General features: G+C 40.0%; 117 protein-coding genes, 1 other RNA gene, 1 pseudogene and 1 riboswitch (2 of these 120 running past the window's edge). Of the genes and pseudogenes, 93 read left to right on the forward strand and 26 right to left on the reverse strand.

Annotated elements, in window-relative coordinates; genetic code table 11:
* Positions 1 to 918, reverse strand: partial view of an asparaginase gene (locus tag QM810_RS06775; protein ID WP_414254304.1) — the 5' portion only. 45 nt of this gene lie to the left of the window's left edge; 918 of the gene's 963 nt are visible here — the first part of the coding sequence; the start codon lies at positions 916 to 918; the stop codon falls past the left edge of the window.
* A gap of 65 nt (positions 919 to 983) precedes the next feature.
* Between QM810_RS06775 and QM810_RS06780 the strand changes: the two genes are divergently transcribed.
* Positions 984 to 2,375 (forward strand): Cof-type HAD-IIB family hydrolase, encoded by a 1,392-nt coding sequence (locus QM810_RS06780; protein WP_414254305.1) that lies wholly within the window; start codon positions 984 to 986, stop codon positions 2,373 to 2,375.
* Between the two features lie 29 nt (positions 2,376 to 2,404).
* Here the strand turns inward: QM810_RS06780 and QM810_RS06785 are convergent, their stop codons facing one another.
* Entirely contained in the window at positions 2,405 to 2,857 is a 453-nt protein-coding gene (locus QM810_RS06785) for a universal stress protein (RefSeq protein ID WP_414254306.1), read from the reverse strand.
* 144 nt (positions 2,858 to 3,001) lie between these two features.
* Here QM810_RS06785 and QM810_RS06790 point away from each other — a divergent pair, with 144 nt between their 5' ends.
* The 23 genes from QM810_RS06790 to dnaJ all read left to right on the forward strand — a co-directional run bounded on the left by QM810_RS06790 (position 3,002) and on the right by dnaJ (position 26,959).
* Positions 3,002 to 3,841, forward strand: a complete 840-nt coding sequence (locus QM810_RS06790; protein ID WP_414254307.1) for a metallophosphoesterase family protein — start codon at positions 3,002 to 3,004, stop codon at positions 3,839 to 3,841.
* Positions 3,842 to 3,911: 70 nt separating this feature from the next.
* Positions 3,912 to 4,349, forward strand: a complete 438-nt coding sequence (locus QM810_RS06795) for an Rrf2 family transcriptional regulator (protein ID WP_414254308.1) — start codon at positions 3,912 to 3,914, stop codon at positions 4,347 to 4,349.
* Between the two features lie 197 nt (positions 4,350 to 4,546).
* On the forward strand, positions 4,547 to 6,772 hold the full coding sequence (gene recJ / locus QM810_RS06800; protein ID WP_414254309.1) for a single-stranded-DNA-specific exonuclease RecJ: 2,226 nt from the start codon (positions 4,547 to 4,549) through the stop codon (positions 6,770 to 6,772).
* 264 nt (positions 6,773 to 7,036) lie between these two features.
* Positions 7,037 to 7,321, forward strand: coding sequence for a DUF2695 domain-containing protein (locus tag QM810_RS06805; RefSeq protein WP_414254310.1), 285 nt, complete (start codon positions 7,037 to 7,039; stop codon positions 7,319 to 7,321).
* 232 nt (positions 7,322 to 7,553) lie between these two features.
* Positions 7,554 to 9,215, forward strand: coding sequence for a ribonuclease J (locus QM810_RS06810; RefSeq protein ID WP_414254311.1), 1,662 nt, complete (start codon positions 7,554 to 7,556; stop codon positions 9,213 to 9,215).
* Between the two features lie 68 nt (positions 9,216 to 9,283).
* On the forward strand, positions 9,284 to 10,063 hold the full coding sequence (locus QM810_RS06815; protein ID WP_414254312.1) for an alpha/beta hydrolase: 780 nt from the start codon (positions 9,284 to 9,286) through the stop codon (positions 10,061 to 10,063).
* A gap of 104 nt (positions 10,064 to 10,167) precedes the next feature.
* Entirely contained in the window at positions 10,168 to 10,869 is a 702-nt protein-coding gene (locus tag QM810_RS06820) for a matrixin family metalloprotease (protein WP_414254313.1), read from the forward strand.
* A gap of 69 nt (positions 10,870 to 10,938) precedes the next feature.
* Positions 10,939 to 12,765, forward strand: a complete 1,827-nt coding sequence (uvrC, locus tag QM810_RS06825) for an excinuclease ABC subunit UvrC (protein WP_414254314.1) — start codon at positions 10,939 to 10,941, stop codon at positions 12,763 to 12,765.
* Between the two features lie 59 nt (positions 12,766 to 12,824).
* On the forward strand, positions 12,825 to 13,775 hold the full coding sequence (rsmH, locus tag QM810_RS06830; protein WP_036754792.1) for a 16S rRNA (cytosine(1402)-N(4))-methyltransferase RsmH: 951 nt from the start codon (positions 12,825 to 12,827) through the stop codon (positions 13,773 to 13,775).
* 9 nt (positions 13,776 to 13,784) lie between these two features.
* Positions 13,785 to 14,102, forward strand: a complete 318-nt coding sequence (gene ftsL, locus QM810_RS06835; protein WP_178895443.1) for a cell division protein FtsL — start codon at positions 13,785 to 13,787, stop codon at positions 14,100 to 14,102.
* A gap of 3 nt (positions 14,103 to 14,105) precedes the next feature.
* Positions 14,106 to 16,361, forward strand: coding sequence for a penicillin-binding protein PBP2X (pbp2X, locus tag QM810_RS06840; protein ID WP_414254315.1), 2,256 nt, complete (start codon positions 14,106 to 14,108; stop codon positions 16,359 to 16,361).
* Between the two features lies 1 nt (position 16,362).
* On the forward strand, positions 16,363 to 17,343 hold the full coding sequence (gene mraY, locus QM810_RS06845; RefSeq protein WP_414254316.1) for a phospho-N-acetylmuramoyl-pentapeptide-transferase: 981 nt from the start codon (positions 16,363 to 16,365) through the stop codon (positions 17,341 to 17,343).
* 130 nt (positions 17,344 to 17,473) lie between these two features.
* The gene (locus tag QM810_RS06850) at positions 17,474 to 17,995 is read left to right on the forward strand and encodes an FUSC family protein (protein ID WP_414254317.1); all 522 of its coding nucleotides are present in this window, start codon (positions 17,474 to 17,476) and stop codon (positions 17,993 to 17,995) included.
* 82 nt (positions 17,996 to 18,077) lie between these two features.
* Positions 18,078 to 18,434, forward strand: a complete 357-nt coding sequence (glnR, locus tag QM810_RS06855; RefSeq protein ID WP_000659542.1) for a transcriptional repressor GlnR — start codon at positions 18,078 to 18,080, stop codon at positions 18,432 to 18,434.
* Between the two features lie 35 nt (positions 18,435 to 18,469).
* Entirely contained in the window at positions 18,470 to 19,816 is a 1,347-nt protein-coding gene (gene glnA / locus QM810_RS06860; RefSeq protein WP_004251784.1) for a type I glutamate--ammonia ligase, read from the forward strand.
* Between the two features lie 119 nt (positions 19,817 to 19,935).
* On the forward strand, positions 19,936 to 20,256 hold the full coding sequence (locus QM810_RS06865; protein WP_000423982.1) for a PadR family transcriptional regulator: 321 nt from the start codon (positions 19,936 to 19,938) through the stop codon (positions 20,254 to 20,256).
* A complete protein-coding gene (locus tag QM810_RS06870; protein WP_000412843.1) occupies positions 20,256 to 20,831 on the forward strand; it encodes a DUF2812 domain-containing protein in 576 nt (191 codons plus the stop codon). Before QM810_RS06865 ends, QM810_RS06870 begins: the two co-directional genes overlap by 1 nt.
* A gap of 21 nt (positions 20,832 to 20,852) precedes the next feature.
* Entirely contained in the window at positions 20,853 to 21,359 is a 507-nt protein-coding gene (locus tag QM810_RS06875; RefSeq protein WP_414254318.1) for a DUF2812 domain-containing protein, read from the forward strand.
* Between the two features lie 167 nt (positions 21,360 to 21,526).
* The gene (gene hrcA, locus QM810_RS06880; RefSeq protein ID WP_000255789.1) at positions 21,527 to 22,561 is read left to right on the forward strand and encodes a heat-inducible transcriptional repressor HrcA; all 1,035 of its coding nucleotides are present in this window, start codon (positions 21,527 to 21,529) and stop codon (positions 22,559 to 22,561) included.
* A 26-nt stretch (positions 22,562 to 22,587) separates the two neighbouring features.
* Positions 22,588 to 23,103: a nucleotide exchange factor GrpE gene (grpE, locus tag QM810_RS06885; RefSeq protein ID WP_000046045.1), complete on the forward strand. Its 516-nt coding sequence runs from the start codon at positions 22,588 to 22,590 to the stop codon at positions 23,101 to 23,103.
* A gap of 193 nt (positions 23,104 to 23,296) precedes the next feature.
* Positions 23,297 to 25,120, forward strand: a complete 1,824-nt coding sequence (gene dnaK, locus QM810_RS06890) for a molecular chaperone DnaK (protein ID WP_414254319.1) — start codon at positions 23,297 to 23,299, stop codon at positions 25,118 to 25,120.
* Positions 25,121 to 25,191: 71 nt separating this feature from the next.
* The gene (locus QM810_RS06895; RefSeq protein ID WP_414254320.1) at positions 25,192 to 25,518 is read left to right on the forward strand and encodes a hypothetical protein; all 327 of its coding nucleotides are present in this window, start codon (positions 25,192 to 25,194) and stop codon (positions 25,516 to 25,518) included.
* A 304-nt stretch (positions 25,519 to 25,822) separates the two neighbouring features.
* Positions 25,823 to 26,959, forward strand: a complete 1,137-nt coding sequence (gene dnaJ, locus QM810_RS06900) for a molecular chaperone DnaJ (protein ID WP_414254321.1) — start codon at positions 25,823 to 25,825, stop codon at positions 26,957 to 26,959.
* A gap of 69 nt (positions 26,960 to 27,028) precedes the next feature.
* On the opposite strand, the gene QM810_RS06905 is transcribed toward dnaJ, so the two are convergent.
* The 3 genes from QM810_RS06905 to QM810_RS06915 form a co-directional block, all read right to left on the reverse strand.
* Positions 27,029 to 27,670, reverse strand: coding sequence for a hypothetical protein (locus QM810_RS06905; protein WP_414254322.1), 642 nt, complete (start codon positions 27,668 to 27,670; stop codon positions 27,029 to 27,031).
* 85 nt (positions 27,671 to 27,755) lie between these two features.
* Positions 27,756 to 28,043 (reverse strand): hypothetical protein, encoded by a 288-nt coding sequence (locus QM810_RS06910; RefSeq protein ID WP_414254323.1) that lies wholly within the window; start codon positions 28,041 to 28,043, stop codon positions 27,756 to 27,758.
* Between the two features lie 9 nt (positions 28,044 to 28,052).
* On the reverse strand, positions 28,053 to 28,463 hold the full coding sequence (locus QM810_RS06915) for an HIT family protein (RefSeq protein ID WP_414254324.1): 411 nt from the start codon (positions 28,461 to 28,463) through the stop codon (positions 28,053 to 28,055).
* A 67-nt stretch (positions 28,464 to 28,530) separates the two neighbouring features.
* Here QM810_RS06915 and QM810_RS06920 point away from each other — a divergent pair, with 67 nt between their 5' ends.
* The 30 genes from QM810_RS06920 to groL all read left to right on the forward strand — a co-directional run bounded on the left by QM810_RS06920 (position 28,531) and on the right by groL (position 52,630).
* Positions 28,531 to 29,262, forward strand: a complete 732-nt coding sequence (locus QM810_RS06920; protein ID WP_414254325.1) for an ABC transporter ATP-binding protein — start codon at positions 28,531 to 28,533, stop codon at positions 29,260 to 29,262.
* Entirely contained in the window at positions 29,259 to 30,308 is a 1,050-nt protein-coding gene (locus QM810_RS06925; RefSeq protein ID WP_414254326.1) for an ABC transporter permease, read from the forward strand. The genes QM810_RS06920 and QM810_RS06925 overlap by 4 nt, the downstream gene beginning before the upstream one ends.
* Positions 30,309 to 30,355: 47 nt before the next feature.
* Entirely contained in the window at positions 30,356 to 31,150 is a 795-nt protein-coding gene (ccrZ, locus tag QM810_RS06930; RefSeq protein WP_414254327.1) for a cell cycle regulator CcrZ, read from the forward strand.
* Positions 31,147 to 31,782 (forward strand): tRNA (guanosine(46)-N7)-methyltransferase TrmB, encoded by a 636-nt coding sequence (gene trmB, locus QM810_RS06935; RefSeq protein ID WP_414254328.1) that lies wholly within the window; start codon positions 31,147 to 31,149, stop codon positions 31,780 to 31,782. The genes ccrZ and trmB overlap by 4 nt, the downstream gene beginning before the upstream one ends.
* A gap of 126 nt (positions 31,783 to 31,908) precedes the next feature.
* On the forward strand, positions 31,909 to 32,388 hold the full coding sequence (gene rimP / locus QM810_RS06940) for a ribosome maturation factor RimP (RefSeq protein ID WP_004251813.1): 480 nt from the start codon (positions 31,909 to 31,911) through the stop codon (positions 32,386 to 32,388).
* A gap of 41 nt (positions 32,389 to 32,429) precedes the next feature.
* Positions 32,430 to 33,554, forward strand: a complete 1,125-nt coding sequence (nusA, locus tag QM810_RS06945) for a transcription termination factor NusA (protein ID WP_414254329.1) — start codon at positions 32,430 to 32,432, stop codon at positions 33,552 to 33,554.
* Positions 33,555 to 33,575: 21 nt separating this feature from the next.
* Positions 33,576 to 33,869 carry an RNase P modulator RnpM gene (gene rnpM, locus QM810_RS06950; RefSeq protein ID WP_414254330.1) on the forward strand — a complete coding sequence of 98 codons (294 nt, stop codon included), beginning with the start codon at positions 33,576 to 33,578 and terminating at the stop codon, positions 33,867 to 33,869.
* A complete protein-coding gene (locus QM810_RS06955; RefSeq protein WP_414254331.1) occupies positions 33,862 to 34,161 on the forward strand; it encodes a YlxQ-related RNA-binding protein in 300 nt (99 codons plus the stop codon). The genes rnpM and QM810_RS06955 overlap by 8 nt, the downstream gene beginning before the upstream one ends.
* A gap of 16 nt (positions 34,162 to 34,177) precedes the next feature.
* On the forward strand, positions 34,178 to 36,919 hold the full coding sequence (gene infB, locus QM810_RS06960) for a translation initiation factor IF-2 (protein ID WP_414254332.1): 2,742 nt from the start codon (positions 34,178 to 34,180) through the stop codon (positions 36,917 to 36,919).
* Between the two features lie 166 nt (positions 36,920 to 37,085).
* Positions 37,086 to 37,436, forward strand: a complete 351-nt coding sequence (gene rbfA, locus QM810_RS06965; RefSeq protein WP_001273601.1) for a 30S ribosome-binding factor RbfA — start codon at positions 37,086 to 37,088, stop codon at positions 37,434 to 37,436.
* A gap of 146 nt (positions 37,437 to 37,582) precedes the next feature.
* Positions 37,583 to 38,362, forward strand: a complete 780-nt coding sequence (locus QM810_RS06970; protein ID WP_414254333.1) for a hypothetical protein — start codon at positions 37,583 to 37,585, stop codon at positions 38,360 to 38,362.
* Between the two features lie 104 nt (positions 38,363 to 38,466).
* Positions 38,467 to 38,700 carry a DUF1858 domain-containing protein gene (locus QM810_RS06975; protein ID WP_000368732.1) on the forward strand — a complete coding sequence of 78 codons (234 nt, stop codon included), beginning with the start codon at positions 38,467 to 38,469 and terminating at the stop codon, positions 38,698 to 38,700.
* A complete protein-coding gene (locus QM810_RS06980) occupies positions 38,700 to 40,034 on the forward strand; it encodes a DUF438 domain-containing protein (RefSeq protein WP_414254334.1) in 1,335 nt (444 codons plus the stop codon). The genes QM810_RS06975 and QM810_RS06980 overlap by 1 nt, the downstream gene beginning before the upstream one ends.
* A 9-nt stretch (positions 40,035 to 40,043) precedes the next feature.
* On the forward strand, positions 40,044 to 40,298 hold the full coding sequence (locus QM810_RS06985; protein WP_004251830.1) for a DUF1912 family protein: 255 nt from the start codon (positions 40,044 to 40,046) through the stop codon (positions 40,296 to 40,298).
* Positions 40,299 to 40,373: 75 nt separating this feature from the next.
* Positions 40,374 to 40,664, forward strand: coding sequence for a DUF4651 domain-containing protein (locus QM810_RS06990; RefSeq protein WP_024053819.1), 291 nt, complete (start codon positions 40,374 to 40,376; stop codon positions 40,662 to 40,664).
* Complete coding sequence (locus QM810_RS06995) at positions 40,661 to 40,990, forward strand: thioredoxin family protein (RefSeq protein ID WP_414254335.1); 330 nt, start codon at positions 40,661 to 40,663, stop codon at positions 40,988 to 40,990. The genes QM810_RS06990 and QM810_RS06995 overlap by 4 nt, the downstream gene beginning before the upstream one ends.
* Positions 40,987 to 41,613, forward strand: a complete 627-nt coding sequence (ytpR, locus tag QM810_RS07000) for a YtpR family tRNA-binding protein (protein ID WP_414254336.1) — start codon at positions 40,987 to 40,989, stop codon at positions 41,611 to 41,613. The genes QM810_RS06995 and ytpR overlap by 4 nt, the downstream gene beginning before the upstream one ends.
* Positions 41,614 to 41,654: 41 nt before the next feature.
* Entirely contained in the window at positions 41,655 to 42,416 is a 762-nt protein-coding gene (locus QM810_RS07005; RefSeq protein WP_414254337.1) for an SDR family NAD(P)-dependent oxidoreductase, read from the forward strand.
* Positions 42,417 to 42,489: 73 nt separating this feature from the next.
* A complete protein-coding gene (locus QM810_RS07010) occupies positions 42,490 to 42,885 on the forward strand; it encodes a single-stranded DNA-binding protein (RefSeq protein ID WP_263394006.1) in 396 nt (131 codons plus the stop codon).
* 249 nt (positions 42,886 to 43,134) lie between these two features.
* Complete coding sequence (locus QM810_RS07015; protein ID WP_414254505.1) at positions 43,135 to 44,058, forward strand: substrate-binding domain-containing protein; 924 nt, start codon at positions 43,135 to 43,137, stop codon at positions 44,056 to 44,058.
* Positions 44,058 to 45,374 carry a sensor histidine kinase gene (locus QM810_RS07020; protein ID WP_414254338.1) on the forward strand — a complete coding sequence of 439 codons (1,317 nt, stop codon included), beginning with the start codon at positions 44,058 to 44,060 and terminating at the stop codon, positions 45,372 to 45,374. The genes QM810_RS07015 and QM810_RS07020 overlap by 1 nt, the downstream gene beginning before the upstream one ends.
* 6 nt (positions 45,375 to 45,380) lie before the next feature.
* Positions 45,381 to 46,064 (forward strand): response regulator transcription factor, encoded by a 684-nt coding sequence (locus QM810_RS07025; RefSeq protein WP_004251853.1) that lies wholly within the window; start codon positions 45,381 to 45,383, stop codon positions 46,062 to 46,064.
* Positions 46,061 to 47,359, forward strand: a complete 1,299-nt coding sequence (locus QM810_RS07030) for an ABC transporter substrate-binding protein (RefSeq protein WP_414254339.1) — start codon at positions 46,061 to 46,063, stop codon at positions 47,357 to 47,359. Before QM810_RS07025 ends, QM810_RS07030 begins: the two co-directional genes overlap by 4 nt.
* 139 nt (positions 47,360 to 47,498) lie before the next feature.
* Positions 47,499 to 47,933, forward strand: coding sequence for a PTS sugar transporter subunit IIA (locus tag QM810_RS07035; RefSeq protein ID WP_414254340.1), 435 nt, complete (start codon positions 47,499 to 47,501; stop codon positions 47,931 to 47,933).
* 13 nt (positions 47,934 to 47,946) lie between these two features.
* Positions 47,947 to 48,441, forward strand: coding sequence for a PTS system mannose/fructose/N-acetylgalactosamine-transporter subunit IIB (locus tag QM810_RS07040; protein ID WP_195183841.1), 495 nt, complete (start codon positions 47,947 to 47,949; stop codon positions 48,439 to 48,441).
* A 57-nt stretch (positions 48,442 to 48,498) separates the two neighbouring features.
* Positions 48,499 to 49,341: a PTS mannose/fructose/sorbose/N-acetylgalactosamine transporter subunit IIC gene (locus QM810_RS07045; RefSeq protein WP_006151610.1), complete on the forward strand. Its 843-nt coding sequence runs from the start codon at positions 48,499 to 48,501 to the stop codon at positions 49,339 to 49,341.
* Positions 49,325 to 50,179, forward strand: a complete 855-nt coding sequence (locus QM810_RS07050) for a PTS system mannose/fructose/sorbose family transporter subunit IID (protein ID WP_029689583.1) — start codon at positions 49,325 to 49,327, stop codon at positions 50,177 to 50,179. The genes QM810_RS07045 and QM810_RS07050 overlap by 17 nt, the downstream gene beginning before the upstream one ends.
* A 101-nt stretch (positions 50,180 to 50,280) precedes the next feature.
* Positions 50,281 to 50,574 (forward strand): DUF202 domain-containing protein, encoded by a 294-nt coding sequence (locus tag QM810_RS07055; RefSeq protein WP_214262370.1) that lies wholly within the window; start codon positions 50,281 to 50,283, stop codon positions 50,572 to 50,574.
* A gap of 136 nt (positions 50,575 to 50,710) precedes the next feature.
* Positions 50,711 to 50,995, forward strand: coding sequence for a co-chaperone GroES (groES, locus tag QM810_RS07060; protein ID WP_414254341.1), 285 nt, complete (start codon positions 50,711 to 50,713; stop codon positions 50,993 to 50,995).
* Between the two features lie 15 nt (positions 50,996 to 51,010).
* A complete protein-coding gene (gene groL / locus QM810_RS07065) occupies positions 51,011 to 52,630 on the forward strand; it encodes a chaperonin GroEL (protein WP_414254342.1) in 1,620 nt (539 codons plus the stop codon).
* Between the two features lie 93 nt (positions 52,631 to 52,723).
* On the opposite strand, the gene serS is transcribed toward groL, so the two are convergent.
* The 3 genes from serS to QM810_RS07080 form a co-directional block, all read right to left on the reverse strand.
* Positions 52,724 to 53,998, reverse strand: a complete 1,275-nt coding sequence (serS, locus tag QM810_RS07070) for a serine--tRNA ligase (RefSeq protein WP_414254343.1) — start codon at positions 53,996 to 53,998, stop codon at positions 52,724 to 52,726.
* A 213-nt stretch (positions 53,999 to 54,211) separates the two neighbouring features.
* Positions 54,212 to 54,583 (reverse strand): DUF956 family protein, encoded by a 372-nt coding sequence (locus QM810_RS07075; RefSeq protein WP_414254344.1) that lies wholly within the window; start codon positions 54,581 to 54,583, stop codon positions 54,212 to 54,214.
* 2 nt (positions 54,584 to 54,585) lie between these two features.
* Entirely contained in the window at positions 54,586 to 55,950 is a 1,365-nt protein-coding gene (locus QM810_RS07080; RefSeq protein ID WP_414254345.1) for an aspartate kinase, read from the reverse strand.
* Positions 55,951 to 56,203: 253 nt separating this feature from the next.
* Between QM810_RS07080 and QM810_RS07085 the strand changes: the two genes are divergently transcribed.
* The 13 genes from QM810_RS07085 to QM810_RS07145 all read left to right on the forward strand — a co-directional run bounded on the left by QM810_RS07085 (position 56,204) and on the right by QM810_RS07145 (position 66,749).
* A complete protein-coding gene (locus QM810_RS07085; RefSeq protein WP_414254346.1) occupies positions 56,204 to 56,989 on the forward strand; it encodes an enoyl-CoA hydratase in 786 nt (261 codons plus the stop codon).
* Positions 56,990 to 57,080: 91 nt separating this feature from the next.
* On the forward strand, positions 57,081 to 57,515 hold the full coding sequence (locus QM810_RS07090; protein ID WP_414254347.1) for a MarR family winged helix-turn-helix transcriptional regulator: 435 nt from the start codon (positions 57,081 to 57,083) through the stop codon (positions 57,513 to 57,515).
* Complete coding sequence (locus tag QM810_RS07095) at positions 57,515 to 58,489, forward strand: beta-ketoacyl-ACP synthase III (RefSeq protein ID WP_414254348.1); 975 nt, start codon at positions 57,515 to 57,517, stop codon at positions 58,487 to 58,489. The genes QM810_RS07090 and QM810_RS07095 overlap by 1 nt, the downstream gene beginning before the upstream one ends.
* Positions 58,490 to 58,547: 58 nt before the next feature.
* A complete protein-coding gene (locus tag QM810_RS07100) occupies positions 58,548 to 58,772 on the forward strand; it encodes an acyl carrier protein (protein ID WP_000257840.1) in 225 nt (74 codons plus the stop codon).
* 116 nt (positions 58,773 to 58,888) lie between these two features.
* On the forward strand, positions 58,889 to 59,863 hold the full coding sequence (gene fabK, locus QM810_RS07105) for an enoyl-[acyl-carrier-protein] reductase FabK (protein WP_414254349.1): 975 nt from the start codon (positions 58,889 to 58,891) through the stop codon (positions 59,861 to 59,863).
* Positions 59,856 to 60,776, forward strand: coding sequence for an ACP S-malonyltransferase (gene fabD / locus QM810_RS07110; RefSeq protein WP_414254350.1), 921 nt, complete (start codon positions 59,856 to 59,858; stop codon positions 60,774 to 60,776). Before fabK ends, fabD begins: the two co-directional genes overlap by 8 nt.
* A 32-nt stretch (positions 60,777 to 60,808) precedes the next feature.
* Positions 60,809 to 61,543 (forward strand): 3-oxoacyl-[acyl-carrier-protein] reductase, encoded by a 735-nt coding sequence (fabG, locus tag QM810_RS07115; protein ID WP_235083807.1) that lies wholly within the window; start codon positions 60,809 to 60,811, stop codon positions 61,541 to 61,543.
* Positions 61,544 to 61,565: 22 nt separating this feature from the next.
* Entirely contained in the window at positions 61,566 to 62,801 is a 1,236-nt protein-coding gene (fabF, locus tag QM810_RS07120; protein ID WP_414254351.1) for a beta-ketoacyl-ACP synthase II, read from the forward strand.
* Between the two features lie 2 nt (positions 62,802 to 62,803).
* The gene (accB, locus tag QM810_RS07125; protein WP_414254352.1) at positions 62,804 to 63,286 is read left to right on the forward strand and encodes an acetyl-CoA carboxylase biotin carboxyl carrier protein; all 483 of its coding nucleotides are present in this window, start codon (positions 62,804 to 62,806) and stop codon (positions 63,284 to 63,286) included.
* Positions 63,283 to 63,705: a 3-hydroxyacyl-ACP dehydratase FabZ gene (gene fabZ, locus QM810_RS07130; RefSeq protein WP_000565515.1), complete on the forward strand. Its 423-nt coding sequence runs from the start codon at positions 63,283 to 63,285 to the stop codon at positions 63,703 to 63,705. The genes accB and fabZ overlap by 4 nt, the downstream gene beginning before the upstream one ends.
* An 11-nt stretch (positions 63,706 to 63,716) precedes the next feature.
* Complete coding sequence (gene accC / locus QM810_RS07135; RefSeq protein WP_414254353.1) at positions 63,717 to 65,084, forward strand: acetyl-CoA carboxylase biotin carboxylase subunit; 1,368 nt, start codon at positions 63,717 to 63,719, stop codon at positions 65,082 to 65,084.
* A gap of 34 nt (positions 65,085 to 65,118) precedes the next feature.
* Positions 65,119 to 65,982, forward strand: a complete 864-nt coding sequence (gene accD / locus QM810_RS07140; protein WP_414254354.1) for an acetyl-CoA carboxylase, carboxyltransferase subunit beta — start codon at positions 65,119 to 65,121, stop codon at positions 65,980 to 65,982.
* Positions 65,982 to 66,749 (forward strand): acetyl-CoA carboxylase carboxyl transferase subunit alpha, encoded by a 768-nt coding sequence (locus QM810_RS07145; protein ID WP_414254355.1) that lies wholly within the window; start codon positions 65,982 to 65,984, stop codon positions 66,747 to 66,749. The genes accD and QM810_RS07145 overlap by 1 nt, the downstream gene beginning before the upstream one ends.
* A 117-nt stretch (positions 66,750 to 66,866) precedes the next feature.
* Here the strand turns inward: QM810_RS07145 and nusB are convergent, their stop codons facing one another.
* The 9 genes from nusB to gatC all read right to left on the reverse strand — a co-directional run bounded on the left by nusB (position 66,867) and on the right by gatC (position 74,351).
* Entirely contained in the window at positions 66,867 to 67,289 is a 423-nt protein-coding gene (gene nusB / locus QM810_RS07150) for a transcription antitermination factor NusB (protein ID WP_004251901.1), read from the reverse strand.
* Positions 67,282 to 67,671 carry an Asp23/Gls24 family envelope stress response protein gene (locus QM810_RS07155; RefSeq protein ID WP_006150382.1) on the reverse strand — a complete coding sequence of 130 codons (390 nt, stop codon included), beginning with the start codon at positions 67,669 to 67,671 and terminating at the stop codon, positions 67,282 to 67,284. Before QM810_RS07155 ends, nusB begins: the two co-directional genes overlap by 8 nt.
* Before the next feature lie 21 nt (positions 67,672 to 67,692).
* Positions 67,693 to 68,253 carry an elongation factor P gene (efp, locus tag QM810_RS07160; protein ID WP_004251910.1) on the reverse strand — a complete coding sequence of 187 codons (561 nt, stop codon included), beginning with the start codon at positions 68,251 to 68,253 and terminating at the stop codon, positions 67,693 to 67,695.
* An 80-nt stretch (positions 68,254 to 68,333) separates the two neighbouring features.
* Complete coding sequence (locus QM810_RS07165) at positions 68,334 to 69,665, reverse strand: SPFH domain-containing protein (RefSeq protein WP_414254356.1); 1,332 nt, start codon at positions 69,663 to 69,665, stop codon at positions 68,334 to 68,336.
* A gap of 9 nt (positions 69,666 to 69,674) precedes the next feature.
* Positions 69,675 to 70,643, reverse strand: coding sequence for a zinc-ribbon domain-containing transport protein (locus QM810_RS07170; protein WP_045614439.1), 969 nt, complete (start codon positions 70,641 to 70,643; stop codon positions 69,675 to 69,677).
* Between the two features lie 50 nt (positions 70,644 to 70,693).
* The gene (locus tag QM810_RS07175) at positions 70,694 to 71,086 is read right to left on the reverse strand and encodes a hypothetical protein (protein WP_045614438.1); all 393 of its coding nucleotides are present in this window, start codon (positions 71,084 to 71,086) and stop codon (positions 70,694 to 70,696) included.
* Positions 71,087 to 71,137: 51 nt separating this feature from the next.
* Positions 71,138 to 72,583, reverse strand: coding sequence for an Asp-tRNA(Asn)/Glu-tRNA(Gln) amidotransferase subunit GatB (gene gatB / locus QM810_RS07180; RefSeq protein ID WP_414254357.1), 1,446 nt, complete (start codon positions 72,581 to 72,583; stop codon positions 71,138 to 71,140).
* Positions 72,583 to 74,049, reverse strand: coding sequence for an Asp-tRNA(Asn)/Glu-tRNA(Gln) amidotransferase subunit GatA (gatA, locus tag QM810_RS07185; protein ID WP_414254358.1), 1,467 nt, complete (start codon positions 74,047 to 74,049; stop codon positions 72,583 to 72,585). The genes gatB and gatA overlap by 1 nt, the downstream gene beginning before the upstream one ends.
* Positions 74,049 to 74,351 (reverse strand): Asp-tRNA(Asn)/Glu-tRNA(Gln) amidotransferase subunit GatC, encoded by a 303-nt coding sequence (gene gatC, locus QM810_RS07190; RefSeq protein WP_414254359.1) that lies wholly within the window; start codon positions 74,349 to 74,351, stop codon positions 74,049 to 74,051. The genes gatA and gatC overlap by 1 nt, the downstream gene beginning before the upstream one ends.
* 212 nt (positions 74,352 to 74,563) lie before the next feature.
* Between gatC and QM810_RS07195 the strand changes: the two genes are divergently transcribed.
* The 3 genes from QM810_RS07195 (at position 74,564) to QM810_RS07205 (ending at position 77,726) form a co-directional block, all read left to right on the forward strand.
* On the forward strand, positions 74,564 to 75,238 hold the full coding sequence (locus QM810_RS07195; RefSeq protein WP_414254360.1) for a TIGR02206 family membrane protein: 675 nt from the start codon (positions 74,564 to 74,566) through the stop codon (positions 75,236 to 75,238).
* A 34-nt stretch (positions 75,239 to 75,272) separates the two neighbouring features.
* Complete coding sequence (locus QM810_RS07200; RefSeq protein WP_414254361.1) at positions 75,273 to 75,965, forward strand: TIGR02206 family membrane protein; 693 nt, start codon at positions 75,273 to 75,275, stop codon at positions 75,963 to 75,965.
* A gap of 216 nt (positions 75,966 to 76,181) precedes the next feature.
* The gene (locus tag QM810_RS07205; RefSeq protein ID WP_414254362.1) at positions 76,182 to 77,726 is read left to right on the forward strand and encodes a peptide chain release factor 3; all 1,545 of its coding nucleotides are present in this window, start codon (positions 76,182 to 76,184) and stop codon (positions 77,724 to 77,726) included.
* Between the two features lie 437 nt (positions 77,727 to 78,163).
* Here QM810_RS07205 and QM810_RS07210 read toward each other — a convergent pair whose 3' ends face one another.
* From QM810_RS07210 to trkA, 3 genes are all read right to left on the reverse strand, one after another.
* Positions 78,164 to 78,868, reverse strand: coding sequence for a lysostaphin resistance A-like protein (locus QM810_RS07210; protein WP_414254363.1), 705 nt, complete (start codon positions 78,866 to 78,868; stop codon positions 78,164 to 78,166).
* A gap of 851 nt (positions 78,869 to 79,719) precedes the next feature.
* The gene (locus tag QM810_RS07215; RefSeq protein WP_414254364.1) at positions 79,720 to 81,159 is read right to left on the reverse strand and encodes a TrkH family potassium uptake protein; all 1,440 of its coding nucleotides are present in this window, start codon (positions 81,157 to 81,159) and stop codon (positions 79,720 to 79,722) included.
* Between the two features lie 3 nt (positions 81,160 to 81,162).
* Positions 81,163 to 82,512 (reverse strand): Trk system potassium transporter TrkA, encoded by a 1,350-nt coding sequence (trkA, locus tag QM810_RS07220; protein ID WP_414254365.1) that lies wholly within the window; start codon positions 82,510 to 82,512, stop codon positions 81,163 to 81,165.
* A 414-nt stretch (positions 82,513 to 82,926) separates the two neighbouring features.
* On the opposite strand from trkA, the gene QM810_RS07225 reads away from it, so the two are divergent.
* From QM810_RS07225 to QM810_RS07280, 12 genes and pseudogenes are all read left to right on the forward strand, one after another.
* On the forward strand, positions 82,927 to 83,430 hold the full coding sequence (locus QM810_RS07225; protein WP_414254366.1) for a tRNA (cytidine(34)-2'-O)-methyltransferase: 504 nt from the start codon (positions 82,927 to 82,929) through the stop codon (positions 83,428 to 83,430).
* Between the two features lie 54 nt (positions 83,431 to 83,484).
* Positions 83,485 to 83,720: riboswitch (FMN riboswitch) on the forward strand.
* Between the two features lie 148 nt (positions 83,721 to 83,868).
* On the forward strand, positions 83,869 to 84,432 hold the full coding sequence (locus QM810_RS07230; protein ID WP_006155418.1) for an ECF transporter S component: 564 nt from the start codon (positions 83,869 to 83,871) through the stop codon (positions 84,430 to 84,432).
* The gene (locus tag QM810_RS07235) at positions 84,422 to 85,072 is read left to right on the forward strand and encodes a phosphatase PAP2 family protein (RefSeq protein ID WP_414254367.1); all 651 of its coding nucleotides are present in this window, start codon (positions 84,422 to 84,424) and stop codon (positions 85,070 to 85,072) included. The genes QM810_RS07230 and QM810_RS07235 overlap by 11 nt, the downstream gene beginning before the upstream one ends.
* A gap of 41 nt (positions 85,073 to 85,113) precedes the next feature.
* Positions 85,114 to 85,534: pseudogene (locus QM810_RS07240) on the forward strand (ParB N-terminal domain-containing protein).
* A gap of 341 nt (positions 85,535 to 85,875) precedes the next feature.
* Positions 85,876 to 86,301, forward strand: coding sequence for a 50S ribosomal protein L11 (rplK, locus tag QM810_RS07245; protein WP_001085808.1), 426 nt, complete (start codon positions 85,876 to 85,878; stop codon positions 86,299 to 86,301).
* 96 nt (positions 86,302 to 86,397) lie between these two features.
* Positions 86,398 to 87,087, forward strand: a complete 690-nt coding sequence (rplA, locus tag QM810_RS07250; RefSeq protein ID WP_045614410.1) for a 50S ribosomal protein L1 — start codon at positions 86,398 to 86,400, stop codon at positions 87,085 to 87,087.
* A gap of 209 nt (positions 87,088 to 87,296) precedes the next feature.
* Positions 87,297 to 88,997, forward strand: coding sequence for an acetolactate synthase large subunit (locus tag QM810_RS07255; protein WP_414254368.1), 1,701 nt, complete (start codon positions 87,297 to 87,299; stop codon positions 88,995 to 88,997).
* Positions 88,990 to 89,466, forward strand: a complete 477-nt coding sequence (ilvN, locus tag QM810_RS07260; RefSeq protein WP_214262333.1) for an acetolactate synthase small subunit — start codon at positions 88,990 to 88,992, stop codon at positions 89,464 to 89,466. The genes QM810_RS07255 and ilvN overlap by 8 nt, the downstream gene beginning before the upstream one ends.
* Before the next feature lie 167 nt (positions 89,467 to 89,633).
* The gene (gene ilvC / locus QM810_RS07265) at positions 89,634 to 90,656 is read left to right on the forward strand and encodes a ketol-acid reductoisomerase (RefSeq protein ID WP_006147961.1); all 1,023 of its coding nucleotides are present in this window, start codon (positions 89,634 to 89,636) and stop codon (positions 90,654 to 90,656) included.
* 80 nt (positions 90,657 to 90,736) lie between these two features.
* Complete coding sequence (gene ilvA / locus QM810_RS07270) at positions 90,737 to 91,987, forward strand: threonine ammonia-lyase IlvA (RefSeq protein ID WP_414254369.1); 1,251 nt, start codon at positions 90,737 to 90,739, stop codon at positions 91,985 to 91,987.
* An 82-nt stretch (positions 91,988 to 92,069) separates the two neighbouring features.
* A complete protein-coding gene (locus QM810_RS07275) occupies positions 92,070 to 92,966 on the forward strand; it encodes an SPFH domain-containing protein (protein ID WP_178895385.1) in 897 nt (298 codons plus the stop codon).
* Between the two features lie 105 nt (positions 92,967 to 93,071).
* Complete coding sequence (locus tag QM810_RS07280; RefSeq protein ID WP_004251963.1) at positions 93,072 to 93,287, forward strand: hypothetical protein; 216 nt, start codon at positions 93,072 to 93,074, stop codon at positions 93,285 to 93,287.
* An 82-nt stretch (positions 93,288 to 93,369) separates the two neighbouring features.
* Here the strand turns inward: QM810_RS07280 and QM810_RS07285 are convergent, their stop codons facing one another.
* A complete protein-coding gene (locus QM810_RS07285; protein WP_414254370.1) occupies positions 93,370 to 94,110 on the reverse strand; it encodes an amino acid ABC transporter ATP-binding protein in 741 nt (246 codons plus the stop codon).
* Positions 94,110 to 95,675, reverse strand: a complete 1,566-nt coding sequence (locus tag QM810_RS07290) for an ABC transporter substrate-binding protein/permease (RefSeq protein WP_414254371.1) — start codon at positions 95,673 to 95,675, stop codon at positions 94,110 to 94,112. Before QM810_RS07290 ends, QM810_RS07285 begins: the two co-directional genes overlap by 1 nt.
* A gap of 130 nt (positions 95,676 to 95,805) precedes the next feature.
* Between QM810_RS07290 and QM810_RS07295 the strand changes: the two genes are divergently transcribed.
* Positions 95,806 to 97,701 carry a DUF2207 family protein gene (locus QM810_RS07295; RefSeq protein ID WP_414254372.1) on the forward strand — a complete coding sequence of 632 codons (1,896 nt, stop codon included), beginning with the start codon at positions 95,806 to 95,808 and terminating at the stop codon, positions 97,699 to 97,701.
* Positions 97,702 to 97,763: 62 nt separating this feature from the next.
* A complete protein-coding gene (locus QM810_RS07300; protein WP_414254373.1) occupies positions 97,764 to 98,609 on the forward strand; it encodes an undecaprenyl-diphosphate phosphatase in 846 nt (281 codons plus the stop codon).
* A gap of 34 nt (positions 98,610 to 98,643) precedes the next feature.
* Here the strand turns inward: QM810_RS07300 and dinB are convergent, their stop codons facing one another.
* The gene (dinB, locus tag QM810_RS07305) at positions 98,644 to 99,705 is read right to left on the reverse strand and encodes a DNA polymerase IV (RefSeq protein WP_414254506.1); all 1,062 of its coding nucleotides are present in this window, start codon (positions 99,703 to 99,705) and stop codon (positions 98,644 to 98,646) included.
* A gap of 239 nt (positions 99,706 to 99,944) precedes the next feature.
* Between dinB and pflB the strand changes: the two genes are divergently transcribed.
* Positions 99,945 to 102,260 (forward strand): formate C-acetyltransferase, encoded by a 2,316-nt coding sequence (gene pflB, locus QM810_RS07310; RefSeq protein ID WP_414254374.1) that lies wholly within the window; start codon positions 99,945 to 99,947, stop codon positions 102,258 to 102,260.
* A gap of 404 nt (positions 102,261 to 102,664) precedes the next feature.
* Positions 102,665 to 104,767, forward strand: a complete 2,103-nt coding sequence (locus tag QM810_RS07315; RefSeq protein WP_414254375.1) for an AAA family ATPase — start codon at positions 102,665 to 102,667, stop codon at positions 104,765 to 104,767.
* Between the two features lie 55 nt (positions 104,768 to 104,822).
* On the opposite strand, the gene QM810_RS07320 is transcribed toward QM810_RS07315, so the two are convergent.
* On the reverse strand, positions 104,823 to 105,305 hold the full coding sequence (locus QM810_RS07320; protein ID WP_061452083.1) for an S-ribosylhomocysteine lyase: 483 nt from the start codon (positions 105,303 to 105,305) through the stop codon (positions 104,823 to 104,825).
* 205 nt (positions 105,306 to 105,510) lie between these two features.
* Here QM810_RS07320 and QM810_RS07325 point away from each other — a divergent pair, with 205 nt between their 5' ends.
* Positions 105,511 to 107,493 (forward strand): peptide ABC transporter substrate-binding protein, encoded by a 1,983-nt coding sequence (locus tag QM810_RS07325; protein WP_414254376.1) that lies wholly within the window; start codon positions 105,511 to 105,513, stop codon positions 107,491 to 107,493.
* 77 nt (positions 107,494 to 107,570) lie between these two features.
* Here QM810_RS07325 and pbp1a read toward each other — a convergent pair whose 3' ends face one another.
* Positions 107,571 to 109,712: a penicillin-binding protein PBP1A gene (pbp1a, locus tag QM810_RS07330; protein ID WP_414254377.1), complete on the reverse strand. Its 2,142-nt coding sequence runs from the start codon at positions 109,710 to 109,712 to the stop codon at positions 107,571 to 107,573.
* Positions 109,709 to 110,305: a Holliday junction resolvase RecU gene (gene recU / locus QM810_RS07335; RefSeq protein WP_178895375.1), complete on the reverse strand. Its 597-nt coding sequence runs from the start codon at positions 110,303 to 110,305 to the stop codon at positions 109,709 to 109,711. Before recU ends, pbp1a begins: the two co-directional genes overlap by 4 nt.
* Before the next feature lie 67 nt (positions 110,306 to 110,372).
* Between recU and QM810_RS07340 the strand changes: the two genes are divergently transcribed.
* From QM810_RS07340 to gndA, 6 genes are all read left to right on the forward strand, one after another.
* Positions 110,373 to 110,900: an SLOG family protein gene (locus tag QM810_RS07340; RefSeq protein ID WP_178895374.1), complete on the forward strand. Its 528-nt coding sequence runs from the start codon at positions 110,373 to 110,375 to the stop codon at positions 110,898 to 110,900.
* 69 nt (positions 110,901 to 110,969) lie between these two features.
* Positions 110,970 to 111,305: a cell division regulator GpsB gene (gene gpsB / locus QM810_RS07345; protein WP_006150353.1), complete on the forward strand. Its 336-nt coding sequence runs from the start codon at positions 110,970 to 110,972 to the stop codon at positions 111,303 to 111,305.
* 18 nt (positions 111,306 to 111,323) lie between these two features.
* An RNA gene (gene rnpB / locus QM810_RS07350) (RNase P RNA component class B) lies at positions 111,324 to 111,705 on the forward strand.
* 82 nt (positions 111,706 to 111,787) lie between these two features.
* Positions 111,788 to 112,966, forward strand: a complete 1,179-nt coding sequence (locus QM810_RS07355; protein ID WP_414254378.1) for a THUMP domain-containing class I SAM-dependent RNA methyltransferase — start codon at positions 111,788 to 111,790, stop codon at positions 112,964 to 112,966.
* A complete protein-coding gene (gene mapZ, locus QM810_RS07360; RefSeq protein ID WP_414254379.1) occupies positions 112,959 to 114,404 on the forward strand; it encodes a cell division site-positioning protein MapZ in 1,446 nt (481 codons plus the stop codon). The genes QM810_RS07355 and mapZ overlap by 8 nt, the downstream gene beginning before the upstream one ends.
* Before the next feature lie 76 nt (positions 114,405 to 114,480).
* On the forward strand, positions 114,481 to 114,527 hold the beginning of the coding sequence (gene gndA, locus QM810_RS07365; protein ID WP_414254380.1) for an NADP-dependent phosphogluconate dehydrogenase. The gene runs 1,378 nt beyond the window's last position; the window shows 47 of its 1,425 coding nt (coding positions 1–47); its start codon is at positions 114,481 to 114,483; its stop codon lies off the right edge, out of view.

Here is a 114,527-nt window from a genome sequence, read left to right on the forward strand (position 1 = left end):
ATTAACTGCAATGAGGAGCTTTAGCCGCGCTTTCTGAGCGTTTAGTTCTTTTACAAAATATACACCATCATTCTGAAGACAAACACCACCGCCTTCGTAGGCGTAAACAGGTTCTGCAATCCCATTGAAACAACGTGAGACTAGTGCAATAGGAAGTCCTGCTTGACTGAGAGATTTTAATTTTTCAGCTGTTTCCTTTGGTACATTTCCAGCGCCAAAAGCCTGAATAATCAATCCATCTAGTTGGTTAACAGGAAGTAAATCGAGAAGTTCATCGGTCATGCCCGCATAAACAGGGATAATAGGGACCAACCCTTGAATGCTCTCAAGGTCAAAACGAACACGAGGTTCCGCAGTCTTGAAGTAGAGAATCTCATGCTTCATGATAAGTCCAAGTGGACCATGAGTTGGTGTTTGAAAAGTGCTAACATTTGTAGTGTGGGTTTTTGTGACGTATTTGGCAGCGTGAATTTCATCGTTCATCACTACGAGTACGCCCTTATCAGCAGCTTTGTCATCGCTAGCAACACGTAGGGCGCTAAGATAGTTATAGACGCCATCACTTCCTAGCTCATTGGAAGATCTCATAGCACCTGTCAGAACGATAGGCATATGAGGCACCTCCATGGTGTCGAGGAAATAAGCCGTTTCTTCTAAGGTATCTGTACCGTGTGTAATGACAACACCATCATAGGCCGATGCCTCTTGTTTTATTTTTTTGTATAGGGCCAACATATGTTTAGGTTTGATGTGTGGACTTGGTAGATTGAAAAAATCCAAGGAATGGACTTCGATGTCTTCGAGAGGATTAGAGATATGATTCATAGGGTTTTCAGCACTAGTCCTTACAGCTCCAGATTCATCTGCCTGCATGGAAATAGTGCCACCGGTATGTAAAACAAGGATTTTCTTAGTCATGATTCACTCACTTTTTCTGAAATGTGGTATAATCATTGTATCATAAAAGAAAGGAATGAGATAGGATGGAAGTCAAAGCCGTTTTTTTTGATATAGATGGAACGCTTGTAAATGACAGTAAGAGTGTTTTGAAGTCCACTAAAGAAGCTATCAAGATTGTGAAAGAACAAGGGGTACTTGTTGGAGTAGCGACGGGGCGAGGACCTTTTTTTGTTAAGGATTTGATGGATGATTTGGACCTAGATTTTGCAGTGACATACAATGGCCAATATATCTTTAACAAAGACCGCGTTCTTTTTGCTAGCCCTATTGATAAGAGAAGTCTCAGACAAATCATCTCTTATGCCAAGGAAAATCGAAAAGAGATTGCCATGGGAACGAGACAAGACGTTGTCGGTTCTAGGATTATGTCCTTTGGACTCAGTCCTCTTTCACAGCTAGTCAGTCGTTTTGTACCTAAATTTTTGACTCGTACTGTTAGTCATTCCTTTAATCGCATGGTCAGTAAGGCTCTTCCTCAGAAGGAAGATGATTTGTTGGACTTAATCAACCAACCAATCTATCAGGTCCTCATGCTGATGACACCTGAGGAGACAAACCATGCTGCTGAAGAACTAAACCATCTGAAGTTTACCAGAAGTAATCCTTTCGCGGCCGATATTATCAATCAAGGAAATTCCAAGTTAGAGGGTATCCGTCGTGTCGGGAAAGAGTATGGTTTTGACCTCAATCAAGTCATGGCCTTTGGGGACTCAGATAATGACTTGGAAATGTTGGCTGGTGTTGGTATGTCTGTTGCCATGGGAAATGGTAGTAGCAGCGTAAAAGAAGTTGCTAAGCATATTACTGCTAGCAACCAAGATGATGGGATTCACAAGGCTTTGGAATATTTTGGAGTCTTGGCTTCTGAAAAAGTCTTTGTCAGTCGTGACTATCATTTCAACAAGGTCAAGACCTTCCATCGTATGATGGACGAGCGAACCCAAGAAGAACCTATAGCTTGGGATTTAGAAGGGGCCACCCACCGTGCTGGCTTTAAGATTGAAGAGTTAGTTGAATTTGTCCGTGCTGCTAGCAATTCTGAGGAGGAATTCCAAAAAGCTGTGCAGGATTTACACCAAGCACTTGATATAGCTGCCGAAAAAGTATCTCAGTCAACACCAGCTGAGAAAACCCTCGTTGGTCAAGTGGATGCTTTGATTGACACGCTCTACTTTACTTATGGAAGCTTTGTTTTGATGGGGGTAGACCCAGAGAGAATCTTTGAGATTGTCCATCAAGCAAACATGGGTAAAATCTTCCCAGATGGTAAGGCTCATTTTGATCCAGTAACCCACAAAATCTTGAAACCAGATAACTGGAAAGAAAAGTATGCTCCAGAGCCTGCAATCAAAAAGGAAATAGAGCGCCAAATCAAGGCTTATGAACGTCATAAGGAAAGAGAAAACCAAAAATAAAAGGAGCAGATGCTCCTTTTATTTTTGGTTTATAAAGTTTTATCCTTGTCTCGAACGACGAGAAGGTCAACGCTTGTATGGCGTAGGATATATTCTGATGAAGATCCAACAAGCAAACGTTCGAAGGCGTTAAGTCCTGTTGCACCAACTAAAATCAAATCAACATGTTCTTGGTCCGGGATTGTTTTAGCCAAAAGTGTTTTAGGATTTCCCATTTCGATGACAACTTGAACATCTGTAAGACCAGCGTCTCTTGCACGCTTTTCATATTCTGCCATCAAGTCTTGGGCTTCAACTTGTAACTCTTCATAAACTTCAGCATCAAATGTTGAAATGCTTTGAAGAGCACGAGTGTCAATGACATGGGCGATGGTTAGTTTAGCCTGGTTACGCACTGCTGACTGAACTCCCTTAACAAAAGCCAAATCAGCTTCTTTAGAACCGTCGACTGCTACCATGATGTTTTCGTAACGTTGAGTCATAGCAAAAACCTCCTCATTTCTTATCACCTTCATTGTAATCCTTTTCACTAAAAAAGTAAAGTAAAACATGATAGTAAAAAGAGGCTTTTTGACTTTGGTTTTGAGAGTGATATAATTAAATGTGAGAAAACAAGAGGGATTGATATGACAAAAATTGCGGTACTTTCAGATATTCATGGCAACACAGGAGCACTGGAAGCAGTTCTCGCAGATGCGGGAAAGGCAGGAGTTGAGGAATATTGGCTTTTGGGAGATATTCTCATGCCAGGAACCGGTCGAAAAAACATTCTTCACCAATTGGAAGGTTTGCCAATAACGGTTCGAGTTTTGGGGAATTGGGAAGAGAGTTTGTGGCGAGCTGCTCATCAAAAATTAGATACAAGTAGGCCCAGTCATCGCTATCTCTTGCGTCAATGTCAGTATATCATGGAGGAAATTAGTCTGGATGAGATTGAAGCCCTTCAGGATTTTCCTATGTACAGCCACCGCCAGTTTGGAAATCTGAAGGTAGGGATAAGCCATCATTTACCAGATAAAAATTGGGGAAGAGAACTTATTCATCTTGGGAAGCAGGAGGATTTTGACCGTTTGGTGACCAATCCTGACTGCGATATTGCCATCTATGGACATATCCACCAGCAATTTCTACGTTATGGGAGTGGTGGACAACTCATTTTGAATCCAGGTTCGATTGGGCAACCATTCTTCTTGTCAGCAAGTCTGCGCGAGGACTTGCGAGCCCAGTATATGATTTTGGAATTTGATGACAAAGGATTGAGAGATATCGACTTTCGTCGTGTTGATTATGATGTTGAAGCAGAATTGCAGCTGGCTAGAGAGTTACAGTTGCCCTACTATAAAATTTACTATGAAAGCATAGTCAATGGAATTCACCATACTCACAATCAGGACTTGCTACATGAAATTGCACAAAATCAAGGGCATGATGCAGAATTGGATGATTGGCTTAGTCGTAACTCTTGACATTACAACTATAGAAGCTATAATAAATATAAGAGAAGAATGAGCTTAGTTAACGAAAAAGGAGGACTGCATGCAAATTTCAAGTCGATTTACCATCGCAACCCATATGCTAGTTATCATTGCCCTTGAAGGCAAGGAAAATAAAGTAACCAGTGATTTTCTAGCTAGCAGCGTAGGAGTCAATCCTGTTATTATCCGTAAAACCTTGTCCCAACTGAAAAAAGCGAACTTGATTTCTGTTGCGCGTGGGACTGGAGGGGCAGAAATCATCAAAAAACTCGAAGATATCAGTCTCTTAGATGTTTATCAAGCTGTTGAATGCCTCGGAAAGACTGGTCAACTCTTTAGTTTTCATGACAATCCAAATCCAAATTGTCCAGTTGGAGCCAATATTCATGTGGTTTTAGATCAAAAACTCGATAAGATTCAGATGGCAATGGAGCAGGAGTTGGGTCAAACTAGTCTAGCCCAACTAGTGTCAGATGCAGAAGCAAGAATTCAAGAATAAATGTTAAAATAAGGAATACCTGAATTTCTGAACTGAAAAGTTTAGTAGTCTAGGTGTTTTTTGCTTTACGAAGCCTGCTAAGCGTTAGCTGAAGTGACCTAAAAAATTAGCAAGGGATGTGGTCAGATTAGCAGGAGAAAAACTAAAAATCGTGTTATAATAAATGAATAGAATCGTAAGAAAGAGTGGATGTTTGAGTGATAATTCCTACTTATAATTGGCAATTTTCTCCGCAGGTTGAGGATGCGGATTTTACAAAAATAGCCAAGAGTGCAGGCTTGAGTTCTGAAGTCGCTTGTTTGTTGTATCAACGAGGAATCAGGGATGAAAGCAGCCTGAAGAAATTTTTAGAACCTTCTTTGGAAGATTTACATGATCCTTATCTCTTACATGATATGGATAAGGCAGTTGATCGTATTCGCCAGGCCATTGAGCGAGGGGAATTGATTCTGGTCTATGGAGACTATGATGCGGATGGGATGACTTCGGCTTCGATTGTCAAGGAGAGTTTGGAACAATTAGGTGCAGAGTGTCTGGTCTATCTCCCTAATCGCTTTACAGATGGTTACGGACCAAATGCTAGTGTCTACAAATATTTTATCGAGCAGCAGGGAGTGTCTCTGATTGTGACGGTGGACAATGGTGTTGCCGGGCATGAGGCTATTGACTTGGCTCAGTCTATGGGCGTGGACGTCATTGTGACAGACCACCACTCCATGCCAGAGGTTTTACCAGATGCTTATGCAATCGTCCATCCTGAGCACCCAAAAGCAAATTATCCTTTTAAACATTTAGCAGGTTGTGGCGTTGCTTTTAAACTAGCTTGTGCCCTCTTGGAGGAAGTGCAGGTTGAGTTGCTTGACTTGGTTGCCATTGGAACGATTGCGGATATGGTCAGCTTGACGGATGAAAATCGTATCATGGTTCAATATGGTCTAGAAGTTTTGCGAAATACCCAAAGACTAGGCCTCCAAGAACTCTTTGAAATTGCAGGAATTGCTAGTAGTGACCTTACAGAAGAAACAGTTGGTTTTCAGTTGGCGCCACGTTTGAATGCCTTGGGGCGCTTGGATGATCCCAATCCAGCTATTGATTTACTGACTGGCTTTGATGATGAAGAGGTGCATGAAATTGCCCTCATGATTCAAGAAAAAAATGAAGAACGCAAGGAAATCGTTCAGGCTATCTATGAAGAAGCTAAGAGTTTGGTTGATCCTAACAAAAGCGTTCAAGTTTTGGCCAAGGAAGGCTGGAACCCAGGAGTGCTTGGGATTGTAGCTGGTCGCTTGTTGGAAGAATTAGGGCAGACAGTTATTGTTCTGAATATTGAAGACGGTCGTGCTAAGGGAAGTGCGCGGAGTATTGAAGCTGTCGATATTTTTGAAGCCTTGGATCCGCATCGTTCTATCTTTCTCGCTTTTGGTGGCCATGCAGGTGCCGCAGGTATGACGCTCGAAGTTGAACAGTTAGATGCCTTGTCAGAAATTTTAGAAACCTATGTAAAAGATAAAGGGATAGATGCCAAAGGTAAGAGTAGATTATATCTAGACGAAGAACTAGATTTGGAAAATTTGAGTTTAGATACAGTTAAAAGTTTCGAACGGTTAGCTCCTTTTGGAATGGACAATCAAAAACCTGTCTTTTATATTCGAGATTTTCAAGTTGAAAATGCTCGTTCTATTGGAGCGGGAGATAGTCATCTGAAATTGAAAATATCCAAAGGGAATGCGAACTTTGAAGTGGTTGCTTTTGGTCAAGGGTCGAAAGCGACAGAATTTGCGCAGACCAAACAACTGGAATTGGCAGTTACCCTTTCCGTTAACCAATGGAATGGCCAAACAACCCTCCAGTTGATGATGGTAGATGCTCGTGTAGATGGTGTTCAACTCTTTAATATTCGTAGTAAGAGCGCTGCTCTGCCAGATGGAGTACCCGTACTTGATTTTTCAGGAGAATTGCCTGATATCTCTAAAAGTCTAGCGGTTGCGGTCAAAAATCTTCCAGAAGACATCACTATTCTTAAAGACATCTTCCAGCAACATGATTTCTCAGCTATTTACTTTAAAAACGATATTGATAAACCCTACTATTTGACAGGTTATGGGACAAGAGACCAATTTGCTAAGCTTTATAAGACGATTTACCAGTTTCCAGAATTTGATATTCGCTACAAACTCAAGGACTTATCAACCTATCTCAAAATTGAGCAAATTTTACTAGTTAAGATGATTCAGATTTTTGAAGAACTTGGTTTTGTCACAATTGAGAATGGTGTGATGAGAGTAAATAAAGAAGCGGAAAAGAGGGATATTACTGAAAGTCAGATCTATCAAAATCTCAAACAAACTGTTAAAGACCAAGAAATGATGGCTCTAGGTACAGTACAGGAAATCTATGATTTCTTGATGAAAAAAAATGAATAGTGATCGAAAGAGTTGGCTTGCTGACTCTTTTTGTTTACTAACAAAAACTACATCAATGAAAGGAATTTAGTGCTATAATGAGAAGAGTGAAGGACTTTTGAACCTTGTTGAAGAAAGTTATACTCTTCGAAAATCAAATTCAAACCACGTCAGCGTCGCCTTACCGTACTTCAAGTACAGCTTGCGGCTAGCTTCCTAGTTTGCTCTTTGATTTTCATTGAGTATTAGTATCAAAAGTACCAGAGAAGTTAGTCGGAGTAGAAAATGGATAAAGAGAAGAAAAAGAAATTACTGGCAGAGTATAAGCAACAACAGAAGAAAGAATTTGAAGCTAGTTTACCGATACCAAGGGAGACCTTTTTAGATTTGTTTGATTTTTTGGATCAGGAGTTAGAGTCGCTGACTTGTCCTGCTGATTTTACCTTGACTAGATCCTTTCTAAAAGGGCGTGATCTAGAAGTTGAAGTGATTTTGGGATTTTTAGAGGCAAATGGAGCCTACTGTGACTGCGAAGTACTTTATAATGTTGCTGACTTATTTGAAGATTAAACAGGATGGGAGCACCAATTGTCCCATTTAATCCTATAATTAGTGCTGCTTTGTCCGTTATTGAACGGAAAGAGATGGTTGAAGTGCGATTATCTGTAAGATTCATTTTGAAAATTAGTAAAAAAATGGTATAATGAGAGGAAAAGATTCGGATAAAAGTATATTGGACTTTAAAAAAAAAGAGAGTTGTGAAGACTCTATAAACACGTTATAGTAATACTTCGGAGGGAAAATGACCAATATTAAATTAACAACTTTGGGCGGTGTTCGTGAAAATGGTAAAAACATGTACATCGCAGAAATTAACGACTCTATCTTCGTTTTAGATGCAGGTTTGAAATATCCTGAAAATGAGCAGTTGGGTGTCGATGTCGTTATTCCAAATATGGAATATCTATTTGAAAACAGCGACCGTATTGCTGGTGTCTTTTTAACACATGGGCATGCGGATGCGATTGGAGCACTTCCTTACCTCTTGTCAGAAGTGAAAGTTCCTGTTTTTGGTTCAGAGTTGACCATCGAACTTGCTAAGCTTTTTGTTAAGGGAAATGATAGTGCTAAAAAATTCGATGATTTCCATGTTATTGATGAAAATACAGAAATCGACTTTGGTGGTACTGAAGTTTCCTTCTTCCGCACAACCCACTCTATTCCTGAAAGTTTGGGTGTTGTCTTGAAAACATCTGAAGGCAACATCGTTTATACAGGTGACTTTAAATTCGACCAAACAGCTAGTGAATCTTACGCAACTGATTTTGGACGTCTAGCAGAAATCGGTCGTGAAGGAGTCTTAGCTCTTCTAAGTGACTCGGCCAATGCAGACAGTAATATTCAAGTGGCCAGCGAAAGTGAAGTAGGTGATGAAATTACTCAAACCATTTCTGATTGGGATGGACGAATCATTGTAGCGGCTGTTGCAAGTAACCTTTCTCGTATTCAGCAGGTCTTTGACGCTGCCGCAGATACAGGTCGTCGCGTTGTTTTGACTGGATTTGATATTGAAAATATCGTTCGTACAGCCATTCGCTTGAAAAAATTGTCATTGGCTAACGAAAGTCTCTTGATTAAACCCAAAGATATGTCTCGCTTCGAGGATCATGAATTAATTATCCTTGAAACTGGACGTATGGGTGAACCAATTAATGGACTCCGTAAGATGTCTATCGGTCGTCACCGCTATGTTGAAATCAAGGATGGAGACTTGGTTTATATCGTTACAACGCCATCAATCGCTAAAGAAGCTGTGATGGCACGTGTAGAAAACATGGTCTACCAAGCAGGTGGTGTCGTTAAACCGATTACTCAAAGCTTGCGTGTATCAGGACATGGGAATGCGCGTGATCTTCAATTGATGATTAATCTTTTGCAACCTCAGTATCTCTTCCCAATCCAGGGAGAATACCGTGAGTTGGATGCTCATGCCAAGGCTGCTATGGCGGTTGGTATGCTACCAGAGCGTATCTTTATCCCTAAAAAAGGGACAACCATGTCTTATGAGCATGGAGACTTTGTTCCATCTGGTGCCGTTGCTGCAGGAGATGTCTTGATTGATGGTAATGCCATTGGGGATGTTGGGAACGTTGTTCTTCGTGACCGTAAGGTCTTGTCAGAAGATGGTATCTTTATCGTAGCTATCACTGTTAACCGTCGTGAGAAGAAAATCATTGCTAAAGCTCGAGTACATACGCGTGGATTCGTCTATCTTAAAAAGAGTCGTGATATCTTACGTGAAAGTACAGAGTTGGTGAACCAAACAGTTGAAGATTACCTCCAAGGTGAGGACTTTGACTGGGCTGATCTTAAAGGGAAGGTCCGTGATAATTTGGCAAAATTCCTTTTTGACCAAACCAAGCGTCGTCCAGCCATCCTACCAGTAGTCATGGAAGCAAAATAAGGATTAAATAACAGTAGAGAAAGTCGAGTTTCGGCTTTTTCTTATCTCAAACGAATAAGGAGCAAGTTATGGCAGTAATGAAGATTGAGTATTACTCAGAAGTTTTAGATATGGAGTGGGGTGTAAATGTTCTCTATCCTGATGCATCTCGGGTGACAGAGCCAAACAGTAAAGATATCCCAGTTCTCTACCTACTTCACGGGATGTCTGGAAACCACAATAGTTGGCTCAAGCGGACCAATGTAGAACGCTTGCTACGAGGGACCAATCTGATTGTTGTCATGCCAAATACAAGTAATGGCTGGTACACAGATACTCAGTATGGCTATAACTACTATACAGCTCTAGCAGAAGAATTGCCTAAGGTGCTCAAACGCTTCTTTCCTAATATGACAAGTAAGCGAGAAAAAACCTTCATTGCTGGTTTATCAATGGGTGGCTACGGTTCCTTTAAATTGGCACTGTCAACTGACCGTTTCTCGCGTGCCGCTAGCTTTTCTGGGGCACTTAGTTTCGAGGAGTTTTCTCCTGAGAGTCAAGATTTAGGGACGCGTTCCTACTGGAGAGGTGTTTTTGGCAAAGTAAATGATTGGGTGAATAGTCCTTACTCACTTGAAACACTCGCTAAAAAGTCTGATAAGAAAACCAAGCTCTGGGTTTGGTGTGGGGAACAAGATTATCTCTATTCTGCCAATAATCTGGCGGTTAAAAATCTGAAGAAACTTGGTTTCGATGTGACCTATAGCCACAGTGCAGGAACCCATGAGTGGTATTATTGGGAAAAACAATTGGAACGTTTTTTGGCTACTTTACCAATTGATTTCGTTTTGGAAGAACGCTTGTTTTAATTTTAGCTTTCTTTCAGTTTTCTTCAGTAAAATAGAGAACCTATCTTTAGAATGGGATCCATGGCTTAAAGATGGGTTCTTATTTTTTAGAAAGGTGGGCAATTATGGGCTGGATTATTCGTGTGTTATGTCGATTTTTATTAGGGATTTTACGCATTTTTTGGCGCCTTGTATGGACACTTATCCTCTTAATTCTCATCACTTTTGGGATTCTCTGGTATGTGACAGGTGATTTACCTGCTACTTTAAATCAAGTTAGCAAAGTGGTTCAAATCGGCCAAGCAGGTTGGCAACAATGGCAAGAAACTGGTAAATTACAAGGTCTGTCTCAGACCGATAATCATCAAGGTTCAGGGGCAAAATGGCCAAAGGCGCAAGCGACTATCTATATCGATCCTCAAATGGATGCGACTTTCCAAAGGGCCTATCTTGAAGCTATTGCTAACTGGAATCAGACTGGAGCATTTCATTTTGAAATTGTAACCGAACCGGATCAGGCCAATATTTTCGCTACCGAAATGAACGATGGTTCGACAGCTGTTGCTGGCGAGGCAGAGAGTCAAACAAATCTCCTAACCAAACAATTCACTTCCGTAACCGTTCGTTTGAATCATTACTATCTATCTAATCCAAATTATGGCTATACGGATGACCGTATCTTGCATACAGCAGAGCATGAACTAGGCCATGCTATTGGTTTGGAACACACCAATGAAGTTTCGGTTATGCAACCAGTGGGGTCCTATTATGGTATCCAAGCTCAAGATGTAAAAGCAGTTCAAGAGCTATATGAGTCTGGAGAATAACTGATTTTCAAAGAAAACTGGAGCTCTCTGATTTAAGCAATACAGGGGGCTTTTTGCTATAATGGAACTATGAATAACTTGATTAAATCAAAACTGGAGCTCTTGCCGACTAGCCCTGGTTGTTACATTCACAAAGATAAAAACGGCACTATCATTTATGTAGGAAAGGCTAAAAATCTGCGCAATCGGGTGCGGTCCTACTTCCGCGGGAGCCATGATACCAAGACAGAAGCCCTGGTATCTGAGATTGTAGATTTTGAGTTTATTGTGACGGAGTCTAATATTGAAGCCCTTCTTTTGGAGATCAACCTAATCAAGGAAAACAAGCCTAAGTACAATATTATGCTCAAGGATGATAAGTCCTATCCTTTTATCAAAATCACAAATGAGCGCTATCCTCGCTTGATTATCACCCGTCAGGTCAAGAAGGACGGAGGACTCTACTTTGGTCCCTATCCGGATGTGGGGGCAGCCAATGAAATCAAACGGCTATTGGATCGGATTTTCCCTTTTCGCAAGTGTACCAACTCGCCCTCTAAAGTCTGTTTTTACTACCACATCGGGCAATGTATGGCCCACACCATCTGTCAGAAAGATGAGGCCTATTTCAAGTCTATGGCTCAGGAGGTTTCTGACTTCCTAAAAGGACAGGATGACAAAATCATCGATGATCTCAAGGGTAAAATGGCAGTGGCAGCCCAAAGTATGGAGTTTGAACGTGCAGCGGAATACCGTGATTTGATTCAGGCCATTGGCACCCTTCGAACTAAGCAACGAGTCATGGCAAAAGATCTTCAAAATCGTGATGTATTTGGCTACTATGTAGAAAAAGGTTGGATGTGCGTTCAGGTTTTCTTTGTCCGTCAAGGTAAACTAATTGAACGCGACGTCAATCTCTTTCCATACTACAACGATCCAGACGAGGATTTCTTGACCTATGTGGGACAGTTTTATCAAGAAAAATCTCACTTGGTCCCCAATGAAATTCTGATTCCTCAGGATATTGATGAAGAAGCAGTCAAGGCTTTGGTGGATACCAAGGTTCTTAAACCCCAGCGCGGGGAGAAAAAACAACTGGTCAATCTTGCTATCAAAAATGCTCGTGTCAGTCTTGAGCAGAAGTTTAATCTGTTGGAGAAATCGGTTGAAAAGACCCAAGGGGCTATTGAAAACTTAGGACGATTGCTCAAGATTCCAACTCCAGTCCGTATCGAGTCCTTTGACAATTCCAATATTATGGGGACTAGTCCAGTATCTGCTATGGTTGTTTTTGTCAATGGAAAACCTAGCAAGAAGGATTACCGTAAGTATAAAATCAAGACTGTGGTCGGACCAGATGACTATGCTAGTATGCGTGAGGTTATCCGCAGACGCTATGGACGCGTTCAACGTGATGGCTTGACCCCGCCAGATTTGATTGTCATTGATGGTGGCCAAGGTCAGGTTAATATCGCTAAACAGGTCATTCAAGAAGAGTTGGGGTTAGATATTCCAATCGCAGGTCTGCAAAAGAATGATAAGCACCAAACCCATGAATTACTCTTTGGAGACCCGCTTGAGGTGGTAGAGTTGTCTCGCAATTCTCAAGAATTTTTCCTCTTACAACGCATTCAGGATGAAGTTCACCGCTTTGCGATTACATTCCACCGTCAACTACGTTCTAAAAATTCCTTCTCTTCTCAATTAGATGGAATTGAAGGTTTGGGCCCAAAACGCAAGCAGAATTTAATGAAATATTTTAAATCTCTGACAAAAATCAAGGAAGCCAGTGTGGATGAGATTGTCGCCGTTGGTATACCAAGAGCAGTGGCTGAAGCAGTTCATCATCACTTGAATCCAGAAGTAGGCTCAGCGTTAGCTCAAGTAGCCGAGAAACCTGTTGAATATAAGGAATAAAAAAGCGGTTGAATTTAGTGAGTGCAAGCTAGTCGGATTTGTGGTAAAATAGATAAGATATGACAAAAGAATTTCATCATGTAACGGTCATGCTCCATGAGACCATTGATATGCTAGATGTAAAACCTGATGGTATTTACGTTGATGCGACCTTGGGAGGAGCAGGACACAGCGAGTATTTATTAAGTAAGTTAAGTGAGAAGGGGCATTTATATGCCTTTGACCAGGACCAAAACGCTATTGATAATGCACAAAAACGTTTGGCGCCTTACATTGAAAAGGGCATGGTCACCTTCATCAAGGATAATTTCCGTCATTTGAAGGACCGCTTACATGACTTAGGTGTGACTGAAATTGATGGAATTTGTTATGATTTAGGTGTGTCAAGCCCGCAGTTAGATCAGCGTGAACGTGGTTTTTCCTATAAGAAGGATGCACCACTGGATATGCGCATGAATCAGGAAGCTAGTTTGACCGCTTATGAAGTCGTTAATCACTACGACTACCATGATTTGGTAAGAATCTTTTTCAAATATGGAGAAGACAAGTTTTCCAAACAGATTGCTCGAAAAATTGAACAGGCGCGTGAACAGAAACCGATTGAGACCACGACGGAATTGGCAGAGATTATCAAATCTGCTAAGCCTGCTAAGGAGCTCAAGAAAAAAGGCCACCCAGCCAAACAAATTTTCCAAGCTATCCGTATAGAGGTCAATGATGAACTGGGTGCTGCAGATGAATCAATCCAGCAGGCTATGGATATGCTGGCTCTAGATGGCAGAATATCAGTGATTACCTTCCATTCGCTGGAGGACCGCTTGACTAAACAGTTATTTAAGGAAGCTTCCACAGTTGAAGTTCCTAAAGGTTTGCCTTTCATCCCAGACGATCTCAAGCCCAAAATGGAATTGGTATCTCGAAAACCGATTTTACCAAGCAAAGAAGAATTGGAAGCCAATAATCGTTCCCACTCGGCCAAACTTCGAGTGGCAAGAAAAATTCACAAGTAAGAGGAAATAATGGCAGAAAACAGAGGAACAACGAGCCAATTGCTACAAGCTCGTATAAAAAAATTTTCACGTGTTGAAAAGGCCTTTTACTTTTCAATTGCCATCACAGCCCTTGTCTTAGCAATTAGTGTAGTCTATATGCAGACAAAACTTTTTCAGGTCCAGAGTGATTTGACAAGAGTCAATGCACAAATTGAAGAAAAAAAGACAGAGCTAGATGATGCCAAACAAGAAGTTAACGAATTAATCCGATCAGAACGTTTGACCGGAATTGCAAATTCACAAGACTTGCAATTGAATAATGAAAATATTCGATCGGCGGAGTAGTATATGAAATCCTGGAAAGAAAGAATCATACGCTTTGCCATTAAGAATCGTAAATCTCCAATGGAAAACCGCAGATTAGTAGGAAAGAATTTGAGCTTATTGGCTGTCTTTCTATTTGCTGTTTTTTTGGTTAATTTTGCGGTGATTATTGGTACAGGCACAAAATTTGGGGTCAATCTGGTTAAAGAAGCAAATAAAGTTCATCAAACGACTCTGACTGTTCCTGCTAAAAGAGGAACCATTTATGATCGTAATGGAACTCCCATAGCAGAAGATGCGACCTCTTATAATGTTTATGCTGTAATAGATAAAGAATATAAGTCCGCTAATGGTGATGTTCTTTATGTAGAAGAATCTCAGTACAACAAAGTGGCAGAAATTTTTCATAAATACTTAGATATGGAGGAGACTTACGTCAAAAATCAACTCTCTCAACCAAATCTCAAACAGGTTTCTTTTGGTGCTAAAGGGAATGGGATTACCTATGCTAATATGATGTCCATTAAACAGGACTTAGAATCTGCTAAGGTTGAGGGTATTAATTTTACGACTAGTCCAAATCGAAGTTATCCAAATGGGAAATTTGCCTCATCCTTTATTGGTTTAGCACAGTTACATGAAAATGAAGATGGCACGAAAAGTCTAATTGGGACATCGGGTATCGAGAGTTCCTTAAATAGTTTATTGGCAGGGACAGATGGTATTATTACTTATGAAAAAGACCGTCTAGGTAATATTGTTCCTGGTACAGAACAAGTCACCCAACAGACCGTAAACGGGAAAGACGTCTATACGACCCTATCTAGTCCTTTGCAGTCCTTTATGGAAAGTCAAATGGATGCCTTCCAAGAAAAACTAAAAGGCAAGTATATGAATGCGACCTTGGTTAGTGCCAAGACCGGAGAAATTCTTGCCACAACTCAAAGACCGACATTTGATGCGAATACAAAAGAAGGCTTAACGGATGACTTTGTTTGGCGAAATATTTTATATCAAAGTAATTATGAGCCGGGTTCAACCATGAAAGTGATGACCTTGGCAGCAGCTATTGATAATAAGACCTTTAATGGAGGAGAATACTTCAATAGTAGCGAATTAAAAATAGCGGATGCAACTATTAAGGACTGGGATGTGAATGATGGCTTGTCATCAGGAAGCATGATGACATATTCGCAGGGATTTGCTCACTCTAGTAATGTCGGTATGACCTTGCTCCAACAAAAAATGGGGGATGCTACTTGGTTAGAATACCTTAATCGATTCAAGTTTGGAGTTCCAACTCGTTTTGGAATGCCCGATGAGTATGCGGGACAACTACCTGCAGATAACGTTGTTAATATTGCCATGAGTGCTTTTGGTCAAGGTATCTCTGTTACCCAAACTCAGATGTTTCGTGCCTTCACAGCCATTGCGAATGATGGGGTTATGCTAGAACCGAAGTTTATTAGTGCCCTCTATGATCCAAATGATCAGACTGTTCGTAAATCACAAAGGGAGGTTGTAGGGAATCCTGTTTCTAAAGAAGCGGCTAGTTTGACTAGGGAAAACATGATTTTGGTTGGTACAGACCCTATTTATGGGACCATGTATAATCGTAATGATAATAAACCAGTAATTACTGTTCCTGGTCAGAATGTTTCTGTCAAATCTGGAACAGCTCAAATTGCCGATGAGCAAAACGGAGGATATTTAGTTGGGAAAACCAATTATATCTTTTCTGTAGTAACCATGCATCCTTCTGAAAATCCAGACTTTATTCTTTACGTGACAGTTCAACAACCAGAACACTTTTCTACCCCTTGGTTTGGAGAATTTGCGAACCCTATCTTGGAGCGAGCTTCGGCTATGAAAGAATCTCTTAATCTTCAGTCTACAGCTAAAAATCTGGATCAAGTTACGACAACAACTAGTTATGCAATGCCAGCGACCAAGGACTATAGTCCGGGAGATATGGCAGAGGAACTGAGACGCAATCTTGTTCAACCAATCGTTATCGGTTCAGGAACAAAAATCAAGGACAGTTCAGTGGCAGAAGGAACAAATCTAGACGCTAATGAGCAAATCTTACTCCTTTCAGACAAGGTAGAAGAGATGCCTGACTTATATGGCTGGTCTAAGAAAAATGTTGAAACCTTTGCTAAATGGTTGAATCTTGAAGTTGAATTTGAAGGTACAGGAGAAATTGTTAAAAAACAAAGTGTTCGTTCTAATACAGCTTTAAAAGATTTACAGAAAATAAAAATAACATTAGGAGATTAGAATGCTAGTTTCTATCTTTCCTGGGATCCTTACTTTTGTTCTTACAGTGGTAGGAATTCCAGCTTTTATCCGTTTTTATCGTAAAGCACAGATTACTGGTCAACAGATGCATGAGGATGTGAAACAACACCAAGCAAAAGCTGGGACGCCAACAATGGGAGGAATTGTCTTTCTCATCACAAGTGTTTTAGTTAGTTTAGTTCTTGCACTTTTGACTAATCAACTAACCAACAATGTCGGAATGATCCTCTTTATCCTTGTCTTGTATGGTTTGGTTGGCTTCTTAGATGATTTCCTCAAGGTTTTCCGTAAAATCAATGAAGGACTTAATCCTAAACAAAAGTTCTTGCTTCAGTTAGTAGGAGGAGTTATCTTCTATCTCTTTTATGAAAGAGGAGGGGATGTCTTAAATGTATTTGGGTATCCATTGCACCTAGGCGTTCTTTACATTTTCTTTGCTCTCTTCTGGCTAGTTGGTTTTTCAAATGCTGTTAACTTGACTGACGGAATCGATGGCTTGGCAAGTATCTCAGTAGTGATTAGTCTGTCTGCCTATGGAGTCATTGCTTATGTACAAAACCAGTTGGATATCCTCCTAGTGATTCTTGCCATGATTGGTGGTCTTCTTGGTTTCTTTGTCTTTAACCATAAGCCTGCTAAAGTTTTCATGGGAGATGTCGGAAGTCTTGCTCTTGGAGGAATGTTGGCCGCTATTTCTATGGCGCTGCACCAAGAATGGACCTTGCTTTTGATTGGGATAGTATATGTTTTTGAAACAACATCTGTCATGATGCAAGTTGCCTACTTTAAGTTGACTGGAGGAAAACGTATCTTCCGGATGACACCAGTTCATCACCATTTTGAGTTGGGTGGGTTTTCTGGTAAAGGCCAAGCCTGGAGTGAGTGGAAGGTCGATTTCTTCTTCTGGGGAGTTGGCTTGGTTGCTAGTCTCGTAACCTTGGCTTTTATGTATTTATTCTAAAATAGAATATCGAATTGAAAAAGAGAAGGGTTTATTCCCTTCTCTTTTTAGTTCTTATTTTCTTCATTTGACGAATCCTTTTCTCAAAAAAGTAAAATTATGATAAAATGGAAAAAAGAAAGATGAAATAATGAGTTATTTTAAAAAGTATACATTTGATAAATCTAAGTTTAAGTTAGGGATGCGTACCTTTAAAACAGGAATCGCTGTTTTTTTGGTCCTCATGATTTTTGGTTTTTTTGGATGGAAGGGACTTCAGATTGGAGCTCTTACAGCCGTTTTTAGTTTGAGAGAAGACTTTGATAAGAGTGTCCATTTTGGGACATCACGTATCTTAGGGAATAGTATCGGTGGTTTTTATGCTCTGATTTTCTTTCTCTTGAACAACTTTTTTCATGGAGCCTTTTGGGTAACTCTCCTTGTGGTTCCGATATGTACCATGTTAACCATTATGACAAACGTTGCCATGAACAATAAGGCGGGAGTTATTGGTGGAGTTGCAGCCATGCTGATTATTACCCTATCAATTCCGAGCGGAGAGACTGTTTTGTACGTTTTTGCTCGAGTTTTTGAGACTTTTATGGGTGTTTTTGTAGCAATTCTAGTAAATTATGATATTGATCGCTTGCGGAGTTTCATACAGAAAAAATAAAATAATGTCACAAGATATAACATTAACAATTGACGATTGATTTTTTTTAGACTATAATAGACAGAAAGAAGAGGAAGTGCACATGAAGGAAAAAGAATTTCGTCGCAATATGGCAGTTTTCCCCATTGGTAGTGTTATGAAGCTGACCGATCTCTCGGCGCGTCAAATTCGTTATTATGAAGATCAGGAGTTGATAAAACCTGATCGCAACGAAGGAAATCGCCGGATGTATTCTTTAAATGATATGGATCGGTTGCTTGAGATTAAGGATTATATCTCTGAAGGTCTGAACATTGCTGCTATCAAGAAAAAATATGCCGAACGTGAGGCGAAAGCTAAAAAACCAGTCAGTCAAACTGAGGTGCGTCGGGCCCTTCGGAATGAGGTTCTTCAACAAAGTCGCTTTGCTTCTCAACAATCACCTTTTGGTCGCGGTTAGGCAACCGCTAGTCGTCATATATAAGGAGAAAAACCATGCCAATCACAGCTGCAGATATTCGTCGTGAAGTTAAGGAAAAAAATGTAACCTTTATCCGTCTTATGTTTTCAGATATTTTGGGAACAATGAAAAACGTCGAAATTCCTGCTACAGATGAACAACTAGACAAGGTCTTGTCAAACAAGGCTATGTTTGATGGATCTTCTATTGAAGGGTTTGTTCGTATCAATGAATCAGATATGTACTTGTACCCTGACCTAGACACATGGACTGTCTTCCCTTGGGGAGATGAGAACGGTAGTGTCGCAGGATTGATCTGTGATGTCTATACAACAGAAGGAGAGCCATTTGCTGGAGATCCTCGAAGCAACCTTAAACGAGCTCTTCATCACATGGAAAAAGTAGGATTCAAATCTTTCAACCTTGGTCCAGAACCAGAATTCTTCCTATTTAAGCTTGATGAGAATGGAGACCCAACTCTTGAGGTAAATGACAAGGGTGGTTACTTTGATTTGGCGCCTACAGACCTTGCTGATAACACTCGTCGTGAGATTGTTAACGTCTTGACCAAAATGGGATTTGAAGTGGAAGCAAGTCACCACGAAGTGGCCGTAGGTCAACATGAGATTGACTTTAAATACGATGAAGTTCTTCGTGCTTGTGATAAGATTCAAATCTTTAAACTCGTTGTAAAGACAATTGCGCGTAAACATGGTTTGTATGCAACCTTTATGGCTAAACCTAAATTTGGTATCGCTGGTTCAGGAATGCACTGCAATATGTCCTTGTTTGATGATGAAGGGAACAACGCCTTCTTTGATCCAAATGATCCAAAAGGAATGCAATTGTCAGAAACAGCCTATCATTTCCTTGGTGGTTTGATCAAGCACGCTTACAATTACACAGCTATTATGAACCCAACAGTTAACTCATATAAACGTTTGGTTCCAGGGTATGAAGCACCTGTTTACATCGCTTGGGCTGGTCGTAACCGTTCACCGTTGGTGCGCGTTCCTGCTACTCGTGGAATGGGAACTCGACTTGAGTTGCGCTCAGTTGACCCAATGGCTAATCCATACATCGCAATGGCTGTTCTTTTGGAAGTTGGTTTACACGGGATCGAAAACAAAATCGAAGCACCAGCGCCAATCGAAGAAAACATCTATATCATGACTGCAGAAGAGCGTAAAGAGGCTGGCATCACAGACCTTCCATCAACTCTTCACAACGCTTTGAAGGCCATGACAGAAGACGAAGTGGTTAAAGCAGCTCTAGGTGAACACATCTACACTAGCTTCCTTGAAGCTAAACGAATTGAGTGGGCAAGCTATGCAACCTTCGTTTCACAATGGGAAATTGATAACTACCTAGATCTATACTAATGATTAATCAGAAAGATTGTCCTTGAGGACGATCTTTTTTTCTTGCAATTTATATCGAGGTGTGATATAGTTTATATAACGAGGTGCGATATATCGAACTAAATAGGAGGTCTGATTAAATGGAATTAACAGATAAAATTAGGCGTGTCTACCTTCCCATGACTGAAACGGGTTTTTATATTCTGTTCTGTCTGCAAAAGGAGAACCATGGTTATGGTATTACACAAAAGGTCAAAGAGATGACAGATTCGCAAGTATCAATTAGTCCTGGAACTATGTATGGAACCCTGTCAAAGATGGAAAAGGATGGCTTGGTTTCCTTTGTCCGAGAAGAGGAAAAACGTAAAATCTATCAGATAACAGACTTGGGTCGAAAAGTTTTAGAGATTGAGTTGAAACGTATTGAACGGCTCTACAGAAATAGTCGGGAGGAGCTTTGATGGAAAAGAAAGTTGTTTATAGGATTTGTACCATTGCGGATTATGATAGAGAGGCTCTCTATCTCAGTAAAATGCATGCTGAGGGCTGGAAACTTAAGGAAGTAAGTTACTCTAGCTTAGTAATTGCGGTTAAGTATACTTTTGAAAAGTGCCAACCGGAGCAGGTGGTTTATCAGTTGGATTTTTATCCTATGAAAAAGTCAGAGAGAGCTTCCTATTTACAACTGTTTAAAGATTGTGGCTGGGAGCATATTGCAGACTTTAATGGTTTTTCCTACTTTAGAAAGCTTTATTCTGGAGTTGAGTCGGATGCCGAGTTTGAAATTTATAATGACGCGTCCGGGAAGTTAGCCATGGTCAAGAAGATTTTAACAATGCGGATGCTTCCTGTTTTGCTTCTCTTTTCAGCGTTACTACCGGTTTTCTCAAAGTTACTCAGTGGAAGAAGTTATTTCAGTTGGGGAATGTTTTTGATTGTTATCATAGACTGTACTTTATTGATCATTTTCGCGATTCAGATTTCTTATATTTTTTGGAGATTGTTTCAAAAATGGAAAGAATTATCCGATAAATAAAACCATTTTGGAGGTTAGACAATGAATAGCAAAGTACAATTTCGAATGTTTACCATTTTTGATTTGGATAGGGTAGAAGATTATTTGCATGAGATGCATTTGAAAGGTTGGAAATTTAAATCGAATCGTTTTGGCTTTTTCTATTTTGAACAATGCCAACCTGATGATGTAATTTACCGTGTGTGGAATACAAGCTACCTTAGAAAAAATGAGGTAGATTTACAAAGTATTAAGGATAGAGGATGGGAATTTGTGGAAAATTGTTCTTATACTGTTTTTCGAAAAGCGACTTGTGATGTGGATTTAAATGATCGATTTTTCATGGATAATCGTCTTAGATGGGATAGTGTGAAATCTGGACTTCGTACAGCTACAGTTTCTATCTCTGGCGGTCTAGTTGTTTGTATGAGCCTGTTTCGCGAAAGTCTCTCTCAGTCTTTCTTCATTATTTTTGCCCTATATGCTCTCATGATTACTTATCTAATCTATAGTTTTTACAGACTTAAACGAAAATATCTGGTTGATTGACAATAGTTTCTAGGTCTTTAGACCGATTTTTAGCACTCTTGATAAAAGAGTGCTAATTTTTTGAGTTTTTGTCTTGACATTCTCTTTTAAGGGTGTATAATAGAATCATAAGTTAGCACTTGGATGTGTCGAGTGCTAAAAAAGATCTATCAGAGAGGAGTAGCGAGATGGTTACAGAACGTCAGCAGAATATTTTAAATCTGATTATTGACATCTTTACCAAAACGCACGAACCTGTTGGATCTAAGGCCTTGCAAGAGTCTATCAACTCTAGTAGTGCTACCATTCGAAATGATATGGCAGCTCTAGAAAAGCAAGGTTTGCTTGAAAAGGCTCATACTTCCAGTGGTCGGATGCCGAGTGTGGCTGGATTTCAATACTATGTCAAACACTCCTTGTCCTTCGACCGTTTAGCTGAGAATCAAGTTTATGAGATTGTAAAAGCATTTGATCAGGAGTTCTTCAAGCTTGAGGATATCCTTCAAGAGGCAACGAAAATCTTGTCAGACTTGAGTGGTTGTACGGTTGTAGCACTGGATGTCGAACCAAGTAGGCAGAAGCTGACAGCTTTTGATATTGTTGTCCTCGGACAACATACAGCTCTTGCTGTTTTTACACTTGATGAGTCTAGAACAGCTACCAGTCAGTTTTTGATTCCGAGAAATTTCTTGCAGGAGGATTTAAATCGGCTCAAGACTATGATTCAGGAACGTTTCCTGAATCAAACTGTTTTGGATATTCACTACAAGATTCGGACAGAGATTCCGCAAATTATCCAACGTTACTTCACAACAACGGATAACGTCATGGACCTCGTCGAACATATCTTCAAAGAAATGTTCAATGAAAATATCGTGGTTTCTGGCAAAGTCAATCTTCTGAATTTCGCCAATTTGGCGGCCTATCAATTTTTTGACCAGCCACAAAAGGTAGCTTTGGAAATTCGAGAGAATTTGATTGGAGACCAGATGCAAAGTGTCCGAGTTGCGGATAGCCAAGAATCTTGTCTTGCTGACTTAGCAGTGATTAGCAGTAAGTTCCTGATTCCCTATCGTGGATTTGGAATTCTTGCGATTATAGGTCCGGTTAATCTGGATTATCAACAATTGGTTAATCAACTCAACGTTGTCAATCGAGTTCTAACCATGAAGTTGACGGATTTTTACCGCTATCTTAGCAGCAATCACTATGAAGTGAATTAAGATTGAAATCATTAAAGGAGGCGAAAATGGCCCAAGATATAAAAAATGAAGAAGTAAAAGAAGAGGAAGTTGTGGAAACAACTGAAGAAACAACTCCTGAGAAGTCTGAATTAGACTTGGCGAATGAACGTGCCGAAGAATTTGAAAACAAATACCTTCGAGCTCATGCAGAAATGCAAAATATTCAACGCCGTGCCAATGAAGAACGCCAACTCTTGCAACGCTATCGTAGCCAAGATTTGGCAAAAGCAATTTTGCCGTCACTTGATAACCTAGAACGTGCCCTTGCTGTTGAAGGGCTGACAGATGATGTGAAGAAGGGCTTGGAAATGGTCCAAGAAAGTTTGGTACATGCTCTGAAAGAAGAAGGAATCGAAGAAATTCCAGCAGATGGAGAATTTGACCATAACTACCACATGGCTATTCAAACGGTTCCAGCGGATGATGACCATCCAGCAGACACCATCGCACAAGTCTTCCAAAAAGGCTACAAACTCCATGACCGCATCCTAAGACCGGCTATGGTAGTGGTTTATAACTAGGCAATTCTGACGGTAGCTAAAGCAACTCGTTGTCGAAATAATATCGATTTCGACTCATCGTGTCGTAACATTCATAATAAAAACCTTGTCCGAAACGACACTAAACTATGAAAGAAAGATAAGAAGCAAGCCGGAGGCTTGCAAGGAAAATATCAAAAAGAAAAAAAGAAGATAAATTTAAGGAGAAAAACATATGTCTAAAATTATCGGTATTGACTTAGGTACAACAAACTCAGCAGTAGCAGTTCTTGAAGGAACTGAAAGCAAAATCATCGCAAACCCAGAAGGAAACCGCACAACTCCATCTGTAGTGTCATTCAAAAACGGTGAAATCATTGTTGGTGACGCTGCAAAACGTCAAGCGGTAACAAATCCAGATACAGTTATCTCTATCAAGTCTAAGATGGGTACTTCTGAAAAAGTTTCTGCCAACGGAAAAGAATACACTCCACAAGAAATCTCAGCTATGATTCTTCAATACTTGAAAGGTTACGCTGAAGACTACCTTGGTGAAAAAGTAACCAAAGCAGTTATCACAGTTCCTGCATACTTCAACGATGCACAACGTCAAGCAACAAAAGACGCTGGTAAAATCGCTGGTCTTGAAGTAGAACGTATCGTCAACGAACCAACAGCAGCAGCTCTTGCTTACGGTTTGGATAAGACTGATAAAGAAGAAAAAATCTTGGTATTCGACCTTGGTGGTGGTACATTCGACGTATCTATCCTCGAACTCGGTGATGGTGTCTTTGACGTATTGGCAACTGCTGGAGATAACAAACTCGGTGGTGACGACTTTGACCAAAAAATCATCGACTACTTGGTAGCTGAATTTAAGAAAGAAAATGGTATCGACTTGTCAACAGACAAGATGGCGCTTCAACGTTTGAAAGATGCGGCAGAAAAAGCGAAGAAAGACCTTTCTGGAGTGACTTCAACTCAAATCAGCTTGCCATTTATCACTGCTGGTGAGGCTGGACCTCTTCACTTGGAAATGACTTTGACTCGTGCCAAATTTGACGATTTGACTCGTGACCTCGTAGAACGTACAAAAACTCCAGTTCGCCAAGCCCTTTCAGATGCAGGTTTGAGCTTGTCAGAAATCGACGAAGTCATCCTTGTCGGTGGTTCAACTCGTATCCCTGCCGTTGTTGAAGCTGTTAAAGCTGAAACTGGTAAAGAACCAAACAAATCAGTAAACCCTGATGAAGTTGTTGCTATGGGTGCTGCGATCCAAGGTGGTGTCATCACTGGTGATGTGAAAGACGTTGTTCTTCTTGACGTAACGCCATTGTCACTTGGTATCGAAACAATGGGTGGTGTCTTCACAAAACTCATCGACCGCAACACAACAATTCCAACATCTAAATCACAAGTCTTCTCAACTGCAGCAGACAACCAACCAGCCGTTGATATCCACGTTCTTCAAGGGGAACGCCCAATGGCAGCAGATAACAAGACTCTTGGACGCTTCCAATTGACAGATATCCCAGCTGCACCTCGTGGTATCCCACAAATCGAAGTAACATTCGACATCGACAAGAACGGTATCGTATCTGTTAAAGCCAAAGATCTTGGAACTCAAAAAGAACAAACAATTGTTATCCAATCTAACTCAGGTTTGACAGACGAAGAAATCGACCGTATGATGAAAGATGCAGAAGCAAACGCTGAAGCAGATAAGAAACGTAAAGAAGAAGTAGACCTTCGCAACGAAGTAGACCAAGCTATCTTTGCGACTGAAAAGACAATCAAAGAAACTGAAGGCAAAGGCTTCGATGCAGAACGTGATGCTGCACAAGCTGCCCTTGATGATCTTAAGAAAGCTCAAGAAGACAACAACTTGGACGACATGAAAGCAAAACTTGAAGCATTGAACGAAAAAGCACAAGGTCTTGCGGTTAAACTCTACGAACAAGCCGCAGCAGCGCAACAAGCTCAAGCAGGAGCAGAAGGTGCACAAGCAACAGGAAACGCAGGCGATGACGTCGTAGACGGAGAGTTTACTGAGAAGTAAGAAGATTTATTTAGTTATATATAACATAATTTTCCCTGATTTTTAGATGGTTATACTTAAAGGAGAATGATATGGCTACTAGAGAAGAGAGAGATTACCTTTCACAGTACATCGATATTTCGGGTTCTCATTTGAATGATAGTGATGTAGAGTGGTTAATGCGTTTTATTAATTCAGTAGGGAATAGACATACTGAAGAAGGTAGCTTTGACAGTTGGAGCTCGGATGGTAAATATACTAGGAATTGGGTTAAAGAATACATCATTGAAAGTGATTATTCATTAACAAGTAATTATAGTTACGAAGATGATGATGGTACTAGTGGCAGTTATTCAGAAAATATAACTAATGCTCGAGATATTATCAACATAATCAGGGAGAATCCGAATTTGTTATAAGAAATCCAGAGGTTGCAACCCAGCCTCTGTTTTTCGGTAAAAGGGGACTAAATCTCATTTATTTGGGAATATAAAAGAAAGGAATTGAACCCGACCTAAATCGTGGTTTGATTCACAATATCACTAGAAAGGAACAAGTGTGTTCAGGGAATTGAACACGAGTTCTAAAGTTTCTTACTCAATATGAAAGAAAGGAATTGAACCCGACCTAAATTCTCGGAAAAAAGATAAATCTGTCTAGGAGCATCGCTCCTGCATCAGATTTCCTATTTTTCAGTCGAATTTTACGGTCTTGGTATCTTAAATGAACAATACTGAATTTTATGACCGTTTGGGCGTTTCAAAGAATGCATCTCAAGATGAGATCAAGAAAGCCTATCGGAAATTATCTAAAAAATATCACCCAGATATCAACAAAGAACCTGGTGCTGAGGAAAAGTACAAGGAAGTTCAAGAAGCCTATGAGACTTTAAGTGACGAACAAAAGCGGGCAGCTTATGACCAATATGGTGCGGCTGGAGCCAACGGTGGCTTTGGTGGTGCAGGCGGTTTCGGTGGCTTCGATGGTGCAGGCGGTTTTGGTGGATTTGAAGATATCTTCTCAAGTTTTTTCGGCGGAGGTGGTTCTTCTCGCAATCCAAATGCTCCTCGTCAAGGTGATGACCTCCAGTATCGCGTCAATTTGACTTTTGAAGAGGCCATCTTTGGTACTGAAAAAGAAGTCAAATACAATCGTGAATCAAGCTGTCGTACTTGTAACGGATCAGGTGCTAAGCCTGGAACAAGTCCAGTTACTTGTGGACGCTGTCACGGTTCTGGTGTTATCAACGTCGATACTCAAACACCGCTTGGTATGATGCGTCGCCAAGTAACCTGTGATGTCTGTCATGGTCGCGGAAAAGAAATTAAAGACCCATGTACAACTTGTCATGGAACAGGTCATGAAAAACAAGCTCACAGTGTCCATGTGAAAATCCCAGCAGGTGTCGAAACTGGTCAACAAATTCGTCTAGCTGGTCAAGGGGAGGCAGGTTTTAACGGTGGTCCTTATGGAGACTTGTATGTAGTCGTTTCGGTTGAACCAAGCGATAAGTTTGAGCGTGAAGGGACAACAATCTTCTATAATTTGAACTTAAACTTTGTTCAAGCAGCCCTTGGAGATACAGTAGATATTCCAACAGTTCATGGGGATGTTGAGTTAGTCATCCCAGAAGGAACGCAGACTGGTAAAAAATTCCGCCTACGTGGCAAGGGAGCTCCTAGTCTTCGTGGTGGTGTTGTCGGTGACCAGTATGTGACTGTCAATGTTGTGACTCCAACAGGTTTGAACGACCGTCAAAAAGCAGCCTTGAAAGAATTCGCAGCTGCAGGTGACTTGAAAGTCAATCCAAAGAAAAAAGGCTTCTTTGACCATATAAAAGATGCCTTTGAAGGAGAATAAAGCAAAAAGAGCCGATTGGCTCTTTTTGTTTGTAGTTAGTAACGGAGAAAAGATTCTCTGACTGATCTGCTATTCAGAACTTTGGCTGAACAAGCCAGCTTCATCCATTTCCTGGATGAGTTGCTTGAGTTCCGCTTCCTTGCCAGGTTTCACAGTTACGGTATCAATGTGCTTAATCGCCGAATTATCCTGGATATTCACCAAGGTCAACGCTTTTTCATAGAATGCAATTCCCTTTTTCATGTTTTCCGAATCCTTCAAAGTTAGACTTGTGTAAGAAGAATGTGATTTCTTTCCGTTTTCTCGGAAATACTTCTCGCCTTCCTCCTCTAAAAATTGGAATAAACCATGATTGAATAAGTTGTCCTCTACTGAATGGTAGGAAATATCTCCTGTGTTTAGGACATAGACTTTGAGTCGGTTTTTAGTCAGGTTTGGACTTTCTTTTAAGACTGGGTGGCTATTGATGACCTCATCTGAGAAAGTCACATAAAAATCTAAGCCTCCTCCCTCGTATTGATAGCTACCATTTGATTCTACTTTCTCAGGAGGTAGATCAAGGGAGATAAAGAGTTGTTTTAAGGCTTCATTTCCTTTTCTGATGTCACTCGGTGAGGCCTTGAACAGATTGGCCAGTATTAGAAATGCCAGGGTTGCAAGAAGGCAGAGGCCGCCAGAAATAATCAAGATGACTTTTAAAAACAGTTTCATTTTTAGTCCCTCACTTTTCTGTTAGGATCTGGTAATCCAAGGTGAATTTAAGGGGATATAAGAAAAGTTGGAAACTTTCTTTTTCTTAGTCTTCTTCAGTTTCTCGTAGTTCTTTTATCACAGCAAGTCTTGCTTGAAGGTCTTTTTCAAAGACTTTAAATTTGTAAGTGAGGTCTTCTTGGTATTCTTTGATGACTTCTTTTTGTTGATTGATAATTTGGAGACTATTTTGGATAACATCTAAATCGCCTTTGATTGCTTCAACTCGATCAGTTGTATCTAAAACTTCTTCAGTGATAACTTCACGATTCTTAACGAGGAGGTAAGATCCAACTGCAGAGCCTGCAAAAAGTAGTAAATTTGATAGTTTCATAGAAACTCCTTAAGCGTTTTTTATGGTTTCAGCGACTTGGGCAAGTTTGTCAAAGTCAGGTTCGTGGGCGACAAAGTCAATTTTGAGGTCATCCTCGGCACCATAGCGAGGGACGAGGTGGACATGGGTATGAAAGACTGTTTGTCCAGCGACTTCTTCGCAGTTGGCGATGATATTCATACCATCAGCTTGGGTAGCCTTCATGACTTTTTGAGCAATGACTGGAATCTTAGCGAAGAGTTGGCTAGCGCTCGTCGCATCCATTTCTAAAAGGTTGCGATAGTGTTCTTTAGGTACGACCAAGGTATGACCTGGGGTAACTTGGGAAATATCGAGGAAGGCAAGAACTTGATCATCTTCGTAAACCTTTGATGCGGGAATTTCCCCAGCGATAATTTTACAAAAAATGCAATCTGACATAAAATCTACCTCTACTGTATTGAATTTTGATATAATATAGCTACATTATACCAGATTTGGAGAAAATATGTTAGAAATTAAAAATCTGACAGGTGGCTACGTTCATGTCCCTGTCTTGAAAGATGTGTCTTTTACAGTTGAAAGTGGGCAGTTGGTCGGTTTGATCGGTCTCAATGGTGCTGGGAAATCGACGACCATCAATGAAATTATTGGACTTTTGACACCTTATAGTGGAGAAATATACATCGACGAGCTAACCTTAAGTGCTAATCCTCGTGAATATCGTCAGCAGATTGGTTATATTCCTGAAACTCCTAGCTTGTACGAGGAATTGACTCTCAGAGAACATATCGAGACGGTTGCCATGGCTTATGGTATTGAACAAAGTATCGCTTTCGGACGTGTAGAGCCCCTTCTAAAAATGTTTAGATTAGACCAGAAATTGGATTGGTTCCCGGTTCATTTTTCCAAAGGGATGAAACAAAAGGTTATGATCATCTGCGCCTTTGTCGTGGATCCAAGTCTCTTTATCGTAGACGAACCTTTCCTTGGTCTTGATCCTTTGGCGATTTCAGATTTGATTCAACTTCTAGAAGCGGAAAAGAAAAAAGGAAAGTCTATCCTTATGAGTACCCATGTTCTTGATTCTGCTGAAAAGATGTGTGACTCTTTTGTCATTCTTCACAAAGGTCAAGTGAGAGCCAAAGGAAATCTCCAACAACTCCGTGAAGCCTTTGACATGCCTGAAGCGAGTTTGAATGATATTTACTTGGCTCTAACCAAAGAGGAGGACCTATGAAAGACTTGTTTTTAAGGAGAAAGCAGGCTTTTCGTAAGGAGTGTGTTGGTTATCTGCGTTATGTTCTAAATGACCACTTTGTCTTGTTCCTGCTAGTTCTCATCGGTTTTCTAGCTTACCAGTACAGTCAACTCTTGCAAGATTTTCCTGAAAACCACTGGCCTATCCTCTTGTTTTTGGGGATTGTCTCTGCCTTGCTTTTAGCTTGGGGAGGAATCGCGACCTACATGGAAGGACCTGACAAGCTATTTCTTTTAGTTGCTGAAGAAGAAGTGAGAGAACACATCCAGAAGCAAAGTCTGATTTCTTTCATCTTTTGGGTCAGTGTACAGACTCTCTTTTTGCTCCTGTTTGCGCCGTTATTCTTAGCCATTGGTCTTGGTTTGCCGATTTTTGGAGTCTATCTCCTTGTCTTGGGGATAGTAAAATATGTGATTTTTCGCCAAAAGTCTAGCAACTTTTTCCTTGGAAATGGACTTGACTGGGATTATGTCATTGCACAAGAAAGTAAACGTAAGCAGTTCTTGCTTCGATTCTTTGCCCTCTTTACCCAGGTTAAGGGAATTTCAAATAGTGTTAAGCGCCGAGCTTATCTGGACTTTATCCTCAAGGGAGTTCAGAAAGTACCAGGGAAAATCTGGCAGAATCTTTATCTCCGCTCCTATCTTAGAAATGGAGATTTATTCGCTCTTAGTCTCCGACTCATAATCCTATCTTTGACCGCTCTCATCTTCATTGAGCAATCTTGGATTGCAGTCGCAATTGTAATTTTATTCAATTATCTTTTGTTATTCCAGCTTCTAGCCCTCTATCATGCCTTTGACTATCAATATTTGACGCAATTATTCCCAGTAGGTAAGGGGCAAAAAGAGAAAGGCTTGAAGGAAATTTTAAGAGCGATTGGGATCTTTGTCTTAATCTTGGAAAGTCTCATAGGATTGGTTGTTTTTAAGGATAAGATACTTGTCTTCGCTCTTGTGGGAGCAGGCCTTGTATTGCAATATCTTTATTTGCCATATCAACTGAGAAGATTGGTTGACGAATAGCATAAAAATTAGTAGAATAATAAGGAAACTTTATTCGGAGGAAAGAAATGGACTTGGGTGATATTGAGCTTACGCTAACCCCGATATCTGGGAAGAGCGGAAAAGCTTATATGGGAAGTTATCCTGATGGAAAACGTGTTTTTATAAAAATGAATACTTCTCCAATCCTGCCTGGTTTAGCAAGAGAGCAAATTGCGCCGCAATTACTCTGGAGCCGTCGTTTGCCAGACGGTCGTGATATGTCTGCTCAGGAATGGTTGACAGGGAAAATTTTGACGCCAAGTGATATGAACCGTAAACAAATTATTGATATTTTGACACGTTTACACCGTTCACGTCCCTTAATGACCCAGTTGACACGCTTGGGATATGCGATGGAAACACCTTCGGATTTACTTCAGTCATGGATAAATAAGGCTCCTGATGCATTGAAAAATAACCAGTATCTACGTCTGGTACTGAGTGATATGCGTGAGAACCTTCCTGGGTTTAGAGAAGATTATGCAACTATAGTCCATGGGGATGTCCGTCATAGCAACTGGTTTGAGACAGAGAGTGGCTTGATTTATTTAGTAGATTGGGATTCCGTTCGCTTGACTGATCGTATGTTTGATGTGGCCTATCTGCTCTGTCATTATATTCCAGAGTATCAATGGCAAGAGTGGCTAACTAATTATGGTTATAAGTATAATCAAACTGTCTTGAATAAGTTATATTGGTACGCTCAACTGTCATTTTTGAGCCTCATTACTAAATACTATGAAAATCAAGATTTGGATAATGTAAATCGGGAAATCTATGCTTTGCGTACCTTCCGAGAAAAGTATGGAAAGAAAAAATGAGAGTTAGAAATCGTAAAGGTGCAACTGAACTGTTAGAGGCTAGTCCGCAGTACGTTGTTTTAAATCCCGCAGAAGCTAAAGGTAAGTGGCGAGATTTGTTTGGCAATGACAATCCAATCCATGTAGAGGTTGGTAGTGGCAAAGGAGCTTTCGTAACAGGAATGGCCAAACAAAATCCTGGTATCAACTATATCGGGATTGATATTCAGAAGTCTGTATTAAGCTATGCCTTAGACAAGGTCTTAGAAGTTGGAGTTCCCAATATCAAACTTCTATGGGTTGATGGTTCAGAATTGACCAATTATTTTGAAGATGGCGAAATCGACCGCTTGTATTTGAATTTCTCGGATCCATGGCCTAAAAAACGTCATGAGAAACGTCGTTTGACCTACAAGAGCTTCTTGGATACCTTTAAGCGAATCTTGCCTGAACATGGTGAAATTCATTTCAAGACAGATAATCGTGGCTTGTTTGAATATAGTTTAGTGAGCTTTTCACAATATGGTATGAAGCTAAACGCTGTTTGGCTTGATTTACATGCCAGCGACTTTGAAGGAAATGTCATGACTGAGTATGAGCAAAAGTTCTCAAGTAAGGGGCAAGTTATCTACCGAGTTGAGGCTGAATTTTAAGAAAAAGCTTGAATCCAAGCTATTTGGGTGCTTATGCTTTACATTAGTACATAAAAGTGCTATACTGATAGCAAGAATATAAGAAAGAGAGGCGGGGAGATATCTTCGCCTCTTGCTTATGAGGAGGTGGACGCAATCGCAACGATCGTTGAATTAGTCAGAGAAGTCGTAGAACCTGTTATTGAAGCTCCTTTCGAACTCGTAGATATTGAGTACGGAAAGATTGGCAGTGACATGATTCTTAGTATTTTTGTAGACAAGCCTGAAGGAATCACCTTGAATGATACGGCAGACTTGACTGAAATTATCAGTCCTGTTCTTGATACTATCAAGCCTGATCCCTTCCCAGAACAATATTTCCTAGAAATTACCAGTCCAGGATTGGAGCGTCCTTTGAAAACCAAGGAAGCAGTCGCTGGAGCGGTTGGGAAATACATCCATGTCGGACTCTATCAAGCCATCGACAAGCAAAAGGTTTTTGAAGGAACCTTGTTGTCCTTTGAAGAGGACGAGTTGACTATGGAATATATGGATAAAACGCGCAAGAAAACAGTTCAAATTCCATATAACTTGGTATCAAAAGCACGTTTAGCAGTAAAATTATAGAAAGAAAGGATAGCTTTTGAGAATTCAAAAGTAAAAAGAACATGAGTAAAGAAATGCTAGAGGCCTTCCGCATTTTGGAAGAAGACAAGGGAATCAAGAAAGAAGATATCATAGACGCAGTAGTAGAATCACTTCGTTCTGCTTATCGTAGACGCTATGGTCAATCTGATAGTGTAGCTATTGATTTCAATGAAAAGACAGGTGACTTTACTGTTTATACTGTCCGTGAAGTTGTTGATGAAGTATTTGATAGCCGTTTGGAAATTAGCTTGAAAGATGCCCTTGCCATTAATTCAGCCTATGAGCTTGGTGATAAAATCAAATTTGAAGAAGCACCAGGAGAGTTTGGTCGTGTAGCAGCCCAATCTGCTAAACAAACCATCATGGAGAAAATGCGTAAGCAAACACGTGCCATTACCTACAATACTTACAAAGAGCATGAACAAGAAATCATGTCAGGTACAGTTGAACGTTTTGACAACCGCTTCATTTACGTCAACCTTGGAAGCATCGAAGCTCAATTGTCAAAACAAGACCAAATTCCTGGAGAAATCTTTGCTTCCCACGATCGTATCGAAGTTTATGTCTACAAAGTGGAAGACAACCCTCGTGGAGTTAACGTCTTTGTAAGTCGTAGCCATCCAGAAATGATCAAACGTTTGATGGAACAAGAAATTCCAGAAGTTTACGACGGAACTGTTGAAATCATGAGCGTAGCCCGTGAAGCAGGTGATCGTACGAAAGTTGCGGTTCGTAGCCACAATCCTAACGTTGATGCTATCGGAACAATCGTTGGACGCGGTGGTGCTAACATCAAGAAAATCACTAGCAAATTCCACCCAGCTCGTTACGATGCTAAGAGCGACCGCATGGTACCTGTAGAAGAAAATATCGATGTTATCGAGTGGGTAGCAGATCCAGCTGAATTTATCTACAATGCCATTGCTCCTGCCGAAGTTGACCAAGTTATCTTTGATGAAAATGACAGCAAACGTGCCTTAGTCGTTGTGCCAGATAACAAACTATCTCTTGCAATCGGTCGTCGTGGACAAAATGTTCGCTTGGCAGCTCACTTGACTGGATACCGTATCGATATCAAGTCTGCAAGTGAATTTGAAGCTATGGAAGAAGCAGGTCAAGTTGATTTCGCTGACACAGAAGAATAAAAGCTGCAAGAGGAGGGAAAGATGAAAACAAGAAAAATCCCTTTGCGCAAGTCTGTTGTTTCTAATGAAGTGATCGATAAGCGAGATTTACTTCGTATTGTCAAGAACAAAGAAGGAGAGGTCTTTATCGACTCGACAGGCAAGGCTAATGGCCGTGGCGCTTATATCAAGCTAGACAATGCAGAAGCCCTAGAGGCAAAAAAGAAAAAAGTCTTTAACCGTAGCTTTAACATGGAAGTTGAAGAAAGTTTTTATGACGAGTTGATTGCTTATGTTGATCACAAAGTAAAAAGAAGAGAGTTAGGACTTGAATAAGCAAAAAGTAAGTAAACTCTTGGGACTTGCTCAACGAGCAGGGAAAATTATCTCGGGTGAAGAAATGGTTGTCAAAGCCATTCAGGAACAGAAAGCTAAGCTGGTATTTCTAGCGCATGATGCTGCTCCTAACCTGACCAAGAAGATTCAAGATAAAAGTCACTATTATCAAGTAGAAGTTGTAACCGTGTTTTCAACACTGGAATTAAGCATAGCAGTTGGGAAATCAAGAAAGGTTTTAGCTGTGACAGATGCTGGATTTACAAAGAAAATGAGGTCTCTTATGGAATAGAAGAGGAGGACATGATTTGTCTAAGAAAAGATTGTACGAAATCGCAAAAGAACTTGGAAAAGAAAGTAAGGAAGTTGTAGCGCGTGCAAAAGAGTTGGGCTTGGAAGTAAAAAGCCATGCATCAAGCGTAGAGGCTGCTGCTGCTGAAAAAATTGTAGCTAGCTTTAAGCCTGCTGCTCCAAAAACAGAAGCAAAACCTGTAGCACCAAAAGCAAATGAAGCGAAGGTGGAAAGTAAACCAGCTACGCCAGCAACTCCAAAGGAAGAAAAAGTTGTAGCTGCAAGACCACAGAGTCGAAACTTTAAGGCGGAACGTGAAGCGCGTGCCAAAGAGCAAGCAGAACGACGCAAGCAAAATAAGGGTAACAACCGCGATCAACAACAAAACGGTAATCGTCAAAAGAACGATAACCGTAATGGTGGGAAACCTGGTCAAGGAAACCGTGACAATCGTCGTTTTAACGACCAAGGGAAGAAACCACAAGGCCAAGGAAATCGTGGCAATGATTATCGCCAACAAGCTGATAATCGTCCCAACCAAGCTGGTCCTCGTATTGACTTTAAAGCTCGAGCAGCAGCTCTGAAGGCTGAGCAAAATGCAGAATACGCACGCTCAAGTGAGGAACGCTTCAAACAGTCTCAAGTTGCCAAAGAAGCCTTGGCTCAAGCTAATAAACGCAAGGAGCCAGAGGAAATCTTTGAGGAAGCTGCTAAACTAGCTGAACAAACTCAGCCTGTAGTTGAAGTAGCTCCTGTAGCCAAAGAGGCTGTAGTGGATACACGTCGTAAAAAGCAAGCTCGACCAGACAAAGATCGTGATGATTACGATCATGAAGAAGATGGTCCTAGAAAACAACAAAAGAATCGAAGTAGTCAGAATCAAGTGAGAAATCAAAGAAATAGTAACTGGAATAACAATAAGAAAAATAAAAAAGGCAATAAACAAAATAACCGTAATCAGGCTCCAAAACCTATTACAGAGCGTAAATTCCATGAATTGCCAACAGAATTTGAGTATACAGATGGTATGACTGTTGCGGAAATCGCAAAACGTATCAAACGTGAACCAGCTGAGATTGTTAAGAAACTATTTATGATGGGCGTTATGGCCACTCAAAATCAATCTTTGGATGGGGAAACAATTGAACTCCTCATGGTTGATTACGGAATTGAAGCTAAACAAAAGGTTGAAGTGGACAATGCCGATATCGAACGTTTCTTCGTAGAAGATGATTATCTGAATGAAGACCAACTAGTGGAACGTCCACCAGTTGTAACCATCATGGGACACGTTGACCATGGTAAAACAACCCTTTTGGATACTCTACGTAATTCACGTGTTGCGACAGGAGAAGCTGGTGGTATCACTCAGCATATCGGTGCCTATCAGATTGAGGAAAATGGTAAGAAGATTACCTTCCTTGATACACCAGGACACGCGGCCTTTACTTCCATGCGTGCACGTGGTGCTTCTGTTACCGACATTACTATCCTAGTCGTAGCGGCAGATGACGGGGTTATGCCTCAAACTATCGAAGCCATCAACCACTCAAAAGCAGCTAATGTTCCAATTATCGTAGCTATTAACAAGATTGATAAACCAGGTGCAAACCCAGAGCGCGTTATCGGTGAATTGGCTGAACACGGTGTTATGTCAACAGCTTGGGGTGGAGATTCTGAGTTTGTAGAGATCTCAGCTAAATTCAACCAAAATATCGATGAACTCTTGGAAACTGTTCTTCTTGTGGCTGAAATCCAAGAACTCAAAGCAGACCCAACCGTTCGCGCCATCGGTACCGTTATTGAAGCCCGTTTGGATAAAGGAAAAGGTGCGGTTGCAACCCTCCTTGTTCAACAAGGTACTTTGAACGTTCAAGACCCAATCGTTGTTGGTAATACTTTCGGACGTGTCCGTGCCATGACCAATGACCTTGGACGTCGTGTTAAGGTTGCAGGACCATCAACACCAGTATCTATTACAGGTTTGAATGAAGCACCTATGGCGGGTGATCACTTTGCTGTATACGAAGATGAAAAATCTGCTCGTGCAGCTGGTGAAGAACGTGCTAAACGTGCTCTTATGAAGCAACGTCAAGCTACACAACGTGTCAGCCTAGAAAACCTCTTTGACACTCTTAAAGCTGGTGAACTCAAGTCTGTTAATGTCATTATCAAAGCCGACGTACAAGGTTCAGTTGAAGCCCTTGCTGCTTCCCTTCAAAAGATTGATGTGGAAGGTGTAAAAGTTACCATCGTCCACTCAGCAGTTGGTGCCATCAACGAATCTGACGTTACTCTTGCTGAAGCTTCAAATGCCTTTATCATTGGTTTCAACGTACGTCCTACACCACAAGCTCGTCAACAAGCAGAAGCAGACGATGTAGAAATCCGTCTCCACAGCATCATCTACAAGGTTATCGAAGAGATGGAAGAAGCCATGAAAGGTATGCTTGATCCAGAATTTGAAGAAAAAGTTATCGGTGAAGCGATTATCCGTGAAACCTTCAAAGTATCTAAAGTGGGAACAATCGGTGGATTTATGGTTACTAGCGGAAAAGTTACCCGTGACTCTAAAGTCCGTGTTATTCGTGACGGTGTCGTTATTTACGATGGTGAACTTGCAAGTTTGAAACACTATAAAGATGACGTCAAAGAAGTTACAAACGGCCGTGAAGGTGGTCTCATGATTGATGGCTACAATGATATCAAGATGGATGATGTGATTGAAGCCTATGTCATGGAAGAAATCAAGAGATAATAGAGAAACGATAGCCAATTTGACTCGTCGTCAACAGCGCCTTGATGAACCCTTAGTTCTATCTAAGGCTTGTTTCCTAGATTCAAATGGCTCTAGTTCCTCTATCTAATAAAAATAGCTAGGTCTGCTGGCCTAGCTTTTGGTTCAATAGAGAGGAAGGAATAGCATGGCAAATCATTTCCGTACGGATCGTGTGGGCATGGAAATCAAGCGCGAAGTCAATGAGATTTTGCAAAAGAAAGTCCGTGATCCCCGTGTCCAAGGTGTGACCATCACAGATGTTCAGATGCTAGGCGACTTGTCTGTAGCGAAGGTCTACTACACTATTTTGAGTAACCTTGCCTCAGATAATCAAAAAGCTCAAATCGGGCTTGAAAAAGCAACTGGAACCATCAAACGTGAACTTGGTCGCAATTTGAAATTGTATAAAATTCCAGACTTAACTTTCGTTAAAGACGAATCCATCGAGTATGGAAACAAGATTGACGAAATGTTACGCAATCTGGATAAGAACTAAGAAAGAGGGGAAACCCTCTTTTTTGTTACTTTAAACATGACGATAGATTAACTAATTGCCCTTCTTAAAAGTCGGTTAAAAAAATGTATTAATCTCTAAGAGTATGATATGATAAAGCTGGACTTGAATGAAAAATGGAGATATAGATGGCTAAACAAGATATAGCTATAAAAGTTTTACAACAAGTTGTAAAGCTTCCTGTCGTGAAAGTAAATAGAGAAAAATTTTTAGTTGAGAAGTTTTCTAAAGAATTAGATAAGAAGGATATTGCCAAATTGTTAGAACAAGGTCCTCCTTCATTATTACCCCAGGAAACCTTAGATAGGGTAGCCAGGTCCTGCATAAAGGATAATGTTTTACGAGCAAGTGGAACATCTGTTCTAGCAGGTCTACCTGGAGGTATTCTAATGGCGCTTACTATTCCAACGGATGTAGCTCAGTTTTATGCTTTTTCCTTGAAATTAGCCCAAGAATTGGGATATATTTATGGATTTAATGATCTTTGGGCGTCAAGAAATGACTTAAGTGAAGAAGCTAAAAACACACTATTACTTTATTTAGGGGTCATGCTTGGGGTAAACGGAGCGGGTGCCTTGCTTCGTTCTGGTGGTGTTACAGTCGCTAAACATGTAATGACCACAGTACCTCAGAAGGCCGTAGCCAAGGCTGGCTGGTACCCTATTTTAAAAAAGGTTATGAAAATTTTTGGGGTTACTCTTACAAGGAGAGGCTTGGCAAAGGGAATGGGAAAAGCGATTCCTATTCTAGGTGGGGTTATTTCAGGGGGATTAACCTATGCGACTATGAAACCCATGGGTGAAAGATTGCAAAAAGAATTATCCAAATTAGTTAACTATTCTGAAGTGCAATATCAAAATGATATGGCAATTATTCGAAAAGAGGCTGAGGTGATCGAAGCTGACTGATATGAAGAAACTAGCAAGTTTTATGTTGCTAGTTTTTTTAATCTCATTCCTTATGGTATAATAAAAACAGTTAAATGATTAGAAATAAACTCATGGAGGTTCTCATGGACAATATAATCGATGTCTCTATTCCTGTTGCGGAAGTGGTGGATAAACATCCAGAAGTTTTAGATATTTTAGTTGAGCTTGGTTTTAAACCTCTTGCAAATCCCTTGATGCGTAATACTGTAGGGCGAAAAGTGTCGCTCAAACAAGGCTCAAAGCTTGAAGGAACTCCTATGGATAAGATTGTGCGTACGCTTGAAGCAAATGGTTACGAAGTGATCGGGTTAGACTAATGACAGATGAACGTATTCATATCCTGCGGGATATTTTATTAGAATTGCATAATGGAGCCTCTCCAGAGTCCGTTCAGGAACGCTTTGATGCGACCTTTACAGGTGTATCTGCTATTGAGATTTCCCTTATGGAGCACGAGTTGATGAACTCTGACTCAGGCGTAACCTTTGAAGATGTCATGGAACTCTGTGATGTGCATGCCAATCTTTTTAAAAATGCTGTTAAGGGTATCGAAGTTGAAGATACAGAGCATCCAGGTCATCCCGTGCGTGTCTTTAAGGATGAAAATCTAGCTCTCCGTGCTGCCTTGATTCGGGTCCATAGATTGCTCTCGACTTATGAATCTGTGGACGACGAGGAAATGCTGGCGGAGATGCGTAAGGGTTTGGTGCGTCAGATGGGGCTTGTTGGTCAATTTGATATTCACTACCAGCGCAAGGAAGAGCTCTTCTTTCCTGTCATGGAACGTTATGGCCATGATTCACCTCCCAAAGTTATGTGGGGAGTGGATGATCAGATTAGGGATCTCTTTCAAACAGCTTTAGTGGCAGCTAAGTCGCTCCCAGAAGTACCGATTTCCGCCGTAAAGGAAGCTTTTGAAACTTTTGCGACAGAGTTTGAAAGTATGATATTTAAGGAAGAATCAATCCTTCTCATGATTCTGCTCGAATCCTTTACCCAGGATGACTGGATTCAGATTGCCGAGGAAAGTGACGCCTATGGATATGCCATTATCCGTCCGTCTGAGAAATGGATTCCAGAACGTCAAAGTTTTGTTGAGGAAAAAAGTGTAGAAGAACCAACTCAGCCAGAAACTGTAGATGGAAAAGTTCAGCAAGTGATTGATACGCCAGAAGGCCAGCTTACCATCACCTTCACACCTAAGGAAAAGGAAACAGTAGTAGATCGCAATAACCAGCAGGCTTTTGGCAATGGTTATCTATCAGTTGAACAGGCGAATCTTATCCTTAATCATTTGCCGATGGAGATTACCTTTGTTAATAAGGATGATATCTTCCAATATTATAACGATAATACGCTAGCAGATGAGATGATTTTCAAGAGGACACCGTCTCAAGTTGGACGAAATGTCGAACTCTGCCACCCGCCAAAATATTTGGATAAAGTCAAAACGATTATGCAAGGTCTTCGTGAGGGGAAAAAAGACAAGTATGAGATGTGGTTTAAGTCCGAATCACGTGGAAAGTTTGTCCATGTCACCTACGCAGCTGTCCACGATCAAGCAGGAGAGTTTCAAGGAGTCTTGGAATATGTGCAGGACATCCAACCCTACCGTGAGATTGATACAGACTTTTTCCGTGGATTAGAATAAGGAGAAAAAATGAGTTACGAGCAAGAATTTATGAAGGAATTTGAAGCCTGGGTTAATACCCAGATTATGATCAATGATATGGCTCTTAAGGAAAGTCAAAAGGTCTATGAAGAAGATCAAGATGAGCGCGCTAAAGATGCCATGATTCGCTACGAAAGTCGCTTGGACGCCTACCAGTTCTTACTAGGTAAGTTTGAAAACTTCAAGGCAGGCAAGGGATTCCATGATTTACCAGAAGGTTTGTTTGGTGAGAGAAATTATTAAATTGTAGAAAATGGAAAGGGGAGTGGAACTCCCTTTTTCATTGTTCCTTGAGCCTTTTTGTGTTACAATGTTAGCATGAAAACGAAAAATATTATTAAAACAGGTTTAGTCGTGGCAGGGCTTGGAGCACTTGCCTTTGGAGCTAAGAAAGTAGCCGATGATCACAAACTCATGAAAACACAGGAAGAGTTAACTGCTATTGTGCGTGACTATTTCTCAGAAATGGGTGAGATTGGGACTCTCTATGTCCAAGTATACGAAAGTAGCCTAGAACGTCTTGTTGGTGGTGTCATTTTTGAAGATGGTCGTCACTATACCTTTGTCTATGAAGATGAAGATCTCATCTACGAGGAGGAAGTCTTATGATTTCTCCTAAAAATATAGAAGAATTAGCAAATCTAGTAGAGCAGGATGGCAAAAAGGTTTTCCTTTTTGTTGCGGATTGGTGTGGCGATTGCCGTTATATTTATCCCGCCTTGCCAGAGATTGAAGCGGCAAATCCAGAGTTCACTTTTATACGGGTCGACCGAGATGAATACATGGAACTTGCTAAACTTTGGGATGTTTACGGAATTCCTAGTCTTGTTGTATTAGATAAGGACAAGGAAATTGGCCGTTTTGTCAATCGTGACCGTAAAACCAAGGGGCAAATCAATGACTTTTTAGCAGGTTTGAATAGGAGAAAAGAATGATTTTTACATATAATAAAGAACATGTCGGCGATGTCCTTATGGTCATCGTGAAAAACAGTGGAGATGCTAAACTAGATGCTGAGCGTAAAGGCAATATTGCGCGTGTTTTTCTAAGAGAAACTGGTGAAACTGTCGCTTGGAATATTTTTGAAGTTTCTAGCTTGTTTGAGATTGAGAATCGTGGCCAAGTATTTCTAACAGACGACCAAGTGGCTCGTTTGAATCAAGAACTACAGTCTCAAGGATTTACTGAAGGAATCATCAATGACAAGGAACCAAAATTTGTCGTTGGAGAAATTGTAGAGATGGCAGCACATCCAGATAGTGATCACTTGAATATCTGCCAAGTTGCTGTTGGAAATGACAAAACAGTACAAATCGTTGCGGGTGCTCCTAATGCGCGTGTCGGCTTGAAAACCATTGTAGCTCTTCCAGGTGCGATGATGCCAAAAGGCAATCTCATTTTTCCAGGGGAACTTCGTGGTGAAAAGAGTTTTGGGATGATGTGTAGTCCTCGTGAACTTGCCTTACCAAATGCGCCGCAAAAACGTGGTATCATTGAATTATCTGAAGACCAAGTTGTAGGAACTCCATTCGATTCGGCTAAACACTGGACAGCTTAATTGGTAACTAGTATCTATTAAACTAGATAGGAGAAATTAAGATGGCAAAAAATGTTGTGATCACAGGTGCAACATCAGGTATTGGGGAAGCAATCGCGCGTGCCTATCTAGAAAAAGGTGAAAATATTGTTCTCACAGGACGTCGAACAGAAAGACTTGAAGCTCTCCAAGCTGAGTTCACAGAAGCCTTTCCAAATCAAAAAGTCTGGATCTTTCCGTTAGACGTAACAGATATGAGCATGGTAAAGACTGTTTGCTCAGAAATTTTAGAGACAGTAGGTCAGATTGATATATTGGTCAATAACGCTGGACTTGCTTTAGGCTTAGCTCCCTATCAGGACTATGAAGAGTTGGATATGCTGACCATGCTGGATACCAATGTCAAGGGCTTGATGGCTGTTACTCGTTGTCTATTGCCTTCCATGGTAGCTGCCAATCAAGGTCATATCATTAACATGGGTTCAACCGCAGGTATTTATGCCTATGCGGGTGCAGCAGTCTATTCAGCAACCAAGGCTGCAGTTAAAACCTTTTCGGATGGCTTAAGGATTGATACCATTGCTACAGATATCAAGGTGACCACTATTCAACCTGGTATTGTAGAGACTGATTTTTCAAAAGTCCGTTTCCATGGAGATGAGGCACGGGCGGCGACAGTCTATCAGGGACTCGAAGCTTTGCAGGCACAAGACATCGCTGATGCCGTTGTTTATGTGACCAGTCAACCACGTCGTGTGCAAATCACCGATATGACTATCATGGCCAATCAACAAGCAACTGGATTTATGATCCATCGAGATTAATATTATTAAAAAAAGTTACGAATGTTGTAACTTTTTTTCTTTTCCTTCGAATAGATAAGTAGGAGGATGAAAAATGTATAATAAAGTTATTATGATTGGACGTTTAACGTCTACACCAGAATTGCACAAAACCAACAACGACAAGTCTGTGGCTCGTGCGACGATTGCTATTAACCGTCGTTTCAAGGACCAGAATGGGGAACGTGAAGCTGACTTCATCAATATTGTTGTCTGGGGCAAACTGGCTGAAACCTTGGCTAGCTACGCGACTAAAGGCAGTCTCATTTCTGTCGATGGGGAGCTCCGTACCCGTAAGTTTGAGAAGAATGGTCAGAGCAACTACGTGACAGAGGTTCTCTGTACTGGATTTCAACTTTTGGAAAGTCGTGCTCAACGTGCTATGCGTGAAAATAATGCAGGTCAAGACTTAGCAGATTTGGTCTTGGAAGAGGAGGAACTTCCTTTCTAGGATTGATTATAGAAAAAGCTGGTTCGTTTATAGACCGGCTTTTTCTATTATTTCTAGTTATATTGTTCGGAAATTACTTCTTAAGATAGGTCAAATAAATGTATTTGTACAATAAAATCAAGCACTTTTTTTGAAAAAGTAGTAGAATAAAGTAATATATATTCAAAATTTTCAGAAAAGGAATAAAATTTGAAGGAAAATAAAGAGAAAAAAGAATTGTTGAAATGGCTGATAAAGCGTATATTACTGATGATTCCAGTGGTCTGTATTCTCTTTTGGATTTTTGGCCGTTGTCAAACAAGTGGCATCAAGGATCAGACTAAAATTGGTGTAACCTATATGACCATGAACAATGAGTTCTATAAAAGTATTCATTCGGAAATTAGTCGAATTTCCGATGAAAGAGGAGCTCTTGTTTGCGTCCGAGATCCAGAATTGGATGAAGAAAGGCAGAGCCAGCAGATTGATGATTTTTGTGCTCAAAAAGTTGATGTGATTGTGATCAATCCGGTCAAGGGGGATAGCCAGTCCATTTTAACTGCTCTTGAAAAAGCTAGAAAACAAGGAATTAAAATCATTGCAGTCGATACCCAACTGAAAAATTTTAAGCCCGATGCAAGTATTGTATCTGATAACTACCAAGCGGGAGTATTGATTGCTAAAGAGCTGATGAAACGTTCCTCTAGCGCTCGGGTCCTCCTTTTGGAGCATAAGGGGACTGTTTCAGCAGATACGCGGATTCAGGGGTTTAAAGACACTATAGAGGGGCACAGTTCTTATCAGATTGTATCGGAACTAGAAACCAAGGGGCAAACGGAGATCGCCATGCCGGCTGTCCAGAATTTTTTACAATCAGGGGTTGAAATTGATACCTTGGTTGCCTTAAATGACCGCTCGGCTATAGGAGCTTTAGCTGCAATTAAGGAGCAAGGAAATAGCCAGTCCATTGCAATTTATGGAATCGATGGCTCACCAGATATGAAATCCTTGTTGCACTCGACGGATGATGTAGTGGGAACCGTTGCTCAATCTCCCTTGAAGATGGGAGACCGTGTTATGGAAGTTATCCAAGATATTTCTGAAGGGAAGAGCTATACCAAAGAGGTGACCATTCCAGTTGAAATGATGACAAAGGAAAACATTGATCAGTTTGATGTGAATGGGTGGCAGTAATGAGAAAGTTTAGAGGTGTTCGATACAGTTTGGCCATTCTTATGGTCGTGAATTTTATTGCTGTTATGCTCAACAGCATCATCTATCTTCAAGCAACCAACTATATCATCGCTCAACGCCAAGCCTCTCTATTATTGGAGCGCCTAGAGCGTATTCCTTTTGCTTCATCTACGACTTTTTGCTTGTCAGCAATCTTATTTGCTGGGATTGCCTTAATATCAATGAGTCGTTATAGACCTCAAACAAGTCGATGGTCTATTTTTGATAAGAGGAATCTTCTGGAGATTCTCCTGATGCTACTTTTGATGTGGGTTCAGAACATAGCTTATAACGGGCTCATTCTCTTGGTTTTTGCGGATATCTTCTATGGCTCCAAAGAGTTGAATACCAAGAGAGATCGGAAGTATTGGTTTGCCTTTATCCTAGTAAGCTTCTTGATGCTCCTTGTAACCAATTCAGACGTCTTTTCGCTTTTCTTCCCGATTCCTTCTCTTGATACCTATATTCATTTTTATCCTGAATCTATCCGTATTTTGGCCTTTTTCTTAAAGAATTCCCTCTACGCCTTGAATATGGTACTCTTCATAATTTCACTTTTATTTTATATCATGAATGTCCTTGCGGAAAACCACGAAGTTGAACAAGAGCTGGCCATGGTGTCCAAGGTTAATACCGAGTTGAACAACTATATGGCCTTGTCTGAGAAGATTGCAGAGGATCGGGAGCGCAAGCGGATTGCTCGGGAGATTCACGATACCTTGGGACACGCGTTAACAGGGATTTCAGCAGGTTTAGATGCTGTCGGTGTCTTGATTGATATCAATCCAAGTCGTGCCAAAGAGCAGGTAAAAAACGTATCAGAAGTCGTCCGTGAAGGAATCCAGGATGTGAGAGGCTCTCTAAATCGCCTTCGTCCAGGAGCCCTTGAGGAGCGAACTCTCAAAGATGCTTTAGAAAAGACAATCCGCGAGTACCAAATTCTTTCAAACTTGCAAGTTGATTTCAACTATGAATGGGTTGATGTCGATATGGACGTCATGATTGAAGATACAATCTTTCGTGTGATACAAGAGTCTATGACTAATGCGGTTCGCCACGGTCATGCCAGCCACATGGACCTCCATTTTTTTGAGGACGAAGAAGATTACATGATTGAGTTGCAGGATAATGGAGTTGGGTTTGAAACCTTGACATATGGCTACGGACTCAAACAGATGATGGAGCGTATTTCAATTCTAGGAGGCCAGCTTCAATTTGAAAGTCGCGATGGATTTTTCACACGTGTTAGTTTACCAAAATATAAAGAAGGGAGGTAAGAGATGATGATAAAAGTAATGGTGGCGGATGACCAGTCCTTGATTCGAGAATCTCTGAAAATTATTTTGTCGGCCTACTCAGATATTGAAGTGGTAGCCACAGTGGAAGATGGAAATCATGTCTTGTCTAGCATTCCACACTCGCATCCGGATTTAATCTTAATGGATATTCGGATGCCAGGCATGGATGGGGTTTTGGCTACAAAAGAAGTAAAAGAACACTATCCGGATATCAAAATTATTATTTTAACAACCTTTGACGATGATGAATTTATCTATAGTGCGCTCAAGTATGGTGCTTCAGGGTATCTCTTAAAAGGAGCCTCGACAGAGGAGCTTTATGAAGCTATTAAGGTGGTGCATCAGGGAGGAGCAATGATCAACCCTGATATCGCAAGCAAGGTCTTTCAAATTTTCTCACAAATGGCCAAATCAAATTTCTCTATTGCTGTGGATGAGGATAACGTTAAGGATTTGAGTACGACGGAATGGCGCATTATCCAAGAGATTGGCTATGGTGAGTCAAATAAAGAGATTGCGGCTAAACTCTTCTTATCAGAAGGAACTGTTCGTAATTACTTATCAACGATTTTGTCGAAATTAAACCTAAGAGATCGAACGCAATTAGCAATTTGGTCAGTCCAAACAGGAGTGACCCGACGTGATTTTTCAAAAGGAAATACGGAATGAAATTGAAGCGAAAGCAACTTTGTTTAGGGATTTGTCTCCTTTTTATGCTCTCTTTGAGTGCTGGTTTTTATTGGTGGAAACAGCAACCGACCGTTCTTCATATAGGAGTTTATGCAGGCTCTAGTTGGGATGTACCGACCAGTCAACGTTCCCATGCATTGGATCTTGCGATTCAAAAATTTGAAAAATCCCATCCTAATGTCCGTGTGGAATATGAAAATGGAATTCCGCAGTCGGAATATTCAAACTGGCTCTCAGAAAAAATTGTATCAGGAAAGACCCCTGATGTGTTTATGGTTTCTGAGAAAGATTTGTCCTTATTGGCGGCACGTGGCGTTTTAGAAAAGTTAAACGGCTATATGAATAAAGAAGACCAAGTTGCTTTTTATCCTGTTGCATTTGAATCAGGTGTCTATCAGGGGCAAACCTATGCCTTGCCATATGAGAGTAATCCTATTTTGATGTGTGTCAATAAAGATTTGCTGGATAAAGAAGGCATTGAGGTTCCCAAAGAAGGTTGGAGCTTGGAAGAGTTCTATACAATTTGTAAAAAACTAACCAAAGATACTAATGGAGATGGTCAATTGGATCAGTTTGGGAGTACAGAATATACCTGGAAAGAAGCTTTGGCAGCAAATGGGGGTAGTCTCTTTCAAGGTGGGATGCTCAAACTTACGGCTCCAGAAGTTAAAGAATCTTTGACTTTTTTACAAAAATTGGAAGAGCTGAATAAGAACTATAAGGTGAGTTCCAAAGATTTTGACCAGGGGAAAGTTGCGTTTTATCCCATGACCTTGGCTCAATATAGGACTTATAAACCTTATCCCTACCATGTTTCCAAATATTCAAACTTCACCTGGACCTGTATTCCTATGCCTGCTAAGTCAAAAACCACCAAGGCGACTTTGGTTACGACTACTTCTTTTGCCATGTCGGCACGGACTCCTCATTCAAAGTTGGCTTGGGAATTGATGCGAGTGTTGACAGAAGATCCAGAAATTCAACAACTCCTCTTTGCTCAATCTCAAGGGATTTCCGTTATGCCACAGGTGGTCCAAAGTCAGTCTAGTAAAGACCTTCTACAGGTAGATGATTTTGGCACGGACTCCTTAACCAATCAGACCTTGAATCGTATCATGGAACAAGCTGTTGAGAGTAGTCCCAAAAATGTATCCAAAGAAGTGTTAGAAAAGCTGGACTATTTGATTAGCAATGCTTTACGCAATCAGGATGTTGAGAATCGCCTGCCGCAAATTCAAAGGGAGATTGAAAGTAGTCTTCAGGTAGGAGTTTAAAGAAAATAAGATGACATCGTGTCAAGTGACAGATGTCATTTTTTTGTTGCTAAATGTCATGTTTATAATGTGACATTTGACAATGTAAAAGCGCTTCCAAATAATCTACAATAGAGTCAAATAAAGGAGGCGTAGCAAAATGAAATACCTCATTTTAGTCAGTCATGGTGGATTGGCAGAAGGGCTAAAAACATCGCTAGCTATGTTTGCTGGTGACAAGATGAATCAGGTCATCGCAGTTGGACTTAAAGAAGGAAAATCCGTTGATGACTTTGCAGTTGATTTTAGAGAGAGCATTTCAGAATTGACAGCAGATGATTCTGTGCTGGTCTTGGCAGATATTGTAGGTGGTAGTCCATTAACCACAGCAGCCACTGTCCTAGAAGAAGCTGGAAAGCTAGATGGAGCTTTGATCCTTGGTGGGATGAACCTCACCATGGCCTTGACAGCAGTTGTGATGAAGGATGTGTTGGATGGAGACGATTTGTCAGCAACTATCTTATCGGAAGCACAATCTGCACTACAACCTTTTGAAGTTTCAGCCACTAGTGCTGAAGAAGATGATGATATTTAATAGGAGGTACCTTATGGTAGTAACATTTGTACGGATTGATGATCGCATGATTCACGGTCAAACAGTCACACGCTGGGCAAAAGAAAAACCATGTGATGGTTTGATTGCTGTAAACGATGCAGCAGCATCAAACAAGGTTTTGATCCAAGCTTACAAAGGAGCATCAGACAAGAAAACCTTTGTATGGACAAAAGAAGCCTTTAAAGAAAAGTCAGCAAAAGTAACGGAATCTGACAGTCGGTACTTCTTGATTACCAAAAACCCAATCGATATGAAGGAAATTTTGGTGGATCAAGGTTTTGTCCCAGGAGATGTTAAAGAAATCATCGTTGGCCCTGCAAATGATCGACCTGGTGCAGTGAAATTGGGTAATAACCAATCTATCACACAGGAAGAAGCAGAAGCCTTTCAGGCTATCCAGGCAACAGGTTACAAGGTTAAATTCCAATTGTTGCCTGATGTTTCGATTGGTTACTGGGACGATTTCAAATCTAAATTTGGTTTTTAAACCTAACAGTTTTATTAGTTAGGTAAATAAATTTACAAACAAAAAGGAGCGTTTGCTATGACAATTTCATGGATTCAAGCAATCTTGCTTGCAGTTTTCGCCAGCTTGTCTTCAATGCCTGGTATGGGTGGTTCCAGTATCGGGAACTATACACTCGGTCGTCCCTTGATTGGTGGGTTGATCTCAGGTTTAATTCTTGGAGATGTGACAACCGGTATTATGGTCGGGGTTGCCCTTCAAGTCGTTTATATCGCATTGGTAACACCTGGTGGAACCGTATCTGCCGACGTTCGTGCAATCTCTTATATCGGTGTTCCTCTTGCTATCTTGTTTGTGCATGCAAATCACATCACAGACGAAGCTGGAATTGCAGCAGCTGCAGCTCCAATCGGTGCAGCCGTTGGGACAATCGGTACTGTTCTTTTCTACGGTACAGCTACAATGAACTTGCTTTGGCAACATATTGGTTGGAAAGCCGTTGAAGAAGGAAACTTCAAAAAACTCTACGCAGTTGACTGGGTTTATCCTTGGATTTCTCACTTCCTCTTCTCTTTCCTTCCAACTATGATTATCACCAAATATGGTGAAAACATGGTTGATTTGATGAAACTTTACCTTCCTATGGATGGTTTCTGGATGAAAGCCCTCTTTACAGTTGGAGCCCTTCTCCCATGTGTCGGTATTGCTATCTTGTTGAAACAAATTGTTACAAAAGCAACTGACTTCATTCCATTCTTTGTTGGATTTACTTTGGCTAAATCTCTAGGATTGAACTTGGTAGCTAGTGCTGTTGTTTCATTAATCTTTGCAGTAATCTACTATGAACTTGAAGTGATTAAATCTATGAAAGCAGCTCCGGCTGGAGTGGTGTACGTAGACGATGATGAGGAGGATATTTAAGATGGCTGATAGAAAGAAAATTTCAAAGAAAACATTAGCAAAAGCATTTCATCATTGGTATTATGGCCATTTGACTTGTTTCTCTCAAGAACACATGCAAACCTTCGGGTACTTAACTTCAATGCTTCCAATTGTAGAAGAGATGTATGATACAAAAGAAGAACAAAAAGATGCCATGCAAACCTATACCGCCTTTTTCAATACTGAACCGCAACTTGGATCCCTTGTTGTAGGGATTACAGCTGGTTTGGAAGAAGCGCGTGCAAATGGAGATGCAGTAGATGGTGAAACCATCAATGGGATGCGTGCCGGTTTGATGGGACCAATCGCTGGTATTGGTGACTCTTTGATAGTTGGTACCTTGATTCCAGTTCTTTTGGGGATTGCACTTGGTCTTTCAAAAGGTGGTAACGTCGCTGGTGCTATCTTCTACATCGTCGTGTGGAATTTCCTAGTCTACTTTGGTATGCGCTTTGCCTTCTTTAAAGGGTATCAATTAGGGGATAAAGCCGTTGAATTTCTTGTAGGACCAAAAGGACAAGCTCTTCGTAAAGCGATCAGCGTTGTTGGTGGTATGGTTATTGGTGCCGTAGCAGCGACTTGGGTCTCTGTTACAACAGCACTCGAATTCAAAAATGCTAACGGAGAAGCCTTCCTTAAAATTCAAGAAAAGATTGATGGTGTTTATCCAGGTCTCTTGACAGCAACCTTCATCACTATTTGCTGGTGGTTGATGTCTAAGAAAAAAGTTTCACCAAACAAAGTCATGTTAATTCTAGTTGTTGTTGCCTTAATTGGTGTTGCTCTAGGTATATTTGACCCACATCTTAATTACTAAGGTCAAGAGTACCCCATATTTACTAGTAAAAATTTTGAGAATGAAGTAAACTAATCTCCTTCTCTTACACTTCATTCTCAATTTTTATCAGGAGGATTTTCATGGTTACAAAACAAGAACTTGTTAATGGATATGAAACAGAAATTAAATATCAACGTCACATGCTTGAAAATCTGGGCCGTTGGTTCAGTTTGCTCTTTATCACTGCTAGTATTGGTGTGGTATTGATTTATCTCTTTCATAGAAGTTTCCTCCCACTATTTATCTTCGGGATTTTTCTAGCCTTGGTTGGAATCTTGGGAATGGTTGTTTTTGGATATGGTATCTACCGCGGGCGGATTAATCTCCAAAAGGTTATCGATGATTTCAATCAAAAGTTGACGATTCTCAATTAATATTAAAGGAACATCTCTTTCATTTTAGAGGTGTTTTTTTCTTGACTATTTCTGACTAAGTGATACAATAGAACTATGGTTTAGCACTCGTGGATAAAGAGTGCTAATAATATGATTGTCTTATGGAGGAAAGCAGATGTTGAAACCATTAGGAGACCGCGTGGTCTTGAAAATTGAAGAAAAAGAACAAACTGTTGGGGGATTTGTCCTCGCAAAATCAGCCCAAGAAGAAACGAAAACAGCTACTGTAGTGGCTACTGGACAAGGTGTTCGTACCTTGAGCGGTGAGTTGGTTGCTCCAAGTGTAAAAGTTGGAGATCAAGTTTTAGTTGAAGCTCATGCAGGTATTGATGTCAAAGATGGTGATGAAAAATATATCATCGTGGGTGAAGCTAATATTTTAGCAATCGTTGAAGAATAATAGGAGGAAGTAAGTATGTCAAAAGAAATTAAATTTTCATCTGATGCACGTTCAGCAATGGTCCGTGGGGTTGATATCCTAGCTGATACAGTTAAAGTAACCTTAGGCCCTAAAGGACGTAATGTCGTTCTTGAAAAATCATTTGGTTCACCATTGATTACCAATGACGGGGTGACAATCGCTAAAGAAATTGAACTAGAAGACCATTTTGAAAATATGGGTGCCAAATTGGTATCAGAAGTAGCTTCTAAAACTAACGATATTGCTGGTGACGGGACAACTACTGCAACTGTCTTGACCCAAGCCATCGTTCGTGAAGGAATCAAAAATGTTACGGCTGGCGCAAACCCAATCGGTATCCGTCGTGGGATTGAAACTGCGGTTGCTGCAGCTGTTGAAGCCTTGAAGAACAATGCCATTCCTGTTGCTAACAAAGAAGCGATTGCGCAGGTCGCTGCTGTATCCTCTCGCTCTGAAAAAGTGGGTGAATACATCTCTGAAGCCATGGAAAAAGTTGGTAAAGATGGAGTTATCACTATTGAAGAATCACGTGGTATGGAAACAGAGCTTGAAGTTGTAGAAGGAATGCAGTTTGACCGTGGTTATCTATCTCAGTACATGGTTACTGATAATGAAAAAATGGTTGCAGACCTTGAAAATCCATACATTTTAATTACTGACAAGAAAATTTCAAATATCCAAGAAATCTTGCCACTTCTAGAAAGTATTCTTCAAAGTAGCCGTCCACTATTGATTATTGCAGATGATGTTGACGGTGAAGCTCTTCCAACTCTTGTTTTGAACAAGATTCGTGGAACCTTCAACGTCGTTGCTGTTAAGGCTCCTGGATTTGGTGACCGTCGTAAAGCGATGTTGGAAGATATTGCGATTTTGACAGGTGGAACTGTTATCACAGAAGATCTTGGGCTTGAGTTGAAAGATGCTACCATCGAAGCTTTAGGTCAAGCAGCTAAAGTGTCTGTTGATAAAGATAGCACAGTTATTGTAGAAGGCGCAGGTAATCCTGAAGCAATTGCTAATCGTGTCGCTGTCATCAAGTCTCAAATTGAAACAACAACATCAGAATTTGACCGTGAAAAACTCCAAGAACGTTTGGCCAAATTGTCAGGTGGCGTAGCAGTTATCAAGGTTGGTGCTGCAACTGAAACTGAGTTGAAAGAAATGAAACTCCGTATTGAAGATGCTCTTAACGCGACACGTGCAGCTGTTGAAGAAGGTATCGTTGCAGGTGGTGGTACTGCCCTTGTTAATGTTATCTCAGCTGTCGCTGCCTTGGAATTAGAAGGCGATGAAGCAACAGGTCGCAATATTGTTCTTCGTGCCTTAGAAGAGCCAGTTCGTCAAATTGCCTACAACGCAGGCTATGAAGGTTCAATCGTTATTGATCGTTTGAAAAATGCAGAAGCTGGTACAGGCTTCAACGCTGCAACAGGTGAATGGGTCAACATGATTGAAGCAGGAATTATCGATCCTGTTAAGGTTAGCCGTTCAGCCCTTCAAAACGCAGCATCAGTAGCAAGTCTTATCTTGACAACAGAAGCAGTTGTGGCTAATAAACCAGAACCTGTAGCACCAGCTCCAGCTATGGATCCATCAATGATGGGTGGTTACTAGAGAATATAAAAATAACAGGTAGAGATGAAAGATTTTCTACCTGTTTTTTTACATGAAATGCAAAAGAGGAAGTTATGCTTCCTCTTGTTTATTTTATGGTTTGATAACTTCAGCTCCACCCATATATGGACGAAGGACTTCAGGAATAGTAACAGAACCATCTTCGTTTTGATAGTTTTCAAGAATAGCAGCGACGGTACGTCCAACAGCAAGTCCAGAACCATTCAAGGTGTGGAGAAGTTTAACCTTACCATCGGCTTCATCACGGTAACGGATTTGGGCACGACGAGCTTGGAAATCTTCTGTGTTTGAACAGCTTGAGATTTCACGGTAAGTATTTTGTGCTGGAATCCAAACTTCCAAGTCGTAAGTCTTAGCAGCTGAGAAGCCCATGTCTCCTGTAGAAAGAGCAACTACGCGGTATGGAAGGTTGAGTTTTTGAAGGATGTTTTCAGCGTTGGCTGTCATCTTTTCCAATTCTTCGTATGATTCTTCAGGTTTAGCAAATTTCACCATTTCAACCTTGTGGAATTGGTGCAAACGGATCAATCCACGAGTATCGCGACCAGCTGAACCAGCTTCAGAACGGAATGATGGACTCATAGCAGTAAAGTAGATTGGCAAGTCTTTTCCGTCAAGAATTTCATCACGATAGTAGTTAGTCAAAGGTACTTCAGCTGTAGGAATGAGGACATAGTTGGTATCACTGAGCTCAAAAGTATCTTCCTTGAATTTTGGATATTGACCAGTACCAAACATAGAATCATGGTTAACCATGTAAGGTGTGATGACTTCTGTATAGCCTTCCTTACCATGCTCATCTAGCATAAAGTTGTAAATAGCACGTTCCAAACGAGCTCCAAGGCCTTTATAGAAGAGGAAGCGCGCTCCAGTTACTTTTCCACCACGTTCCCAGTCAAGAATACCGAGGTCTTCACCTAGATCCCAGTGAGCTTTTGGTTCAAAGTCGAACTCGCGAGGAGTTCCCCAACGGCGAACTTCTACGTTATCATCTTCGTCTGCACCGATAGGCACGCTGTCAGCGGGGATGTTTGGAAGAGTAGTGGTAAATTCTGTTAATTTAGCGTCAATTTCTGCCAACTCAGCATCGAGTGCTTTGACCTCTGCAGAGAGAGTTTGCATGGCAGTAATCTTATCGTCTGCATTTTCCTTGTTGCGCTTAGCTTGAGCAATTTCAGCAGAAACCGTGTTACGCTCTGCCTTGAGGGTTTCAACCTTGACTAAGATGTCACGACGTTTTGCGTCGATTTCCTTCATTTCATTCAAGATAGTAGCATCTACACCACGTGTAGCTAATTTTTCAGCGACAGCATCAAAGTCTGTACGAATACGTTTGATATCTAACATAAGAACTCCTTTATGAAAAAAGCACACCTGACAAAGCGTTGGAGTGGCAGGGCCACGGTTCCATCCAACTTCACAGGTGTGCACTTGATTCTGTATTTGATTTGAAATAACGGTAGAATTTCACCTATCTCTCCTATCTGCTCGCAGCATCCGCAGACTTTCTGGAAGAAGAGGATAACCTACTTATCCGTTTCTATGATTATACTAAACTTTCTATTTTTTTGCAAATAGATTTTTGATTTTATGACCGATGATTTGGAGTAAGGTTGGAAGCTTAATGACCTTATCATTACCTAGCTTTTCACGAGCAATTTTAAGAATTTTTCCAGAATCTTTTGAAGCAAAGAGGAATTTTCCTTGGTCAGTGAAGACTTCGAAATGACGACTAACCTTGCGCCTAGAGACATTGGCTCCGATTTGGTTAACGCTGGACCAGGGAATCTGAATGTAATCCTCAACATTACGGTCTGCGTAAAATTCTAAAGCCTGATCTCCAACCAGAAATTTTCCAACCTTTCCTGAAATGGAAAGATAGGAGGTTCCAGTAGTTTGTAGGTCAATGACTTTGTTGAGAGATTGTGCCATGTTTAGTCTTCCTTACTTTCACCGAAAAAGGCATGGTATAGAGCCTTTAGAGCCGCTTTTTCTTGGTCTTTGTGGACAACGAACATGATCGAAACTTCACTAGAACCTTGTGACATCATTTGAATGTTGATATTATTTTCAGACAAGGCGCGAGTGGCTGTAGCAGTTACCCCGATATGGCGCTTCATTTTTTCGCCAACAATCATTATGATAGAGAGGTCATGTTCGATTTCAGCATGGTCAACTTCAGCTTTTTGAACTAATTGACGAAGGATTTCTTCTTCTTTAATAGGAGTTAATTCTCGTGAACGTAGAATGATAGATAGGTCATCGATACCAGTTGGCATATGTTCCCAACCAATATTCAGGTCTTCTAGAATTTGAAGCACTTTACGACCAAAACCAACTTCGCGGTTCATCAGGTATTTAGACATATTGATGCTGACAAAACCAGAATCACCAGCAATCCCCACTACTGGGAATTCATCACTGCTGTGTTTTAGAACGATGCGAGTACCCGGATGTTCAGGATTATTGGTATTTTTGATAACAAGAGGAATTTTCCCGCGGTAGGCCGGAAGGAGAGCTTCGTCATGTAGTACAGAGAAACCTGCATAGGCCAATTCTCGCATTTCACGGTAAGTCAATTCAGGGATTGAGTGTGGTTTGTGAATGATACCAGGGTGGGCAGCAAAAATTCCGTCAACATCAGTAAAATTTTCATAAAGGTCAGCTTTAACTCCAGCTGCGATAATTGAACCAGTGATATCAGATCCACCACGTGAGAAGGTACAGATTTGATTCTCTTTAGTCACACCGAAGAATCCGGGAATAACCAGAACTTCCGTTCCATTATTGAGCTCTTCGATTTTATCATAACTTGAAGGAATGATACGAGCATTTCCAGGTTCGCTTGTAACAACAATCCCAGCCTCTCGTGGATGAACATAGCGCGCTTCTAAACCATTTTGGTTAAAGTAAGCTGCAATCAGTTTAGCGTTGTTATTTTCACCTGCAGCAAGGAAGGTATCGTAAAGAAATTCATTGTTTTCAATTGGAAGGGTAGCGAGAGTTCGGATGCTTTTAGAGATTCGTTCTAAAACAGCAGGTTTAAGCCCTAGTTCGCTAACCATTGCAGCGTAACGATCGATAATCCAATTTTGACTAGCACCGATATCATTTCCCGCTACATAATCACGATAATATTTAATCAAAGCATCCGTAACTTTGGTATCTTTAGCATCGCGCTTTCCTGGTGCAGATACAACTACAAAACGACGTTCGGGGTCACTTTTTACAATGTTTAAAACCTTCTTCAATTGGCTTGCAGAGGCGAGTGAACTTCCCCCAAATTTTACAACCTTCATAAAAACTCCTCAGTTAGTATTTTATACGATTATAGCAGAAAGAAGGGCTTTTTTCAATCTGCAATAGGAAAGGCTATATCATATTAGAGGTATGAACGTGATTATCTTAACCTAACTATTTTAAGTATAGAAAAAATTCTTTAAAAATCGGCTGATACACTTTTAATCGATTTTTGCTTGTGTAAATGGAAATAAAAAGATATACTTTGAAGATAAAACAATTTAATCAGCTATTTAAATTAAAGGAGTGGCTATGAATCATATTATCTTTCAAATTCAAGACGATTTAGCGGTGATTACATTAAATCGTCCCGAGGTGGCAAATGGTTTCCATATTCCTATGTGTGAAGAAATTTTAGAAGCACTGGAATTAGCTGAAAAAGACAATTCAGTTTCATTTATTCTAATCAATGCTGCTGGTAAGGTGTTTTCTGTCGGTGGCGATTTAGTTGAAATGAAACGTGCTGTTGATGAGGATGATATTGCTTCCTTAACTCGAATTGCTGAATTGGTCAATACTATTTCTTATAAGATTAAACAGATTCCTAAACCTGTTATCATGGAAGTTGATGGAGCAGTTGCTGGAGCTGCAGCCAATATGGCCTTGGCAGTTGATTTCTGTATCGCATCTGACAAAGCTAAATTCATCCAGGCTTTTGTAGGTGTGGGCTTAGCTCCTGACGCGGGCGGCTTATTCTTGCTTACAAGATCACTTGGTGCAACTCGTGCAACGCAATTAGCTATGACAGGTGAAGCCTTTACCGCTGAAAAAGCAATGGAGGCAGGAGCTCTATATCGTCTATGTACTAGTGAACAATTAGAAAAAACAAGAGAACAATTGTTGAAGAAGTTGAGACGTGGTTCTTCAAATTCCTATGCTGCGATTAAGAAACTTGTTTGGGAAAGTGAGTTTAAACAGTGGCATGAATACGCTAAACTTGAATTAGAATTGCAAGAATCACTATCCTACACAGAAGATTTTAAAGAAGGTGTACGTGCACATTCTGAGAGAAGACGTCCAAAATTTGTCGGGAAATAAAAAAATGCTTGCACAATTCTTTGAAGTTTGATATACTTTTCTAGTCAAATGTTTTGATTATAAAACTTTTTTTGGTAAGGAGGGAAGAGAAATGGACTACCAACAAGTCAATGACTATTTAACATCAATTTTTAACAACGTCCTAGTGATCGAGGAAGTAAGTTTGCGAGGTAGTCGTTTCAAAGATATCTCTATCAAAGAAATGCACACGATTGATGTTATCGGTAAGTATCCAGAAGTGACTCCAAGTCAAGTTTCCAAAGAGTTGATGGTAACACTAGGGACTGTGACAACGAGCTTAAACAATCTGGAGCGAAAAGGATACATCGAACGGATTCGTTCAGATCAGGATCGTCGTGTAGTACATCTTCATTTGACAAAGAGAGGTCGCCTTGTACATCGTCTCCATAAACGTTTCCATAAGGCCATGGTCGAAAGAATTATCGAAGGCATGAGTCCTGAAGAGATGGAAGTTATGGGTAAAGGGTTGACTAATCTTTATCACTTTTTGGAGGATTTGAAGTAATGGCTTTTGCAAAAATAAGCCAGGTCGCTCATTATGCTCCAGAGCAGATTATCACTAACGAAGACTTGGCTCAGGTCATGGATACGAGTGATGAATGGATCTCAAGTCGGACAGGGATTAAAGAACGTCATATTTCTAAAACAGAATCAACAGGAGATTTGGCTACAGAGGTTGCAAGACAACTTCTGGACAAGGCAGGGATTTCTGCTGAAGAGTTAGATTTTATTATTCTGGCTACTATGACACCTGACTCGATGATGCCTTCAACCGCAGCTCGTGTTCAGGCAAGGATTGGCGCTCATAAGGCTTTTGCCTATGATTTAACAGCCGCTTGCAGTGGATTTGTCTTTGCTCTATCAACGGCAGAGAAGTTCATTTCTTCAGGAACATATCGAAAAGGTCTTGTTATCGGTAGTGAGACCATGTCAAAATCTTTGGACTGGTCTGACCGCTCAACAGCTGTCTTGTTTGGAGATGGAGCTGGCGGAGTGCTACTTGAGGCAAGTGATCAAGAACATTTCTTATCAGAAAGTCTCAATAGCGATGGTTCTCGTGGTGAGTGTCTCACCTATGGAAAGACAGGATTGATTTCACCATTTTCTATTCAAGAAGAACCAGATGTTTTCTTGAAAATGGATGGGAGAGCAGTTTTCGACTTCGCAATTCGAGACGTGGCTAAATCTATTAAACAGACCATCGAAAAAAGTCCAATATCAGCAGATGAACTCGATTATCTATTACTTCATCAAGCTAATATTCGAATTTTAGATAAGATGGCTAGAAAAATCGGTGTCGATCGTGACAAACTTCCTGCTAATATGACGAAGTATGGAAATACCAGTGCGGCAAGTATTCCGATTTTACTTTCTGAGTGTGTAGAAGAAGGGCTCATCCATTTGGATGGTAGCCAAAAAATTCTCTTGTCAGGTTTCGGTGGAGGTTTGACATGGGGCACACTTATTGTTACAATTTAGGTAATCATGTGGCGATCACATTGTTATAAAAAAACTATTTATTTTAAAGGAGTCTATCATGGCAGTATTTGAAAAAGTACAAGAAATTATCGTTGAAGAACTTGGAAAAGATGCATCAGAAGTAACACTTGAATCTACTTTTGATGATTTGGATGCAGATTCATTGGACTTGTTCCAAGTAATCTCAGAAATCGAAGACGCTTTTGATATCCAAATCGAAGCTGAAGACAACTTGAAAACAGTTGGCGACTTGGTTGCTTACGTTGAAGAGCAAACTAAATAATTAGAATAAATAAAGAAGGAGTAGGGGAGACCCGCTCCCTCTTGTTTAGGTAATAGTTTGACCGTCAAATTATAATAAAGTCGAACTATTACGTAAGCAAGACTTATGGAGGCAATATGAAAACACGTATCACTGAACTATTAAATATTAAATATCCTATCTTCCAAGGTGGAATGGCCTGGGTGGCAGATGGCGATTTGGCTGGAGCTGTTTCAAAAGCTGGTGGTCTCGGTATCATTGGTGGAGGAAACGCACCTAAAGAAGTGGTTAAAGCCAACATCGATAAGATTAAATCTTTAACAGACAAGCCTTTTGGTGTCAATATTATGCTCTTGTCTCCATTTGTTGATGATATTGTTGACCTCGTGATTGAAGAAGGGGTTAAGGTAGTCACAACTGGTGCAGGGAACCCAAGTAAATACATGGAGCGATTCCATGAAGCAGGGATTACCGTTATTCCTGTAGTCCCAAGTGTAGCTTTGGCTAAACGCATGGAAAAAATCGGTGCAGACGCTATCATTGCAGAAGGTATGGAAGCAGGAGGACACATCGGTAAACTAACAACTATGACCTTGGTTCGTCAAGTTGCGGCGGCTGTTTCAATTCCTGTTATCGCTGCAGGTGGTATTGCAGACGGTGAGGGAGCTGCCGCTGGATTTATGCTTGGTGCAGAAGCTGTTCAAGTAGGAACTCGTTTTGTAGTTGCTAAAGAATCTAATGCTCATCCAAACTATAAAGCTAAGATTTTAAAAGCCCGTGATATTGATACAACGATTTCAGCACAACATTTTGGACACGCAGTTCGTGCCATCAAAAACCAATTGACTCGTGATTTCGAGCAAGCTGAAAAAGATGCCTTTAAACAAGAAAATCCAGATTTGGAAATCTTTGAGCAAATGGGTGCTGGAGCCTTAGCTAAGGCTGTTGTCCATGGTGATGTGGATGGCGGTTCAGTAATGGCCGGCCAGATTGCAGGTTTGGTATCGAAAGAAGAAACAGTTGAAGAAATCTTAAAAGATATCTACTATGGTGCAGCTGAGAAAATTCAAAAAGAAGCCGCTCGTTGGGCAGGAGTTACAAGAAATGACTAAAACAGCCTTTCTATTTGCAGGTCAAGGAGCCCAGTACCTTGGAATGGGACGTGAACTATACGACCAATATGCTATCGTCAAGGAAACAATCGACCAAGCTAGCCAGGTCTTAGGTTATGATCTTCGTGACTTGATTGATAACGATGAAACGAAGCTAAATCAGACTCGTTACACACAACCAGCTATTTTGGCTACATCCGTTTCCATTTACCGACTACTAAAGGAGAAGGGTTACCAACCAGATATGGTGGCAGGTCTGTCTCTTGGTGAATATTCTGCCCTCGTAGCTAGTGGTGCTTTGGATTTTGAGGATGCGGTGGCTCTAGTTGCTAAGCGTGGATCTTATATGGAAGAAGCGGCACCTGCTGGGTCTGGTAAAATGGTAGCCGTACTCAATACTCCAGTTGAAGTTATTGAACAAGCTTGTCAAGAAGCTTCTCAACTTGGTGTTGTGACTCCAGCTAACTACAATACCCCAAGTCAAATTGTTATTGGTGGTGAGGTGGTTGCTGTAGATCGTGCAGTTGAACTTTTGCAGGAAGCGGGAGCAAAACGCTTGATTCCTCTAAATGTTTCTGGACCTTTCCATACAGCTTTATTGGAGCCTGCAAGTCAAAAATTAGCACAAGCCCTGACAGCAGTTGAATTTTCTGATTTTGCTTGTCCTCTTGTTGGTAATACAGAAGCAAAGGTCATGGAAAATGAACGAATTGCAGAACTCTTGACTCGTCAAGTTAAGGAACCTGTTCGTTTTTATGAAAGCATTGCAGTCATGCAAGAAGCGGGAGTCACTCGTTTTATCGAGATTGGCCCTGGAAAAGTCTTGTCAGGATTCGTCAAAAAGATTGATAAAACTGCTCAACTTGCAAATGTTGAAGATCAAGCAAGTCTACAAGCACTCTTAGAAAATTAGACCAAAATGGTAGAAGTTCTGAAAGGAGAAAAATGAAACTAGAACAGAAAAATGTCTTTATTACAGGCTCAAGTCGAGGAATTGGTCTCGCCATTGCTCATAAATTTGCTAGCTTGGGAGCTAACGTTGTCTTGAATAGTCGTGGTGAAATCTCCGAGGAGCTTCTAAACGAGTTTAAACCATATGGTGTGAAGGTACTTGCTATTTCTGGTGATGTCTCAGACTTCACAGATGCAAAACGCATGGTGGATCAAGCGATTGAAGAACTAGGTTCAGTTGATGTCCTAGTGAATAATGCTGGGATTACTCAAGACACCCTCATGCTGAAGATGACAGAAGAAGATTTTGAGAAGGTCTTGAAAATCAATTTGACAGGTGCCTTCAATATGACACAAGCTGTTTTGAAACAGATGATAAAAGCACGTGAAGGTGCCATTATCAACATGTCGAGTGTTGTCGGTTTGATGGGAAATATCGGTCAAGCAAACTACGCTGCTTCTAAAGCTGGTCTGATTGGATTTACTAAATCAGTAGCACGTGAAGTTGCCAATCGAAATGTTCGCGTCAATGCCATTGCTCCAGGAATGATCGAATCAGACATGACTGCGGTTCTATCTGATAAGGTGAAAGATGCTATGTTAGCACAAATTCCGATGAAACAATTTGGCCAAGCTGAGCAAGTCGCAGAGGTCACAGCCTTTCTTGCAAGTCAAGATTATCTAACGGGACAAGTCATTGCAATTGATGGTGGACTAACCATGCAATAAGAGTTAAAATAGAGGTATGAAAATGAAACTAAATCGAGTAGTAGTAACAGGTTATGGATTAACATCTCCAATCGGGAACACACCAGAAGAATTTTGGAACAATCTAAAAGATGGAAACATTGGAATTGGTGAAATCACTAAGTTTGATCACAGCGCTTTTGATGTTCATAATGCAGCAGAAATTAACGATTTTCCGTTTGACAAATACTTTGTAAAAAAGGATACTAATCGTTTCGATGATTATTCTTTATATGCCTTGTATGCAGCTCAAGAAGCAGTGAACAATGCTAATCTTGACGTAGAAGCGCTTGATAAAGACCGCTTTGGTGTCATTGTTGCATCAGGTATTGGTGGAATCAGAGAAATCGAAGACCAAGTGCTTCGTCTTCACGAAAAAGGTCCAAAACGTGTAAAACCATTGACACTTCCAAAAGCCTTGCCAAACATGGCTGCAGGTAATGTTGCTATGCGCTTTGGTGCCAATGGTATCTGTAAATCTATCAATACTGCTTGTGCTTCATCAAATGATGCTATCGGAGATGCCTTCCGTTCTATCAAATTTGGTTTCCAAGATATCATGCTAGTTGGTGGTTCAGAATCTTCTATTACACCATTTGCGATTGCCGGTTTCCAAGCCTTAACAGCTCTTTCAACAACAGAGGATCCAACTCGTGCTTCTATTCCATTTGACAAAGACCGTAATGGATTTGTTATGGGTGAAGGATCAGGTATGTTAGTCCTTGAAAGTTTAGAGCATGCTGAAAAACGCGGTGCAACTATCCTAGCTGAAGTTGTCGGTTACGGGAATACTTGTGATGCCTACCATATGACTTCACCACATCCAGAAGGCCAAGGTGCTATTAAAGCTATCAAACTTGCCTTGGAGGAAGCTGAGATTACACCAGACCAAGTAGCTTATGTCAATGCACACGGTACATCAACTCCAGCTAATGAAAAAGGAGAAAGCGGAGCGATTGTAGCGGTTCTCGGTAAAGAAGTACCTGTATCTTCAACCAAGTCATTTACAGGACACTTGCTCGGTGCAGCAGGTGCAGTTGAAGCCATTGCAACAATTGAAGCAATCCGTAACAACTATGTTCCAATGACAGCTGGAACAACAGAATTGTCAGATTACATCGAAGCAAACGTTATTTATGGACAAGGTGTGGAACGTGAAATTCCTTATGCTATCTCAAATACTTTTGGATTTGGTGGGCATAATGCAGTTCTTGCTTTCAAACGTTGGGAGAATAAGTAAAGATGAATTTAAATGAAATCAAAGACTTGATGGCACAATTTGACCAGTCAAGCTTGAAAGAATTTTCTTATAAAAATGGAACGGACGAGTTGGTCTTCAGTAAGAATGAAGCAAAACTTGTTACAGAAACAAGTCCAGCACCTCAACCAGTGGTTTCAGCAGCTGCACCTACAGTTGCACCACAAGCTCAAACTACAGCACCAGCTGTAGAAACTGCTCCAGAATCAATACTTACTGAATCTGTAGCTGAAGGAGACCTTGTAGAAAGTCCGCTTGTTGGAGTTGCATACTTGGCTGCCGGACCAGACAAACCTAATTTTGTTTCAGTCGGTGATACTGTCAAAAAAGGCCAAACCTTGGTCATCATCGAAGCTATGAAGGTTATGAACGAAATTCCAGCACCTAAAGACGGTGTCGTAACAGAAATTCTTGTTGAAAATGAAGAAATGGTTGAGTTCGGGAAAGGCTTGGTACGTATCAAATGATTGATATTCAAGGAATTAAAGAAGCTTTGCCACACCGCTATCCCATGCTTTTAGTGGACCGTGTCTTGGAAGTTAGCGAAGACACCATTGTTGCTATTAAAAATGTAACGATTAACGAACCTTTCTTCAACGGTCATTTTCCTCAATACCCAGTTATGCCTGGAGTCCTCATTATGGAAGCCTTGGCTCAGACAGCAGGTGTTTTGGAATTGTCTAAACCTGAAAACAAAGGGAAACTTGTCTTCTATGCTGGTATGGACAAAGTGAAATTTAAGAAACAAGTTGTTCCTGGTGATCAGCTTGTCATGACAGCAACTTTTGTCAAACGTCGTGGCACAATCGCCGTAGTAGAAGCGAAGGCAGAAGTAGATGGTAAGCTTGCAGCAAGCGGTACTCTGACCTTTGCTATTGGAAACTAGGGAGGTTTTCCATGTTTCGTAAGATTTTAATTGCCAATCGTGGTGAAATTGCTGTTCGTATTATTCGTGCGGCACGAGAGTTAGGAATTGCAACAGTCGCTGTTTATTCAACTGCTGACAAGGAAGCTCTCCACATGCTTTTGGCTGATGAGGCTATCTGTATCGGCCCTGGGAAGGCTACAGAATCTTATCTGAACATCAATGCTATCCTATCAGCTGCGGTTTTGACTGAAGCTGAAGCTATTCACCCTGGATTTGGTTTTTTAAGTGAAAATTCCAAGTTTGCAACCATGTGTGAAGAAGTTGGTATCAAGTTTATCGGACCATCAGCTTGTGTCATGGATGTCATGGGAGATAAAATTAACGCCCGTGCTCAAATGATTAAGGCAAACGTGCCTGTCATTCCAGGATCAGATGGAGAAGTCCATACTGCAGAAGAGGCTCTGGCTATTGCCGAAAAAATTGGTTATCCAGTTATGCTGAAAGCTTCAGCTGGAGGAGGTGGTAAAGGGATTCGTAAGGTTGAAAAGGCAGAGGATCTTGTGTCAGCCTTTGAAACAGCCTCTAGTGAAGCTAAAGCCAACTTTGGTAATGGGGCTATGTATCTTGAGCGTGTAATTTATCCTGCTCGCCATATTGAAGTACAGATTCTTGCTGACCAGATGGGACATGTTATTCACCTAGGAGAGCGTGACTGTTCGCTTCAACGGAATAACCAAAAGGTTTTAGAAGAAAGTCCTTCGATTGCTATCGGGAAAACACTGCGTAATGAAATTGGTGCTGCAGCAGTCCGTGCAGCGGAGTCGGTTGGTTATGAGAATGCTGGTACCATTGAATTCCTACTAGATGAAGCAACTGGCAAATTCTACTTTATGGAGATGAATACGCGTGTCCAAGTGGAACACCCGGTAACTGAATTTGTTTCAGGTGTGGATATTGTCAAGGAACAAATCCGAATCGCTGCAGGTCAATCTTTGACCTTGAAGCAAGAAGACATTGTTCTAAAAGGACATGCTATTGAGTGCCGTATCAATGCAGAAAACCCAGCCTTTAATTTTGCACCAAGTCCAGGTAAGATTACCAATCTTTATCTACCAAGTGGTGGTGTGGGCTTGCGAGTGGACTCAGCAGTTTATCCTGGTTATACCATTCCGCCATACTATGATAGTATGATTGCTAAAATTATTGTTCATGGCGAAAATCGTTTTGATGCACTCATGAAAATGCAACGAGCTCTTTATGAGCTCGAAATTGAAGGGGTTGTCACTAATGCTGATTTCCAACTCGATTTGATTTCAGATCGACGCGTGATTGCAGGAGACTACGACACCTCATTCTTGATGGAAACTTTCTTACCACATTATCAAGAAAAAGAATAATGTAAAAATAGTATAAGACTGAAAAGGGGGATGTATGGCTCTATTTAGTAAAAAAGATAAATATATTCGAATCAATCCCAATCGTTCGACTGTAAATCAACCTCAGATCAAGCCAGAGGTTCCAGATGAGCTCTTCTCCCAATGTCCAGGTTGCAAATATACGATTTACCAAAAGGACTTGGGGAGTGAACGTATTTGTCCTCATTGTGGCTATACCTTCCGTATTTCAGCTCAAGAGCGCCTTGCTTTAACCATTGATATGGGAAGCTTCCTAGAGATGTTCACAGGAATTGAGACGCAAGATCCATTGGAATTTTCAGGTTACCAGAAAAAATTAGCCTCTATGCGTGAAAAAACAGGTCTTGATGAGGCTGTTGTCACAGGAACTGCTTTGATTAAGGGTGAAAAAGTTGCTCTCGGAATCATGGATTCTAATTTTATCATGGCATCTATGGGAACAGTAGTTGGTGAAAAAATCACTCGTTTGTTTGAATACGCGACAGCTGAAAAATTACCAGTCGTCTTGTTTACAGCATCTGGTGGAGCACGTATGCAAGAAGGAATCATGAGTTTGATGCAGATGGCTAAAATCTCTGCAGCAGTTAAACGTCATTCCAATGCAGGTCTCTTTTACCTAACAATCCTTACTGATCCAACCACTGGTGGTGTTACAGCTTCCTTTGCTATGGAGGGTGATATCATCTTGGCAGAGCCTCAAAGTTTAGTAGGATTTGCTGGACGCCGTGTCATTGAAAATACCGTAAGGGAAGATTTGCCAGAGGATTTCCAGAAGGCAGAGTTTTTGTTAGAACATGGCTTTGTGGATGCGATTGTTAAACGGAGAGAATTGCCAGATATGATTGCTCGATTAGTAAGGTTACATAAGGGGGATTGTTGATGAATATTGCAAAAATCGTCAGAGAAGCACGTGAACAAACCCGCTTAACTGCCTTGGACTTCGCAACAGGAATATTTGATGACTTTGTAGAGCTACATGGTGATCGCTCTTTCCGAGATGATGGTGCTGTTATTGGTGGTATCGGTTGGTTGGGAGACCAAGCGGTAACTGTTGTTGGGATCCAAAAAGGTAAAAGCTTACAAGATAATCTTAATCGTAACTTTGGACAACCTCATCCTGAAGGTTATCGAAAAGCCCTTCGCTTGATGAAGCAGGCTGAAAAATTTGGCCGCCCTGTTGTAACCTTTATCAACACGGCAGGTGCCTATCCTGGTGTTGGAGCAGAGGAACGTGGTCAAGGTGAAGCTATTGCTCGTAACCTCATGGAGATGAGCGATCTTAAGGTGCCGATAATCGCTATTATTATTGGTGAAGGTGGTTCTGGTGGAGCCCTCGCTCTTGCCGTAGCAGACCGTGTTTGGATGTTAGAAAACTCAATCTATGCAGTTCTCAGTCCTGAAGGATTTGCGTCTATTCTTTGGAAAGATGGCAGTCGTGCCATGGAAGCTGCAGAGTTGATGAAAATTACTTCTTTCGAATTGCTAGATATGAAGATTGTAGATAAGGTTATTTCTGAGGTGGGCCTATCAAGCAAAGATTTAATCAAGCAAGTCAAAGAACAACTCCGAGCAGAACTTGATGAACTTGGTAAACTGCCACTAGATCAACTCATTGAAGATCGTTACCAACGCTTTAGAAAATATTAAAAACATAAAAAAGCTAGAACTATTATAAGTTCTAGCTTTTTTGTTAACCTGGACTCCAAGTTTCGATGGAAGTGTAGTAAAAAAGTGTTTGATAATAGTCAAACACTTTTTCTATAGTTAGTTTTCTTCAGTTACAAACTGGCTGAGCAGTCCGTTGATGAAACGGGCTGATTTTTGATCTGAAAAGCTTTTTGCAAGTTCAATAGCTTCATTCACAGCTACGAGTTGAGGAGTATCAAATGAAGTGATTTCGAAAACTCCCAAACGCAATAAATTCTTTTCAACTAAGGTTAAACGTTCAATCGTCCAACCAGACTTTAAATGCTGAGTGATTTGTTTGTCTAGTTCCTCTTTTTGAGCTTGAACACCAGATACAAGATCGATTAGGAAGCTAGGGAGTTTTACCTCGTCGTCTTCTCGATCATGAGTATAAGCGAAGCGACAAGCTGTTTCAATATCAGAACCATATTCAAGACTCATCAGTGCTTGGAAGGCACATTTTCGTAGTTCGCGTCTAGATTCTAATAATGGACTAGTCATTGAGGAAGTCCTCATCAAACAAATCTTTTAATGCTGGTTTTGGTGTCTTATCTGGTGCAATACCAGCAACGTGAATATTCACAGCATTGAGTTCAACATCAGCCATATTACGAACGGCATCTTTTACAGCTTTTTGAATAGCCATTGCAACCTTAGGAACCTTGACACCATACTCAAGATAGAGATAGATATCAGCTGTTAGCTCTTCTTCAGATTCTTTTAGATAGACACCACGACCAAGTGAAAGTTTTGAAAGGGTGTCAGATACTGATTTGTTTGAAAAAGAGTGGACACCATCAACTTTAGCTGTAGCGATTGCAATGATTTTTTCAAGTACACGTGGGGCGATAACGATTTCGCCTAATTGTTCTTCAATTCCCATAGAATGACCTCTTTCTAGAGATTAGGCACGAGAAACGTAAGTTCCTTCTGCAGTGTTGATAACGAGTTTTTGTCCTGCTTCGATGAAGTCTGGAACGTTAACGACAAGTCCAGTTTCCATTGTAGCTGGTTTACCAGAACCGGTAACAGTAGCACCTTTAATAGAAGGTTGAGTTTCGGCAACTGTCAATTCAACAGTTGTAGGTACTGTTACACCGATTACTTCAGTTCCATAAAATTGAATTTTAACTTCAGAATTTTCAAGGATGTAAAGCAATTCATTTTCAACATTTACAACAGGAATTTCGTATTGGTCGTAAGTTTCAGTGTTCATGAAATAAGCTGTATCATCCATTTTGTACAAGTATTGTGCTGGCACAGTTTCGATAATCGCTTGTTCAAATTTTTCCTCTGGGCGGTAGCTAGTTTCAAATGTTGAACCAGTACGGACATCACGTAATTTCATACGCATGATAGTGTTTCCTTTACCTGGTTTGTGGTGGCTAGCTTCCAAAACGCGGATCAATTTTCCGTCAGCTGTTTCAAAGGTCATACCAGCCTTTAATTTACTTGCTTCAATCATGTTTTTACCTCTTTAATAAAATAATTTACTCTTTATTGTATCATAAGTCGTAAGATTTCTCAAATATCAGGGAAGTGAGATTAGTTGACAGGAACGATGTTTCCTTCTTCGTCTTTGGTTACCAATACGTACTTGCCATCGACTTCGATGTAGAAGTTTTTATTAGTTGGTTTTTCTTGACTAGTAGTTTCTTCTGCAGGAGTTGTTACTTCTTGAGTTGTAGATTCTTGAACAGGAGTTGTTACTTCTGGATTAGTAGTTTCTACTGAGTTAGCGGGTTGTTCAGGGATAACAGTTTCTACTGGGCTAGCAACTTGCTCTGGATTTGCAGTTTGTACCGTAGTAAAAGCTTGGTTTGGATCAGCGGGTTGTACTGGGGGAACGGTTTGATTTGGGCTAACAGGTTGAGCTTGTTGGGTGAGTTGGCCACCGAGAGTTTGACCGAGATTCATTCCCATAAACATATTCATACCATTGCCATTACCTTCATTGTTAGCTGCAGCAATAAGGGCTTCGTTACGAGCACGACGTTCTTCAATTTCGATGGTATTGTATTTCATAGCAACGAGTTCGCTATCAAGTTTACGAACAATTTCTAGACTTTCTTGGTCGTAACTGAGATCTTCAAGCAAGATATTGGTTGCTTCGATACCATAAAGTCCTGTCCAAACCTTGTTAACTTCTTGTTTAGCTACTTCATTAAAAGTATCTTGGTTAGCATTTAGGCTATAGATATCAACTCCGTTTTCATTGGTATACTTAGCGATAGCAATTGCGATTTTTGGAGAGATATTTTGTCGAAGTGTTCCTTGAGCAATATCTTGGATTGTAAATGGTTTATGATCTTCAATTTGTTGACTAATAGAGCTAACATAGAAAAGAACTGGATCCGCAACCTTAATATCAAACAAGCCGTAGAAACGAATGTTGAGCAATTGTTGGTAACGTTCACTGAAATACTCTACAGCATTTTGGGTACCAAATTTATTCCCTGCAATTGGTTGCATACGGATAAAGATGATTTCTTGTCGAGTAATAACTTGTCCACCAAAAGAGAAGCGGTTTTTGAAGTTTTCCCAAGTACCCTTGATTCCACCTTTTTCAAGGAGCCAAGCGTTATCACCTGCACGCCATTCATGGCTTCCGGCTTCAAGTACATCCCCTAGGAAGGTACCGTTATTGACAAGAACAGCAACATATCCTTGAGGGACAATAACAACAGAACCGTCTGTTAAAAGACCAGTATTTTGGTTGCTTTGTCTTGAACCACCGTCAGGATCTTTTGTAAGCAATTGTCCCTTGATGGCCATGACGTCTGAAGAGACGTGGTCTGGAAGTACAACGGCTTCCTTGAATTTGCTATCATTAAAACTATTTAGCCCAGCTGAAAGGGCAGCACGAATAAATCCCATAATTTCCTCCTAATTATAAAGTTCGTCTTCATCCACAACTTCATAGGTATCAAGAACCCATTGATTTGGACTACGTGTGAGTTCAGCTCCGCAATAATCACATTGACTAATAGCTGAGATTTTAAGTGGAGCACCACAGTTTGGACAGTGGTCGCTAACAGCTTCATCTTGAACATTGTTTTCAGTTTGGCTACCATGTTTGCGGATGAAGTTCATTTGATAAACTGTAAATAGATCTTGTTGAGGATCTCCTTCGATAACCTTACGAGTCTTATCTTCGATGACATAGTCTCTCAAAGTAGATGAAAGGATAACCACTAAAGTATCATTTCCATCTGGATTTTCGTAGAAATCTTTGATTCGAACATTTTCAACGTAAACACGTTCCAAAACATTCGTTGTTTGAGATTGGATATAGTCTTCCAGTTGAGCACTGTGTTGAGAATAGAGGCTAGCACTTTCAAGTGAGCGCACCAAATTCCAATCTTTTTTAGTCCAGGCTGCCTGTAATTGGATGTAAACTTCTCTAACCCATGAAGTGAAAGCATCCGCATCAAAGTTTGGATCACCATGGTGTACACGATTAATAGCCAAGGTGTTATTTTCAACTCGACGGTGAAGTATTGGTTCAACATTGTATCCAGTTGAGTTTCCGTATGATTTACCAGATGACGAATTTTGGTCACTCAAATATTTGATGAGCATGAAGAGTAGGAAAGCCCCAACACCAAACATGATAAGAATGTTCATTCCGGTCCCTAGAGAACCTCCTGAACTTGAGTATCTATTGTTAGAATGATAACTGCTTCGTGAAGAAGAACTACTACTAGAACGACTTCGGCTACTGCTACTACTTCGAGAGCTGCTGCGGCTAGAGCTACCACTTCGAGAATGTCCGACACCCGCATCTATTGATTGAAGAGGTGTCACAAAGATAAGAAGCAAGAAGGTAGCGATAAGAGTATATAACTTTTTCATATGTCTCCTAACTATGTGAGTACAAAAATAGTTTTTGGTAAATTATATGTCTATAAAGAGTTTTTGAGTTTTATAGTTTTATTTTCAATAAACCATCCTATAATCCAACCACATACGAGTAAATAATTCTCGATAGCACCAATCGCATTAACAGGAGAATGATATTCAATAAAATTTAACAAATGATTTGTTCCTATTCCTATACCACCAATGATGAGGGCAAGAAGGGCAATTCTCAGGTAAAACCAATCGTATTTAATATTAACAGCAAGAATAATAATTAAAACGGCTAGATTCCAAATTCCAATTTCTCTTTGCCATCCTGCAGAAATACCGTAACCAGAATGCTCTCCCATATATGATGGGAGAAAGATTTGTAGAATGGAAGCACCCAACATGGCGACAATAACTAAGATAAATAGTACTCGTAAAAATTTGTTCATTCATTCTCCTTATTCTATTTTTAGTAGAAAAGGCTATTAACGAAAGTATATTTACTCGTTCTCTTTCAACTTAGCCAATTCTTGGGCAAGTAGTTTAAGAGCTACTTGTGGGTTGGCTTGGCCTTTGGTTGCTTTCATGAGGAATCCTGTGAAGGCCTTGTCAGCGTTTCGTTTTCCTGACTTGAAGTCGGCAACAGCAGCTTCATTATCCGCAAAGACTTGATGAATAATTGGAATCAAAACATCAGGATCTGAGATTTGAACTAAACCAGCTTTTTCCACGTATTCACGAGCTCCACCGCCGTTTTTAGCTAGGTGGACAAAAACTTTCTTGGCAATCTTAGATGAGATAGTACCGTCTTCGATGATAGCAATCATTTCTACCAAGTTTTCTGGTGTCAATTGGATTTGTTCTAGTGTCTTGCCTTCCGCGTTCAAGAATTGAGCGACTTCACCTTGTAGCCAGTTAGAGACTTGTTTAGCATCACCACCAAGAGCGACAGCTTTTTCAAAGAAGTCAGAAGTGACTTTGTTGGCAGTCAACTGGCTAGCATCGTAGTCTGATAGACCAAGGTCAGATACGTAGCGAGCACGGCGTTCTTTTGGAAATTCTGGCAACTCAGTGCGCATTTCCTCAATCCACTCATCTGAGATTTCAAAGAGTGGTAGATCTGGTTCTGGGAAGTAGCGGTAGTCTGCAGCACCTTCCTTAACACGCATGAGGATAGTTGCTTTATTAGCTTCGTCGTAACGACGTGTTTCTTGGCGAATTTGACCACCTGAGCGAAGGATTTCAGCCTGACGTTGCACTTCGTATTCAAGACCCTTACGCACGTTTGAGAAGGAGTTGAGGTTTTTCAACTCAGTCTTGGTACCGAATTTCTCTTGACCATAAGGACGAAGAGAGATATTGGCATCCACACGCATAGACCCTTCCTCCATCTTAACGTCAGAAATACCAGCGTACTGAATAACTTCCTTAAGAGCTGTTAGATAAGCGTAGGCTTCTTCTGGTGAACGCATGTCGGCTTCAGATACGATCTCAATCAACGGCACTCCTTGACGGTTGAGGTCAACATAAGAGTAGCCATCTGTACCGTGGGTATTTTTACCAGCGTCTTCTTCCAAGTGAGCACGTTCAATACCGATTTTCTTAGTCGTACCGTCTTCTAGCTCAACTTCAATCCATCCGTTATAACCAATTGGCTCATCAAACTGAGAAATTTGGTAGGCTTTAGGATTGTCAGGATAGAAGTAGTTCTTGCGGTCAAAGTGCATCTTCTGGTGTATGTCCATGTTGAGGGCAAGAGCTGCCTTGATACCAGCATCCACAACACCTTTATTGAGAACAGGTAGTACTCCTGGGAAAGACCAGTCAATTACGTTAGTATTGGCGTTTTGGTCATTTCCAAAGTGGGCAGAAGTAGGTGAGAAGATTTTTGAATTGGTGTTGAGCTCTACGTGGACTTCAAGTCCAATGACTGTTTCAAAGTTCATTAGTTATCACCTCCAAAAATCACGGGTTGTTGTTTGTGGTAGTCTGTTGTTGCTTCAAAAGCAGCAGCAGCTTGGTAAATAGTCTTTTCTGAATATTTAGGACCAATCAATTGGAGTCCTACTGGTAGACCTTGAACAAATCCAGCAGGAATAGAAATTCCTGGCAGACCAGCCAAGTTGACAGGGATAGTCAAAAGGTCAGCCAAGTACATAGCAACTGGATCATGGTTGAGTGAATCCAAGTCGTAGGCAACGCTAGGAGCAGTTGGTCCCAAAATCAAGTCATAATCAGCAAAGACTTTTTCGAAATCTTGGATGATGAGGGTACGGACTTGTCCAGCCTTCTTGTAGTAGGCATCATAGTAACCTGATGAAAGACTGAAAGTACCAAGCATGATACGGCGTTTTACTTCTTCGCCGAAGCCTTGGCTACGGCTGTTTACATAGATTTCATCAAGATTCGTTGCATCCTCTGCGCGGTAGCCGTAACGGATACCGTCAAAACGTTGTAAGTTTGAAGAAGCTTCAGATGAAGCGATGATGTAGTAAACTGCAACCCCGTATTTAGAGTGTGGAAGGCTGACTTCTTCTACAACTGCACCAAGTTTTTCAAAGTGCTTAGCGGCGTTGAGGATAGTTTCCTTAACTTCTGGGTCAATCCCTTCACCAAGGTATTCCTTAGGCAAAGCAATTTTCATGCCCTTGATGTCTTGACCGATTTTTGAAGTAAAGTCAGCAATGCGGACTGGAGCAGAAGTAGAGTCTTTTGCATCTTCGCTAGTAATAGCATTGAGTAAGAGCGCATTTTCTTTAACGGTTGGTGCGAAAGGTCCAATCTGGTCTAATGAGCTACCAAAGGCAATAAGACCGAAACGTGAAACTGTTCCGTAAGTTGGTTTGAGACCAACAATCCCGTTGAAGGCAGCAGGTTGGCGGATAGAACCACCAGTATCAGAACCAAGTGATAAACGGACTTGTCCAGAAGCTACAGCTGCAGCTGAACCACTTGATGATCCACCAGGAACCTTGCTGTGGTTCCAAGCATTCTTGGTTGGTCCATAGTAAGAAGTCTCACCTGATCCACCCATGGCAAACTCGTCCATGTTGGTTTTTCCGACGACAATCATGCCCTTAGATTTTGCATTGGCAACAGCTGTTGCATCAAAGATAGGCTCGTAGTTGTAGAGCATTTTAGAGGCAGCGGTTGTGAGGATACCGTCAGTAGAGATATTATCCTTAACTGCCAGTGGAATTCCTGAAAGGACATTATCGGCGTCAATTCCAGCTTCATCAATAGCCTTAGCTTGAGCAAGAGCTTGGTCCTCAGCAATCGTAACGAAGGCATTGATAGCCTCTTCGCGTGATTTGATATCTTCAAGAGTTGCTTGTGTTAGTTCTGTTGCTGAAATTTCCTTAGAAACAAGGAGGTTGTGCAACTCTTCAATGGTTTTATGATTAAAAGTCATTAGGCATCTCCTCCGTCGTCTAGGATAGCTGGTACCTTGATATAGTAGTTTTCTTTTTCAGGTACATTTTTAAATAAGCGGTCACGGTCTGTTCCTTCTTCGGCCACATCAGGTCGGAGAACAGTTTTACGGTCAGCCATCGTTGTAGTAGGTGCGACACTAGTTGTGTCAACTTCACTTAACAATTCGACCATATCAACAATTTTTGAGAGTGTTGTCGCAAATGAAGCAGTTTCTTCTTCTGAGAATTTTAATTTTGAAAGATTGGCAACGTGAGTCACCTCTTCTTGCGTAATTTTCATCTTTTATCCTTTCGTGAAATGATGATTCTTTATCTGTTCTATTTTACCATATTTTCCTATAAATAAGGCAAGTCAAACTGAAAAGAAATAGAAATTGAAAAATACTTTTTAATTCGATATAATGGTTGAAATTAGAAGAAAGAACAACAGTCGTTTTTAGTTGGTAAAAAGAATGTATCATTAACCCAACTAGAAGACGTTAAGGATGACACATGACGCTTTGGGAGTTATTTTTTACCAGTAAAAAGACAGTCCCTCCTCATTTGGGGACATGGTACTTTTTATTACCGACTTCTTTGGTAATCATAGCTGTTTTATCGATTCGTTTCGCATCATCTAAAGGTTACAGAAACTTTTGGTATTGGGGACAATTGATTCAGTTACTGATTATCAACGCTTGGTATATTGCTGCACGTCTGCCCCTATCTGAGGCTCTCCCTTTTTACCATAGTCGCATGGCTATGTGGATGATTCTTTTTGCCCCTAATAAGACCTTTTTCAAGCAATATTTTGCCTTAGTGGGAGTTTTTGGTTCAATCATGGCCTTAGTTTATCCAGTCTTTTATCCTTTTCCTTTCCCTCATGTTTCGTCTGTGAATAATGTTTTCGGGCACTGGGCCCTCTTGGCTAACTGCTTGATTTATCTTGTTAGATATTATAAAGTTGAAAAAGGGGATACTTGGAAAATATGCCGGACGACTCTTGGAGTCAATGCCATTATCTTTCTAGCCAATCTTTTGACAGGAGGAAATTATGGCTTTATGAGTAAGCCCCCTGTGATTGGGGATCATGGCGCTTTGGTTAATTATTTGATAGTAACTAGTTTGATGACAGGTATTCTCATCCTTATCAATCAACTCGTTAAATATAAATATAAGAATAGTTAATGTACAACTGAATTCGTTACCTTAAGGAGATTTTATGCATCATTTTATTACAAGAACCCAAACCACACCACCTCCTATTCCCATTTTTTGGTATGGAGTCATGATAGGCCTTCTTGCACTATCTATATATGGGTCCCTTACTTACTACAAAAATCCCAAATTTGTTCGATTGTTTAAGTGGATTCAAATTGCGCAACTGCTAGCTCTTTACACTTGGTATATAGGTTTTAGCATTCCATTTTCGAACAGCCTACCTCTTTACCATTGTCGTTTGGCCATGTTTGCGGTTGTTTTCTTACCAGACAGATGGAAAACCAAGCAGTATTTTGCCCTTATGGGAGCTAGTGGAGCAGTGTTTGCCTTGGGATACCCTGTTTTCGACCCCTATGACTTTCCGCATATTACCAGCTTTTCTTTCTTGATTGGTCATTATGCACTTTTGGTTAATTCCTTGGTTTATCTCATGAATCACTATGATAAAACCCTGCTTAAAAAGTATCGTATTATTGCCTACACTTTTATTCTTAATATATTTCTAGTTGGAATCAATCAAGTGACAGGTGGAAACTATGGGCTTTTGAATACTACGCCTTTTATTCCAGATGCTCCTATATGGATAAAGTATCTTTTAGTTTCAATCATTCTTTCTTCAGCTTTAGTACTCTTTGATATTTTGTTTAAGAAACGCTGGCAAAAGAAAATTGCTCTAGAAACAATTAATTTGTAAAGAGATATTAAGGGTGATAAATATAAATAGTCAATAAAAGAATCTTATGAGCGGGTCTACCATTTTGGCCTGCTTTTTCTTTTATAAGCGATTGAAAAACTCTATAAAATCCGATATAATGGAGTGTTGAAAGGAATTTTAGAATCCAATGTAATAAAGAGTGATTAGGAATTAAAATAATTAAAATAATTAAAAAATTAGAAAGATAGAGAACTTATGAACATTCAAGAAGAAATTAAGAAACGCCGTACCTTTGCCATCATCTCTCACCCGGACGCGGGTAAAACGACTATTACAGAGCAATTGCTCTACTTTGGGGGAGAGATTCGTGAGGCAGGTACTGTAAAAGGGAAGAAAACAGGAAACTTTGCTAAGTCAGACTGGATGGATATCGAGAAACAACGTGGGATTTCGGTCACTTCATCTGTTATGCAGTTTGACTACGATGGCAAGCGCGTGAATATCCTTGACACACCAGGGCACGAGGACTTCTCAGAAGATACCTATCGGACCTTGATGGCGGTGGATGCTGCGGTCATGGTCGTGGACTCTGCCAAGGGTATCGAGGCCCAAACTAAGAAATTGTTTGAGGTTGTAAAACACCGCGGGATTCCAGTCTTTACCTTTATGAACAAGCTGGACCGTGACGGTCGTGAACCACTAGATCTCTTGCAAGAATTGGAAGAAGTCTTGGGAATTGCGAGTTACCCGATGAACTGGCCGATCGGGATGGGGAAAGCCTTTGAAGGACTTTATGACCTTTATAACCAACGTTTGGAACTTTATAAAGGGGACGAACGCTTTGCCAGTCTAGAAGATGGCGATAAGCTCTTTGCTAGCAACCCCTTCTACGAACAAGTAAAAGAAGATATCGAACTCCTGAATGAAGCAGGGAATGAATTCTCAGAGGAAGCCATTCTTGCTGGAGACTTGACACCAGTCTTCTTTGGCTCAGCCCTCACTAACTTTGGGGTGCAGACCTTCCTTGAAACCTTCCTCAAGTTTGCTCCAGAACCTCATGGACACAAGAAAACAGATGGTGAACTTGTCGACCCTTACGATAAGGATTTCTCAGGTTTTGTCTTTAAAATTCAAGCCAACATGGACCCTCGACACCGTGACCGTATCGCATTTGTTCGTATTGTATCGGGTGAATTTGAGCGTGGTATGAATGTCAATCTACCTCGTACTGGTAAGGGGGCTAAACTTTCTAATGTCACTCAATTTATGGCGGAAAGTCGTGAAAATGTCACCAATGCCGTAGCTGGAGATATCATCGGGGTTTATGATACAGGGACCTACCAGGTTGGAGATACGCTTACTGTTGGCAAAAACAAGTTTGAGTTTGAACCACTACCAACCTTTACCCCTGAAATCTTTATGAAGGTATCTGCTAAGAATGTCATGAAGCAAAAATCCTTCCACAAGGGGATTGAGCAATTGGTGCAAGAAGGAGCTATCCAGCTTTATACCAACTACCAAACAGGTGAATACATGCTAGGTGCTGTTGGACAACTCCAGTTCGAAGTCTTTAAACACCGCATGGAAAATGAGTACAATGCCGAAGTGGTCATGAGCCCAATGGGTAAAAAGACCGTTCGTTGGATCAAACCAGAAGACTTAGATGAGCGTATGTCTTCAAGTCGAAACATCTTAGCCAAAGACCGTTTTGACCAGCCTGTCTTCCTCTTTGAAAACGACTTCGCCCTCCGCTGGTTTGCGGACAAGTATCCAGATGTGGAGTTAGAGGAAAAGATGTAGATCGCCAAAGTTACTTGATTGTGTGACAATCTAAGTAACTAACGCCAAGTTTCTATGGAACTTGGCTAGGCGCTCCACTAGTAAAGTTTTACGAATATTATCGATTCGTAAAACTTTACGTCGTGATGGGTAAAAAAGTGGGCTAACTGCCCCACTAACTGAGTTTTACAAATGAAATCGATTTATAAAACTCAGTGTCGTAATCTAATAAACGGCAACCACTATGGCGGTTTACCTAAACGCTTCACTAGGAAAAGTCCACGAATGGTATCGATTCGTGGATTTTTTCGTCGTAACATTTAGGAGTGGATTAGCTTACTGTCACTATCTCCGTATTGTAACTTCTCGCACCTAATTCGTGTTTCGTTCTTAAATAGACAAAAAAGACTAGAAATTAAATAGATTTCTAGTCTTTTTATTAGTAGTGGAACTTCTATTTATTGAAAAGCATCTATACCAACAACCTTGATAAGGAATGTAAGGAGGATAAGCAATAGAATGATGACTCCATTATTCACTAGGTGCAGTAAGATAGACATCTCTAGACGTTTGGTGCGATAAGCAGTCCAAGTTAGGACAGCAGACATCCAGCCATAGATCAAGAAAGAAGGAAGATTATTTGGTATATGGGCTATAGTGAAGAGAAACCAACCGAAAATATATCCAATTTTCTCGTATCCTTCGAAGAGTTTAGTAGGAATGATACCTCGACAGATAACTTCCTCACAAATAGGTGCCACTATTGCAACCACGAAAATGCTGGAAATTAGAGAGCTTTCTGACATGATGCTATTGATAACCTCTTGATTCGAAGTAGTTGTTTGCTTCAGAAGTTGCAACCAAATCGCACCAATCATATTTCCAGCGACAACGGCTACATAACTAAGAGCGATTCGAGGGGCGTCATTAATAGTAAAGAGTTTCGATTTTAGGTTTAATAACTTACTTTTGTGAGCACCATATAAAAAGAGTGTAACAATAGCAGTAGATACAAGCCCCACTATTAGAGATGACCAGATAGATCCAAGTTGAGTTTTTTGAAGTAACATTAAAGTTACGATAGGAACTTGCGATAGGCACATAGCGACAAGAAAGATTCCTAGCCAAATCAATCGTTTACGATAATCTTTAAAAAAATTCATTCATATATCTCCTAAAAAATTTATCTCATTATAGCACACTTTGGATAGGAATTCTATTAATTACCAGAACAGAAGTGTAGATAAAACAAGTAAGATGTTTCGAATTAAATGACTATAGAAGGATAAATCTTGTCTTAAGGTTTTAGGAAATAAAAAATTGAGAAGGCTAGCTCCCAAGAGGATATAAAAGCCGACAGAAAGTATTGTTAAAGGATTGTGCAGAAAAAATAAACTAAGAAAGATAAGGGTTGTTAGCCTGCCTGTCTTTTTATGAGTTGGTAATTTTCTCCATTTGTTTAACGGCAGAAAGGTAGCAATATCAAGTCCGAAAAGGAAAAAGAAAGAGATGAGTAACAAGTCAACGATTTCCTTTTGTAGTAGAGTGTCAGTGCTTATGTTTTCAAATAAGATAAGACTTACTCCGGTAAGGTTAATGATAACCATACTACTATACAATAAAAAGAAAGAGCGGCTAGGATTGCGAAAATGACTACTCACATGATTATGAACTGAAAGATAGTGGATAAATGTACAGATACTAGATAATATCAGTAGAAGGAATAAAAAGTAAAAGTATGATTGTTTGAGAGTTAGAGAAATACCAGACCAAAATACACAGCTACAGAGTCCAAGATATGCTACGGATCCCAATAAGAGAAACTGGATTGATTTTCTAATTTTTTCCATAAATAAACCCCTACGTTTTTTAAAAATTATAACGAAATGGATTCACAAAAAATCAACTTTTTCCCAAGTGTTCGTTTTTGACTCTCAACTGTCTTTTTTTAATCTGACCCAGCAAAAAACACATCCCTCGATTTTTGAAGGATGTGCTATTTTATCATAAAATTCTAACGTTTAGACCAGGTTCGTTTCATAAAGAGTAATATGATAGGATAAATTTCAAGACGTCCTGCAATCATTGCAAAGGATAGGAGGAGTTTTGAAAATGGACTAAAAATTGAGAAACTTGAAGTCGTTCCTAAAATTGGACCGATATTGTTAAAACAACTGAAAACAGCACTCGTAACAACCATTAAATTGTTAGTATCTAAACTGACGATGAAGATCAGACTGAGTAGAATCATGATGTAAACTACAAAATACTTCAGAATTTTGTGTTGGGTATCCTTGTCGATGACCGTTTTATTAACATGAAGAGTTAAGACACGGTGAGGGGATATAGTAGACAAGAATTGGTTTTTTGCAATTTTAGCGAGGATAACTCCACGGATGACCTTTAGACCACCGGCAGTGGAACCAGCAGAACCACCAATTGCCATTAACATCAGTAAGATGTATTGAGAAAACAAAGGCCAGTTCGTGATGTCTCCATAACCGAAACCAGTAGTGGTAATGATATTAGAAACTTGGAAGAAGGCCATCTCAAAACTTTGTGAAACGCCACTATAAAGGTGCAGTGTGTTGAGTGTGATTAAGCCGGTAGATATAGCAACGATCAAGAGATAAGCTCGAAGTTCCTCATCGAAAAAGAATTCTTTAAATCGACGAAGCATGAGATAGTAGTAGAGGTTGAAATTGACACCGAACATCAAAACCCCAATACTTGTCAAATAAGTGATGAGAGAACTATGATAGTGGGCAATACCATCGTTATAAACAGTGAATCCCCCAGTTCCAGCTGTTCCCATTGCGATAACAAAGCTATCGTAGAGTGGCATCCCTGCAATGTAATAAATAACTACAAAGAGGGCGAACATAGCTAAGTAGAGGATGTAGAGGATTTGGGCTGTATTTTTTAGTTTAGACACAACCTTACCAAATACTGGTCCTGGGACCTCAGCTTTCATAACCTCTAAGTGGCTGTTTTTTGCATTGTCCATAATAGCTAGGGCAAAAACTAGCACCCCCATACCTCCTATGAGGTGGGTAAAGCTCCGCCAAAATAGAAGTGAACGACTTAGTACAGAAACGTCATTTAAGATAGTTGCTCCCGTAGTAGTGAAGCCGGAACTAGTTTCGAAGAAGGCATCGATAAAATTGGGGATTTGACCTGAAAAGACAAAGGGAAGGGAGCCAAAGAAAGACCAGAGGATCCAACAGAGGGCTACAATTAGTATTCCTTCTTTTGCGTAGATACGTTGTTTTTTAGGCTTTTTGATGATTCCGAGAAGACCTAGAACAACAAGGATTCCAATGGTAGAGAAAAGAGCTGTAAATACTTGATTGGATTCTTGATAGTAAAAAGCGACACTAGCTGGTACCAAGAGTAGAACAGCTTCAATCAAGAGTAGCTTTGCAAGAAGAAAGCGTACCATACTTCTATTCATAGCTTACCTCTCTAACAAATCATAAATCTTGGTGATATTTGAAAGCAAAGTGATAACCACTAGCTTGTCACCGACTTGGAGTGTATCTTCTCCTGTTGGGAAGATCGTTTTTCCATTGCGGATAATAGCAGCAATCAAGACATCTTTTTTGAGCTTCAATTGATATAAAGGCTTGCCAGTCATTTTGTTGGCTTCCTTGATTAGGAATTGAAGAGTTTCTACCTGGCCATTCGCTAGATGGTGCATAGCTTGAAGGTCAGAATATTGCGCATTTACACGACCATGGATAAAGTGCATGATTGTATCAACAGCGATTGTTTTTGGTGTGATAATACTCGAGAAATCTGTTGCGTGGATAATTTCTAATAAGCTAGTGCGGTTTACTTTGGTGATATTTTTCTGAACACCTATGTTATCCAAGAACATAGAGGTAATAATATTCTCTTCATCAACACCTGTAAGAGTTGCAACGGCATCGTAGTTTTGGGCACTTTCTTCTAAAAGAGTATCCTTAGTTGTTCCATCTCCTTGTACGACGTAGAGTTTAGGGAATTTTTCACTGAAAAAGGCAGCTCTTTCAGGATTGACCTCAATAACCTTGGTATCGATACGACTGTCTTTTAAAATACCTAAAAGATAGTAAGCGATTTTCCCGGCTCCTATGATGAGTAAACTCTTAACGACTCGAGATTTGATATAGTTGTGGAAGAGCATCATATCGACACGATTTCCTGTCACAAAGATACGATCTTTATCTTCTAAAATCATATCTCCACTAGGAATCATGAGTTTGTGGTCGCGTTCGATAGCACAGACAATAACATTACCAAATTTTTTACGAAAATCAGCAATAGACATCTGACAAATTTTACTATCATTTCGAACCTTGAATTCCATCAAACTGACCAATCCACCTACAAAACGTTCAACAGAAAGAGCATTGGGGAAGTCTATGATATTGGCAATAGCACGAGCTGCTAGGAGTTCAGGGTTTACAATGAGTGAAAATCCAAGGATATTTTTTTCTTTAAAGTAAGGGTTGGAATATTCAGGATTACGAACACGAACGATGGTTTCTTTGGCTCCCATTTTTTTAGCGAGAACAGCCGAAACCATGTTGACCTCGTCGTATTGAGTCATGGCGATGAAAATATCACAATCTTGGACATTGGCTGCCTCTAACATAGCAAAGTCAGCTCCGTTACCTGAGATTCCCATAATGTCAAAACGGCTGGTCAAGTATTTTAGAACAGTTTCGTTCTGTTCAATTAAGACAACATCATGGTTGTCAGCAACGAGTGAACGACAGAGGGCAGAACCTACTTTTCCCCCTCCGACAAGAATAATCTTCATAGTTAGTTAACCTACTTTTTCAATATGTCTCTATCATACCTTTTTTTTGTAAAAATTGCACTAAACAAACGATTACTTTCCTCTTATGAGGAATCGGATTAACATCCAAAGTTAAATCAATATTCTATTAGGGAAGAGTACATATTGACTAAATTTTTAACACAAGCTAAATCCATGATAAAAGTGGCTCAGTGGAGCTTGTAGAACTTTTGTAAATATGTTTGCAAAAAAAATGAAAAAATCAAGTCATTTCTATTGACAATCAGGCTGAAAGTGTTATACTAAAAAAGTAGTTTCGCTGATTTACTTCAAACCTGTTGTGAGGTAAGTTAACGATGCCTTAACCACGCTGTTTGCTGAGCTTGACTCCGGGCAGTGTGGCTATTTTTTTGCACTAGTGAGAGGAAGTATGGCATGGCTAATCATATTGTACTGTTTGAACCACAAATTCCACAAAATACGGGAAATATTGCACGTACCTGTGCAGCGACGAATGCGCCCCTTCATATTATCAAACCGATGGGCTTTCCTATTGACGATCGTAAAATGAAGCGAGCTGGGCTAGATTATTGGGACAAACTTGATATTTATTTCTACGACAGTTTAGATGAATTTATGGGAAAAATGAATGGCCAACTTTACTTGATTTCCAAATTTGCAGAAAAGGTCTATTCAGATGCCGATTTTACAATGGAAGGGAACCACTATTTCCTTTTTGGAAGAGAAGATAAAGGCTTGCCTGAGGAATTTATGCGAGAACATCCAGAAAAGGCACTTCGAATACCTATGAATGATGAACATGTCCGCAGTCTCAATGTTTCGAATACTGTTTGTATGATCGTATACGAAGCTCTACGTCAACAGAATTTTGCTGGCTTGGACTTGGTTCATATCTATGAGACTGACAAGTTGAAATAATCATGAAAACGAATACTTAATGCTTGCACTTGCAAGCGTTTTTTGTTATCATTAAGGGGTCTTCAGGGCTGGGTGAAATTCCCGACCGGCGGTGACTTTTACTAGGAAATGTTCTTTTCCTTTTATACTTTGTTGCCAAGCTTTGCCTAACCAAAAGTTATGCCTACAGCTTGTCGCCTCGTCTAAAAGAAAAAATCTCCATTTCCATACTCTAAAAGAAGTCCGCGAGCGCAAGCTGATGTGGTGAGATTCCACAACCGACAGTATAGTCTGGATGGGAGAAGACGAAAGGATGGCTTTGTCTATTCTGCTTCATTATAATAGAAATAAAACCAGTTTCTTTGTAAGCTTAGGTTATTTTTTGAGGTAGTTAAGAGAGTAGATAGAGAGAAACTTTCCAACTTCTTCTGATTTTATAGAAAATTGGAGGAACCTGTTATGACAAACACACGTCGACTTTCGACCATTGCAATTTTATCAGCACTTTCATTTGTGTTGATGTACTTTGACTTTCCACTCTTGCCTGCGGCGTCCTTTTTGAGGATTGAGTTCAGCATCTTACCGGTTTTGGTAGGGTTAATAGTACTCGATTTACCTGCAGCTTTTGTGATAATTTTACTCCGTTCCTTGCTTAAGTTAATTTTAAACAATCAAGGAGTCAGCACCTATATCGGTTTGCCGATGAATATTGTAGCTTTAGGAGTTTTTGTTCTTGCATTTGGTTTGATTTGGAAAAAAGATCGGACGCCAATTCGTTTTGCTCTAGCTTCTCTTGCTGGTACGATTGGTTTGACCTTGGCTATGCTAGTTCTTAACTATGTTTATGCTGTCCCATTATATGCTAAATTTGCTAATTTTGATATTGAGAAAATACTAGGACTAAGTAACTATTTGTTGACAATGGTTTTACCTTTTAACTTAATTGAGGGTATTATCTTTGCACTAGCATTTTGGTTGATTTATGTCTTCCTAAAGGTAACTTTAAAACGTTATGAAAGATAAACAAACATATTTAACAAAGGGCTCTTTTGCCCTTTTGCTTTTTGTAATTTTGGGTTATATGGTTAAGTTTTACCCTGATATGCTGATTGGCTTTGATCAACCAATCCAGACTGCTATTCGAGGTGATTTACCTGCTTCCCTGACCTTCCTTTTCAGAACAATCACACATTTAATTGATATCCCAGTCATTATCACTTGGGTTCTCATTGTAGCTTTTATTTTTTATCGTAAGCAATGGAAACTGGAAAGTTATCTCATGTTGGGGAATCTGACTTTAGCTGGAATCTTAATCGTAACTTTTAAGAATATCTACCAAAGACCACGGCCAGAAATTCTACACTTGGTAGAAGAAAAAGGTTTTTCGTTTCCAAGCGGACATTCTCTGGCAGTAACGATTATGGTTGGAACTTTGATTGTGATTTTCAGCCAAAGGATTAAAGATCAACTTTGGAAAAGAATCGTCCAAATCTTACTAGGATTCTACCTATTGAGTGTACTAGTATCCAGAGTCTATCTAGGGGTTCATTATCCGTCAGATGTTCTTGCTAGTCTTTGTGTAGGCCTAGGGGTTCTATTTATCGAATTTCCATTTTATGACAAACTTCGCTTTCAATGGCGCTTTACAGGCAAACAAAAGTAGGGTTCAACCCTTCTTGAAGCGATAAATTTGAGGAGATAAAAATGGAAGTCAAGATAAAAGATCTTCATCCGAGTCAACTATACTTATCAGAAAAAAAGTTGCAAGATATCCAGATGCTTTATCACTCGGTAGAGAAGCCAAATATAAATCCAATCAGTGTTCTTGCATTTGGAGATCGCTTGTTGATTACAGATGGGCATCACAGAGCTTACCAAGCTTTGTTGACAGGTAAAGATACGATTTCTGCTGAGTGGGATAAAGATGGTGGTGATGAAATCTATCATCTTTATGCAAAAGCTTGTGAGGAAAGAAAGATAAATTCTATTCTGGATCTAAAAAATCGTATCTTAGCCCAAGATGAGTATGAAGCAAAATGGTACAACTGGTGTGATGGTTTTAATCAAGCTGCGACTCTCCTATTGAAAAGGAAGTTAAAATGAAACAAATCATTCAAATAGATAGTTATTTGATTTCAATCACGCCTTCAGACAATGTTTGAGTCCCTTGATTTTGTTGAGAGTAGAAGATCTGAAAATGGGATTAGCTTTCTCTTAAAATTGGACTCTAACTAGGCAAAACCTTTTCTAAAAATCGCTCAAAACAGGGCGGTTTTTAATTTGTAGTCTGCAACTCTTTTATGATCGAAAAGATAGACAAATTCCGTTATAAAATTTCTCTAAAAATAGAATTTTTCTCTTGCATTTGAGATAGATTAGTGTATAATAGTAGGGTATGTGTAAAACATACTTGTGGGAGGTAAAAATCTTTAAATTACCGCCAAAACCACAAAGGAGGATTTAAAAATGGCTAAAAAAGTCGAAAAACTTGTAAAATTGCAAATCCCTGCTGGTAAAGCTACACCAGCTCCACCGGTTGGACCTGCTCTTGGTCAAGCTGGTATCAACATCATGGGATTCACAAAAGAGTTCAACGCTCGTACAGCTGATCAAGCTGGTATGATCATTCCAGTTGTTATCTCAGTATACGAAGACAAATCATTTACTTTCGTTACTAAAACACCACCAGCTGCTGTTCTTTTGAAAAAAGCTGCAGGTGTTGAAAAAGGATCAGGTACACCTAACAAAACTAAAGTTGCTACAGTTACTCGTGCACAAGTACAAGAAATTGCAGAAACTAAGATGCCAGATTTGAACGCTGCAAACATTGAGTCTGCAATGCGTATGATCGAAGGTACTGCTCGTTCTATGGGATTCACTGTTGTTGACTAATCAATAACTTCCCTATATAACCCGCAAGACTTCATCATTTCGAGAAGTGACGTGGGAGATGAAAATCGATTGAACCACTTACAAGGAGAATAGAAAATGGCTAAAAAAAGCAAACAACTTCGTGCTGCTCTTGAGAAAATCGACAGCACAAAAGCATACAGCGTAGAAGAAGCTGTGGCTCTTGCAAAAGAAACTAACTTTGCAAAATTTGACGCAACTGTAGAAGTTGCTTACAACTTGAACATCGACGTGAAAAAAGCTGACCAACAAATCCGTGGAGCAATGGTATTGCCAAACGGTACTGGTAAAACATCTCGCGTTCTTGTATTTGCACGTGGTGCAAAAGCTGAAGAAGCTAAAGCAGCTGGTGCAGACTTCGTTGGTGAAGACGACCTTGTTGCTAAAATCAACGACGGTTGGTTGGACTTCGACGTAGTTATCGCTACACCTGACATGATGGCTCTTGTTGGACGTCTTGGACGTGTCCTTGGACCACGTAACTTGATGCCAAACCCTAAAACTGGTACTGTAACAATGGATGTTGCTAAAGCAGTTGAAGAGTCTAAAGGTGGTAAGATCACTTACCGTGCTGACCGTGCAGGTATCGTACAAGCTATCATCGGTAAAGTTTCATTTGAAGCTGACAAGTTGGTTGAAAACTTCAAAGCATTCAACGAAACAATCCAAAAAGCTAAACCAGCTACTGCTAAAGGAACTTACGTAACAAGCTTGACAATCACAACTACTCAAGGTGTTGGTATCAAGGTTGACGTTAACTCACTTTAATTAGTAATAAACAAAAAGGTTGAAGGCAATTAAGTCTCAACCTTTTTTTCTATAAAAAAAGGTAAAAATACGTATAATTTTTCGAATCAATTTGATATTGTAAAGTATCTAGATAGAAAATTCAGAAAATTGTTTCTTTTGTCTTGAAAATTTTTGAAAAAATGGTATTATAGAAACAAGTCATTTTATTGAGAAGAGAAAGGGGAACGATGGAGAAAATCATTTTAGATTCACCAAAGTCAGGTTCAGAACTCGTTTTGGAAACGCTCCGTAACCTAGGAATCGATACGATTTTTGGTTATCCAGGCGGGGCGGTATTGCCTTTATATGATGCTATTTATAATTTTAAAGGCATTCGCCATATTCTAGGTCGGCATGAACAAGGTTGTCTTCATGAAGCAGAAGGTTATGCTAAGTCAACAGGGAAACTTGGTGTCGCAGTCGTCACAAGTGGACCAGGAGCCACTAATACCATTACTGGTATTGCAGATGCTATGAGTGATAGTGTTCCCCTTTTGGTCTTCACTGGTCAGGTGGCAAGAGCGGGAATCGGTAAGGATGCTTTCCAGGAGGCAGATATTGTCGGAATTACCATGCCGATTACCAAGTACAACTACCAGGTTCGAGAAACAGCGGATATTCCACGTGTAATTACAGAGGCTGTGCACATTGCGACTACGGGTCGTCCAGGTCCAGTTGTTATTGACTTACCAAAAGATGTTTCGGCTCTTGAAACGGACTTCGTCTATTCATCAGAAATAGATTTACCAAGTTATCAACCAACCGTTGAGCCCAATGATATGCAAATCAAGAAAATCTTGAAGCAGTTATCTAAAGCTAAAAAACCAGTATTACTTGCTGGTGGTGGTATTAGTTACGCAGAGGCTGCCACAGAGTTGATTGAATTCGCAGAACGGTATCAAATTCCGGTTGTAACCAGTCTTTTGGGACAAGGGACAATTGCAACTAGCCACCCACTGTTTTTGGGGATGGGTGGAATGCATGGTTCCTTTGCAGCTAACATTGCCATGACAGAAGCAGATTTCATGATTTCTATTGGTTGTCGTTTTGATGACCGCTTGACTGGAAATCCTAAGACTTTTGCTAAGAAGGCTAAAGTAGCGCATATTGATATTGATCCTGCAGAGATTGGTAAGATTATCGCAGTCGATATCCCAGTTGTTGGTGATGCTAAAAAAGCCTTACAACAATTACTTGCAGAACCAGTTGTTCATAACAATACTGAAAAATGGATTGAAAAGGTCACAAAAGATAAAAATCGTGTTCGTTCTTATGATAAGAAGGAACGTGTCGTCCAACCACAAGCAGTCATTGAACGCATCGGTGAGTTGACCAAGGGGGACGCCATTGTTGTAACAGACGTCGGACAACACCAAATGTGGACAGCTCAATACTATCCATACCAAAACGAGCGTCAACTCGTAACTTCAGGTGGACTAGGAACCATGGGATTTGGAGTTCCTGCAGCCATTGGAGCAAAAATTGCTAATCCAGATAAGGAGGTCGTGCTCTTTGTCGGTGATGGTGGTTTCCAAATGACCAATCAAGAATTGGCAATCTTGAACATCTACAAGATTCCAATCAAGGTCGTCATGCTTAATAACCATTCACTTGGGATGGTTCGTCAATGGCAAGAAGCCTTCTACGATGGGCGAACATCAGAGTCAGTCTTTGATAGCCTCCCAGATTTCCAATTAATGGCGCAGGCTTACGGGATTAAAAATTATAAATTTGATAATCCTGAAACCTTAGAGAAGGATTTGGAAGTCATCTTGGAAGATGTACCAATGTTTATCGAGGTAGATATTTCTCGTAAAGAGCATGTTTTACCGATGGTACCAGCTGGTAAGAGTAATCATGAGATGTTGGGGGTGAAGTTTAATGCGTAGAATGTTAACAGCCAAACTTCAAAACCGGTCAGGAGTTCTCAATCGTTTTACCGGTGTCTTGTCTAGACGCCAAGTCAATATTGAGAGTATCTCGGTAGGGGCGACAGAAAATCCTAATGTGTCACGGATTACCATTATCATTGATGTTGCATCTCACGATGAAGTGGAGCAAATCATCAAACAACTCAACCGTCAGGTCGACGTGATTCGTGTCCGTGATATCACAGATAAACCGCACCTCGAGCGCGAAGTTATTTTGGTAAAGGTTGCAGCACCAGCTGAGAAGCGAGCAGAAATTTTAGCTATTATCCAGCCTTTCCGTGCAACTGTGGTCGATGTGGCTCCGAGCTCTATTACCGTTCAGATGACTGGGAATGCAGAAAAGAGTGAAGCTTTGATTCGGGTTATTCGACCATACGGTATCAAGAATATCGCTCGTACGGGTGCAACTGGTTTTACCCGCGATTAATACTCTTCGAAAATCAAATTCAAATCACGTCAGCTTTGCCTTGCCGTACTCAAGTACAGCCTGCGCCTAGCTTCCTAATTTGCTCTTTGATTTTCATTGAGTAAAAAATAACTTAAATTTGTTAAACCAGCCTAAAAGGCAATAAATATAGAAAAGAGAGAAAAACTATGGCAGTTCAAATGGAATACGAAAAAGATGTAAAAGTAGCAGCACTTGATGGTAAAAAAATCGCTGTTATCGGTTATGGTTCACAAGGTCATGCTCACGCTCAAAACTTGCGTGATTCAGGTCACGATGTGATTATCGGTGTTCGTCCAGGTAAATCTTTTGATAAAGCAAAAGAAGATGGTTTTGATACTTATACAGTAGCAGAAGCAACTAAATTGGCTGATGTTATCATGATTTTGGCACCAGACGAAATCCAACAAGAATTGTACGAAGCAGAAATTGCTCCAAACTTGGAAGCTGGGAATGCAGTTGGATTTGCGCATGGTTTCAATATCCACTTCGAATTCATCAAAGTTCCTGCAGATGTTGATGTCTTCATGTGCGCGCCTAAAGGACCAGGACACTTGGTACGTCGTACTTACGAAGAAGGATTTGGTGTTCCAGCACTTTACGCTGTCTACCAAGATGCAACAGGAAATGCTAAAAACATCGCTATGGACTGGTGTAAAGGTGTTGGTGCAGCACGCGTTGGTCTTTTGGAAACAACTTACAAAGAAGAAACCGAAGAAGATTTGTTTGGTGAACAAGCAGTTCTTTGTGGTGGTTTGACTGCCCTTATTGAAGCTGGTTTTGAAGTCTTGACTGAAGCTGGATATGCTCCAGAATTGGCTTACTTCGAAGTTCTTCACGAAATGAAACTCATCGTTGACTTGATCTACGAGGGTGGATTCAAGAAAATGCGTCAATCAATTTCTAACACAGCTGAATACGGTGACTACGTGTCAGGTCCACGTGTGATTACTGAACAAGTGAAAGAAAATATGAAAGCAGTTCTTGCTGATATCCAAAATGGTACATTTGCTAACGACTTTGTCAACGATTACAAAGCTGGACGTCCAAAATTGACTGCTTACCGTGAACAAGCAGCTAACCTTGAAATTGAAAAGGTTGGTGCAGAATTGCGTAAAGCAATGCCATTTGTTGGTAAAAACGACGATGACGCATTCAAAATCTACAACTAATTTTTGAGAATAAAAATAGAAGGCGAGTTGGGGGGTACCTAACCCGCTTTTTATCTTGAAAAAGAATCAAGGAGAAGATTATGCTTAGTGCAAAAGATGTGGTGAAGGCCCACAAGGTTCTGAGTGGTGTAGTAGTCAATACACCACTAGAATATGATCATTACTTATCAGAAAAATACGGAGCTAAAATTTATCTCAAAAAAGAAAATGCTCAACGAGTTCGATCGTTTAAGATTCGAGGAGCTTATTATGCCATCTCACAATTGACTAAGGAAGAACGTGAGCGTGGAGTTGTCTGTGCGTCAGCGGGAAATCACGCTCAAGGTGTTGCCTACACTTGTAATGAGATGAAGATTCCTGCAACAATCTTTATGCCAATTACAACGCCTCAACAGAAAATTGGTCAGGTTCGTTTTTTTGGTGGAGATTTTGTAACTATCAAATTGGTAGGAGATACCTTTGATGCTTCGGCTAAGGCAGCTCAAGAGTTTACAGTTGCTGAAAATCGTACCTTCATCGATCCTTTCGATGATCCTTATGTTCAAGCAGGACAAGGAACAGTAGCTTATGAAATTTTAGAAGAAGCGCGAAAAGAATCTATTGATTTTGATACTGTCTTGGTGCCTGTAGGAGGTGGAGGACTCATTGCAGGAGTTTCTACTTATATAAAGGAAACGAATCCTGCTATTGAAGTTCTTGGTGTAGAAGCTAACGGAGCTCGTTCCATGAAGGCGGCATTTGAGGCTGGAGGTCCCGTTAAACTCAAAGAAATTGATAAGTTTGCAGACGGGATCGCTGTGCAGAAGGTTGGACAATTGACCTATGAAGCAACCCGTAAAAATGTTGAAACGCTTATCGGAGTGGACGAAGGATTAATCTCTGAGACCTTGATTGATCTTTATTCTAAACAAGGAATTGTAGCTGAGCCTGCTGGTGCTGCTAGTGTGGCGGCTCTGGAAGTACTGTCAGACTATATAAAAGGAAATACCATTTGTTGTATTATTTCTGGAGGAAATAATGACATCAACCGTATGCCGGAGATGGAAGAACGTGCCTTGATTTACGATGGCATCAAGCATTATTTTGTAGTGAATTTCCCGCAACGTCCTGGAGCCCTTCGAGAGTTTGTAAATGATATCTTGGGGCCAAATGATGATATCACTCGTTTTGAGTATATTAAACGTGCCAGCAAGGGAACAGGACCAGTCTTAATCGGGATTGCTCTTGCTAACAAGCATGATTATGCGGGCTTGATTCACCGAATGGAGAAATTTGACCCGTCTTATATTAACTTGAATGGGAATGAAACTCTATATAATATGCTTGTTTAATATCCTATAAAATTTTTATCATATCATTTGCCTAACCTATATATGAGTGCTATAATGTAAGTGAAGAAAGGGGGAGATTCCCATGGTTTTACAAGTTTTACTTGTTCTAGTGATTCTAATGCTTATTGTAGGAGCTGTGTTAGTGAGCTCTGTTTATGTCGTTCGTCAACAATCTGTTGCAATTATCGAACGATTTGGTAAGTATCAAAAGTTAAGTAATAGTGGTATTCATCTACGGGCACCATTTGGCATTGACAAAATTGCAGCTCGTGTGCAGCTACGCCTTTTACAAAGTGAGATCGTGGTTGAAACCAAAACCCAAGATAACGTTTTTGTGACTATGAATGTCGCAACTCAGTATCGTGTAAATGAGTTAAACGTTACAGACGCTTACTATAAATTGATGAGACCTGAAGCTCAAATCAAATCTTATATTGAAGATGCATTGCGCTCATCTGTTCCTAAGTTAACTTTGGATGAATTGTTTGAGAAAAAAGATGAAATTGCATTAGAAGTTCAAAAGCAAGTAGCGGAAGAAATGTCAACGTATGGGTATATTATCGTTAAGACGCTCATTACCAAAGTTGAGCCGGATGCAGAAGTCAAACAATCAATGAACGAAATTAATGCTGCCCAACGTAAGAGAGTGGCAGCTCAAGAATTGGCTGAAGCAGATAAAATTAAGATCGTTACAGCGGCAGAAGCTGAGGCAGAAAAAGATCGCCTCCATGGTGTGGGGATCGCAGAGCAGCGGAAAGCAATTGTTGATGGACTTGCTGATTCTATTAAAGAGTTAAAAGGAGCCAATGTCGAATTAACTGAAGAACAAATTATGTCAATCCTATTAACCAATCAGTATTTGGATACATTGAATAATTTTGCAGATAAACAAGGAAATAATACAATATTCTTGCCAGCAAATCCTAATGGAGTTGAAGATATTCGAACCCATATATTATCAGCTTTGAAAGCTAAATAATTACAATCTTAACGCAATAATCTAGTTAATATATGTGTTTTAATTGACAAATATTATAAAAACATATAGAATGAAGTTGCGTAAAGAAAAAAATAGGAGAATAACATGGCTAAGTCTAACTTTGAAAAAGTAGAAGCAGTTGTTAGCTGGGTTCGTGATAAGAAGATCACAGGGTATCGTATTTCTAAGGAAACGAATGCCCGTGAGATGTCTATCATTGCTTTGGCTCAAGGACGTGCAAAAGTTAAAAACATTTCCTTTGAAACAGCCCTCGGCTTAATTGATTTCTACAATAAAAATCATGAAAAATTTGAAGATTAGTCTTTGGATATAGGCAGGTTCGAAAAGAATCTGCCTTTTCATTTTTGGAAATAAAAAAAGACTGCCATTGCAGTCTTTTTTCTTATCGAAGATAGCGTTGTAAAAATTCTCTTGTACGTTCTTCTTTGGGATTAGTAAATAGATCTTCTGGTTTGCCTTCTTCTGCAATGACACCTTTATCCATAAAGATGACGCGGTTTGATACATCGCGAGCGAATTCCATTTCATGGGTTACGACAATCATGGTCAAGCCTTCTTGAGCTAAATCTTGCATGATTTTGAGAACTTCACCGACCATTTCAGGGTCAAGGGCTGATGTAGGCTCATCAAAGAGAATGGCATCAGGATTCATGGAAAGTGCACGAGCAATAGCAACACGCTGCTTTTGCCCACCAGAAAGTTGTTTAGGTTTGGCTTGCCAGTAACGTTCTCCCATGCCAACTTTTTCAAGGTTCTCTTTAGCGACTTTCTCTGCTTCTGAGCGATCACGTTTGAGTACAGTTGTTTGGGCAACGATTGTATTTTCAAGCACGTTTAGATTTTCAAAAAGGTTGAAGGACTGGAAGACCATTCCTAGTTTTTCTCGATAGTGAGTGAGGTTATAGCCTTTTTCGAGGACATTTTCACCGTGATAAAGAATTTTACCTTCAGTTGGTGTTTCAAGTAAGTTGATTGAACGTAGGAAGGTTGATTTACCACTACCGGAACTTCCAATGATAGAAATAACTTCTCCTTTATGGATAGTAAGGGAAATATCTTTTAGGACCTCGTTTTGTCCATAGGATTTTTTGAGGTGTTTGATTTCAAGAATGGGTTGATTCATTATTTCAAATCCTCCGTTTGCATTTGGTTAGCACCTGTAGTGTAAGTATCCATATCCATCCGTTTTTCGATGTAGCGAAGGATTCGTGTCACTGTAAAGGTGAGGACAAAGTAGATAACTGCGATAATAGTAAAGGTTTGGAAGTACTGGTAAGTCTGTGTTGCTACTGTATTTCCTGAGAAGTAAAGTTCTACAACAGAGATAACATTCAATACAGAAGTATCCTTGATGTTGATGACGAACTCATTACCAGTAGCAGGTAGGATATTTCGAACTACCTGAGGTAAAACAATCTTAAGCATGGTTTGATTATGAGTCATACCAAGTGCAGTAGCTGCTTCAAATTGTCCCTTGTCAACAGCTAGGATACCACCACGAACGATTTCGGTCATGTAAGCACCGGTATTGATAGAAACGATAAAGATAGCAGCCAGAGTACGGTCTAGGTTGATTCCGAAAGCCTGGGCAGTTCCATAGTAGATAACCATAGATTGTACAATCATAGGAGTTCCACGGAAAATTTCAATATAGATATTGAGAATCCAACCAACTATATTTTGAACGACGTAGATAAATTGATTTTCAGATTGAGGTGCAGTACGGAAAACACCGATAGCAAGACCAATAACGAGACCTACGATAGTACCGATAATTGAAATTAAAAGTGTGATTCCAGCACCACGCAAGAGTTGTTGCCAGTTTTCAGTTAGAATTTTAGCAACTTGGCTAAAGAAATTACTGCTGTTTTCTTCAGTAGTTGTAGCTTCTACAGGTTGCTCTTTAATCATACGATCCATTAGGGCAACTTGTTCATCTTTAGAGATGGTTTCAATGCTAGCATTGATTTGGCTGATACGTTCGTCATCCTTACGAAGACCGATAGCGATAGAGGTATCTTCTTCTCCAGTTTTGAAACCAGGTTCAGGCTGAATCATTTTGAACTTTGCATTTGCTGACTCAGCAGTTAGGGCTTCTGGTCGTTCAGAAACATAGGCGTCAATGACACCAGCTTCAAGAGCTTGACGCATTTGAGCGAAATCACCCATGGCAGTTTCTTTTTTAGCGCCTGGAATTTGAGAAATCAAGTCATAAAGGTAAACCCCTTGTTGAGAAGTGATTTTTGCATCTTTAAAATCATCTAGTGTTTTGGCGTTTGCATAGGCAGAATCTTTTTTGACTAAAAGTACTGGTTCACTGGTATAGTAACTGCTTGAGAAGGCAATTTCTTGCTTACGTTCAGCGGTTGGGCTCATACCTGCAATAATCATATCGATCTTGCCCGAGGTCAGAGCTGGAACAAGTCCTTCCCATTTTGTTTTTATAATGAGTGGTTCTTTACCCAGGTCTTTAGCGATTTTTTTTGCAATTTGAACATCGTAACCGTTAGCATATTGGTTTGTTCCATCAATCTTGACAGCGCCGTTACTGTCGTCATCTTGAGTCCAGTTAAATGGTGCGTAAGCTGCTTCCATCCCGATGCGTAAATATTCATCGGCTTGGACCTGGCTAACTAGTCCTAGAGTAAGGGCTAGGATAGCAAGGATAGATAAGCATAATTTTTTCATGTTTTCTCCTATTTCTAGTCTAAAAATGGCTCCCTCTATTGTATCTAAAAATGGTGAGATTTTCAATACAAGTAAACCTTAAGTTCTAAAAAATGATATAATAGTGAAAAAACATGAAAGGGAATGTAAGATGAAAAAGAGATGGCTTCTTGCTCTGGTATTTACCTGTTTGCTATTTGTACCTCGTCTAGTTTTTGCAGTAGATTTCGATATTCTGTCCTATAAAGGTGATTTGAATATTCATGCAGATAATACAGCGGTTTTCAAAGAAACAATCACCTACCACTTTAAAGATGATTTTAATGGTCAATTGATTGGACTCGGAAAAGCAGGGAAAATGCCAAACGGGTTTGATATCGACGACGAACCAACTGTCTTAGTATCCAAAAATGGCCAGATTGTTCAAGATGTCCTTTCATATACTAAGGAAGAAGAGGATGGCTACAAGGTCACCATTTTTAATCCAGGAAAAGCAGGAGATACTGTTCGTGTGACTGTTACTTGGCAACTTAAAAACCTTCTTTTCTTATATCAGGATATTGCTGAGCTAAATTGGCAACCATTGACAGATAGTTCTGGAGATATCAAAGATCTAGAATTTCGAGTGACTTCAGATAGTCCGGCAGAGAAACTCTTTTTCCATACTGGTCAACTCCTCAATGGGGGAAATGTTGAAAAAGTAAATGATATCTACTGGGTGAAGATGAAAAATCTTCCTAAAAATCGTCAGATTGAACTTCATGCCTATTGGCCAAGAGAGGCTTTCTCAAGTGCTCCGAGTCAGGGTCTAAATGAAGAAAATTTAAGCAACTTCAAGAGAATTGAGGTAGAAATAAAGGCCGATAAAGTGCACGCCAAGATCATGATAAAATGGATTTTTCCAATCTTATTTATCGCTCTCTTACTAGTAACGGTCCACTATTATAGAGAATTTCGTCAGCATACGACTCTTAAAAAGGTATATCCAAAGAATCATCGTCTCTACGAACCCCCAATGGACCTACCTCCAATGGTTTTGTCAGAAGCAATCTATTCAACATCCTTAGAGGAAGTTAGTCCTCTAAATAAGCAGAAGTTTGGTAAGTTCACCTTTGAACAACTAATTCAGGCAACCTTATTAGATTTAGTCGATCGAGGGCATTTATCTTTTTTTGAGGGTGAAGAAGAGCCGTGGCTGAGAATTAATAGCGAAAAAGGTTTGTCTAATTTTGAGAAGGAGTGCCTGCGGATGACTCTTTCTACAAATAAAGAATTGGCTCTTTCAGACCTTTTCCCTGAATATCAAGTTTCTTCAGGTTTGTTCCATGGAGCTAAGAAAGCTGATGAGAAGCATATTCGAGAATTCGGCATGCACCTCAAGCGTTCCTTCGAGAGACGACTTGAACGAATGCAAAGTTGTGTTCGAGACAAGGTGAAAATTTTACGAATTCCAAGTTATTATCGACCTTTAACGGAAAAAGAAAATAATCTTGTGAAAAAAATGAAAGTCTGTTCGGTTGTAACAGGAGTTGTCGGACTTATCATTTTCTACTATAGCTTTCGAACTCATGGCTATTTCTCGCTTCCGTTACTTTCCTTAGGTTTAATTGGTTTACTAGCGAGTGCTTTGATTCATTTTGTAACTCGAGGGCCTTCTCGTGATGGAGTCTTAAATGAAGAAGGGGCAGAAGTTGTTTATCTCTGGACAAGTTTTGAAAATATGCTTCGGGATATTGCACATTTAGATAAGGCTGAACTAGAGAGCATTGTTGTTTGGAATCGCCTTTTGGTCTATGCAACTCTCTATGGATACGCTAAGAAGGTGAATAAAATCATGAAACTTCACAATATTCAACTTGAAAATGCTGCTATGAATCTTTATGTATCTTGTGGGTGGGATAAACAATTTCACACATCTGCTACTCAAATCAATCTGTACACCTCAGTCGCAAATACAGCAAGTACCTTTTCTGTATCATCCGGAAGCGGTAGCTCTGGTGGTGGTTTCTCAGGCGGTGGCGGTGGTGGAAGTGTTGGTGCTTTCTAAAGAAAACTAAACACATCCTTTAAAAGTATGATATAATGGAGGATAGAAAAAAGGAGTAATCTATGTATTTTTTTGAAATTTTAAAAGCTATCTTTTTTGGAATTGTTGAAGGAATCACGGAGTGGCTGCCGATTTCAAGTACTGGCCACTTGATTTTAGCACAAGAGTTTATCCAGTTTAAAGATCAAAATGAAACTTTTATGTCTATGTTTAATGTCGTCATTCAACTGGGTGCAATCTTAGCAGTTATGGTTATCTACTTTAACAAGCTTAATCCCTTCAAACCAGGTAAGGATAAAGTTCAAGTTCGTAGAACCTGGCAATTATGGTCCAAAGTATTTGTGGCTACACTTCCTTTATTAGCCGTTTTTAAATTTGATGATTGGTTTGAAACCCATTTCTATAATAAAGTTTCAGTAGCCATCATGTTGATTGTTTATGGGGTTGCCTTCATCTATCTTGAAAAACGTAATAAAGCGCAAGCGATTGAGCCAATAGTCACTGATTTAGATAAATTACCTTATAAAACAGCATTGTATATCGGTCTTTTCCAAGTCTTGGCCCTTCTACCAGGGACTAGCCGTTCCGGAGCAACTATCGTAGGTGGTTTGTTAAATGGAACTAGTCGTTCAGTGGTAACAGAATTTACCTTCTATCTAGGAATTCCAGTTATGTTTGGAGCCAGCGCTTTGAAGATTTTTAAATTCATCAAGGCTGGAGAAGTCTTGACTTTTGGCCAATTCTTCTTACTCTTGGTAGCTATGGTAGTAGCTTTTGCAGTCAGCATGGTTTCTATTCGTTTCTTAACCAGCTATGTCAAAAAACACGACTTTACAGTGTTTGGTAAATACCGTATTGTTCTTGGTAGTGTCTTACTACTTTATAGCTTTGTTCGATTATTTGTATAAGAAAGAAACCTTGAAGGAAGATCCTTCAAGGTTTTTAAAATCCTGTCATAGTGACTCCCAATAAGCGAACACCCTTGTCTTTATCGCTAAGTGTTTCGTAAAGTTGGATAATGCTTTGTGCGATTTCTTCAGAGTCTTGTGTTTGTTGGCTCAGTGTTTTTCGTTTTGTCAAAGTAGAAAAGTCAGCATAGCGGATTTTCAAAATGACGATTTTACCACTTTTTTCATATTTTTGAAGACTAAGGGCCACTTTTTCGGAAAGGAGAGTTAGCTCTTTTTTTATATCTTCATCCAGACTTAGAATCCTACTGTAAGTTTTTTCTTTACCAATAGACTTACGGATACGATTTGATTTAACGGGAGAGTTATCTATACCTCGAGCTTTACGATAAAGGTCAAAACCGAGTCTTCCGAAACGATCAATGAGAGTGATTTCAGGAATCTCTAAAAGGTCAGTACCCGTATATACACCCATTTGATGGAGTTTTTCAACTGTTTTCTTGCCAACACCGTGAAATTTAGCGATATCCATTTGTTGGAGAAAATCTACGGCTTCATCAGGAAGAATGACCGTCAAACCACGAGGTTTTTGAAAGTCACTTGCCATTTTAGCCAAAAATTTATTGTATGATACACCGGCAGAAGCTGTTAATTGTAATTCATTCCAGATATCCTGCTGAATTAATCGAGCAATTTTAACAGCGGATTTGATACCAAGCTTGTTTTCAGTTACATCTAGATAAGCTTCGTCGATACTCATAGGTTCAATCCTATCCGTATAACGTTTAAAAATAGCTCGAATCTGTTGACCAACAGCAGTATATTTTTCGTAGTTTCCGGAAATGAAAACGGCTTGTGGACAACGTTCATAGGCCTCTTTGGAACTCATAGCTGAGTGGATGCCAAAGATTCTCGCTTCATAACTACAAGTCGAAACAACTCCGCGACCTCCTGTTTTTCTTGGGTCGCTACCAATAACAACGGGTTTCCCTTTTAGTTTGGGATTGTCACGAATTTCTACGGCAGCAAAAAAGGCATCCATGTCAATATGGATGATTTTACGTGATAAATCATTCATCAGTGGAAATATGAGCATGGACTGTCCTTTCTTTGATGGATTTTCTAGCTTCATTATACCCTTTTTCAGAAAAAATAGAAAATAGGTAAATCTTTTTTCAAAACTATAATACAGTTATCGTGAAAACAACAACTGTATTATAAAAGAAAGTGTTAAAAAAAGGTGATTTCACTTGTTGAAATCGTTTACTGTGTGGTATACTGAATACATGAATGTAACAGATGACTGTTACTAGAAAGATAAAAGAGGACATTAACATGGTTGTTAAGACAGTTGTTGAAGCACAGGACATTTTTGACAAAGCCTGGGAAGGCTTTAAAGGTGTTGACTGGAAAGAAAAAGCAAGTGTATCACGCTTTGTACAAGCTAACTACACACCTTATGATGGAGATGAAAGCTTCCTTGCAGGACCAACAGAGCGTTCACTTCACATTAAAAAAATCGTAGAAGAAACTAAAGCACACTACGAAGAAACTCGTTTCCCAATGGACACTCGTCCAACTTCTATTGCTGATATTCCTGCTGGATTTATCGACAAAGAAAACGAATTGATTTATGGTATCCAAAACGATGAACTCTTCAAATTGAACTTCATGCCAAAAGGTGGTATCCGTATGGCTGAAACTACTTTGAAAGAAAATGGATACGAACCAGATCCAGCTGTTCACGAAATTTTCACTAAATACGTAACAACTGTTAACGATGGTATCTTCCGTGCTTACACTTCAAACATCCGTCGTGCTCGTCACGCTCACACTGTAACTGGTCTTCCAGATGCATACTCACGTGGACGTATCATCGGTGTTTACGCACGTCTTGCTCTTTACGGTGCAGACTACTTGATGCAAGAAAAAGTTAACGACTGGAACTCAATCGAAGAAATCGATGAAGAAACAATCCGTCTTCGTGAAGAAATCAACCTTCAATATCAAGCATTGCAACAAGTTGTACGCTTGGGTGATCTTTACGGAGTAGATGTTCGCAAACCAGCTATGAACACTAAAGAAGCTATCCAATGGGTAAACATTGCCTTCATGGCTGTCTGCCGTGTTATCAACGGTGCGGCTACATCTCTCGGACGTGTGCCAATCGTATTGGATATCTTTGCAGAACGTGACCTTGCTCGTGGTACATTTACTGAATCAGAAATCCAAGAATTTGTTGATGATTTCGTTATGAAACTTCGTACAGTTAAATTTGCTCGTACAAAAGCATACGACCAATTGTACTCAGGTGACCCAACCTTCATCACAACTTCTATGGCTGGTATGGGTAACGACGGTCGTCACCGTGTTACTAAGATGGACTACCGTTTCTTGAACACTCTTGACAACATCGGTAACTCTCCAGAACCAAACTTGACAGTTCTTTGGACTGACAAATTGCCATACAACTTCCGTCGCTACTGTATGCACATGAGCCACAAACACTCTTCAATCCAATACGAAGGTGTTACAACAATGGCTAAAGATGGATACGGTGAAATGAGCTGTATCTCATGTTGTGTGTCTCCACTTGACCCAGAAAACGAAGAACAACGTCACAACATCCAGTACTTCGGTGCTCGCGTTAACGTTCTTAAAGCTCTTCTTACTGGTTTGAACGGTGGTTATGACGATGTTCATAAAGACTACAAAGTATTTGATATCGAACCAATCCGTGACGAAGTTCTTGAATTCGAATCAGTTAAAGCTAACTTCGAAAAATCTCTTGACTGGTTGACTGACACTTATGTAGATGCATTGAACATTATCCACTACATGACTGACAAGTACAACTACGAAGCTGTTCAAATGGCCTTCTTGCCAACTAAACAACGTGCTAACATGGGATTCGGTATCTGTGGATTCGCTAACACTGTTGACACATTGTCAGCTATCAAGTACGCTACAGTTAAACCAATCCGTGACGAAAATGGATACATCTACGATTATGAAACAATCGGTGAATACCCACGTTGGGGTGAAGATGACCCACGTTCAAACGAATTGGCAGAATGGTTGATCGAAGCTTACACAACTCGTCTACGTAGCCATAAACTTTACAAGAATGCAGAAGCTACAGTATCACTTTTGACAATCACATCTAACGTTGCTTACTCTAAACAAACTGGTAACTCACCAGTCCACAAAGGTGTATACCTCAACGAAGATGGTTCAGTGAACTTGTCTAAACTTGAATTTTTCTCACCAGGTGCTAACCCATCTAACAAAGCTAAAGGTGGATGGTTGCAAAACTTGAACTCACTTGCTAGCCTTGACTTTGGTTACGCAGCTGATGGTATCTCATTGACAACTCAAGTTTCACCACGTGCTCTTGGTAAAACTCGTGACGAACAAGTTGATAACTTGGTAACAATCCTTGATGGTTACTTCGAAAACGGTGGACAACACGTTAACTTGAACGTTATGGACTTGAACGATGTTTACGAAAAGATCATGTCAGGTGAAGACGTAATCGTTCGTATCTCTGGATACTGTGTAAACACTAAATACCTCACTCCAGAACAAAAAACTGAATTGACACAACGTGTCTTCCACGAAGTTCTTTCAATGGATGATGCATTGAGCTAAGATTCATAAATAGTAAATAAAAACCAGTCATTTTGACTGGTTTTTTTTGATATAAAAAAATATTTAAAAAAAGTTGGTCAAAATTGGTCAAATCTATTGACTAATACTGACCAAAGTGGTATACTAAGAACATAAGGATAAGGGAATCCTTAGAAAACCTTGATTTTAAGGTGATTGTGTAATTTATCTTAAGGTCAAAGTATGGGTAAAACCTAGAAATGAGGTACAACCTATGATGAACATTAGTATTTTTAGAATTCCAATTACAAAATCTGTATTGGATAAAGAGAAACCAGAAATTATACGTAGAGTAGCAAATTGCTAGTCTAAAATTTTTAAAACAAAGGTCAGAGAAAGTCAGATTAATTTGACTAACTAATTTTGAATTTAACGAGGTATGAAATATGAACAACAACTTTAATAACTTTAACAACATGGATGATTTATTTAACCAATTGATGGGTGGTATGCGTGGATACAGTTCTGAAAATCGTCGTTACTTGATTAACGGTCGTGAAGTAACACCTGAAGAATTCGCGATTTACCGTCAAACAGGTCAACTTCCTAGCGAAGGAAGTGATCAAGCTCAGTACGTTCAAGGTAAAGCCATGAAACAAGATGGTATTCTTGCAAAACTTGGGCGTAACTTAACAGCAGAAGCTCGTGAAGGTAAGTTGGATCCAGTTATTGGACGTAATAAGGAGATTCAAGAAACATCTGAAATCCTTTCTCGTCGTACAAAGAATAACCCAGTTCTTGTCGGTGATGCTGGTGTTGGTAAAACTGCTGTAGTAGAAGGCCTTGCACAAGCTATTGTGAATGGTGATGTTCCAGCAGCAATCAAGAACAAAGAAATTATCTCTATTGATATTTCAGGTCTTGAAGCTGGTACGCAATACCGTGGTAGCTTTGAAGAAAATATTCAAAACTTGGTAAACGAAGTCAAAGAAGCTGGGAATATTATCCTCTTCTTCGATGAAATTCATCAAATTCTTGGTGCTGGTAGCACAGGTGATGGTCAAGGATCTAAAGGACTTGCGGATATCTTGAAGCCTGCTCTTTCACGTGGGGAATTGACAGTGATTGGTGCAACAACTCAAGATGAATACCGTAATACCATCTTGAAAAACGCAGCCCTTGCTCGTCGTTTCAACGAAGTAAAAGTTAATGCTCCATCTGCTGAAGATACTTTCAAGATTCTTCAAGGTATTCGTGATCTTTATCAACAACACCACAACGTCATCTTGCCAGATGAAGTATTGAAAGCAGCTGTTGATTACTCTGTTCAATACATTCCACAACGTAGCTTGCCTGATAAGGCTATCGACCTTGTCGATGTGACAGCTGCTCACTTAGCTGCACAACATCCAGTAACAGATGTACATGCTGTGGAACATGAAATTGAAGAAGAAAAAGCTAAACAAGAAGCTGCGGCTGCTAAAGAAGATTATGAAGCAGCTTTAAATGCAAAAGTTCGTATCGAAGAACTTGAAAAGCAAATTGCTAACCATACAGAAGATCACAAGGTGACAGCGACTGTAAATGACGTAGCTGAGTCTGTAGAACGTATGACAGGTATTCCTGTTTCACAAATGGGTGCAACTGATATTGAACGTTTGAAAGATATGGGCCACCGTTTGCAAACTAAGGTTATCGGTCAAGACAAGGCTGTTGAAGTCGTTGCCAAAGCGATCCGTCGGAACCGTGCAGGCTTTGACGAAGGAAATCGCCCAATCGGTAGCTTCCTCTTTGTAGGTCCTACTGGTGTTGGTAAAACTGAGTTGGCTAAACAATTAGCACTTGATATGTTCGGAACTAAAGATGCGATCATCCGTTTGGACATGTCTGAATACAGCGACCGCACAGCCGTTTCTAAATTGATTGGTACAACAGCTGGTTATGTTGGTTATGATGACAATAGCAATACTTTGACAGAACGTGTTCGTCGTAACCCTTACTCAATCGTTCTTCTCGACGAAATTGAAAAGGCGGACCCTCAAGTGATTACTCTTCTTCTTCAAGTATTGGATGATGGTCGTTTGACAGATGGTCAAGGTAACACTGTAAACTTCAAGAATACGGTGATTATCGCAACTTCAAATGCAGGCTTTGGTTACGAAGCTAACTTGACAGAAGATGCTGATAAACCGGAACTCATGGATCGTTTGAAACCTTACTTCCGTCCAGAATTCCTCAACCGTTTCAACGCTGTGATTGAATTCTCACACTTGAGCAAGGAAGATCTTTCTAAGATTGTAGATTTGATGTTGATTGATGTTAATAAGACACTTGCTAAGAAAGAAATCGACTTGGCAGTGAGCGAAGCTGCCAAAGAATACATGACTGAAGAAGGTTATGATGAAGTCATGGGTGTTCGTCCTCTCCGTCGTGTGGTTGAACAACAAATCCGTGATAAAGTGACAGATTTCCACTTGGATAATCTTGATGCTAAACACCTAGAAGCTGATATGGAAGATGGTGTTTTGGTCATTCGTGAAAAAGCCTAAATCAAGGTTTTGTGAATCAAAAAAGGAACCAGCTGAAAAGCTGGTTCTTTTTTTGTTAAATGACATGACGCTCAAAAGCATCGTCTGAAATTCCTTGTTCAAGAATCAATTTTGCCCACTCCTTAGCAGAGAAAAGACTATGATCCTTGTAGTTACCACAAGACTCAATGGTTGTTCCAGGAACATCTTCCCAAGTTGTAGTCTCAGCGATTTCCTTTAGTGAATCCTTGATGACAACAGCAATTTCAGCGCTAGTATGACGTCCCCACATAATCATATGGAAACCTGTACGACAACCAAATGGGGAACAATCAATCATACCGTCAATGCGAGTACGGATGAGCTTAGCCAAGAGGTGCTCAATAGTATGAAGTCCAGCAGTAGGGATAGAATCCTCATTTGGTTGAACCAAGCGGATATCAAAGTTAGAAATGATATCTCCTTTCGGTCCAGTCTCTTCTCCAATCAAGCGGACATAAGGAGCTTTTACAATCGTATGATCTAGTTCAAAACTTTCAACAATAACTTCTTTTGACATGGTATTTCCTTTCAACTTTCTTCTTTCATTATATCATAAAGCTATAGTTGATAAATGTCAATGATAGAAATTTTCCTAAAAAGATTTTCATATTAAAAATATAGGAAGAAAAAATTTTCAAATCAATTTGAAAAATTCTGAAAATTGTATTGACACTTGGCGAAAAAGGGACTATAATGTATAAAAAGTCAAAAAGGAGTTTATTATGAAATTTTCAAAAGTAATGGCCCTAGCAGGAGTGACTCTATTAGCGTCAGGTGTTTTGGCAGCTTGTTCAGGCTCAGGCTCTAGTGCAAAAGGTGAGAAAACTTTTTCTTACGTTTATGAAACAGATCCAGACAGCCTCAACTATCTGACAACAGGTAAGGCTGCAGTTGCGAATATCACAAGTAATGTTGTTGACGGTTTGATGGAGAATGACCGTTACGGGAACTTCGTGCCATCTATGGCAGAAGACTGGTCAGTATCTCAAGATGGTTTGACTTACACTTATACAATCCGTAAAGATGCTAAGTGGTACACTTCTGAAGGTGAAGAGTATGCACCTGTTAAAGCTCAAGACTTTGTAACAGGTCTTAAATATGCAGCTGATAATAAGTCAGAGGCCCTTTATCTTGTTCAAGAATCCATTAAAGGTCTTGACGCTTATGTCAAAGGTGAAGTAAAAGACTTCTCAGAAGTTGGAATCAAGGCAATTGATGATCAAACTGTTCAATACACTTTGAATAAACCAGAAAGCTTCTGGAACTCTAAGACAACCATGGGTATTCTTGCACCAGTCAATGAAGAATTCCTTACTTCTAAAGGAAGTGACTTTGCCAAAGCAACTGATCCAAGCAGTATTCTTTACAACGGTCCTTTCTTGTTGAAATCATTGGTAGCAAAATCTTCAGTAGAATTTGAAAAGAATCCAAACTACTGGGATAAGGACAATGTTCATATTGATAAAGTAAAACTATCATTCTGGGATGGTCAAGATACAGGCAAACTTGCAGACACCTTTAAGGATGGTGGCTTCTCAATGGCTCGTCTCTTCCCAACAAGTGCAGGATATCCTGAACTTGAAAAAGAGTTTAAGGATAACATCGTTTATACACCACAAGATTCTGCTACTTTCTTAGTTGGGACAAATATTGACCGTCAGTCTTACAAGTATACTTCTAAGACTACAGATGAGCAAAAGACATCAACTAAAAAAGCTCTCCTAAACAAAGACTTCCGTCAAGCCATTGCCTTTGGTTTTGATAGAACAGCCTATGCTTCTCAAGTAAACGGAGAAAGCGGAGCAAGCAAACTTCTTCGTAATTTGTTCGTACCACCAACATTTGTTCAAGCTGATGGTAAAAACTTTGGTGAGTTAGTTAAGGAAAAATTGGTAACCTATGGTGATGAGTGGAAAGATGTTAATCTAGATGATGCTCAAGATGGCCTTTACAATCCTGAAAAAGCGAAAGCAGAATTTGCTAAAGCTAAGACAGCTCTCCAAGCAGAGGGCGTTCAATTCCCAATTCATTTGGATATGCCAGTTGACCAAACTAATACTACAAAAGTTCAACGTGTTCAGTCATTGAAACAATCACTTGAAGCAACATTAGGAACTGACAATGTCGTTGTTGATATTCAACAACTTCAAAAAGATGAAGTCTTAAATGTTACCTACTTTGCTGAAACAGCTGCTGGAGAAGATTGGGATCTCTCAGATAACGTTGGATGGTCTCCAGACTACATTGACCCATCTACTTACCTTGATATCATCAAACCATCTGTTGGTGAAAACACGAAGACTTATCTAGGATTTGATGCTGGTACAAACAACGCTGCTGCCAAACAAGTTGGTTTGGAAGATTATGAAAAGATGGTTGTTGAAGCCGGAAACGAAAACACTGATGTTTCAAAACGTTATGATAAATATGCTGCTGCCCAAGCTTGGTTGACAGATAGCGCTTTGATTATTCCAACAACTTCTCAAACTGGACGTCCAATGTTGTCTAAGATGGTACCATATACTCTTCCATTTGCATACTCAGGTAACAAGGGTATGAGTGAAGCCCTCTTGTACAAGTACCTTGAACTTCAAGATAAACCAGTAACTGCTGATGAATATCAAAAAGCTCAAGATAAATGGAAGAAAGAAAAAGAAGAATCTAATAAAAAAGCGCAAGAAGATCTTGCAAACCATGTAAAATAAAAGAAGATGGAGTTAGTGATTAACTCCATCTTTTGGTAAATAAAAACCTAGGAAGATGTTTCCTAGGTTTTTATTGATTATTGTTGTCCTTGAGAATTTTGATTTTGTTGAGGGTTTTGATTTGTATTTGTATTTGGAGCAGTTGGATTCTGAGCAGTATTTGGGCTAGTAGTTTCAGCTACTGAAGTTTGATTTTCAGTTGTTGAGCTGGAAGCTGTTGTTGAGGATTGTTGAGTTGTTTGGGGAATCCAGTTGCTACGTGCCCCATTCTTAAAGACGTAATCACCGCTTCTATAAAGTCCTTCTGGCATGGTCCAATCACTAGGGTGATCATCCTCTGCTAGATACTGCATCATAGAACGATAGATGCTAGTGGCAACAGTAAAGCCATCACCAACGATTGGAGTAAGGCGGTTTGAGTAACCGGTCCAGACTGCCATTGAATACTTACGGGTATAACCAACAAACATTTCGTCTGGAGCAACAAATTGACTTGTTTTAATATGGTTTTCAATCTCTTCATCAGTATAGTTTGATGTACCAGTCTTACCTGCTTGTGGAAGCCATGAAATATAAGCATCTCGACCTGTACCAGAGTATAATACTGTTTTCATCATTTCTGTCATCATATAGGCAGTTGTTTCTTTCATAGCGCGAGTACCTTGATCAGAGAACTCTTTTGAACTACCGTCACTGAAGACAATTTTATTGATGTACATTGGTTTATAATAGATACCACCGTTAGCGAAAGTAGCATAGGCAGCAGCCATTTTCTCACTACTTGCACCGTACTGTTTACCTGATTCGGTCGTATTACTTGAAATTGCGTTTGCGTATACCATGGTTGGATAATCAATGCCTAAACCATTTAGGAAACCTTTTGCTTTATCGAGTCCAACTCTATCGAGAGTTTCAACGGCTGGTACGTTACGAGATTGTTGGATAGCAGTTTGAAGGGTAATATTACCATAATACCCCCTATCCCAGTTATAAACAGGAATGTTAGTGCCTGGATAGTTGTACGGAACATCCTTGAGCATGTAGGCAGTAGAGTCATAAATGCCATATTCTAATGCAGGGGCATAGTCTGTGATTGGTTTCATGGTAGAACCCCAGTCACGGTTAGTTTCAACAGCTTGGTTAATACCGAAAGATACGTTACTAGCTTGGTGGCGAGAGCCGAGTTGAGCAATAACCTTACCATTTGATACATCAATAATAGTAGAAGCTGCTTGGATTTCATCATCTGGATAGTTTACATATTCATCCGTGTTGTATACATCCCAAAGTCGTTTTTGAACGTCTTGGTCTACGTTAGTGTAGACATCCATTCCAGTAGTTAAAAGGTTGTAGCCTGTCTCTGTTTCAACTTGTTCAATCACTTCTTTGAGGTAATTGTCTAAATATGGAGGGTAGCTGTTGCTTCCTTTGAGACTTTGTAAACCATCAGTGATTGGTGTGTTGATAGCTGTTTCATATTGCTCAGCTGTTAAATAGCCTTGCTTTTGCATCTCTGATAGGACTAGATTACGACGTTCTGTTGCTTCTTCTGGATGAGAATAAGGATCGTATTGGTTAGGTGCCTGTGGCATTCCGGCTAGAAGAGCAAGTTGTGGAATTGATAGGTCTTTTAAATCTTTACCATAGTAACTTTGAGCTGCAGTTTGCATTCCATAGTTACCATTTGACATGTATACTTTATTGATGTAATATGTCAAAATTTCCTGTTTGGTCGCAGTTCTTTCTAACTGAATAGCTAGCCAAGCTTCTTGGGCCTTACGTGCGATTGTTTGGTCTGATGATGATGTTGAAAAGTAAGTTAATTTTATTAACTGTTGCGTCAAGGTTGAACCACCTTGGAGGCCACCTCTACTAGTTAAGTTTCGCAGGAAAGCTCCAGCTATTCGAATGCTATCGATTCCTCTGTGATTAAAGAAGCGATGATCTTCAATTGATACTATTGCATTTACAAGTTCAATAGGAATGTCACTGCTTTGAGCATTAACACGACGCTCTGCTCCTAAGTCAGCAACCAATTCGTTTTTACTGTCGTAAATTTTACTTGAAGTTGTTGCGACAAGTTTGCTTTCAGAAAGTTCTGGTGCTTTAGATACATAGTAGAAGAAGACACTTCCACCAATCAATATTGCAGCAATAAAAGCTGCTAAAAATCCAATTCCTAGATATTTAGCAATGCGCCAGAAAAAATGTTTATTCATATTGTTTTACCACCTAGTAAATGTTGTTTGACGATATCGAGGTATGGTATTTGAGGAAAGGCTTGTTGCTCAATCACATAACCATGATCTCGAATATAATCAAGCGGCATTGATTTTTTTCCCATATCCTGATGATAAAAATGGATGAGGTCAATCGCCGGTAATAAATATGTCTCCTGATAAGAAGAAAAGTGGATTAAGACGAAGCATATACCCTTTTGTTCAAGAACCTGTTCCATATGCAAAATCTGATGAGAATGGAAGTTCTTCATCGGGAAAGCATTTTTTTGTCTGGTTTCCTTGGCTTCGAAATCGATATAAAATCCTTCATAAACACCCGAGTAGTCAGTAGTTGAAGCCTGTCTAAAATAGGCTTCGACAATTTTAGCGCGACTCCGTTGAGGGTAGTCGACTCGAACTATCTGAACTGGGGTTGGCTTTTTGTGAATGACTGCTATTCCATGTGATAGATAGTAGTCGTTCGTAGCATTTATCATCTTTTCAAAGCTCATCCCTCGATTTGCGAAATTTTTAGTTTGGGGCAGAGAAGTTTTACTTGGTTTAGATGAAAGTTTATGTGGATAGTTGACCATAATCCTCCTTATTGGTACAATAACATCACTTTATTATACCACAAAGGTCAACAGAAAGGGTGAAAAAATGCATACAGCCTTGGTTTTAGGATACTCAGCTTTTGATTTAGGATTGTTAAATGAAAAGGATATTCGGTTAAAAATTATAAAAAAAGCCATTCGTAGAGATTTGGAAAGATTAGCTGAGGAAGGGTTGAAATGGCTAGTTTTCACAGGCACTCTTGGTTTTGAACACTGGGTCTTAGAAGTAGCTAGAGACATGAAGGAGGCCTATGAATTTCAACTAGCGACTATTTTTGATTTTGAGACACATGGATCAAACTGGAATGAGGCTAACCAGGTCAAATTGAGTGATTTTAAACAGGTCGATTTTGTCAAATATGCCTATCCAACTTATGAGCACAAAGGCCAATTGAGAGATTATCAGATTTTTTTACTCGAAAATACGGATGGCGCCTATATTTTTTACGACGAAGACAACGAAACAAAAATGAGATTTTTTTACGAACTGATGAAAAAGAAAGACAACTATATGACAAAAAGATTAACATTTGAGGAATTAAACGAAATAGCCGAAAATTTTTCCGAAAATTGAGGCTTTGACCTTGCTTTTTGTTTGCCTTTTTTTATATAATAATACTAGTAACTGAGAATGGAGAGAGACATGGCAAGTATTATTTTTACAGCAAAGGATATTTTTGAGCAGGATTTCGGAAGAGAAGTACGTGGATACAGTAAAGCAGAGGTAGATGAATTCTTAGATGACGTTATCAAGGACTATGAAACCTATGCAGCGTTGGTTAAATCACTACGTTTGGAAGTCGCAGAATTGAAAGAGCAATTGGCGAACAAACCTCAGGCGGCACCTGTATCTGTAACGTCTGAACCTGCTGAGCTTGGAAGTACGACTTCTATGACTAATTTTGATATCCTGAAACGCTTGAATCGTCTTGAAAAAGAAGTATTTGGCAAACAAATTGTAGAAAATTCTGATTTCTAAGAATTATACAGTTGTGCAATTTTTGGATAATCGCGTGGAGAGTTTATCTTTTCATGAGGAAAGTCCATGCTAGCACAGGCTGTGATGCCTGTAGTGTTTGTGCTAGGCGAAACCATAAGCCTAGGGACGAGAAATCGTTACGGCGAGTGAATAGACTAAGTTTTCGGATATGTTTTAGTAGCTCTGAAAGTGCCACAGTGACGAAGTCTCTCTGGAAACAGAGAGAGTGGAACGCGGTAAACCCCTCAAGCTAGCAACCCAAATTTTGGTCGGGGCATGGAGTGCGCGGAAACGAACGTAGTACTCTGACTGCTAGCAGCTTCTAGCTGTTAGTGGTAGACAGATGATTATCGAAAGAAGTGGTCCTAGTCGCTTCTGGAACAAAACATGGCTTATAGAAAATTGCATATAGGTTGGGGCTGAGAAATTTTCTCAACCTCATTTTTTAAAGGTGAACAAGAGAAAGGTCTTTAAAGACTGACATGAAACAAACATTTAATATAATAGCGACTGCTGCAGCGGGTTTAGAGGCTGTTGTAGGTCGTGAAGTGCGTGCACTTGGCTATGATTGTCAAGTTGAGAATGGTCGCGTTCGCTTTGAAGGAGATGTAAAGGCAATTATTGAAACTAATTTGTGGCTACGAGCTGCAGATAGGATTAAGATTGTTGTTGGGACTTTTCCTGCAAAAACATTTGAAGAACTTTTTCAAGGAGTTTTCGCCTTAGATTGGGAAAACTATTTACCACTTGGAGCGCGTTTTCCAATTTCAAAGGCTAAGTGTGTCAAATCAAAACTTCATAATGAACCTAGTGTTCAAGCTATTTCTAAAAAGGCAGTTGTTAAGAAATTGCAGAAACATTATGCTCGACCAGAAGGTGTTCCGCTGATGGAAAATGGTCCAGAGTTTAAAATAGAGGTTTCAATTCTTAAAGATGTTGCGACTATCATGATTGACACAAGTGGCTCTAGTCTTTTCAAACGAGGTTATCGTACTGAAAAAGGTGGTGCTCCTATTAAAGAGAACATGGCAGCAGCAATTCTGCAATTATCAAACTGGTATCCTGATAAACCCTTGATTGATCCGACCTGCGGTTCAGGGACCTTCTGTATTGAGGCAGCTATGATTGCTCGTAATATGGCGCCAGGTTTGCGCCGTTCCTTTGCTTTTGAGGATTGGAACTGGGTTAGTGATCGTTTAATTCAGGAAGTCCGCACAGAAGCAAGCAAGAAGATTAATCGTGAAATTGAGCTAGACATCATGGGCTGTGATATCGATGGCCGCATGGTGGAAATTGCTAAGGCAAATGCTCAGGCTGCGGGAGTTTCTAAGGATATCCACTTTAAGCAGATGCGCGTGCAGGATTTGCGAACGGACAAGATCAATGGAGTTATTATTTCGAATCCACCGTATGGAGAACGCTTGTCAGATGATGCAGGAGTAACCAAGCTCTATGCTGAGATGGGAGAAGTATTTGCTCCCCTTAAAACATGGAGTAAATTTATCCTGACTAGTGATGAAGCTTTTGAAAGTAAATATGGTAGTCAGGCAGATAAAAAACGGAAACTCTATAACGGTACCTTGAAAGTTGATTTATATCAATATTTTGGTCAACGTGTGAAAAGGCAAGATGTTAAAAAAGAAAGGAATGCAGATGAGTAAGAAAAGACGCGATCGTCATCATAAAGGTGAACAAGAATCTAAATTTGAATTTGAAGAAGCTAAAGATTTAACGGTTGGTCAGGCTATTCGTAAGAACGAAGAGGTTGAAGCAGGTGTGACTCCAGATGATACCATCTTAGATAAATATATCAAGCAACACCGTGAAGAAATCGAAGCAGACAAATTTGAAAATTTACAAACGAAAAAAGAGGAATCTACTCAAAGCTTGGATGATATGATCCAAGAAGTTAGAGAAACTACTGAACGAGAAAATGTCTTAAGTCCGGAAGAGGAAGCAATTGCTCTTGCAGTAGCCACAGATACAACTGAAATCGTTGCCCAAGAAGCCGAAGAAGAGGAAACGAGAGTTCTCGAGCAACCTTTTAAGGATGAATTGGAAGCTGTGGAAATGGCTGAGGTTGATAACTCCGAAGTTGCAGTGGTTTATGAGGAAAATGAAGATCAACTTCAACCCTTATCTCGTTCTGCTCAAGCAGATGATGAACCACAAAATAAAAAGAAATGGGCAATTTTGTCAGCTATTATTTTAGTAATCCTCTTAATTTTTGGAGGTGGCTATTACGTTTATCGTCAGATTGCGCGCTCTTCTCAAGAACTTCAAACTAAGGCTGCAGATTCAGGCTTGGTAAGTAATCAGTCGGTCTATGAACAATTTAATGCGCTCTACGACACGTTTTATACTGATGAAAACAAAACAGCTCTTAAAAATAGCCAGTTTAGTCAACTGAATCAATTGAAGGAACTTCTAGATAAACTTGAAGGAGCGAGAGAACACACTCTGGCTAAATCAAAATACGATAGTCTAGAAACCCAAATAAAAGCTATCCAAGAAGTGAATGCACAATTTGAAACTCCAGCTATTACAGATGGTGTTTTGGATACAAATGCAAAAATCAAAGCGGATGCTAAATTTACAGATATCAAGACTGGTAATACAGAAATTGACAAACTTCTAGATAAAGCAATCAGTCTTGGTAAGAGTCAATTAGCAAGTACAACAACAAGTACAGCTTCAACGACTGCTGCTAGCCAAGAAGCTTCAAGTCCAACTACAGAAAGTAGTCCATCTACTTCAACAAACGAGCCTGCGTCATCTACTAATGGTGGCTTATCAAGCGAAGGCGTTAATTTGCAAAGAAGTGTGAGCCGAGTACCGTATAATCAATCCGTAGTTAATGATACTAGTAATCCTGCCTGGACTTTTGCAGATGGTGTCCTTGAAAGAATTCTTGAGACATCCCGTGCACGTGGATATATCACTGGAAACCAATATATCTTGGAACCTGTAAATATCGTTAATGGCAATGGTTATTACAACCTTTATAAACCAGATGGAACTTATCTCTTCACCCTTAACTGTAAGACAGGTTACTTTGTAGGGAATGGTTCTGGCCATGCGGATGATTTAGACTACTAGTCAAATTGTTATAAAATTCTTTCTTTTCACAGATAAACATGATAAAATAAAACATATTAAATAAGAGGAGTGTCACATGACAAAAGCTAACTTTGGTGTTGTTGGTATGGCCGTAATGGGTCG

It is taken from the genome of Streptococcus infantis, from assembly GCF_047464155.1.
GTDB lineage: Bacteria > Bacillota > Bacilli > Lactobacillales > Streptococcaceae > Streptococcus > Streptococcus infantis_U.

What these genes read in the sequence shown, in the direction of transcription:
- QM810_RS06780 (WP_414254305.1), top strand. Translation starts at nt 984, where the DNA reads ATGGAAGTCAAAGCCGTTTTTTTTGATATAGATGGAACGCTTGTAAAT.
- QM810_RS06785 (WP_414254306.1), bottom strand. Translation starts at nt 2,857, where the DNA reads ATGACTCAACGTTACGAAAACATCATGGTAGCAGTCGACGGTTCTAAA.
- QM810_RS06790 (WP_414254307.1), top strand. Translation starts at nt 3,002, where the DNA reads ATGACAAAAATTGCGGTACTTTCAGATATTCATGGCAACACAGGAGCA.
- QM810_RS06795 (WP_414254308.1), top strand. Translation starts at nt 3,912, where the DNA reads ATGCAAATTTCAAGTCGATTTACCATCGCAACCCATATGCTAGTTATC.
- QM810_RS06805 (WP_414254310.1), top strand. Translation starts at nt 7,037, where the DNA reads ATGGATAAAGAGAAGAAAAAGAAATTACTGGCAGAGTATAAGCAACAA.
- QM810_RS06810 (WP_414254311.1), top strand. Translation starts at nt 7,554, where the DNA reads ATGACCAATATTAAATTAACAACTTTGGGCGGTGTTCGTGAAAATGGT.
- QM810_RS06815 (WP_414254312.1), top strand. Translation starts at nt 9,284, where the DNA reads ATGGCAGTAATGAAGATTGAGTATTACTCAGAAGTTTTAGATATGGAG.
- QM810_RS06820 (WP_414254313.1), top strand. Translation starts at nt 10,168, where the DNA reads ATGGGCTGGATTATTCGTGTGTTATGTCGATTTTTATTAGGGATTTTA.
- uvrC (WP_414254314.1), top strand. Translation starts at nt 10,939, where the DNA reads ATGAATAACTTGATTAAATCAAAACTGGAGCTCTTGCCGACTAGCCCT.
- rsmH (WP_036754792.1), top strand. Translation starts at nt 12,825, where the DNA reads ATGACAAAAGAATTTCATCATGTAACGGTCATGCTCCATGAGACCATT.
- ftsL (WP_178895443.1), top strand. Translation starts at nt 13,785, where the DNA reads ATGGCAGAAAACAGAGGAACAACGAGCCAATTGCTACAAGCTCGTATA.
- pbp2X (WP_414254315.1), top strand. Translation starts at nt 14,106, where the DNA reads ATGAAATCCTGGAAAGAAAGAATCATACGCTTTGCCATTAAGAATCGT.
- mraY (WP_414254316.1), top strand. Translation starts at nt 16,363, where the DNA reads ATGCTAGTTTCTATCTTTCCTGGGATCCTTACTTTTGTTCTTACAGTG.
- QM810_RS06850 (WP_414254317.1), top strand. Translation starts at nt 17,474, where the DNA reads ATGAGTTATTTTAAAAAGTATACATTTGATAAATCTAAGTTTAAGTTA.
- glnR (WP_000659542.1), top strand. Translation starts at nt 18,078, where the DNA reads ATGAAGGAAAAAGAATTTCGTCGCAATATGGCAGTTTTCCCCATTGGT.
- glnA (WP_004251784.1), top strand. Translation starts at nt 18,470, where the DNA reads ATGCCAATCACAGCTGCAGATATTCGTCGTGAAGTTAAGGAAAAAAAT.
- QM810_RS06865 (WP_000423982.1), top strand. Translation starts at nt 19,936, where the DNA reads ATGGAATTAACAGATAAAATTAGGCGTGTCTACCTTCCCATGACTGAA.
- QM810_RS06870 (WP_000412843.1), top strand. Translation starts at nt 20,256, where the DNA reads ATGGAAAAGAAAGTTGTTTATAGGATTTGTACCATTGCGGATTATGAT.
- QM810_RS06875 (WP_414254318.1), top strand. Translation starts at nt 20,853, where the DNA reads ATGAATAGCAAAGTACAATTTCGAATGTTTACCATTTTTGATTTGGAT.
- hrcA (WP_000255789.1), top strand. Translation starts at nt 21,527, where the DNA reads ATGGTTACAGAACGTCAGCAGAATATTTTAAATCTGATTATTGACATC.
- grpE (WP_000046045.1), top strand. Translation starts at nt 22,588, where the DNA reads ATGGCCCAAGATATAAAAAATGAAGAAGTAAAAGAAGAGGAAGTTGTG.
- dnaK (WP_414254319.1), top strand. Translation starts at nt 23,297, where the DNA reads ATGTCTAAAATTATCGGTATTGACTTAGGTACAACAAACTCAGCAGTA.
- QM810_RS06895 (WP_414254320.1), top strand. Translation starts at nt 25,192, where the DNA reads ATGGCTACTAGAGAAGAGAGAGATTACCTTTCACAGTACATCGATATT.
- dnaJ (WP_414254321.1), top strand. Translation starts at nt 25,823, where the DNA reads ATGAACAATACTGAATTTTATGACCGTTTGGGCGTTTCAAAGAATGCA.
- QM810_RS06905 (WP_414254322.1), bottom strand. Translation starts at nt 27,670, where the DNA reads ATGAAACTGTTTTTAAAAGTCATCTTGATTATTTCTGGCGGCCTCTGC.
- QM810_RS06910 (WP_414254323.1), bottom strand. Translation starts at nt 28,043, where the DNA reads ATGAAACTATCAAATTTACTACTTTTTGCAGGCTCTGCAGTTGGATCT.
- QM810_RS06915 (WP_414254324.1), bottom strand. Translation starts at nt 28,463, where the DNA reads ATGTCAGATTGCATTTTTTGTAAAATTATCGCTGGGGAAATTCCCGCA.
- QM810_RS06920 (WP_414254325.1), top strand. Translation starts at nt 28,531, where the DNA reads ATGTTAGAAATTAAAAATCTGACAGGTGGCTACGTTCATGTCCCTGTC.
- QM810_RS06925 (WP_414254326.1), top strand. Translation starts at nt 29,259, where the DNA reads ATGAAAGACTTGTTTTTAAGGAGAAAGCAGGCTTTTCGTAAGGAGTGT.
- ccrZ (WP_414254327.1), top strand. Translation starts at nt 30,356, where the DNA reads ATGGACTTGGGTGATATTGAGCTTACGCTAACCCCGATATCTGGGAAG.
- trmB (WP_414254328.1), top strand. Translation starts at nt 31,147, where the DNA reads ATGAGAGTTAGAAATCGTAAAGGTGCAACTGAACTGTTAGAGGCTAGT.
- nusA (WP_414254329.1), top strand. Translation starts at nt 32,430, where the DNA reads ATGAGTAAAGAAATGCTAGAGGCCTTCCGCATTTTGGAAGAAGACAAG.
- rnpM (WP_414254330.1), top strand. Translation starts at nt 33,576, where the DNA reads ATGAAAACAAGAAAAATCCCTTTGCGCAAGTCTGTTGTTTCTAATGAA.
- rbfA (WP_001273601.1), top strand. Translation starts at nt 37,086, where the DNA reads ATGGCAAATCATTTCCGTACGGATCGTGTGGGCATGGAAATCAAGCGC.
- QM810_RS06970 (WP_414254333.1), top strand. Translation starts at nt 37,583, where the DNA reads ATGGCTAAACAAGATATAGCTATAAAAGTTTTACAACAAGTTGTAAAG.
- QM810_RS06975 (WP_000368732.1), top strand. Translation starts at nt 38,467, where the DNA reads ATGGACAATATAATCGATGTCTCTATTCCTGTTGCGGAAGTGGTGGAT.
- QM810_RS06980 (WP_414254334.1), top strand. Translation starts at nt 38,700, where the DNA reads ATGACAGATGAACGTATTCATATCCTGCGGGATATTTTATTAGAATTG.
- QM810_RS06985 (WP_004251830.1), top strand. Translation starts at nt 40,044, where the DNA reads ATGAGTTACGAGCAAGAATTTATGAAGGAATTTGAAGCCTGGGTTAAT.
- QM810_RS06990 (WP_024053819.1), top strand. Translation starts at nt 40,374, where the DNA reads ATGAAAACGAAAAATATTATTAAAACAGGTTTAGTCGTGGCAGGGCTT.
- QM810_RS06995 (WP_414254335.1), top strand. Translation starts at nt 40,661, where the DNA reads ATGATTTCTCCTAAAAATATAGAAGAATTAGCAAATCTAGTAGAGCAG.
- ytpR (WP_414254336.1), top strand. Translation starts at nt 40,987, where the DNA reads ATGATTTTTACATATAATAAAGAACATGTCGGCGATGTCCTTATGGTC.
- QM810_RS07005 (WP_414254337.1), top strand. Translation starts at nt 41,655, where the DNA reads ATGGCAAAAAATGTTGTGATCACAGGTGCAACATCAGGTATTGGGGAA.
- QM810_RS07010 (WP_263394006.1), top strand. Translation starts at nt 42,490, where the DNA reads ATGTATAATAAAGTTATTATGATTGGACGTTTAACGTCTACACCAGAA.
- QM810_RS07015 (WP_414254505.1), top strand. Translation starts at nt 43,135, where the DNA reads ATGATTCCAGTGGTCTGTATTCTCTTTTGGATTTTTGGCCGTTGTCAA.
- QM810_RS07020 (WP_414254338.1), top strand. Translation starts at nt 44,058, where the DNA reads ATGAGAAAGTTTAGAGGTGTTCGATACAGTTTGGCCATTCTTATGGTC.
- QM810_RS07025 (WP_004251853.1), top strand. Translation starts at nt 45,381, where the DNA reads ATGATAAAAGTAATGGTGGCGGATGACCAGTCCTTGATTCGAGAATCT.
- QM810_RS07030 (WP_414254339.1), top strand. Translation starts at nt 46,061, where the DNA reads ATGAAATTGAAGCGAAAGCAACTTTGTTTAGGGATTTGTCTCCTTTTT.
- QM810_RS07035 (WP_414254340.1), top strand. Translation starts at nt 47,499, where the DNA reads ATGAAATACCTCATTTTAGTCAGTCATGGTGGATTGGCAGAAGGGCTA.
- QM810_RS07040 (WP_195183841.1), top strand. Translation starts at nt 47,947, where the DNA reads ATGGTAGTAACATTTGTACGGATTGATGATCGCATGATTCACGGTCAA.
- QM810_RS07045 (WP_006151610.1), top strand. Translation starts at nt 48,499, where the DNA reads ATGACAATTTCATGGATTCAAGCAATCTTGCTTGCAGTTTTCGCCAGC.
- QM810_RS07050 (WP_029689583.1), top strand. Translation starts at nt 49,325, where the DNA reads ATGAGGAGGATATTTAAGATGGCTGATAGAAAGAAAATTTCAAAGAAA.
- QM810_RS07055 (WP_214262370.1), top strand. Translation starts at nt 50,281, where the DNA reads ATGGTTACAAAACAAGAACTTGTTAATGGATATGAAACAGAAATTAAA.
- groES (WP_414254341.1), top strand. Translation starts at nt 50,711, where the DNA reads ATGTTGAAACCATTAGGAGACCGCGTGGTCTTGAAAATTGAAGAAAAA.
- groL (WP_414254342.1), top strand. Translation starts at nt 51,011, where the DNA reads ATGTCAAAAGAAATTAAATTTTCATCTGATGCACGTTCAGCAATGGTC.
- serS (WP_414254343.1), bottom strand. Translation starts at nt 53,998, where the DNA reads ATGTTAGATATCAAACGTATTCGTACAGACTTTGATGCTGTCGCTGAA.
- QM810_RS07075 (WP_414254344.1), bottom strand. Translation starts at nt 54,583, where the DNA reads ATGGCACAATCTCTCAACAAAGTCATTGACCTACAAACTACTGGAACC.
- QM810_RS07080 (WP_414254345.1), bottom strand. Translation starts at nt 55,950, where the DNA reads ATGAAGGTTGTAAAATTTGGGGGAAGTTCACTCGCCTCTGCAAGCCAA.
- QM810_RS07085 (WP_414254346.1), top strand. Translation starts at nt 56,204, where the DNA reads ATGAATCATATTATCTTTCAAATTCAAGACGATTTAGCGGTGATTACA.
- QM810_RS07090 (WP_414254347.1), top strand. Translation starts at nt 57,081, where the DNA reads ATGGACTACCAACAAGTCAATGACTATTTAACATCAATTTTTAACAAC.
- QM810_RS07095 (WP_414254348.1), top strand. Translation starts at nt 57,515, where the DNA reads ATGGCTTTTGCAAAAATAAGCCAGGTCGCTCATTATGCTCCAGAGCAG.
- QM810_RS07100 (WP_000257840.1), top strand. Translation starts at nt 58,548, where the DNA reads ATGGCAGTATTTGAAAAAGTACAAGAAATTATCGTTGAAGAACTTGGA.
- fabK (WP_414254349.1), top strand. Translation starts at nt 58,889, where the DNA reads ATGAAAACACGTATCACTGAACTATTAAATATTAAATATCCTATCTTC.
- fabD (WP_414254350.1), top strand. Translation starts at nt 59,856, where the DNA reads ATGACTAAAACAGCCTTTCTATTTGCAGGTCAAGGAGCCCAGTACCTT.
- fabG (WP_235083807.1), top strand. Translation starts at nt 60,809, where the DNA reads ATGAAACTAGAACAGAAAAATGTCTTTATTACAGGCTCAAGTCGAGGA.
- fabF (WP_414254351.1), top strand. Translation starts at nt 61,566, where the DNA reads ATGAAACTAAATCGAGTAGTAGTAACAGGTTATGGATTAACATCTCCA.
- accB (WP_414254352.1), top strand. Translation starts at nt 62,804, where the DNA reads ATGAATTTAAATGAAATCAAAGACTTGATGGCACAATTTGACCAGTCA.
- fabZ (WP_000565515.1), top strand. Translation starts at nt 63,283, where the DNA reads ATGATTGATATTCAAGGAATTAAAGAAGCTTTGCCACACCGCTATCCC.
- accC (WP_414254353.1), top strand. Translation starts at nt 63,717, where the DNA reads ATGTTTCGTAAGATTTTAATTGCCAATCGTGGTGAAATTGCTGTTCGT.
- accD (WP_414254354.1), top strand. Translation starts at nt 65,119, where the DNA reads ATGGCTCTATTTAGTAAAAAAGATAAATATATTCGAATCAATCCCAAT.
- QM810_RS07145 (WP_414254355.1), top strand. Translation starts at nt 65,982, where the DNA reads ATGAATATTGCAAAAATCGTCAGAGAAGCACGTGAACAAACCCGCTTA.
- nusB (WP_004251901.1), bottom strand. Translation starts at nt 67,289, where the DNA reads ATGACTAGTCCATTATTAGAATCTAGACGCGAACTACGAAAATGTGCC.
- QM810_RS07155 (WP_006150382.1), bottom strand. Translation starts at nt 67,671, where the DNA reads ATGGGAATTGAAGAACAATTAGGCGAAATCGTTATCGCCCCACGTGTA.
- efp (WP_004251910.1), bottom strand. Translation starts at nt 68,253, where the DNA reads ATGATTGAAGCAAGTAAATTAAAGGCTGGTATGACCTTTGAAACAGCT.
- QM810_RS07165 (WP_414254356.1), bottom strand. Translation starts at nt 69,665, where the DNA reads ATGGGATTTATTCGTGCTGCCCTTTCAGCTGGGCTAAATAGTTTTAAT.
- QM810_RS07170 (WP_045614439.1), bottom strand. Translation starts at nt 70,643, where the DNA reads ATGAAAAAGTTATATACTCTTATCGCTACCTTCTTGCTTCTTATCTTT.
- QM810_RS07175 (WP_045614438.1), bottom strand. Translation starts at nt 71,086, where the DNA reads ATGAACAAATTTTTACGAGTACTATTTATCTTAGTTATTGTCGCCATG.
- gatB (WP_414254357.1), bottom strand. Translation starts at nt 72,583, where the DNA reads ATGAACTTTGAAACAGTCATTGGACTTGAAGTCCACGTAGAGCTCAAC.
- gatA (WP_414254358.1), bottom strand. Translation starts at nt 74,049, where the DNA reads ATGACTTTTAATCATAAAACCATTGAAGAGTTGCACAACCTCCTTGTT.
- gatC (WP_414254359.1), bottom strand. Translation starts at nt 74,351, where the DNA reads ATGAAAATTACGCAAGAAGAGGTGACTCACGTTGCCAATCTTTCAAAA.
- QM810_RS07195 (WP_414254360.1), top strand. Translation starts at nt 74,564, where the DNA reads ATGACGCTTTGGGAGTTATTTTTTACCAGTAAAAAGACAGTCCCTCCT.
- QM810_RS07200 (WP_414254361.1), top strand. Translation starts at nt 75,273, where the DNA reads ATGCATCATTTTATTACAAGAACCCAAACCACACCACCTCCTATTCCC.
- QM810_RS07205 (WP_414254362.1), top strand. Translation starts at nt 76,182, where the DNA reads ATGAACATTCAAGAAGAAATTAAGAAACGCCGTACCTTTGCCATCATC.
- QM810_RS07210 (WP_414254363.1), bottom strand. Translation starts at nt 78,868, where the DNA reads ATGAATTTTTTTAAAGATTATCGTAAACGATTGATTTGGCTAGGAATC.
- QM810_RS07215 (WP_414254364.1), bottom strand. Translation starts at nt 81,159, where the DNA reads ATGAATAGAAGTATGGTACGCTTTCTTCTTGCAAAGCTACTCTTGATT.
- trkA (WP_414254365.1), bottom strand. Translation starts at nt 82,512, where the DNA reads ATGAAGATTATTCTTGTCGGAGGGGGAAAAGTAGGTTCTGCCCTCTGT.
- QM810_RS07225 (WP_414254366.1), top strand. Translation starts at nt 82,927, where the DNA reads ATGGCTAATCATATTGTACTGTTTGAACCACAAATTCCACAAAATACG.
- QM810_RS07230 (WP_006155418.1), top strand. Translation starts at nt 83,869, where the DNA reads ATGACAAACACACGTCGACTTTCGACCATTGCAATTTTATCAGCACTT.
- QM810_RS07235 (WP_414254367.1), top strand. Translation starts at nt 84,422, where the DNA reads ATGAAAGATAAACAAACATATTTAACAAAGGGCTCTTTTGCCCTTTTG.
- rplK (WP_001085808.1), top strand. Translation starts at nt 85,876, where the DNA reads ATGGCTAAAAAAGTCGAAAAACTTGTAAAATTGCAAATCCCTGCTGGT.
- rplA (WP_045614410.1), top strand. Translation starts at nt 86,398, where the DNA reads ATGGCTAAAAAAAGCAAACAACTTCGTGCTGCTCTTGAGAAAATCGAC.
- QM810_RS07255 (WP_414254368.1), top strand. Translation starts at nt 87,297, where the DNA reads ATGGAGAAAATCATTTTAGATTCACCAAAGTCAGGTTCAGAACTCGTT.
- ilvN (WP_214262333.1), top strand. Translation starts at nt 88,990, where the DNA reads ATGCGTAGAATGTTAACAGCCAAACTTCAAAACCGGTCAGGAGTTCTC.
- ilvC (WP_006147961.1), top strand. Translation starts at nt 89,634, where the DNA reads ATGGCAGTTCAAATGGAATACGAAAAAGATGTAAAAGTAGCAGCACTT.
- ilvA (WP_414254369.1), top strand. Translation starts at nt 90,737, where the DNA reads ATGCTTAGTGCAAAAGATGTGGTGAAGGCCCACAAGGTTCTGAGTGGT.
- QM810_RS07275 (WP_178895385.1), top strand. Translation starts at nt 92,070, where the DNA reads ATGGTTTTACAAGTTTTACTTGTTCTAGTGATTCTAATGCTTATTGTA.
- QM810_RS07280 (WP_004251963.1), top strand. Translation starts at nt 93,072, where the DNA reads ATGGCTAAGTCTAACTTTGAAAAAGTAGAAGCAGTTGTTAGCTGGGTT.
- QM810_RS07285 (WP_414254370.1), bottom strand. Translation starts at nt 94,110, where the DNA reads ATGAATCAACCCATTCTTGAAATCAAACACCTCAAAAAATCCTATGGA.
- QM810_RS07290 (WP_414254371.1), bottom strand. Translation starts at nt 95,675, where the DNA reads ATGAAAAAATTATGCTTATCTATCCTTGCTATCCTAGCCCTTACTCTA.
- QM810_RS07295 (WP_414254372.1), top strand. Translation starts at nt 95,806, where the DNA reads ATGAAAAAGAGATGGCTTCTTGCTCTGGTATTTACCTGTTTGCTATTT.
- QM810_RS07300 (WP_414254373.1), top strand. Translation starts at nt 97,764, where the DNA reads ATGTATTTTTTTGAAATTTTAAAAGCTATCTTTTTTGGAATTGTTGAA.
- dinB (WP_414254506.1), bottom strand. Translation starts at nt 99,705, where the DNA reads ATGCTCATATTTCCACTGATGAATGATTTATCACGTAAAATCATCCAT.
- pflB (WP_414254374.1), top strand. Translation starts at nt 99,945, where the DNA reads ATGGTTGTTAAGACAGTTGTTGAAGCACAGGACATTTTTGACAAAGCC.
- QM810_RS07315 (WP_414254375.1), top strand. Translation starts at nt 102,665, where the DNA reads ATGAACAACAACTTTAATAACTTTAACAACATGGATGATTTATTTAAC.
- QM810_RS07320 (WP_061452083.1), bottom strand. Translation starts at nt 105,305, where the DNA reads ATGTCAAAAGAAGTTATTGTTGAAAGTTTTGAACTAGATCATACGATT.
- QM810_RS07325 (WP_414254376.1), top strand. Translation starts at nt 105,511, where the DNA reads ATGAAATTTTCAAAAGTAATGGCCCTAGCAGGAGTGACTCTATTAGCG.
- pbp1a (WP_414254377.1), bottom strand. Translation starts at nt 109,712, where the DNA reads ATGAATAAACATTTTTTCTGGCGCATTGCTAAATATCTAGGAATTGGA.
- recU (WP_178895375.1), bottom strand. Translation starts at nt 110,305, where the DNA reads ATGGTCAACTATCCACATAAACTTTCATCTAAACCAAGTAAAACTTCT.
- QM810_RS07340 (WP_178895374.1), top strand. Translation starts at nt 110,373, where the DNA reads ATGCATACAGCCTTGGTTTTAGGATACTCAGCTTTTGATTTAGGATTG.
- gpsB (WP_006150353.1), top strand. Translation starts at nt 110,970, where the DNA reads ATGGCAAGTATTATTTTTACAGCAAAGGATATTTTTGAGCAGGATTTC.
- QM810_RS07355 (WP_414254378.1), top strand. Translation starts at nt 111,788, where the DNA reads ATGAAACAAACATTTAATATAATAGCGACTGCTGCAGCGGGTTTAGAG.
- mapZ (WP_414254379.1), top strand. Translation starts at nt 112,959, where the DNA reads ATGAGTAAGAAAAGACGCGATCGTCATCATAAAGGTGAACAAGAATCT.